The organism is Halolamina pelagica, assembly GCF_900115675.1.
Classification (GTDB): domain Archaea; phylum Halobacteriota; class Halobacteria; order Halobacteriales; family Haloferacaceae; genus Halolamina; species Halolamina pelagica.
The window spans coordinates 54,723-159,795 of sequence record NZ_FOXI01000001.1 but is presented as its reverse complement, the minus strand read 5'-3'; the positions used below and the strand labels follow the sequence as shown (position 1 = coordinate 159,795).

General features: G+C 69.9%; 127 protein-coding genes and 4 tRNA genes (2 of these 131 only partly in view). 41 read left to right on the top strand and 90 right to left on the bottom strand.

What is annotated here, in order from left to right; translation table 11 throughout:
* Positions 1 to 1,030: the 3' portion of a protoporphyrinogen oxidase gene (gene hemG / locus BMZ83_RS00905; RefSeq protein WP_074874669.1), read on the top strand. It extends 302 nt beyond the left edge of the window; the window shows 1,030 of its 1,332 coding nt (coding positions 303-1,332); its start codon lies beyond the left edge, outside the window; it ends in the stop codon at positions 1,028 to 1,030.
* A gap of 25 nt (positions 1,031 to 1,055) precedes the next feature.
* Here the strand turns inward: hemG and hemE are convergent, their stop codons facing one another.
* From hemE to BMZ83_RS00890, 3 genes are all read right to left on the bottom strand, one after another.
* A complete protein-coding gene (gene hemE, locus BMZ83_RS00900; RefSeq protein WP_074874667.1) occupies positions 1,056 to 2,069 on the bottom strand; it encodes a uroporphyrinogen decarboxylase in 1,014 nt (337 codons plus the stop codon).
* Positions 2,070 to 2,168: 99 nt separating this feature from the next.
* Positions 2,169 to 2,873 carry a DUF2270 domain-containing protein gene (locus tag BMZ83_RS00895; RefSeq protein ID WP_074874665.1) on the bottom strand — a complete coding sequence of 235 codons (705 nt, stop codon included), beginning with the start codon at positions 2,871 to 2,873 and terminating at the stop codon, positions 2,169 to 2,171.
* 111 nt (positions 2,874 to 2,984) lie between these two features.
* Positions 2,985 to 3,929 (bottom strand): biotin--[acetyl-CoA-carboxylase] ligase, encoded by a 945-nt coding sequence (locus tag BMZ83_RS00890; protein ID WP_074874663.1) that lies wholly within the window; start codon positions 3,927 to 3,929, stop codon positions 2,985 to 2,987.
* Positions 3,930 to 4,205: 276 nt separating this feature from the next.
* On the opposite strand from BMZ83_RS00890, the gene BMZ83_RS00885 reads away from it, so the two are divergent.
* Both BMZ83_RS00885 and BMZ83_RS00880 read left to right on the top strand, forming a co-directional pair.
* Entirely contained in the window at positions 4,206 to 5,750 is a 1,545-nt protein-coding gene (locus BMZ83_RS00885; protein WP_074874661.1) for an acyl-CoA carboxylase subunit beta, read from the top strand.
* Positions 5,747 to 6,058: an acc operon protein gene (locus BMZ83_RS00880; protein ID WP_074874660.1), complete on the top strand. Its 312-nt coding sequence runs from the start codon at positions 5,747 to 5,749 to the stop codon at positions 6,056 to 6,058. Before BMZ83_RS00885 ends, BMZ83_RS00880 begins: the two co-directional genes overlap by 4 nt.
* Before the next feature lie 18 nt (positions 6,059 to 6,076).
* On the opposite strand, the gene BMZ83_RS16685 is transcribed toward BMZ83_RS00880, so the two are convergent.
* Genes BMZ83_RS16685 through BMZ83_RS00860 form a run of 5 tightly spaced genes read right to left on the bottom strand, consistent with a single transcriptional unit; the run spans position 6,077 to position 11,732 of the window.
* Positions 6,077 to 6,253, bottom strand: coding sequence for a hypothetical protein (locus BMZ83_RS16685; RefSeq protein WP_166623239.1), 177 nt, complete (start codon positions 6,251 to 6,253; stop codon positions 6,077 to 6,079).
* A 40-nt stretch (positions 6,254 to 6,293) separates the two neighbouring features.
* Complete coding sequence (locus BMZ83_RS00875; protein WP_074874659.1) at positions 6,294 to 6,764, bottom strand: MOSC domain-containing protein; 471 nt, start codon at positions 6,762 to 6,764, stop codon at positions 6,294 to 6,296.
* Between the two features lie 47 nt (positions 6,765 to 6,811).
* Positions 6,812 to 8,044, bottom strand: coding sequence for an HD domain-containing protein (locus BMZ83_RS00870; RefSeq protein ID WP_074874657.1), 1,233 nt, complete (start codon positions 8,042 to 8,044; stop codon positions 6,812 to 6,814).
* Between the two features lie 60 nt (positions 8,045 to 8,104).
* Complete coding sequence (locus BMZ83_RS00865; protein ID WP_074874655.1) at positions 8,105 to 9,313, bottom strand: threonine synthase; 1,209 nt, start codon at positions 9,311 to 9,313, stop codon at positions 8,105 to 8,107.
* A 55-nt stretch (positions 9,314 to 9,368) separates the two neighbouring features.
* Positions 9,369 to 11,732, bottom strand: coding sequence for a hypothetical protein (locus BMZ83_RS00860; RefSeq protein ID WP_074874653.1), 2,364 nt, complete (start codon positions 11,730 to 11,732; stop codon positions 9,369 to 9,371).
* Positions 11,733 to 11,906: 174 nt separating this feature from the next.
* Between BMZ83_RS00860 and BMZ83_RS00855 the strand changes: the two genes are divergently transcribed.
* From BMZ83_RS00855 to BMZ83_RS17165, 5 genes are all read left to right on the top strand, one after another.
* Positions 11,907 to 12,908 carry an AAA family ATPase gene (locus tag BMZ83_RS00855; protein ID WP_079990069.1) on the top strand — a complete coding sequence of 334 codons (1,002 nt, stop codon included), beginning with the start codon at positions 11,907 to 11,909 and terminating at the stop codon, positions 12,906 to 12,908.
* Positions 12,908 to 13,969 carry a DUF58 domain-containing protein gene (locus BMZ83_RS00850; protein ID WP_074874645.1) on the top strand — a complete coding sequence of 354 codons (1,062 nt, stop codon included), beginning with the start codon at positions 12,908 to 12,910 and terminating at the stop codon, positions 13,967 to 13,969. Before BMZ83_RS00855 ends, BMZ83_RS00850 begins: the two co-directional genes overlap by 1 nt.
* Positions 13,966 to 16,209, top strand: a complete 2,244-nt coding sequence (locus BMZ83_RS00845) for a transglutaminase TgpA family protein (RefSeq protein ID WP_245748677.1) — start codon at positions 13,966 to 13,968, stop codon at positions 16,207 to 16,209. Before BMZ83_RS00850 ends, BMZ83_RS00845 begins: the two co-directional genes overlap by 4 nt.
* Positions 16,210 to 16,277: 68 nt before the next feature.
* Positions 16,278 to 16,883, top strand: coding sequence for an ArsR/SmtB family transcription factor (locus BMZ83_RS00840; protein ID WP_074874644.1), 606 nt, complete (start codon positions 16,278 to 16,280; stop codon positions 16,881 to 16,883).
* A gap of 22 nt (positions 16,884 to 16,905) precedes the next feature.
* Positions 16,906 to 18,246: a S8 family serine peptidase gene (locus tag BMZ83_RS17165; RefSeq protein WP_074874642.1), complete on the top strand. Its 1,341-nt coding sequence runs from the start codon at positions 16,906 to 16,908 to the stop codon at positions 18,244 to 18,246.
* Here the strand turns inward: BMZ83_RS17165 and BMZ83_RS00830 are convergent.
* The 5 genes from BMZ83_RS00830 to BMZ83_RS16680 all read right to left on the bottom strand — a co-directional run bounded on the left by BMZ83_RS00830 (position 18,243) and on the right by BMZ83_RS16680 (position 24,402).
* Positions 18,243 to 19,151, bottom strand: a complete 909-nt coding sequence (locus tag BMZ83_RS00830) for an HFX_2341 family transcriptional regulator (RefSeq protein WP_074874640.1) — start codon at positions 19,149 to 19,151, stop codon at positions 18,243 to 18,245. The two genes, BMZ83_RS17165 and BMZ83_RS00830, sit on opposite strands and share 4 nt — an antisense overlap.
* Before the next feature lie 60 nt (positions 19,152 to 19,211).
* Positions 19,212 to 19,559 (bottom strand): hypothetical protein, encoded by a 348-nt coding sequence (locus BMZ83_RS00825; RefSeq protein WP_074874638.1) that lies wholly within the window; start codon positions 19,557 to 19,559, stop codon positions 19,212 to 19,214.
* A complete protein-coding gene (locus BMZ83_RS00820; RefSeq protein ID WP_074874637.1) occupies positions 19,556 to 21,949 on the bottom strand; it encodes a penicillin acylase family protein in 2,394 nt (797 codons plus the stop codon). The genes BMZ83_RS00825 and BMZ83_RS00820 overlap by 4 nt, the downstream gene beginning before the upstream one ends.
* 68 nt (positions 21,950 to 22,017) lie before the next feature.
* Positions 22,018 to 23,088, bottom strand: coding sequence for an mRNA surveillance protein pelota (locus BMZ83_RS00815; protein ID WP_074874634.1), 1,071 nt, complete (start codon positions 23,086 to 23,088; stop codon positions 22,018 to 22,020).
* A 96-nt stretch (positions 23,089 to 23,184) separates the two neighbouring features.
* On the bottom strand, positions 23,185 to 24,402 hold the full coding sequence (locus tag BMZ83_RS16680) for a hypothetical protein (RefSeq protein WP_074874633.1): 1,218 nt from the start codon (positions 24,400 to 24,402) through the stop codon (positions 23,185 to 23,187).
* 208 nt (positions 24,403 to 24,610) lie between these two features.
* Between BMZ83_RS16680 and BMZ83_RS00805 the strand changes: the two genes are divergently transcribed.
* Entirely contained in the window at positions 24,611 to 25,303 is a 693-nt protein-coding gene (locus BMZ83_RS00805; protein ID WP_074874632.1) for a 6-hydroxymethylpterin diphosphokinase MptE-like protein, read from the top strand.
* A gap of 7 nt (positions 25,304 to 25,310) precedes the next feature.
* Here BMZ83_RS00805 and rqcH read toward each other — a convergent pair whose 3' ends face one another.
* The 26 genes from rqcH to BMZ83_RS00675 form a co-directional block, all read right to left on the bottom strand.
* The gene (rqcH, locus tag BMZ83_RS00800) at positions 25,311 to 27,458 is read right to left on the bottom strand and encodes a ribosome rescue protein RqcH (protein WP_074874630.1); all 2,148 of its coding nucleotides are present in this window, start codon (positions 27,456 to 27,458) and stop codon (positions 25,311 to 25,313) included.
* Positions 27,459 to 27,510: 52 nt separating this feature from the next.
* A complete protein-coding gene (locus tag BMZ83_RS00795; protein ID WP_074874628.1) occupies positions 27,511 to 28,359 on the bottom strand; it encodes a DUF5694 domain-containing protein in 849 nt (282 codons plus the stop codon).
* A gap of 92 nt (positions 28,360 to 28,451) precedes the next feature.
* Entirely contained in the window at positions 28,452 to 28,862 is a 411-nt protein-coding gene (locus BMZ83_RS00790; protein WP_074874626.1) for a hypothetical protein, read from the bottom strand.
* 50 nt (positions 28,863 to 28,912) lie between these two features.
* Positions 28,913 to 29,335 carry an SHOCT domain-containing protein gene (locus BMZ83_RS00785; protein WP_074874624.1) on the bottom strand — a complete coding sequence of 141 codons (423 nt, stop codon included), beginning with the start codon at positions 29,333 to 29,335 and terminating at the stop codon, positions 28,913 to 28,915.
* A gap of 39 nt (positions 29,336 to 29,374) precedes the next feature.
* Entirely contained in the window at positions 29,375 to 31,054 is a 1,680-nt protein-coding gene (locus BMZ83_RS00780; RefSeq protein ID WP_074874622.1) for a tRNA uridine(34) 5-carboxymethylaminomethyl modification radical SAM/GNAT enzyme Elp3, read from the bottom strand.
* A 580-nt stretch (positions 31,055 to 31,634) separates the two neighbouring features.
* The gene (locus BMZ83_RS00775; RefSeq protein ID WP_074874621.1) at positions 31,635 to 33,824 is read right to left on the bottom strand and encodes a DHH family phosphoesterase; all 2,190 of its coding nucleotides are present in this window, start codon (positions 33,822 to 33,824) and stop codon (positions 31,635 to 31,637) included.
* Positions 33,825 to 33,894: 70 nt separating this feature from the next.
* Positions 33,895 to 34,497, bottom strand: coding sequence for a YIP1 family protein (locus BMZ83_RS00770; RefSeq protein WP_074874620.1), 603 nt, complete (start codon positions 34,495 to 34,497; stop codon positions 33,895 to 33,897).
* A gap of 25 nt (positions 34,498 to 34,522) precedes the next feature.
* A complete protein-coding gene (locus tag BMZ83_RS00765; RefSeq protein ID WP_074874619.1) occupies positions 34,523 to 35,110 on the bottom strand; it encodes a thymidine kinase in 588 nt (195 codons plus the stop codon).
* Between the two features lie 116 nt (positions 35,111 to 35,226).
* The gene (locus BMZ83_RS00760; RefSeq protein ID WP_074874618.1) at positions 35,227 to 35,985 is read right to left on the bottom strand and encodes an isopentenyl phosphate kinase; all 759 of its coding nucleotides are present in this window, start codon (positions 35,983 to 35,985) and stop codon (positions 35,227 to 35,229) included.
* Positions 35,982 to 36,995, bottom strand: coding sequence for a mevalonate kinase (gene mvk, locus BMZ83_RS00755; RefSeq protein ID WP_074874616.1), 1,014 nt, complete (start codon positions 36,993 to 36,995; stop codon positions 35,982 to 35,984). The genes BMZ83_RS00760 and mvk overlap by 4 nt, the downstream gene beginning before the upstream one ends.
* 63 nt (positions 36,996 to 37,058) lie before the next feature.
* Positions 37,059 to 37,442 (bottom strand): cupin domain-containing protein, encoded by a 384-nt coding sequence (locus BMZ83_RS00750; protein ID WP_074874614.1) that lies wholly within the window; start codon positions 37,440 to 37,442, stop codon positions 37,059 to 37,061.
* Between the two features lie 305 nt (positions 37,443 to 37,747).
* The gene (rpsB, locus tag BMZ83_RS00745) at positions 37,748 to 38,506 is read right to left on the bottom strand and encodes a 30S ribosomal protein S2 (protein WP_074874612.1); all 759 of its coding nucleotides are present in this window, start codon (positions 38,504 to 38,506) and stop codon (positions 37,748 to 37,750) included.
* Positions 38,503 to 39,702 (bottom strand): phosphopyruvate hydratase, encoded by a 1,200-nt coding sequence (gene eno, locus BMZ83_RS00740; protein WP_074874610.1) that lies wholly within the window; start codon positions 39,700 to 39,702, stop codon positions 38,503 to 38,505. The genes rpsB and eno overlap by 4 nt, the downstream gene beginning before the upstream one ends.
* Complete coding sequence (locus BMZ83_RS00735; protein WP_074874608.1) at positions 39,699 to 39,881, bottom strand: DNA-directed RNA polymerase subunit K; 183 nt, start codon at positions 39,879 to 39,881, stop codon at positions 39,699 to 39,701. Before BMZ83_RS00735 ends, eno begins: the two co-directional genes overlap by 4 nt.
* Positions 39,878 to 40,072, bottom strand: coding sequence for a DNA-directed RNA polymerase subunit N (locus BMZ83_RS00730; RefSeq protein ID WP_054584288.1), 195 nt, complete (start codon positions 40,070 to 40,072; stop codon positions 39,878 to 39,880). Before BMZ83_RS00730 ends, BMZ83_RS00735 begins: the two co-directional genes overlap by 4 nt.
* A gap of 12 nt (positions 40,073 to 40,084) precedes the next feature.
* Positions 40,085 to 40,483, bottom strand: a complete 399-nt coding sequence (locus BMZ83_RS00725; RefSeq protein WP_074874605.1) for a 30S ribosomal protein S9 — start codon at positions 40,481 to 40,483, stop codon at positions 40,085 to 40,087.
* A complete protein-coding gene (locus BMZ83_RS00720; protein WP_074874604.1) occupies positions 40,477 to 40,914 on the bottom strand; it encodes a 50S ribosomal protein L13 in 438 nt (145 codons plus the stop codon). Before BMZ83_RS00720 ends, BMZ83_RS00725 begins: the two co-directional genes overlap by 7 nt.
* Positions 40,911 to 41,267: a 50S ribosomal protein L18e gene (locus BMZ83_RS00715; protein WP_074874603.1), complete on the bottom strand. Its 357-nt coding sequence runs from the start codon at positions 41,265 to 41,267 to the stop codon at positions 40,911 to 40,913. The genes BMZ83_RS00720 and BMZ83_RS00715 overlap by 4 nt, the downstream gene beginning before the upstream one ends.
* 42 nt (positions 41,268 to 41,309) lie before the next feature.
* A tRNA-Leu gene (locus tag BMZ83_RS00710) sits at positions 41,310 to 41,394 on the bottom strand.
* Positions 41,395 to 41,511: 117 nt separating this feature from the next.
* The gene (locus tag BMZ83_RS00705; protein ID WP_074874595.1) at positions 41,512 to 42,273 is read right to left on the bottom strand and encodes a DNA-directed RNA polymerase subunit D; all 762 of its coding nucleotides are present in this window, start codon (positions 42,271 to 42,273) and stop codon (positions 41,512 to 41,514) included.
* Positions 42,274 to 42,276: 3 nt separating this feature from the next.
* Positions 42,277 to 42,678: a 30S ribosomal protein S11 gene (locus BMZ83_RS00700; RefSeq protein WP_074874592.1), complete on the bottom strand. Its 402-nt coding sequence runs from the start codon at positions 42,676 to 42,678 to the stop codon at positions 42,277 to 42,279.
* Entirely contained in the window at positions 42,675 to 43,205 is a 531-nt protein-coding gene (locus BMZ83_RS00695; protein ID WP_074874589.1) for a 30S ribosomal protein S4, read from the bottom strand. Before BMZ83_RS00695 ends, BMZ83_RS00700 begins: the two co-directional genes overlap by 4 nt.
* On the bottom strand, positions 43,202 to 43,720 hold the full coding sequence (locus BMZ83_RS00690) for a 30S ribosomal protein S13 (RefSeq protein WP_074874585.1): 519 nt from the start codon (positions 43,718 to 43,720) through the stop codon (positions 43,202 to 43,204). The genes BMZ83_RS00695 and BMZ83_RS00690 overlap by 4 nt, the downstream gene beginning before the upstream one ends.
* Positions 43,721 to 43,742: 22 nt before the next feature.
* A tRNA-Ser gene (locus tag BMZ83_RS00685) sits at positions 43,743 to 43,827 on the bottom strand.
* A 189-nt stretch (positions 43,828 to 44,016) separates the two neighbouring features.
* Positions 44,017 to 44,853, bottom strand: a complete 837-nt coding sequence (locus BMZ83_RS00680) for a BKACE family enzyme (protein ID WP_074874583.1) — start codon at positions 44,851 to 44,853, stop codon at positions 44,017 to 44,019.
* Complete coding sequence (locus BMZ83_RS00675) at positions 44,850 to 45,098, bottom strand: hypothetical protein (protein ID WP_074874581.1); 249 nt, start codon at positions 45,096 to 45,098, stop codon at positions 44,850 to 44,852. The genes BMZ83_RS00680 and BMZ83_RS00675 overlap by 4 nt, the downstream gene beginning before the upstream one ends.
* Positions 45,099 to 45,202: 104 nt before the next feature.
* On the opposite strand from BMZ83_RS00675, the gene BMZ83_RS00670 reads away from it, so the two are divergent.
* Positions 45,203 to 46,747 carry a lipopolysaccharide biosynthesis protein gene (locus BMZ83_RS00670; protein WP_074874579.1) on the top strand — a complete coding sequence of 515 codons (1,545 nt, stop codon included), beginning with the start codon at positions 45,203 to 45,205 and terminating at the stop codon, positions 46,745 to 46,747.
* Positions 46,748 to 46,749: 2 nt separating this feature from the next.
* On the opposite strand, the gene moaA is transcribed toward BMZ83_RS00670, so the two are convergent.
* Positions 46,750 to 47,778: a GTP 3',8-cyclase MoaA gene (moaA, locus tag BMZ83_RS00665; protein ID WP_074874577.1), complete on the bottom strand. Its 1,029-nt coding sequence runs from the start codon at positions 47,776 to 47,778 to the stop codon at positions 46,750 to 46,752.
* Positions 47,779 to 47,957: 179 nt separating this feature from the next.
* Here moaA and BMZ83_RS00660 point away from each other — a divergent pair, with 179 nt between their 5' ends.
* From BMZ83_RS00660 to BMZ83_RS00650, 3 genes are read left to right on the top strand one after another with little or no spacing between them, the layout of a single operon-like run.
* On the top strand, positions 47,958 to 49,001 hold the full coding sequence (locus tag BMZ83_RS00660) for an Mrp/NBP35 family ATP-binding protein (protein WP_074874575.1): 1,044 nt from the start codon (positions 47,958 to 47,960) through the stop codon (positions 48,999 to 49,001).
* Positions 48,991 to 49,293 carry a hypothetical protein gene (locus BMZ83_RS00655; RefSeq protein ID WP_074874573.1) on the top strand — a complete coding sequence of 101 codons (303 nt, stop codon included), beginning with the start codon at positions 48,991 to 48,993 and terminating at the stop codon, positions 49,291 to 49,293. Before BMZ83_RS00660 ends, BMZ83_RS00655 begins: the two co-directional genes overlap by 11 nt.
* A gap of 42 nt (positions 49,294 to 49,335) precedes the next feature.
* A complete protein-coding gene (locus BMZ83_RS00650; protein WP_074874571.1) occupies positions 49,336 to 49,971 on the top strand; it encodes a uracil-DNA glycosylase in 636 nt (211 codons plus the stop codon).
* Between the two features lie 24 nt (positions 49,972 to 49,995).
* Here the strand turns inward: BMZ83_RS00650 and BMZ83_RS00645 are convergent, their stop codons facing one another.
* Positions 49,996 to 50,205: a hypothetical protein gene (locus BMZ83_RS00645; RefSeq protein ID WP_074874569.1), complete on the bottom strand. Its 210-nt coding sequence runs from the start codon at positions 50,203 to 50,205 to the stop codon at positions 49,996 to 49,998.
* 109 nt (positions 50,206 to 50,314) lie between these two features.
* Here BMZ83_RS00645 and BMZ83_RS00640 point away from each other — a divergent pair, with 109 nt between their 5' ends.
* The 3 genes from BMZ83_RS00640 to BMZ83_RS00625 all read left to right on the top strand — a co-directional run bounded on the left by BMZ83_RS00640 (position 50,315) and on the right by BMZ83_RS00625 (position 51,743).
* Positions 50,315 to 51,058, top strand: a complete 744-nt coding sequence (locus tag BMZ83_RS00640; RefSeq protein WP_074874567.1) for a hypothetical protein — start codon at positions 50,315 to 50,317, stop codon at positions 51,056 to 51,058.
* 69 nt (positions 51,059 to 51,127) lie between these two features.
* Positions 51,128 to 51,210, top strand: a tRNA-Ser gene (locus BMZ83_RS00635).
* A 209-nt stretch (positions 51,211 to 51,419) separates the two neighbouring features.
* Positions 51,420 to 51,743 carry a DUF5785 family protein gene (locus BMZ83_RS00625; protein WP_074874563.1) on the top strand — a complete coding sequence of 108 codons (324 nt, stop codon included), beginning with the start codon at positions 51,420 to 51,422 and terminating at the stop codon, positions 51,741 to 51,743.
* A 182-nt stretch (positions 51,744 to 51,925) separates the two neighbouring features.
* On the opposite strand, the gene udk is transcribed toward BMZ83_RS00625, so the two are convergent.
* From udk to BMZ83_RS00615, 3 genes are read right to left on the bottom strand one after another with little or no spacing between them, the layout of a single operon-like run.
* Positions 51,926 to 52,615, bottom strand: coding sequence for a uridine kinase (gene udk, locus BMZ83_RS00620; protein WP_074874561.1), 690 nt, complete (start codon positions 52,613 to 52,615; stop codon positions 51,926 to 51,928).
* 46 nt (positions 52,616 to 52,661) lie between these two features.
* Entirely contained in the window at positions 52,662 to 52,838 is a 177-nt protein-coding gene (locus BMZ83_RS16675; RefSeq protein WP_166623238.1) for a hypothetical protein, read from the bottom strand.
* A 26-nt stretch (positions 52,839 to 52,864) separates the two neighbouring features.
* Positions 52,865 to 54,124, bottom strand: a complete 1,260-nt coding sequence (locus BMZ83_RS00615) for a geranylgeranylglyceryl/heptaprenylglyceryl phosphate synthase (RefSeq protein WP_074874559.1) — start codon at positions 54,122 to 54,124, stop codon at positions 52,865 to 52,867.
* Positions 54,125 to 54,208: 84 nt separating this feature from the next.
* Here BMZ83_RS00615 and BMZ83_RS00610 point away from each other — a divergent pair, with 84 nt between their 5' ends.
* Both BMZ83_RS00610 and BMZ83_RS00605 read left to right on the top strand, forming a co-directional pair.
* The gene (locus tag BMZ83_RS00610) at positions 54,209 to 55,444 is read left to right on the top strand and encodes a hypothetical protein (protein ID WP_074874557.1); all 1,236 of its coding nucleotides are present in this window, start codon (positions 54,209 to 54,211) and stop codon (positions 55,442 to 55,444) included.
* A gap of 47 nt (positions 55,445 to 55,491) precedes the next feature.
* Positions 55,492 to 56,343 (top strand): ZIP family metal transporter, encoded by an 852-nt coding sequence (locus BMZ83_RS00605; protein ID WP_074874555.1) that lies wholly within the window; start codon positions 55,492 to 55,494, stop codon positions 56,341 to 56,343.
* Here the strand turns inward: BMZ83_RS00605 and BMZ83_RS00600 are convergent, their stop codons facing one another.
* The 3 genes from BMZ83_RS00600 to BMZ83_RS00590 are packed head-to-tail and all read right to left on the bottom strand — an operon-like array spanning position 56,344 to position 58,664.
* The gene (locus tag BMZ83_RS00600) at positions 56,344 to 56,703 is read right to left on the bottom strand and encodes a hypothetical protein (RefSeq protein WP_079990068.1); all 360 of its coding nucleotides are present in this window, start codon (positions 56,701 to 56,703) and stop codon (positions 56,344 to 56,346) included.
* Positions 56,700 to 57,695, bottom strand: a complete 996-nt coding sequence (locus tag BMZ83_RS00595; RefSeq protein ID WP_074874553.1) for a DUF7490 domain-containing protein — start codon at positions 57,693 to 57,695, stop codon at positions 56,700 to 56,702. The genes BMZ83_RS00600 and BMZ83_RS00595 overlap by 4 nt, the downstream gene beginning before the upstream one ends.
* 57 nt (positions 57,696 to 57,752) lie before the next feature.
* Positions 57,753 to 58,664, bottom strand: coding sequence for an alpha/beta hydrolase (locus BMZ83_RS00590; protein WP_074874552.1), 912 nt, complete (start codon positions 58,662 to 58,664; stop codon positions 57,753 to 57,755).
* 349 nt (positions 58,665 to 59,013) lie between these two features.
* Between BMZ83_RS00590 and BMZ83_RS00585 the strand changes: the two genes are divergently transcribed.
* Positions 59,014 to 59,889, top strand: coding sequence for a winged helix-turn-helix domain-containing protein (locus BMZ83_RS00585; RefSeq protein WP_074874550.1), 876 nt, complete (start codon positions 59,014 to 59,016; stop codon positions 59,887 to 59,889).
* A 1-nt stretch (position 59,890) separates the two neighbouring features.
* On the opposite strand, the gene BMZ83_RS00580 is transcribed toward BMZ83_RS00585, so the two are convergent.
* The 30 genes from BMZ83_RS00580 to BMZ83_RS00435 form a co-directional block, all read right to left on the bottom strand.
* Entirely contained in the window at positions 59,891 to 62,128 is a 2,238-nt protein-coding gene (locus tag BMZ83_RS00580) for an amino acid permease (RefSeq protein ID WP_074874548.1), read from the bottom strand.
* Positions 62,125 to 62,550: a universal stress protein gene (locus BMZ83_RS00575; RefSeq protein WP_074874546.1), complete on the bottom strand. Its 426-nt coding sequence runs from the start codon at positions 62,548 to 62,550 to the stop codon at positions 62,125 to 62,127. The genes BMZ83_RS00580 and BMZ83_RS00575 overlap by 4 nt, the downstream gene beginning before the upstream one ends.
* 124 nt (positions 62,551 to 62,674) lie before the next feature.
* Positions 62,675 to 62,860 carry a DUF7511 domain-containing protein gene (locus tag BMZ83_RS00570; RefSeq protein ID WP_074874544.1) on the bottom strand — a complete coding sequence of 62 codons (186 nt, stop codon included), beginning with the start codon at positions 62,858 to 62,860 and terminating at the stop codon, positions 62,675 to 62,677.
* Positions 62,861 to 63,028: 168 nt separating this feature from the next.
* Positions 63,029 to 63,268 carry a UPF0058 family protein gene (locus BMZ83_RS00565; RefSeq protein ID WP_074874542.1) on the bottom strand — a complete coding sequence of 80 codons (240 nt, stop codon included), beginning with the start codon at positions 63,266 to 63,268 and terminating at the stop codon, positions 63,029 to 63,031.
* 134 nt (positions 63,269 to 63,402) lie between these two features.
* Entirely contained in the window at positions 63,403 to 64,092 is a 690-nt protein-coding gene (locus BMZ83_RS00560) for a TVP38/TMEM64 family protein (protein ID WP_074874540.1), read from the bottom strand.
* An 87-nt stretch (positions 64,093 to 64,179) separates the two neighbouring features.
* Positions 64,180 to 65,670 carry a preprotein translocase subunit SecY gene (secY, locus tag BMZ83_RS00555; protein WP_074874538.1) on the bottom strand — a complete coding sequence of 497 codons (1,491 nt, stop codon included), beginning with the start codon at positions 65,668 to 65,670 and terminating at the stop codon, positions 64,180 to 64,182.
* A gap of 2 nt (positions 65,671 to 65,672) precedes the next feature.
* Positions 65,673 to 66,170: an uL15m family ribosomal protein gene (locus BMZ83_RS00550; protein ID WP_074874535.1), complete on the bottom strand. Its 498-nt coding sequence runs from the start codon at positions 66,168 to 66,170 to the stop codon at positions 65,673 to 65,675.
* Positions 66,170 to 66,628 (bottom strand): 50S ribosomal protein L30, encoded by a 459-nt coding sequence (locus BMZ83_RS00545; protein WP_074874534.1) that lies wholly within the window; start codon positions 66,626 to 66,628, stop codon positions 66,170 to 66,172. Before BMZ83_RS00545 ends, BMZ83_RS00550 begins: the two co-directional genes overlap by 1 nt.
* Entirely contained in the window at positions 66,628 to 67,281 is a 654-nt protein-coding gene (locus BMZ83_RS00540; protein ID WP_074874532.1) for a 30S ribosomal protein S5, read from the bottom strand. Before BMZ83_RS00540 ends, BMZ83_RS00545 begins: the two co-directional genes overlap by 1 nt.
* A complete protein-coding gene (locus BMZ83_RS00535) occupies positions 67,278 to 67,835 on the bottom strand; it encodes a 50S ribosomal protein L18 (protein WP_074874530.1) in 558 nt (185 codons plus the stop codon). The genes BMZ83_RS00540 and BMZ83_RS00535 overlap by 4 nt, the downstream gene beginning before the upstream one ends.
* Positions 67,835 to 68,302 carry a 50S ribosomal protein L19e gene (locus BMZ83_RS00530; protein ID WP_074874528.1) on the bottom strand — a complete coding sequence of 156 codons (468 nt, stop codon included), beginning with the start codon at positions 68,300 to 68,302 and terminating at the stop codon, positions 67,835 to 67,837. The genes BMZ83_RS00535 and BMZ83_RS00530 overlap by 1 nt, the downstream gene beginning before the upstream one ends.
* Entirely contained in the window at positions 68,299 to 69,003 is a 705-nt protein-coding gene (locus tag BMZ83_RS00525) for a 50S ribosomal protein L32e (protein WP_074874526.1), read from the bottom strand. The genes BMZ83_RS00530 and BMZ83_RS00525 overlap by 4 nt, the downstream gene beginning before the upstream one ends.
* Positions 69,003 to 69,539: a 50S ribosomal protein L6 gene (locus BMZ83_RS00520; RefSeq protein ID WP_074874524.1), complete on the bottom strand. Its 537-nt coding sequence runs from the start codon at positions 69,537 to 69,539 to the stop codon at positions 69,003 to 69,005. The genes BMZ83_RS00525 and BMZ83_RS00520 overlap by 1 nt, the downstream gene beginning before the upstream one ends.
* The gene (locus tag BMZ83_RS00515) at positions 69,539 to 69,931 is read right to left on the bottom strand and encodes a 30S ribosomal protein S8 (protein WP_074874522.1); all 393 of its coding nucleotides are present in this window, start codon (positions 69,929 to 69,931) and stop codon (positions 69,539 to 69,541) included. The genes BMZ83_RS00520 and BMZ83_RS00515 overlap by 1 nt, the downstream gene beginning before the upstream one ends.
* 2 nt (positions 69,932 to 69,933) lie before the next feature.
* On the bottom strand, positions 69,934 to 70,125 hold the full coding sequence (locus BMZ83_RS00510; protein WP_049980745.1) for a 30S ribosomal protein S14: 192 nt from the start codon (positions 70,123 to 70,125) through the stop codon (positions 69,934 to 69,936).
* Positions 70,122 to 70,646, bottom strand: coding sequence for a 50S ribosomal protein L5 (locus tag BMZ83_RS00505; RefSeq protein ID WP_074875325.1), 525 nt, complete (start codon positions 70,644 to 70,646; stop codon positions 70,122 to 70,124). The genes BMZ83_RS00510 and BMZ83_RS00505 overlap by 4 nt, the downstream gene beginning before the upstream one ends.
* Positions 70,639 to 71,343 carry a 30S ribosomal protein S4e gene (locus BMZ83_RS00500; protein ID WP_074874519.1) on the bottom strand — a complete coding sequence of 235 codons (705 nt, stop codon included), beginning with the start codon at positions 71,341 to 71,343 and terminating at the stop codon, positions 70,639 to 70,641. The genes BMZ83_RS00505 and BMZ83_RS00500 overlap by 8 nt, the downstream gene beginning before the upstream one ends.
* On the bottom strand, positions 71,340 to 71,696 hold the full coding sequence (gene rplX, locus BMZ83_RS00495; protein ID WP_074874517.1) for a 50S ribosomal protein L24: 357 nt from the start codon (positions 71,694 to 71,696) through the stop codon (positions 71,340 to 71,342). Before rplX ends, BMZ83_RS00500 begins: the two co-directional genes overlap by 4 nt.
* A gap of 2 nt (positions 71,697 to 71,698) precedes the next feature.
* Positions 71,699 to 72,097, bottom strand: a complete 399-nt coding sequence (locus BMZ83_RS00490) for a 50S ribosomal protein L14 (RefSeq protein WP_074874515.1) — start codon at positions 72,095 to 72,097, stop codon at positions 71,699 to 71,701.
* The gene (locus BMZ83_RS00485) at positions 72,097 to 72,426 is read right to left on the bottom strand and encodes a 30S ribosomal protein S17 (protein WP_074874512.1); all 330 of its coding nucleotides are present in this window, start codon (positions 72,424 to 72,426) and stop codon (positions 72,097 to 72,099) included. Before BMZ83_RS00485 ends, BMZ83_RS00490 begins: the two co-directional genes overlap by 1 nt.
* Entirely contained in the window at positions 72,411 to 72,914 is a 504-nt protein-coding gene (locus BMZ83_RS00480) for a ribonuclease P protein component 1 (protein ID WP_074874510.1), read from the bottom strand. Before BMZ83_RS00480 ends, BMZ83_RS00485 begins: the two co-directional genes overlap by 16 nt.
* Before the next feature lie 6 nt (positions 72,915 to 72,920).
* The gene (gene rpmC / locus BMZ83_RS00475; protein ID WP_049980740.1) at positions 72,921 to 73,145 is read right to left on the bottom strand and encodes a 50S ribosomal protein L29; all 225 of its coding nucleotides are present in this window, start codon (positions 73,143 to 73,145) and stop codon (positions 72,921 to 72,923) included.
* Between the two features lie 3 nt (positions 73,146 to 73,148).
* The gene (locus tag BMZ83_RS00470; RefSeq protein ID WP_074874509.1) at positions 73,149 to 74,099 is read right to left on the bottom strand and encodes a 30S ribosomal protein S3; all 951 of its coding nucleotides are present in this window, start codon (positions 74,097 to 74,099) and stop codon (positions 73,149 to 73,151) included.
* Complete coding sequence (locus BMZ83_RS00465) at positions 74,099 to 74,560, bottom strand: 50S ribosomal protein L22 (RefSeq protein ID WP_074874507.1); 462 nt, start codon at positions 74,558 to 74,560, stop codon at positions 74,099 to 74,101. Before BMZ83_RS00465 ends, BMZ83_RS00470 begins: the two co-directional genes overlap by 1 nt.
* A 3-nt stretch (positions 74,561 to 74,563) precedes the next feature.
* A complete protein-coding gene (locus BMZ83_RS00460; protein WP_074874505.1) occupies positions 74,564 to 74,986 on the bottom strand; it encodes a 30S ribosomal protein S19 in 423 nt (140 codons plus the stop codon).
* Between the two features lie 3 nt (positions 74,987 to 74,989).
* The gene (locus BMZ83_RS00455; protein ID WP_074874503.1) at positions 74,990 to 75,721 is read right to left on the bottom strand and encodes a 50S ribosomal protein L2; all 732 of its coding nucleotides are present in this window, start codon (positions 75,719 to 75,721) and stop codon (positions 74,990 to 74,992) included.
* Positions 75,722 to 75,723: 2 nt separating this feature from the next.
* Entirely contained in the window at positions 75,724 to 75,978 is a 255-nt protein-coding gene (locus BMZ83_RS00450; RefSeq protein ID WP_074874502.1) for a 50S ribosomal protein L23, read from the bottom strand.
* Entirely contained in the window at positions 75,975 to 76,721 is a 747-nt protein-coding gene (gene rpl4p, locus BMZ83_RS00445; RefSeq protein WP_074874500.1) for a 50S ribosomal protein L4, read from the bottom strand. The genes BMZ83_RS00450 and rpl4p overlap by 4 nt, the downstream gene beginning before the upstream one ends.
* 5 nt (positions 76,722 to 76,726) lie before the next feature.
* Entirely contained in the window at positions 76,727 to 77,743 is a 1,017-nt protein-coding gene (locus tag BMZ83_RS00440) for a 50S ribosomal protein L3 (RefSeq protein ID WP_074874498.1), read from the bottom strand.
* 18 nt (positions 77,744 to 77,761) lie between these two features.
* Positions 77,762 to 78,598 carry a putative RNA uridine N3 methyltransferase gene (locus BMZ83_RS00435; protein WP_074874496.1) on the bottom strand — a complete coding sequence of 279 codons (837 nt, stop codon included), beginning with the start codon at positions 78,596 to 78,598 and terminating at the stop codon, positions 77,762 to 77,764.
* 389 nt (positions 78,599 to 78,987) lie between these two features.
* On the opposite strand from BMZ83_RS00435, the gene BMZ83_RS00430 reads away from it, so the two are divergent.
* Both BMZ83_RS00430 and BMZ83_RS00425 read left to right on the top strand, forming a co-directional pair.
* Positions 78,988 to 79,058: transfer RNA gene (locus tag BMZ83_RS00430), tRNA-Gly, on the top strand.
* Positions 79,059 to 79,224: 166 nt separating this feature from the next.
* Positions 79,225 to 80,367, top strand: a complete 1,143-nt coding sequence (locus tag BMZ83_RS00425) for an ATP-binding protein (protein ID WP_074874494.1) — start codon at positions 79,225 to 79,227, stop codon at positions 80,365 to 80,367.
* A gap of 64 nt (positions 80,368 to 80,431) precedes the next feature.
* On the opposite strand, the gene BMZ83_RS00420 is transcribed toward BMZ83_RS00425, so the two are convergent.
* Positions 80,432 to 81,157, bottom strand: coding sequence for a M48 family metallopeptidase (locus BMZ83_RS00420; RefSeq protein ID WP_074874492.1), 726 nt, complete (start codon positions 81,155 to 81,157; stop codon positions 80,432 to 80,434).
* Positions 81,158 to 81,237: 80 nt separating this feature from the next.
* On the opposite strand from BMZ83_RS00420, the gene BMZ83_RS00415 reads away from it, so the two are divergent.
* On the top strand, positions 81,238 to 81,633 hold the full coding sequence (locus tag BMZ83_RS00415; RefSeq protein WP_074874490.1) for a VOC family protein: 396 nt from the start codon (positions 81,238 to 81,240) through the stop codon (positions 81,631 to 81,633).
* A gap of 12 nt (positions 81,634 to 81,645) precedes the next feature.
* Here BMZ83_RS00415 and BMZ83_RS00410 read toward each other — a convergent pair whose 3' ends face one another.
* Complete coding sequence (locus tag BMZ83_RS00410; RefSeq protein WP_245748675.1) at positions 81,646 to 81,963, bottom strand: hypothetical protein; 318 nt, start codon at positions 81,961 to 81,963, stop codon at positions 81,646 to 81,648.
* A gap of 113 nt (positions 81,964 to 82,076) precedes the next feature.
* Between BMZ83_RS00410 and BMZ83_RS00405 the strand changes: the two genes are divergently transcribed.
* Positions 82,077 to 82,766 (top strand): DUF1028 domain-containing protein, encoded by a 690-nt coding sequence (locus BMZ83_RS00405; RefSeq protein WP_074874488.1) that lies wholly within the window; start codon positions 82,077 to 82,079, stop codon positions 82,764 to 82,766.
* Position 82,767: 1 nt separating this feature from the next.
* On the opposite strand, the gene BMZ83_RS00400 is transcribed toward BMZ83_RS00405, so the two are convergent.
* From BMZ83_RS00400 to BMZ83_RS00385, 4 genes are all read right to left on the bottom strand, one after another.
* The gene (locus BMZ83_RS00400) at positions 82,768 to 83,856 is read right to left on the bottom strand and encodes a glutamate--cysteine ligase (RefSeq protein WP_074874486.1); all 1,089 of its coding nucleotides are present in this window, start codon (positions 83,854 to 83,856) and stop codon (positions 82,768 to 82,770) included.
* Between the two features lie 76 nt (positions 83,857 to 83,932).
* The gene (locus BMZ83_RS00395; protein WP_074874483.1) at positions 83,933 to 84,565 is read right to left on the bottom strand and encodes a fibrillarin-like rRNA/tRNA 2'-O-methyltransferase; all 633 of its coding nucleotides are present in this window, start codon (positions 84,563 to 84,565) and stop codon (positions 83,933 to 83,935) included.
* Complete coding sequence (locus BMZ83_RS00390) at positions 84,558 to 85,451, bottom strand: NOP5/NOP56 family protein (RefSeq protein ID WP_074874480.1); 894 nt, start codon at positions 85,449 to 85,451, stop codon at positions 84,558 to 84,560. Before BMZ83_RS00390 ends, BMZ83_RS00395 begins: the two co-directional genes overlap by 8 nt.
* A gap of 91 nt (positions 85,452 to 85,542) precedes the next feature.
* Positions 85,543 to 86,124, bottom strand: coding sequence for a peroxidase-related enzyme (locus BMZ83_RS00385; protein WP_074874478.1), 582 nt, complete (start codon positions 86,122 to 86,124; stop codon positions 85,543 to 85,545).
* A 72-nt stretch (positions 86,125 to 86,196) separates the two neighbouring features.
* On the opposite strand from BMZ83_RS00385, the gene BMZ83_RS00380 reads away from it, so the two are divergent.
* Complete coding sequence (locus BMZ83_RS00380; protein WP_074874476.1) at positions 86,197 to 86,931, top strand: GNAT family N-acetyltransferase; 735 nt, start codon at positions 86,197 to 86,199, stop codon at positions 86,929 to 86,931.
* Here the strand turns inward: BMZ83_RS00380 and BMZ83_RS00375 are convergent.
* Both BMZ83_RS00375 and BMZ83_RS00370 read right to left on the bottom strand, forming a co-directional pair.
* Positions 86,916 to 87,407 carry a metal-dependent hydrolase gene (locus BMZ83_RS00375; RefSeq protein ID WP_074874474.1) on the bottom strand — a complete coding sequence of 164 codons (492 nt, stop codon included), beginning with the start codon at positions 87,405 to 87,407 and terminating at the stop codon, positions 86,916 to 86,918. The genes BMZ83_RS00380 and BMZ83_RS00375 overlap by 16 nt on opposite strands.
* 46 nt (positions 87,408 to 87,453) lie before the next feature.
* Positions 87,454 to 87,720, bottom strand: coding sequence for a CDGSH iron-sulfur domain-containing protein (locus tag BMZ83_RS00370; RefSeq protein WP_074874472.1), 267 nt, complete (start codon positions 87,718 to 87,720; stop codon positions 87,454 to 87,456).
* A 130-nt stretch (positions 87,721 to 87,850) separates the two neighbouring features.
* Between BMZ83_RS00370 and BMZ83_RS00365 the strand changes: the two genes are divergently transcribed.
* Complete coding sequence (locus tag BMZ83_RS00365) at positions 87,851 to 89,476, top strand: potassium channel family protein (RefSeq protein ID WP_074874471.1); 1,626 nt, start codon at positions 87,851 to 87,853, stop codon at positions 89,474 to 89,476.
* Here BMZ83_RS00365 and BMZ83_RS00360 read toward each other — a convergent pair whose 3' ends face one another.
* On the bottom strand, positions 89,477 to 90,067 hold the full coding sequence (locus BMZ83_RS00360) for a DUF998 domain-containing protein (protein WP_074874469.1): 591 nt from the start codon (positions 90,065 to 90,067) through the stop codon (positions 89,477 to 89,479).
* A 109-nt stretch (positions 90,068 to 90,176) separates the two neighbouring features.
* Between BMZ83_RS00360 and BMZ83_RS16670 the strand changes: the two genes are divergently transcribed.
* On the top strand, positions 90,177 to 90,530 hold the full coding sequence (locus tag BMZ83_RS16670; RefSeq protein WP_074874467.1) for a hypothetical protein: 354 nt from the start codon (positions 90,177 to 90,179) through the stop codon (positions 90,528 to 90,530).
* A gap of 87 nt (positions 90,531 to 90,617) precedes the next feature.
* On the top strand, positions 90,618 to 92,714 hold the full coding sequence (locus BMZ83_RS00350) for a DUF7527 domain-containing protein (protein ID WP_074874466.1): 2,097 nt from the start codon (positions 90,618 to 90,620) through the stop codon (positions 92,712 to 92,714).
* A 13-nt stretch (positions 92,715 to 92,727) separates the two neighbouring features.
* Here the strand turns inward: BMZ83_RS00350 and BMZ83_RS00345 are convergent, their stop codons facing one another.
* Positions 92,728 to 93,033: a hypothetical protein gene (locus BMZ83_RS00345; protein ID WP_049980444.1), complete on the bottom strand. Its 306-nt coding sequence runs from the start codon at positions 93,031 to 93,033 to the stop codon at positions 92,728 to 92,730.
* Positions 93,034 to 93,226: 193 nt separating this feature from the next.
* Between BMZ83_RS00345 and BMZ83_RS00340 the strand changes: the two genes are divergently transcribed.
* The 4 genes from BMZ83_RS00340 (at position 93,227) to BMZ83_RS00325 (ending at position 96,815) form a co-directional block, all read left to right on the top strand.
* Positions 93,227 to 94,549 carry an adenylosuccinate synthase gene (locus BMZ83_RS00340; protein WP_074874464.1) on the top strand — a complete coding sequence of 441 codons (1,323 nt, stop codon included), beginning with the start codon at positions 93,227 to 93,229 and terminating at the stop codon, positions 94,547 to 94,549.
* Positions 94,550 to 94,625: 76 nt separating this feature from the next.
* On the top strand, positions 94,626 to 96,194 hold the full coding sequence (locus BMZ83_RS00335; RefSeq protein ID WP_079990065.1) for a uracil-xanthine permease family protein: 1,569 nt from the start codon (positions 94,626 to 94,628) through the stop codon (positions 96,192 to 96,194).
* Between the two features lie 49 nt (positions 96,195 to 96,243).
* Positions 96,244 to 96,432 carry a methytransferase partner Trm112 gene (locus BMZ83_RS00330; protein ID WP_074874462.1) on the top strand — a complete coding sequence of 63 codons (189 nt, stop codon included), beginning with the start codon at positions 96,244 to 96,246 and terminating at the stop codon, positions 96,430 to 96,432.
* Positions 96,433 to 96,470: 38 nt separating this feature from the next.
* The gene (locus BMZ83_RS00325) at positions 96,471 to 96,815 is read left to right on the top strand and encodes a BsuPI-related putative proteinase inhibitor (RefSeq protein ID WP_074874460.1); all 345 of its coding nucleotides are present in this window, start codon (positions 96,471 to 96,473) and stop codon (positions 96,813 to 96,815) included.
* A 21-nt stretch (positions 96,816 to 96,836) separates the two neighbouring features.
* On the opposite strand, the gene BMZ83_RS00320 is transcribed toward BMZ83_RS00325, so the two are convergent.
* The gene (locus BMZ83_RS00320) at positions 96,837 to 97,775 is read right to left on the bottom strand and encodes an NAD-dependent epimerase/dehydratase family protein (RefSeq protein ID WP_074874458.1); all 939 of its coding nucleotides are present in this window, start codon (positions 97,773 to 97,775) and stop codon (positions 96,837 to 96,839) included.
* Between the two features lie 107 nt (positions 97,776 to 97,882).
* On the opposite strand from BMZ83_RS00320, the gene BMZ83_RS00315 reads away from it, so the two are divergent.
* The 5 genes from BMZ83_RS00315 (at position 97,883) to BMZ83_RS00295 (ending at position 101,073) form a co-directional block, all read left to right on the top strand.
* The gene (locus BMZ83_RS00315) at positions 97,883 to 98,464 is read left to right on the top strand and encodes a tRNA (cytidine(56)-2'-O)-methyltransferase (protein WP_074874457.1); all 582 of its coding nucleotides are present in this window, start codon (positions 97,883 to 97,885) and stop codon (positions 98,462 to 98,464) included.
* A 102-nt stretch (positions 98,465 to 98,566) separates the two neighbouring features.
* Positions 98,567 to 99,088, top strand: a complete 522-nt coding sequence (gene tfe, locus BMZ83_RS00310; protein ID WP_074874455.1) for a transcription factor E — start codon at positions 98,567 to 98,569, stop codon at positions 99,086 to 99,088.
* Positions 99,088 to 99,780, top strand: coding sequence for a DUF2110 family protein (locus BMZ83_RS00305; RefSeq protein ID WP_074874454.1), 693 nt, complete (start codon positions 99,088 to 99,090; stop codon positions 99,778 to 99,780). The genes tfe and BMZ83_RS00305 overlap by 1 nt, the downstream gene beginning before the upstream one ends.
* A 2-nt stretch (positions 99,781 to 99,782) precedes the next feature.
* Complete coding sequence (locus tag BMZ83_RS00300) at positions 99,783 to 100,565, top strand: DUF5803 family protein (protein WP_074874452.1); 783 nt, start codon at positions 99,783 to 99,785, stop codon at positions 100,563 to 100,565.
* Between the two features lie 64 nt (positions 100,566 to 100,629).
* Positions 100,630 to 101,073, top strand: coding sequence for a DUF5796 family protein (locus BMZ83_RS00295; protein WP_074874450.1), 444 nt, complete (start codon positions 100,630 to 100,632; stop codon positions 101,071 to 101,073).
* A gap of 24 nt (positions 101,074 to 101,097) precedes the next feature.
* On the opposite strand, the gene BMZ83_RS17315 is transcribed toward BMZ83_RS00295, so the two are convergent.
* The gene (locus BMZ83_RS17315; RefSeq protein WP_255458100.1) at positions 101,098 to 101,232 is read right to left on the bottom strand and encodes a DUF7128 family protein; all 135 of its coding nucleotides are present in this window, start codon (positions 101,230 to 101,232) and stop codon (positions 101,098 to 101,100) included.
* Positions 101,233 to 101,403: 171 nt separating this feature from the next.
* Between BMZ83_RS17315 and hisF the strand changes: the two genes are divergently transcribed.
* Entirely contained in the window at positions 101,404 to 102,219 is an 816-nt protein-coding gene (gene hisF, locus BMZ83_RS00290; RefSeq protein WP_074874448.1) for an imidazole glycerol phosphate synthase subunit HisF, read from the top strand.
* 81 nt (positions 102,220 to 102,300) lie between these two features.
* Here the strand turns inward: hisF and BMZ83_RS00285 are convergent, their stop codons facing one another.
* Positions 102,301 to 102,588, bottom strand: coding sequence for a DNA-directed RNA polymerase subunit L (locus BMZ83_RS00285; RefSeq protein ID WP_074874446.1), 288 nt, complete (start codon positions 102,586 to 102,588; stop codon positions 102,301 to 102,303).
* Positions 102,589 to 102,723: 135 nt separating this feature from the next.
* Here BMZ83_RS00285 and BMZ83_RS00280 point away from each other — a divergent pair, with 135 nt between their 5' ends.
* The 4 genes from BMZ83_RS00280 to BMZ83_RS00265 all read left to right on the top strand — a co-directional run.
* On the top strand, positions 102,724 to 103,503 hold the full coding sequence (locus tag BMZ83_RS00280; RefSeq protein ID WP_074874444.1) for a GHMP family kinase ATP-binding protein: 780 nt from the start codon (positions 102,724 to 102,726) through the stop codon (positions 103,501 to 103,503).
* Positions 103,504 to 103,563: 60 nt separating this feature from the next.
* A complete protein-coding gene (locus BMZ83_RS00275; RefSeq protein ID WP_074874442.1) occupies positions 103,564 to 104,448 on the top strand; it encodes a shikimate kinase in 885 nt (294 codons plus the stop codon).
* Complete coding sequence (locus BMZ83_RS00270; RefSeq protein ID WP_074874440.1) at positions 104,445 to 104,735, top strand: chorismate mutase; 291 nt, start codon at positions 104,445 to 104,447, stop codon at positions 104,733 to 104,735. Before BMZ83_RS00275 ends, BMZ83_RS00270 begins: the two co-directional genes overlap by 4 nt.
* 93 nt (positions 104,736 to 104,828) lie before the next feature.
* Positions 104,829 to 105,073: the 5' portion of a formate/nitrite transporter family protein gene (locus tag BMZ83_RS00265; protein WP_074874438.1), read on the top strand. It continues 565 nt past the right edge of the window; only the first 245 of its 810 coding nucleotides appear in the window; the start codon lies at positions 104,829 to 104,831; its stop codon lies beyond the right edge, outside the window.

Here is a 105,073-nt window from a genome sequence, read left to right as displayed (position 1 = left end):
CGCCGACGGGGACCTCCGGGAGGTGCCGCGGTCGCTGTCGGCGTTCCGTCGCACGGACCTGCTGTCGACGCGGGGGAAACTCCGGCTGCTGGCCGAACCGCTGACGGACCCGATCGACCCCGCGGAGTCCGCACAGGACGCGTTCGTCCGGAAGTTCGGCACCGAGGCGTACACGAACCTGATCGCGCCGCTGTTCGGCGGGACGTACGGCTCCGACCCCGCCGAGATGCCGGCGAAACACGCGCTGAAGCCCATGATGGGGCTCGAGAGCCGGAAGGGGAGCCTGCTGCGCGCGGCGCTCTCCCGGCTGGTGTTCTCCGGGGAGGAGACGCCACCAGCGGCGAGTTTCGAGTCGGGGCTCCAGCGGCTCCCGAAGGCGCTGGCCGACGAGTACGCGGGACGACTCAACCGCGAGACGCCGGTAACGGGGATCGAGCGCGCCGGTTCGGGTGCCGACTCGGTGTGGCTCGTCCACACCGAGGACGACACCCAGCGCGTGGACCACGTCGTGCTCACGACGCCCGCCGACACCACCGCCGACATCGTGGAGGGCGTCGACGCCGAGAGCGCCGCCGCGCTCCGGGAGTTCAACTACAACCCGCTGGTGCTGGTCCACCTGGAGAGCCGGGCCCGCGCCGAGGGGTTCGGCTACCAGGTGCGCCGGACGGAGCCGATGCGCACGCTGGGCGTGACGTGGAACTCCAGCCTGTTCGACCGCGACGGCGTCTACACCGCCTTCCTCGGCGGGATGCACGACCCCGACGCGATCGAGCGCGACGACGAGACGCTGGGCGGGACAGCCGCCGAGGAGTTCAAGCGCGTGATGGGCGTCGACGCCGAGGTGCTCCACGTCGAACGCATGCCGCGGGCGTTCCCGGCGTGGGACGACTCCTGGGCGGCCAGCGAGCGCGTGGACCTGCCCGAGGGAATCACGCTCGCGACCAACTACACCGGTCGGATGGGGCTCCCCTCCAGGGTTCGCGAGGCGCGGCGGCTGGCCGGGGAGCTCTCGAACTCCGTGGGCGAGTAGCCGGAGCGGTCCCGCGTCTCGGGCCTTACTCCCACTCCCAGTTCTTCGCGGTCTCGACGAACGCCTCCACGCCCTCGATGGGCGTGTCGCGGTTGACGCCGTGGCCCAGGTTGAGGATGTGGCCTTCAGGCCCCGCAGCCTCGATGATCCCCGCGGTTCGCTCGCGGACCGTTTCGGGATCGGCGTACAGCAACGAGGGGTCGAGGTTCCCCTGCACGGGCGTCCCGCCGAGTTCCGCCCGGGCGGTCGCCATGTCGACGGTCCAGTCGAGCGCGACCACGTCGGCGCCGGTGGCCTCGAGGCTCTCCAGCCGTCCGCCCATGTTCCGGACGAACTCCACCGTCGGCAGGTCGACGCTCTCGACGATCTCGCGGTGGAGCGGCAGCACGTACTCCGCGTAGTCGGCGGGCGGCAGCACGCCCGCGTAGGTGTCGAACAGCTGGACGGCGTCGGCCCCGTGGTCGGCCTGCATCCGGAGGTACTCGGCGACGACGCCCGCGAAGCGCTCCATCAGTTCGAGGAACGCTTCGGGGTGGCGGGCGCGGAACTTCCGGACTTCCTTCCGCCCGCGGTCCGGACCGCCGGCGACGACGTACGACGCGAGGGTGAACGGCCCGCCCGCGAACCCCAGCACGGCGTCCTCGTCGGCGACGCTCCCGCTCAGGCGGTCCAGCAGGTCGGCGACGAAGCCGAGCTCCTCGCGCACGTCGCCGCGCCGGCGGGCCACGTCGTCCGGCCCCTCGACGGGGTTCTCGATCACGGGGCCGACGCCGGACTCGATGTGGTAGTCGAACCCCAGCGGTTCGAGGCAGGTGAGGATGTCCGAGAACATCACGACGCCGTCGACGCCGTAGCGATCGTACGGTTGGAGCGTGATCTCCTCGGCGACCTCGGGCGTCTCGATCGCCTCGCGGAAGGAGTACTGTTCGCGGAGGTCGCGGTACTCGGGGAGGTGGCGGCCGGCCTGTCGCATCAACCAGACGGGCGGGCGCTCGGTGCGCTCGCCGCGGGCGGCGCGGACGAGCAGCGGATCGGTCATAGTGGGGGTTCGGCGGGTCGGGGTTAGTGCGTTTCCGTTCGCGCTCCGGCGGCCCGGGTCGTGGAGCCGGAGCGGCTGGCCGGCGCGCGATCGGGCGGGCTATTTCCATACCCCGGTCTCGGATTCGGACTGCAGTTCGCCTTTCGCTTGCCGCCCGCTCGGCCAGAACGTGACCGCCAGAACGGACCCGTAGAACGCGGCGACGCCCAGGAGGACGAACTCCCCGGCGACCGCGCCGACGCTCGCAGCCCCAACCACACCCGTCGCGGTGCCGAACACGGTCAGCCGGACGACCCACGCGCTGATCAGGACGGAGATCAGGGGGAAGTACACCCGTCGGAGGCGACGGGACGTGGCTTCGTACGCGGATATCTTGATCGTCGGCTCGCGGAAGTCCTCGCTCAGGAGTTGCCGCCAGTTGGACTGCACGACGCCCTCCGGGTCGAGGGCGTTCGCGAACACGTTCTCCTCGAGGAGTCGGACCCGCGAGCGCCAGATGTCGTACACCCGGTATCGGCGGACCTCGATCCACAGGAAGATCGCCAACATCGCGACCCCGACGAGGAGGATGTAGTGGGGCCGCGAACCCGCGGAAAAGGCCCACGTGAGCAGCGTCGCCGTCACGACGACGGCCCAGTTGGTCGTCCTGTCGATCCGCGTCCGCCACGAGGTCATCCGGGAAAGCTCCCCGCGGTAGGTATGCCCCATGAGCGAGAGGAAGTCGGACCGGTCGGTGGCTGCCTCCCCGGCGATCTCGCGTTCCTCCGGGGACTCCGGGTCGAAATCGGGCGGGATGTCGGTCACTTTCGGCTCTAGACGCCCCGACTGTATAAGCGTGTGACACCACCCCACGCAGATCCTGCGAGCAGCTCCGGACGCCAACCTGCGGTATCTCGAAGCCCACGGCGGCCTCCCTCACACCGGCCGCAGGTGCTCACAGTCCCCGGCGGTCACCCGCTCGCGCTCCCCGTCGTCTGTTTCGACGACCAGCGCGCCGGGGAACGCCACGTCGACGGCCTCGCCCACGATCTCGCCGCCGGGGGTGTCCACCCGCACGCGCTGGCCGAGCGTCGCCGCGTGCTCGCGCCAGGCCTCGAGGATCGAGTCCGGGTCGTTCCGCAACTCGTCGAACGTCTCCAGCAGCCGCTGGGTGAAGACGCCGCGGTCGACCGGCTCGCCGCGTTCGATCTGGAGCGACGTGGCCCCCTCGGGCAGCGCGTCGGCGTCGACGTTCGCGTTCACCCCGATCCCGGCGACCAGCCACGCCACGCGGTCCGCTTCGCCCTCCATCTCGGTGAGGATCCCGCAGAGCTTCTTCCCGCCGCGCTCCCCCGACCCGCCCGCCAACACGTCGTTGGGCCACTTGATCCGCGCGTCGACGCCGGCCTCCCGCGCGGCGCGCGTGACCGCCACCGCGGCCGCGAGCGTGTAGACTGGGGCGTGGGCCGGCGGCGCGTCCGGGCGGAGCAGCAGCGAGGTGTAGACCCCGCCGGCGGGACCGCTCCAGCCCCGGTCGAGTCGCCCGCGGCCGGCGGTCTGCTCGTCGGCGACGACAGCCACGTCCGCTCGGCCCTCGTCGGCGAGTTCGCGGGCGCGCTCGTTGGTGGAGCCGATGCTGTCGTGGAACTCCACGTCGAAGGGCGTGTCGAGGCCGAACTCGATCGCGGCGCCGCCGAACTCCGGCACCTCCGTCACGCGGTAGCCGTCGTCGACGCTCTCGATGCCCAGCCCTTCCTCGCGGAGCGTCTCGACCTGCTTCCAGACCGCGGCGCGGGAGACCCCGAGGCGGTCCGCGAGTTCGGGGCCGGCGACGGGCCCCTCCGCGAGCGCGTCCAGGAGTGCGCGGCGCGTGTCGGTCATGGATCGTTGTGGGGGTGGTGGGGGTAAATCGGTCGTGGTGTGGCGTCGGCGTTCGTCGTGGTTGAGGGACGTGTGTCGCGAAGAGAGTTCGCTGCTTCCGTTCGCCTGCCCCGTTTCCGGGGTCCGTCGCTCGCGGGTCACTCCGTTCCCCGCTCGCTCCCCGAGGGAGTTTACCGTCGCTCGTTTCACTCGCGACGTTTCCCTCCCTCGTTCGGAATCCTTTTGCGACACCTGGGCGACGTTGCCGACAATGACTACAGGTGGTCCACAGTGACGATGGAGGACCGCATCGAGGAACTCCGCGAGCGCCGCGAGGAAGCCCTGAAGGGCGGCGGCGAGGAGCGAATCGAGCGGCAACACGAGAAGGGGAAGATGACCGCCCGCGAGCGGATCGACTACTTCCTCGACGAGGGCACGTTCACGGAGTTCGACCAGTTCCGAACCCACCGCAACCACAAGTTCGGGATGGAGGAGAAACAGCAGTACGGCGACGGCGTCGTCACGGGCTACGGCGAGGTCAACGGCCGGAAGGTGTTCGTGTTCGCCCACGACTTCACCGTCTTCGGCGGCTCGCTGGGCGAAGTGTTCGCCGAGAAGGTCACGAAGGTCATGGACAAGGCGATGCAGGTCGGCGCGCCCGTCGTCGGCCTCAACGACTCCGCGGGCGCCCGGATCCAGGAGGGCGTCGACGCCCTGGGCGGGTTCGCGGAGATCTTCCGCCGGAACCAGGAGGCCTCCGGCGTCGTCCCGCAGGTCTCGGCCATCATGGGCCCCTGCGCGGGCGGCGCGGTGTACTCCCCGGCGATGACCGACTTCACGTTCATGGTGAAGGACACCAGCCACATGTTCATCACCGGGCCCGACGTGGTGGAGACGGTCACCGGCGAGGAGGTCAGCTTCGAGGAGCTCGGCGGCGCCGTCACCCACGCCTCCACCTCCGGCGTCGCCCACTTCGCCGAGGAGAGCGAGGAGGACGCGCTGGACAACATCGCGCGCCTGCTCTCCTACCTCCCGCAGAACAACGTCGAGGACCCGCCGCGGGTCGAGCCCTGGGACGACCCCGAGCGCGCCGACGAGTCGCTCAACCAGATCGTCCCGGACGAACCGCGCAAGCCCTACGACATGCACGATGTCCTCGACTCCGTCGTCGACGAGGGCTCGTTCTTCGAGGTCCACGAGGAGTTCGCGAAGAACCTCGTCACCGGGTTCGCCCGGATGGACGGCCGCTCGGTCGGCGTCCTCGCCAACCAGCCCCGCGTCAACGCCGGCACGCTGAACATCGAGGCCAGCGAGAAGGGGGCGCGCTTCATCCGCACCTGCGACGCGTTCAACGTTCCCGTCCTGACGTTCGTCGACGTGCCCGGGTTCATGCCCGGCACGGATCAGGAGCACAACGGCATCATCCGCCACGGCGCGAAACTGCTCTACGCCTACTGCGAGGCGTCGGTCCCGCTCCTGACGACGATCACCCGAAAAGCGTACGGCGGCGCCTACGACGTGATGGCGTCCAGCCACGTCGGCGCCGACGTGAACTACGCCTGGCCGACCGCGGAGATCGCGGTCATGGGCCCCCGGGGCGCGGTCAACATCCTCTACAGCGACGAACTCGAGGCCGCCGACGACCCCGACGCGCGCCGGGAGGAGCTCATCGAGGAGTACCGCGAGGAGTTCGCCAACCCCTACACCGCCGCCGACCGCGGCTACGTCGACGACGTGATCGAACCGCCGGAGACGCGCTCGCGCCTGATCTCAGACCTGGAGATGCTGCAGGGCAAGCGCGAGCAGACGCCCCAGAAGAAGCACGGCAACATCCCGATATGACCGACGCGGGGACGGACGAGCCGACGGATGGCGAGCCGGCGCCGACCGGCCTCGTCGACCGCCTCACGCTCCCGGACGACGCCGACGAGGCGGAGGCCGCGGCCATCGCCGCCGCCGTCTCGGCGCACATCCGGGATCAGGAGGCTGCCGCGGCCGCGGCGGCCGCCGAGAGCGACGAGGAAAGGTGGCAGGACAAGCGCTGGGGGTTCGCCGGCCGCGTGGAGTCGCTCCAGCGGCGGACCGTCAGAGTCAGGGACGGCACGCCGACCGACGCCTGGAGCGCCGCGGGCCGGACGGACCGGCTCTGAGTCGGTCGTTCGCTTCTCTCAGTCGCCGAAGTAGAGGTACGCTCGCGGCGCGACGATCCCGAGCAGGATGACGATCCCGAACGCGATCCACTCCGACACGTCGGTGAACACGGCGACGCCGATGCCCAGCACCGCCGCGACGACGGCGAAGACGAGTCGGACCCGGATCTCGCGATCGAAGTCGAGTTCGCTCATACCCACCCTGGGGGAGCCCGACCCCTGAACGCGTCGGTCGCTACTCGGTCGCGACCACGTCGTCGCCGACGCCGATCTCGCCGCCCTCGACGATCGCACACCGCAGGCCGCCGCGGTGCACCAGCGCCTCCTGGACCCCCTTCTCCTCGAGTTCCCGTTCGAGGTAGGTACAGGGCTCACAGAGTTCGGTTCCCTCGACGACGGCGTCGCCGACCCGGAAGCGCTCGCCCAGCAGGCGGTTCAGGCCGATCCCGCGAACCGTGAGGTTGCGCCGGTGGGCGCCGGGGTCGAAACTCACGTCGTACTCCGCTTCGGCCTGCTCGATCGCTTCGGCCTCGATCAGCGTCACGTCCCGTGTTCGGTCCTCCCCCTCCTCCGAGAACGTCCCCTCGTTCTCGAAGTAGCGATCGCCCTGGAGCCCCTTGCCGACGACGGCGTCGACGGCCTCCCGCCGTTCGGGCGGGGCACCCGCCTCGCCGGCGACGTGAACGGACTCGACGGTTCCGGTCATGCTCCCGGGTGGGTACTGGCTCCCAATAAGCGCGCGGATGGCGGCGACTACTCCACGCCGACGAACTCGTCGAGCGTCGCCGGCCGCCCCCGGCGCTCGCTGACCAGCGCCCCCTCCACGTCCAGCCCCAGGCGGTCGACCGCCTCGCGACCGACCCGCTCGGTCGACGTCTCGACGGTGTAGACCCCGAGGCGCCACTGCTGGTACTGGGCGGTCCGGAGCGCCTTCACCAGCGGCGACTGCCGCCCGAGTTGGCGGATCTCGTCGCCGACCATCACGCGGCTCGTGGATTCGGTCATCGACGGCTCCGCGGGCACGTCGAGGAGCACCTCCCGCGGGTCGAGGTCGCAGGTCGCGGCGATCTCGGCCTCGAGTTCCCGGATCTCCTCGTGGTCGGCGTCCAGCAGCCAGTCGGGGACGCCGCCCAACTCCGCCCAGACCGCGCGCTTGTACAGGTCCCGCTCGGCGTAGCGCCGGGCGAACTCGGCGGTCTCCTCACACAGTCGGAGCGCGACGATGAGCCCGTGGTCGTCCATCCGCCGGAGCTCCCCGGCGGTCAGGTCCGGGTCGCTCCGGAGCAGGCGCTCGGCGGCGCTGCGGAGCATCGCCTTGCTGATCCGGGCGACGTGGTGGGAGTAGACGGTCGGGTTCATCAGCGCCCGGGCGACCAACAGCGACTCGGCGCTCTGGACGTTCCCGGGCCCGAGCACGAGTTCGCCGTCGACGAACCGCAGCGCCCGCACGAGTCGCCCGGGGTCGATCGTCCCGTAGGGGACCCCGGTGTGGTGGGCGTCCCGGACGAGGTAGTCCATGCGGTCCACGTCGAGCTCGCCCGAGACCAGCTGGCCGTACTTCCCCTCGCCGGCCACGAGGCCGGCGACCCGCGAGGGCTCCAGTCCGTTCGCCCGGAGCACGTCGCCGACCTGTCCCGTAGCCAGCAGTTCGTCCACGTCGTCGTGGTACTTCCCCGTCTCGCGGTGGGTCAGCGACTCGATGTTGTGCGAGAAGGGGCCGTGGCCGACGTCGTGCAGCATCGCCGCCGCGCGGACGCGCTCGGCGTCGATGCCGTCGACCTCCATCTGGTCGAGCGCCTGCTCGGCGAGGTGGTACACGCCCAGGGAGTGCTCGAAGCGCGTGTGGTTCGCGGAGGGGTAGGCCAACTGGACCGTCCCCAGCTGCTTGATGTGGCGGAGCCGCTGGACTGCGGGGGTGTCCAGCAGGTCGGCGGCGACCCCCTCCACCTCGATGTGGTCGTGGACGGAGTCCTTGATCGTGGTCATACGCCGGGGTTCGGCGGCATCCGGTAAAAAGGACCGTAGCTTCGACGGAGCCAGTCGTGTCTACTTCCCGCTCTCGAACTCCCGCTCGCCGAGGTGGCTGCGCAGCGTGTCCACGTCCTTGTTCCCGGCGCCGGTGTTCAGCAGCACCACCGTGTCGTCCGCGCCGAGGTCGCCCGATTCTGCGAGGTCGAACGCGCCCGCGGCCGCGGCGGCGCAGGTCGCACCCATCTCCACACCTTCGGTCCGGGCGATCTCGACGGCGGCGTCGAGGATCGCCTCGTCGCTGGCGGCGACGGCGCCGCCGCCGCTCTCTTCGAGCGCGTCGAGGATCATCGGACTCGCACCCGGGTCGGGGACGGCGATGCCGTTGAGCACCGTCGAGATGTTCTCGTCGCCCCAGGCTTCGTGAATCGACTTGCCCTCCTCCCACGCCTTCACGACGGGCGCACAGCCGGCGGCTTGCGCGGCGTACATCCCCGGCAGGTCATCGATGAGGTCGAGATCGCGGAACTCCTTGGCGCCCTTGTGCATGCCGACGAGGCCGACGCCGCCGCCGGTCGGGTAGACCACCGCGTCGGGCACCTTCCAGTCGAGCTGCTCGACGGTCTCGTACAGCATCGTCTTCTTCGTCTCGTGGCGGTAGGGCGTGACGAACGTCTTGGTGGAGTACCAGTCCTCCTGCGCCATCCGCTCGGCGTAGCCCGCGCCGGCGTCGGTGATCTCGCCCTCGACGACGTGGAGTTCGCCGCCGTGAACCTCGACCATCGCCTTCTGGGTGTAGCCGGCGCGCTCAGCCATCCAGACGTGCGAATCCATTCCCGTGCGGGCGGCGTAGGCGGCGGCTGCCTGCCCGGCGTTGCCGGCGGTGTTGAGCGCGATCGTGTCGGCGCCGTGCTGGGCCGCGGCCGTCACCGCGCCGGTCTGTCCGCGGTCCTTGAACGTGCCGGTGGGGTTGTGGCCCTCGTCTTTGATGTACACCTCGCCGACGCCCATCGCGTCGGCGAGCGTCGGACACTCGACCAGCGGCGTCGCCCCTTCACCGAGTGAGACCGCCGACTCGCGGGGGAACGGGAGCAGCGCGTCGTAGCGCCACAGCGAGTCGAACGGCTCGTTCTCGAACGCCTCCCGAGTCACGTCGACGGCGTCGTAGTCGTATGCGGGATCGAGAATGCCGCCACAGTCCGGACAGCGGTGGGTGGCAGTCCCGGCGTCGAACCGCTCGCCGCAGTCGATGCAGTCCAGCCCGACGAACGCGTCAGTCGTCTCCATAGCGAGGGCTGGAAGCGCCACGGCTAATGGGTTGTGCGATGCGGCAAGACGGGTGTCACTCCTCGGCCGGCGTGTGTGGGCTCCCGAGCGCCAGCCCGTCAGTCCCCCGTTCGTCGGTCGCCGACTCCTCACCCGCGGCGAACGTCCACGCGCCGTCAGTGAGTTCCCCGCGGTCGACCGATCGTACCTCGACGGGCATCGCTCCCTCGACGGTCGCGTCACAGACGAGGTCGAGTTCGACCAACACCGTCGTCATCGGCGGCGGATCGCCACCGGGGGCGGCCGGCAACGACCGCGAGAGCAGTTCCGCGGGCGTCGTCGCCTCGCCGGTCCCGGGACGGATCAGCCCCTCGCGAACGAGGTCGAGAAACGTCGGGGTGACGCGGGCGTAGGTGAACGCGTCGGCAGCCCCGTCGCCGTCCCGCTCGGCCGCGACGAACAGCGGCATCGCGCCGCTGCCGGTGTCGAACTCCACGAGTTCGCGCAGTCGGAACGCCGCCGCCAGCCGCGAGCGCGCGCCGGCGGCGGCCTCGGCCGTCAGCAGGCTGCCGTCGACGGCCATCGAGAGCCGCCCGCCGGGCGCCAGCCAGTCGGCGGCGCGGTCGAGAAACAGCGCCGAACGGTCGGTCCCGTCGGGTGCGTTCGCGTCGACGGCCCCGGGCGCGTCCTCGGGAGAGTCCGTCGGCGCGTCGCTCGCGACGAAACCGAACGCCTCGCTGGACCGCACCGCGGCCGCCTGCTCGCGGCGGCGGGCTCGCTCACCCTGTACCGCGCCGGCGTAGCTCTCACGCTCCGCCCGGAGCGCGTCGGCGCGGTAGACGCCGAAGCGCCCGAGCGAGAACTCGTCGTCGGCCGCGGTCGCGTCGGCGTGGACGTCGACGGTCCGCAGCAGCAGTCGACTCTCCGTGAGGTGGACCGCGTAGGGGTGGCGGTCGACCCCGTGGAGCCGGTCGCGGACGGTCGACAGCGTCTCGGCGGCCGTCGCGTCGGTCCGACCGAGGCGGTCGAGCAGGCGGTCGGCCGCGCCGACCAGCAGGCTCCCGTCGCCACAGGCCGGGTCGAGCAGGTCCGACTCGGCGTCGTCGATCGTCGCGTCGGCCGTGTAGCCCGCGCGGTCGAGCAGCAGTCCGGCCGTCGAGGGCCGTGTCGCCCCGCGGACCGGCCGGGCGTCGGCGTCCAGGTGGCTCTCGAACGCCGCGGTGAGCTCGCGGGCGTCGAGGTCGCCAACGTCGACGGCGGAAATCGCCCCGACGGCGTCGGCGAAGGCGTCGGCCAGGTCCGCCTCGAACACCCACGCGAACGTGCCGTCGTCGGTGGCGCCCGCGCTCACGCCGGCGAGCTCCTCGCGGACCGCCCGCACCATGTCGGTGGCGTCGCGCTCGGCGTGTTCGGCCCGATCGGCCCAGAACTCCCGGTAGTCGCCCAGATCGCCGGCCAGCCCGCGGTCGGCCGCGACGCGGGCCAGCAGCAGCGTGTCGAGCGCGACCGCCGCGGACTCGGCCGCGAACCGATCGACGGCGGCCGCCTCGGTTTCGTCGACGACGCGGCGCCAGCGGGCGAAGCCGGCCTCGAGCCGGCGGGCGGTCGCGTACGCCTCGCGGAGTTCGAACAGGTCCGCGCGGAGGCTCGTGACCGCCGGCTCGTCGCCGGCGGCCTTCGCGTCCTCGATCCGCGCCTCGATCTCGGCTTCGCGGTCGGCGAACTCCTGGATCCGGTGGGAGAGTCGCTCGAACGCCGCCGAGACCGCGGGTCGGAGGATCTCGGCAAGCACCTCGGTCAGCGTCTCCGCGAGCGTCTCCGGCGTCGCCGCCGCCGTCGAGTCGTCAGCCGTCGCAAGCCCGCCGAACGTCGGCTCCCCGTCGGCGCCGGCCGGGTCGTCGGGCGCCGAGGAGACGGCCGCGCGCTGGAGCGCGGTGAGTTTGGCGACGGAGAGCTGCTGGCCGGGCGTGAGCGCCTCCGCGATCGAGCGGTCGCCCGCGCGCTCGACGGTCGCCCGGAGGTCGATCGCCGTGAGTTCGCGGGTAGCGACGCCGCGGCGCTCCGTGGCGTCGGGGTGGCCGGCCGGGCAGCAGGCGAGCACCGCCAGCCGGTCGCGGTTGGTCGCGACGGCGTAGTGCGCCGCGGGTTCGTCAGCGAGCGCGTCGAGCGCCCGCCGGCGGGCGGCGCGGAGGTCCTCACCCGGTGCCGCCGCCGCGAGCACGACCGCCGGTTGGCCCTCGTCGTCGACGAACGTGACCTCCCGCCACTGCTCGCGCTGGCTGTAGGCGATGTCGTCGTAGCCCAGCACGTCGTCGAACAGCTGCCGGACCAGTAGCGGCACGTAGTCCGCGGCCTCGACCGCGGCCGAGTGATCGAAGAGATCCCGGAGCCCGTCGATCGCCCGGAAGACGAACCCGCCCCGCGTTCGTGTGCCTGTCATGTCCTGGTCCGAGTTGTCGGAGCGACGTGGGGGACTGACTTAATCCCGCGGGTCGATCGCGCTCGAAAACCCGCCTGCCCCTGGCGGCAGAGTTAGGTAGACACAGCCACACAATCCCCCCGTGAACGACCGTTCCGTTCCCCGCAGGCAGGCTCCCGGAGGTGGGCAGGGTCGATGAGCGACGAGCCCCGGTCGGACGGCGGCGACGCGGCCGTGGAGGCCGGCGGCGACCCCGGCCCGTCGGCGTTCGAGCCGCTCTCCGTCGAGGCCGCCGCCGACCTGATCGGCGAGATAGTCGACAACGTCGAGCGCGTCATCGTCGGCAAGCGCGACGCCGTCGAGCACATCCTCGTCGCCACGGTCGCTCGCGGCCACGTCCTGCTCGAGGACGTGCCCGGCACCGGGAAGACGATGCTCGCACGCTCCGTCGCCACTTCAGTCGACGCCTCTTTCCGCCGCGTCCAGTTCACGCCCGACCTGCTCCCCTCCGACGTGACGGGCGTGAACGTGTTCAACCAGAAGACCCAGGAGTTCGAGTTCCAGGCCGGCCCCGTGTTCGCGAACGTCGTGCTGGCCGACGAGATCAACCGCGCCCCGCCGAAGACCCAGAGCGCGCTGCTCGAGGCCATGGAGGAGCGACAGGTGACCGTCGACGGCGAGACGCGACCCCTCCCCGAGCCGTTCGTCGTCATCGCGACCCAGAACGACGTGGAGTCCGGCCGGACCTACGAGCTCCCGATGGCCGAGATCGACCGCTTCGCGAAGAAGCTCCGGCTGGGCTATCCGGAAGGTGACCAGGAGGCCGAGATCATCGGCCGCACCGCCGGCCACCACCCGATCGAGGAACTGGAGCCGGTGACCGACGGCCACACGCTCCGGCGCGCCCGCGAGACCGCCGGCCAGGTGACGCTGAGCGAACCGGTTCGGAGCTACATCGGCCGGCTGGCCGCCCACACGCGGAACAACGCCCAACTCGGCGTCAGCCCGCGGGGGAGCATCGCGCTGGCTCGCACCTCGCAGGTCCGGGCGCTGCTCGACGGCCGCGACTACGTCACCCCCGACGACGTACAGGCGGAGGTACGGACAGTGTTCGCCCACCGGATCCGCCCACGAACCGGCAGCGAGACCGGCGAGGACGTGGTCGCCTCGGCGCTCTCCTCGGTCACCGTCGAGTGATGCTCACGCGCCGTGGCCGCGCCGTCGTCGGCGTCGCGGCGCTCGCGGTCGTGCTCGCGGCGGCGTTCGGCGCCCGATCGCTCAACGCCGTCGTCGCTCCCGCGGCGGTCGCGCTGGCCGCCGGCTACCTACAGGTGCGGAAGACGCCGGACGTCGTCGTCGAACGGACGCCGCCGGCGAACGCCCACGTCGGCGAGACCGAGCCCGCCGAGCTCTCCTTCCGGCGACGCGACGGCAGCGCGCTCTCCCGTCCGTTCCTCGGCGACGTGACCGAGCGCGTTCAGCGCGGCCTGCAGCCGGTCGAATCAGCGGACGCCACGGTGACCGAGCGCGCCGACGGCGACAGCGAGATCACCTTCGAGACGGCGGTCGGCGACGAGCCGCTGACCTACGAGGTGGCTTACGAGGAACGCGGCCGGCACACGCTCGGGCCGGCGACGGTGACCGCGACCGACGCGTTCGGCCTGTTCGAGCGCGAGATCGACCTCCGGGGGACCGAGACCACGATCGTCTACCCGCGGGTCCGCCGCCTCGGGACCGTCGGCCGCCGCTCGCTGGGGCGGTTACAGGAGTACAGCCGCAGCGACCAGCGCGGCGAGTTCGAGGAGCTCCGGGAGTACGTCCCCGGCGACCCGCTGCGCGACATCCACTGGAAGACGACGGCCAAGCGCGACGAACTCGTCGTCACGGAGTTCGCGGCCGAGACCGACGCCGAGTCGGTGACGGTCGCCGCGGGCGCCAACGCCGACGGCGCCGACGCGATGGCCGAGGCGACCGCGAGCGTGGTGCTGGGGCTGGTCGGCGACGGCGTCCCCGTCGAACTCTCGCTCCCGCGCGGCGAGATGCGCGTGGGGCCGGAGTACGGCGGCCAGCAGGCGATGCTCCGGACGCTCGCGGTGATCGAGGCGGGACCGATCCCCGACCCCGACGCCGACGTGGTGATCAAGGGCCGAGCGAACGACGCCAGCGTCGACGTCCGCGGGAACCAACACCGGTTCGCGGAGATGGTCGACAGCCGGGTGGCGGTCGAGACCCCGCCGACCGCGGAGGTGGAGCTGTGAGCCGCGAGGACGCGGTGGGCGAGCCCCGGCGCCGCCGGTGGCTCGTAACCGACCCGGACTGGTCGCTCCGCGACGCCGTCGCCCAGCCCGCGATGCTCGGCGTCGCGCTGTTGACGGCGTCGTACCTCCGGGTGCTGTTCCACGTCACCGACGTGGTCGGCGGGACGACCCTGCTCGCGGCCGAGGTGGTCGGGGTGCTCGCGGTCGGGGCCGTCCTGGCCTCCCGCGTCGACGCCCGCACGGCGCTGCTGGGGAGCGCGGGCGTACTGGTCGGGGGGATGCTGACCTACTACCTCTCGATCCCCGCCAGCCAGCGGGCGCTGATCGACTTCGGCGCCGTGGTCCGCGACCTCGTTGCGCTGTTCAGCGGGCTCTCGGTGTTCCGTCTTGTGCAGGCAGACGTCTGGGCGCTTGCAGTCCTGCCCGCGCCGCTGCTCGGCTCGTGGCTGCTCGCGCTCCGTGGGCGGTTCGCGACGAGCGTCGCCGTCGGCGGGACCGCGCTGGGCTTCTTCGTGCTCACCGGCGACGCCGGCTTCCTCACCACGCTGACTGGCGTCGTCGGCGCCGCCGCCGCCGTCGGGTTCGGCGAACTCGCGCCGCGGCGGGCGCTCGCGGCCCACTGGGACACGGTCGCGCTCGTCGTCACCACCATGGTGGTGGTCACGTCGACCGTCTCCGTCGTCCCGGGGGGCGGGGCCAGCCCGATCGTGGCCGGGAGTTCGGCGCCGACGCTGGAGGGCAACGTCGTCGACAACGCCGACTCGGTCGGCATCGTCGGCTCGATCCGGCTCTCCCCGGAGGTCCGCTTCACCGTCGAGTCCGAGCGCGGCTCCTACTGGCGCGTCGGCGCGTACGACCGGTTCACCGGCGGCTCGTGGGTGCGGACGGGCGAGACCCGGGTCTACGACGGCGAACTCGACCCGCCGCCGGGACCGACCACCACCGTCGAGCAGACGATCACCGCCGAGACGACGCTGAACTCCATGCCCGCCGTGTGGAAGCCCGTCTCCGTCGGTGGGAACGTCCAGCAGGCGACGCAGGTGACCGCCGAGGACGGGCTCCGCGCGGCGGCGCCCATCGCCGACGGCGAGTCCTACACCGTCGTCAGCGAGCGTCCCGCGTACACGACGCGGGCGCTCCGGGCGGCCGGCACCGACTACCCGGACGCGGTCCGGAACCGGTATCTGGGGCTCCCGGACAGCACGCCCGATCGCGTCGGCGAGCGCGCGGCCGCCGTCGCCGACCGAGCGAACGCGTCGACGCCCTACGCCACCGCGGTCGCGATCGAGGAGTACCTGGAGTCGAACAAGGCGTACTCGCTGAACGTCGAACGCCCGCGGGGGAACGTCGCCGACGCCTTCCTGTTCGAGATGGAGGCCGGCTACTGCACCTACTACGCGACGACGATGGCGGTGATGCTGCGGACGCAGGGGATCCCCGCCCGGATGGCGACGGGCTACACGACCGGCGAGCGCGTCGCCGAGGACGAGTGGGTCGTCCGCGGGCTCAACGCCCACGCCTGGGTCGAGGTGTACTTCCCGGAGGTCGGCTGGGTCGCGTTCGACCCGACGCCGAGTTCGCCCCGTGAGGAGACGGGCGAACGGCGCATCTCCCAGGCCCGGGAAGCCGGCGAGGCGGGGATCGACACCAACCGGAGCGGCCCCGGCGAGTGGACGCCTACCCCCACGCAGACGCCCGAAGACGAGTCGGGGCCGAACGGTACCGTCGGCGCGACGGCGACGCCGGATCTGGCGGGGATCGCCGGGGGACAGCGAACCGCCGGCGGGGGCGAGGTCGGGAGCTTCACCGGTGGCGGCCCGGCGGACCCGAGCGGGCCGACACTGCCCTCGCCCGAGGAGGTGGGCTACGGGCTCGTGCTCCTGTTCGGCGGGGTCGCCGCCGGCCGTCGGTTCGGCCTCGACGACCGACTCTACCGGTTCGTCTGGCTGCGCTACCAGCCCCGGGACGCGCCGGTGCCCGACGTGGAGCGGGCGTACGACCGCGTCGAGACGCTGCTCGCGGCCCAGCGACGGCCGCGGCGGGCGGGCGAGACGGTCGCTGACTACCTCGACAGCCTCGGGGTTCGGGACAGCCGCGTGCGCCGCGTGGCGGCGCTGTACGAGCGGGCCCACTACGGCGGCGACGCCTCCCCGGCCGACGCCGACGAGGCGGTCCAGGCGGCGGACGCGCTGGTGGGGGAGACGACGCCCCTGCTGGGGCGACTCCGCCGATCCGGCTGATCGGCCCGTCGACCCCCCGGTTCTGCTGTTACCGAAACATTTAGTTACTGCATGTGGTACGGGTACGCATGTCCGGCCTGTTGCCGTCCGAATCTGACGCGGTCGCCGCCGGCGAGGCGGACGAGGAGGGGGGCACGCGGCTGCTCTGGCTCGACGACGAGGAGGTCGAGCCGCTGATCGGGTCGCTCTCCTCCGAGACGGCCCGCTCGCTGCTGACCGCGCTGCACGAGGAGCCGCGGACGGCCTCGGAGCTCGCTGACGCGGTCGACACGTCGCTGCAGAACGCCCGCCACCACCTCAGCAACTTACGGGAGGCGGATCTCGTCGAGGTGACCGAGACGCGCTACTCGGTCAAGGGTCGCGAGATGAAGGTGTACGCGCCCGTCGACGACTCGCTCGTCGTCTGCGTCGGCAACGAGGACGAGCGCTCGGGGCTGCTCGACTCGCTTCGACAGTACGTCGGCGCCGCCGCCGCCGTACTGGTCGGGGCGCTGCTCGTGAACGCGACGGTCTCCGTCAGCACCGACGGGATCGCCGGCCCCTCGGGGCCCCGGGTCGCCGACTCCATCGGCTCCGGCGCACTGTTCGGGACCGTCCCGCCCGCGGCGCTGTTCCTCGCCGGCGGGCTGGTCGCGCTCGCGGCGGTCGCCGTCCAGTACCGCAGATCGGGATGAGTTCCAGTTCGGAGGTGGCGGGATGAGGATCGAGACGGCCGCGACGCTGTTCGTCGTCGTCATCGTCGTGAGCAGCACTTCCTTCGCGGTTCCCGTCGGCTCGAGTAGCGCCGTCCGCGACCGCCCGATCGGCGCGCTCTCGAGCGACGGCGGGCCGGCCGACGAGGCGGCTGCCGTCGATCCGCCCCCCGAAGCGACCGATTCGGCGACGCTGTCCGGGTTCGACGCGGTCCACGAGACGGGCGTCACCGGCGACGACGTACGGGTGGGGATCGTCGGCAGCCAGTTCGCGCCCGATCACAGTCGGATCAGCGACGCCGTCGCCGCCACCCGCCGGTTCTCCGGGCGCTCGTCCGGCCTGTTCGCCGACACCAGCCACGACACCGCGATCGCGGAGATCGTCAGTCGGACCGCCCCCGACGCGGAACTCTACCTCGCCAGCATCGGCCCCGACGGCGGCCACGAGGCGTACGCACGGGCGGTGTCGTGGCTGCGCGAGCGGAATGTCGACGTGGTCGTCGACGCCGGGAGCTACTTCCCCAGCAGCGCCGCCGGGATGGCCGAGCTGAACCGGGTGGCGTCGGCGGCCGCCCGGAACGACACGGCGTTCGTCACCTCCGCCGGGAACTACGCGGACCGCCACTGGCACGGCAACGGGAGCGAGGGCTGGGTCGCCTTCGCGAACGACACCCGGTACAACACGCTCGGCGGGGGCGAGATCGCCGGCGCGGTCTCGTTGCGCCTCTACTGGCAGGGCGACGCGGACTACGACCTCTATCTCTACCGCGCCGTCGACGGCGAGGATCAGCTGATCGCGAAGTCGGAGACGAACGCCACGGGGCGGACCGAGGCCATCGACGCGACGGTTCCCGGGGGGCGGTACTACGTCGCCGTCCGGGGCGGCCCCGACGCGAACGGCACCGGCGCCGACCTGTTCTCCTTCCACCACGAACTCGGGATCAGCAGCGACTCCGGCGGGATGGTCGCGCCCGCGACGGCGGAGGGTGTGATCGCCGTCGGCGCCGCCGACGCGGTGAGCGGTGAACGGCGACCCTACAGCTCCACCGGGCCGGCGCTGGACATCTCGGCGCCCGACGGCGCCGACACCAGCGCGGCGGGCGAACTCTACGGGAGCTCCGCGGCCGCGCCCCTGGTCGCGGGCACGCTGACGCTGATGCTCGCGGCGAACGAGAGCCTCACACCCGCCGAGGCACAGGCCGTGCTCCGGGACACCGCAGTCAGACACGAGGGGGAGCTCTACCTCGACACCGCGGGCGCAGTGCAGGCAGTCTCGTCGAGGGATCCGGCGATCGAGGACGCGGAACTCGACTGGTTCAACGGGACGCTGAGCGAGGACGGCTAGGAGAGCGCGGCCGGCTCGTCGTCGGCGTGGGCGCGCACCCAGAGTTCGCCGATGCGGGACAGCGAGGTGCGGTGGGAGTTGCCGTGTGCCTCCTGTTCGATGTATGCCTTCCCGCCGGGGCCCAGTCGGTCGACGTTGTAGATGACCTTCGACCGGAAGCTGTCGGTGTACTCCTCGCCCATGTCGGCGGCGAGGGTCTTCGCGAGTTCGCTCACGCTCTCGAACTCGCCGTGTTCACCCAGCGTGAACAGGATCACCTCCTCGAACGGTTCGACGCTCGAGAACGCCGCCACCGGGAGTTCGACGATGTGGTTGTCGCCGATCTTCTTGGCGCCGATGGTGGTGCCGCGCTCGTCGAACTCCGAGAGCAGGCTGCCGATGCTCTCGAGTCGGTCCGCGAGCACCGCGTCGTCGACGCCGTCCTCGTTCCGGAGCTCCGCGAGCAGGGCCCGGGTCTCCCGGAGCTCCTCGGCCATCTCGGTCTCGAGGTACTTCTCGGGGGCGGTGTAGTAGGTGTGGATGCGGTGGCGGTCGTCCTGCCGTTCGAGCGTGATGGAGTGGGCCGCGGTGGCGAAGGCGAAACTGACCGGGCGGGGCATCGAGGAGATGTTGACCCAGACCTCCCGGCCGGTGTCGAGGTGAGCGTTGATCAGGTCGTACGCCCGCTCGAACGCGGCGTCGTAGTCGTACACGTCCGTGAGCGCGACGCGTTCGGTCTCGGCGCCCAGCAGGTTCTGGAAGTCCTGTTCGAGTTTGCCCGCGAGGTTCTGGGAGTACTCGACGTTGGCCTCGCTGCCGACGGCGCCCTCGAGCAGCACCACCCGGTCCACGTCGAACTGGTCGCGGATCAGCGGCGCGATCAGCCGGTCGTAGTCGAAGCCGACCGGGACGATGTGGGTGCCCATGGGTGTGGGTGAGGCGGGGGTGGGTAAAAAGGGACAGTTCGGTGTCGACGGGCGGGCGAGTCAGGCCACACCCCGAACCAACGAGCCGAACACCGGCAACGAGAGCCCGAGCCCCAGCGCCAGCCAACTCGGCTGCCCCATCGCGAGCACGGGGTTGAGCATCCCCGCGAGCGCCAACTGCCCGAGGAAGCCGACGGCGATCAGGGCACCCAGCCCGACCCCGGCAGCGACGCCCCGCCCGAGCGATCGCTGGGGCAGCGCGACCAGCGCGCCCGCCAGCAGCAGTCCCGACCAGTGGACCGTCGACAGCGCCAACCCCAGCACGACGGCGCCGGCGGTCGCCGCGAGCCGGCGCCGGCGGTCCTCCCGCAGGGGGGCCAGCCCCGCCGCCGGCGAGTCGGGCGTCATCGCTCGCCCTCCGCGAACTCGATGTCCACGCCGTCCGGAACTGCCCTCTCCATCGACTTGTACTCGCCCTCGGCCCACAGCGAGAGCTGGTCGTCGTAGTGGGCCGAGAAGTAGTCGCCCGAGTTGCCGCCCGGCAGGATCGCTCGCGAGTCGCCCTCGAACGTCGCGACCATGCGCCAACTCGCGCCCGTCGACGCCTCGCTGTGAAAGTTCCGGATCGTGCCCGCGGAGCCAGCGGTCCGCAGGTGGTCGTAGTTCAGGAACGGCTGGTCGAACGGGTGGGTGAACCGGACGCGGTTCCAGTCGCCGTACGTCGCCCAGCCCTCGGCGTCGACGCGCCCGCGGGCCTTCGCCATCGCGTCCGCGGCGGCGGCGCCGCGGTCGCCGTCGAACCACTCGCTGTCCGGGGGCAGGTTTCCGAGCACCCAGAAGTTCGGCCGCGGGAACCCGTCCGGGAGGCCGGCGTCGTCGAACGTCTCGCCGAACGTCCGCTCGCGGAAGTCGCGGAGCCACTGGTCGAACAGCAGCGGTTCGGCGGCGTCCGGGCGCATCTCGCCGTCCCAGTCGAGCAGCGACTCGGCCGTCGGTGCGTCGAGGTCGTCGTCGCCCGCGACGCCCGCCTCGACGGCGTCCTCGATGATCGGCCGGAACAGGTCGTACCGGCCGTCGACAACGTCCAACTGCAGGTCGCGGTGGAACGCGGCGTCCATCGGCTCGTCGCTCCCGGCGCGGGCGTCGAGTCGGTCGTAGATGCGCCGCCCGCGGAAGGGGGGCGCGTACCCCTCCGAGAGGTAGTGCTCGGGGTCGTTCGTGATGCGCTGGTTCGCGGTCGCGAGGTAGTCCGGGTTCCGGACGCCCGGCTTCTCCCCGTGGGAGAGGAACCCGTCCCAGGAGGACTCGCCGTAGGGTGTGTAGCCGTCGCCCCACTCGCCCTCGCCGGCGGAGCCGTCGAAGATCCGCGTGCCGGGGACTGCCTCGCCGTCGGTCGTCCGGATCGGGATCTGGCCGGTGACCCAGTAGTAGGTGTTCCCGGCGTCGTCGGCGTAGACGAAGTTCTGCGTGGGCTCGTCGAACTTCCGGATCGCGGCCGCGGCCTCGTCGACGCCGTCTGCGTGATTGAGTTCCCGGACGGCCTCGACGGTCCGGGTGGCCGAGAGCCCGGTCCACGCGACCCCGAGTTCGTCCGCAGTCTCGAACCCGTCGCCGTCGGGGTACTGCGTGAGCACGGCGCCGTGGACCGAGCGCTTCACCTCGATCTCGACGTTCTCGCCGTCGGCCACCTCGATCGTCTCGGTGCGGGCGTCGAACTCGCGGGTCTCGTTGCCGTAGCGGTAGCCGTCGCCGCCGTCGACCGTCTCGTAGGCGTAGAAGTCGATCACGTCGGCGCCGGCGTTGGTGAACCCCCACGCCCCGGCGTGGTTCTGCCCGATGACGACGAACGGGACGCCCGGGAACGCGACGCCGCGGGCGTCGAACTCGGGGGCGACGACGTGCTGTTCGTACCAGACCGGCGGCACCGAGAGCTGGAGGTGCGGGTCGTTGGCGACGATCGGGTCGCCCGAGGCGGTGTGCTCGCCCGAGACGACCCAGGAGTTCGAGCCGATCCCGGGGTCGGACTCGAACTCGGCGAGCCACGAGACGAGGCCGGAATCGGGGGTCGCGGCGTCCGCATCCGCCATCGACGCCGACGGGTCGCCGCCCCGAAGGATCGGCGTCCCGTGGTCCATGATCCGCGGGTAGAGCCGTTCCGTCGCCGCGGCACCGAGGCGGTCCCGCGCCAGCGCCCGCCGGAGCGTGCGGAACGAGCCAGTGAGGCCCCACGAGATCTGCTTCGAGATGAGCAGCGACGCCGTCGGCGTCCAGGGCTGAGGATCGAACTCGAGTAGACGGTACTCCAGCGGCGTCGGCTCGGCCTCGCGGGCGTGGTTCACTCCCTCGACGTACGCCTCGACCACGTCGCCGGTCCCGGTTCCCTGGACGCGGTCCCACGTCGCTGCGGCGGCCGCCTCGAAGTCCATCTGGCGGTGGAAGGCGTCGGACTCGACCGTCGACGCGCCGACGACTTCGGAGAGGTGGCCGGTCAGCAGCCGCCGGTAGAGATCGAGTTGGAAGAACCGGTCGGCGCCGTGGCAGTAGCCCGCCGCGTAGTACGCCGCCCGCTCGCTGTCAGCTTCGACGTGGGGGACGTGGTAGTCGTCGTAGCGCACTGTCGCCGGGCCGTAGGGGCTCGATAGCTCGTCGGGCGCGTTCTCGGTCGCCGCGCCCCAGACGCTCCCCGACCCTGGCGCGAACCGCCGCAGGTACGATCGGGCGTCGGTCAGCGCCATCCCGCCGACGCCGGCGCCGAGGACCGCGGAGAGGACGGCTCGGCGGGTGGTCTCGCTGTCCATCGCCCCTACAGAACGCGGGAAGCCTCGTAAAGTTTGTCCGCGGGTCGACCCTCTCGGCCGGGCGGTCGCTACTGGATCCGGTAGCGAAGTAGCGCGGCGACGCCGCCCAGGTTCGAGAGCTGTTCGCCGGGCGCGAACTCCGAGGAGAACACCACCACGTCGCCGCCCTTCTGCTCGACGGTCTCGATGATCTCGTTCGCGTCGCGGTCCCAGTCCCCCTCGTCCTGGCGCTCGGTCCGCAGGCGATCGTCGACGACGAGCAGCGTCTCGACGGCGCCGAACTCGGCCGCCTCGGCGGTCTCCTCGACGCCGTAGGTGGCCTGCTCGCCCGTCGCCATACGCTCGGTGAGTTCGTCGATGAGTTCGCTCTCGCGGGCGATCCGGGTCTGGTCCTGGACCTCCTCGACGGCGCCGCGTTTGAGCACCTCGTGGACGCCGCGATCGCCGGCCGCCGACGTGTCGACGGTGGTCGTGACCTTCTCGGCCACGTCGGGGTACTCCTCGCTCAGGTAGTCCAGCGCGTCGCGCTTGGTGAACCCCGGGCCGGCCATGATGATCGCTTCGGCGTCGACGTGCTGGAGGGCCGAGCCGAGCTCCTCGAACAGCCGGGTCCGGGGCTGGGCGTACTCGCCCTTCCCGGTCGGCGCCGTCAGCGAGACGTACTCGTCGGTGCCGTACTGCTGGACCGTGTGGACGTACGCTTCCCCCTCCTCGACGGTCGCGATGGCCACGTCCGGCGCGTCGGTGGCCTCGGCGGCCTCCTCGATCCGGTCGCGCTGGTCCGGCTTGAGGAACTTCTCGATGGTGAGTTCCTCGTGGGTCTCGACGTTGATCGTGTGGTGGAGCCCGATCTGGTCCTCCATCGAGCAGTCCTCGATCACGCCGCCGACCCGGAGCCGGTTGGCGAAGCGGGCGAACTCCACGTCCTCGACCTCGAGGGTGACGTGGAGGTGTTCGCGCTCGCCGCCGGTGTCGCGCATCTGGTCGTCGTTGCGCTGGATCCGGCGTGTCGTGTCGCCCTCGACCACGTCGCCGGGTTCCAGGACGTGCGAGAGGTGCCAGAGGTCGTCGACGGTCTCGGGGACGAGCGTCACCCGGTCACGACCCTCCGCGCCGTGACCGCGCTGGACGATTCGCATGGGCGGAACTGGGGCCGCGGGGGTCACGACTCTTTCCCTCTGGCCGGCGGCCGGTTCGAGCGCTCGCGAGAAGGAGTATCGGGCGTCGATCGCCGATCAGGCCCGCATCACGCGGGGGTTGAGGAAGCGGACGAGCCGGTCGAACTCGTCGACGATCTCGGCGGCCGCCACCTGGTCGTAGCTGGCGAACTCGCGAGTGCCGTGGAACCCGTCGTAGCCCTCGGCCACCTCGTAGTCCAGTTCCGACTCGATCGCCGTCTCGTGGTCCCGGATCAGCGCGCGCATCTGCTCCTTCTCGGCCTCGCTCCCGCCGTAGATGTTCACCGCGAACTCGACGGTGCCGTCGGACTCGACCCGCAGCCGGTACCGGAGGACGCCGCCGGCGTAGGCGGGGTGATCGGGGCGGACGAGCAGTTCGCTCCCGCGCTCGATCGAGACGAGGTCTTCGGGGTCGGCGTCGAACGTGCCGACCAGCCGATCCTGGACGCCCTCGGAGACCGCCTCCAGCAGCACCGGGAGCTCCAACGGCTCGTTTGCGTCCGAGTCGTCCCCCCGGCCGTCCTCACCCGTCGGCCCGTCCGCGTCCGCGAGCGCCGCCTCGCCGCTCTCCGGGCCGGCGCTCGCATCGGCGTCGTCCGCGCCCTCGACCGTTCCGTCGTCGCTCGCGGCGGTGGCTGTCGACGACGAGCCGGCCGCGTCCGTGCCGGCGACCCACTGGTCGCCGTCGTCGTCGACGGCGTCGCCCTCGACGTCCGCCTCGGCCCTATCGTCGCCGTCCACCGACGCGAACCGGACGAGGAACTCGTCGGTGGTCGGCGCGCCGAACGCCTCGACGCGGACGGGGCGGACCGGCACCTCGCGGTCGCTCAGGAACCGCGCCAGGTCGATCGCGTCGCCGGCGAACGCCGGGCCGACGAGGCGAACGCGCTGGTCGCCGTTGAACGCGTCGGGGGCGAGCGGTTCGCGGTCGAAGTAGTCGGCGTGGGCCTCGCGCAGGGAGTCGCCCTCGTAGCGCTCATCGAGCGCGTCGTAGGACCCGTCGGCGACCGCGCTGGCACGCTGGAGCGCGTCGGTCACGACGGCGCTGCCCACTTCGCCGTCGGCGGCGCCGACGACGACGGCGTCGCCCGCCGCGTCGAGCCCGATCGCGGTCGCCTTCCCGTCGTCGACGGCGGTAGTCACGAACAGCACGTCATCGGCGCCGAGTGCGCCGCCGGGGCCCCGGAGGAGCGCGGCGGCGAGCCCCGTCGTCGCCCCGTGATCGAGCGGCTCGACTGCCACGAGTCCCGACTCGCTGGTCCGGTAGAGGTTCATACGCTACCCACTCCCAGCCAGTCAATCAAGGTTACGCAGCGAGTGACGCCGTGGGCCCGCCGTCGCCGGATGCGACAAGAAAGCTTATACCGGATCCGAGAAAACGCTCAGGTGGACGCCGGTACGGTACCTGGGTAGGGGTACTTCGGTACCACGCCGGCCCATTCATCTCCGCAGTATTCACGTCCGCCAGCCACGGCTATCCCCCATGGAGTTCCACGTCTGGGAGCCCGTCTACGAGCGCATCCTCGCCGACTTCGGCTTCGACCGCGCCGGCGACGAGCGTGCCCGCGACCGACTCGCCGCGATGAGCGAGCCGTTCGACCTCGACTCCCTCCCCGAGTTCGCCGGCGCCACCGTCGCCGTCGCCGGCGCCGGCCCGACCCTCGCCGACGAGGCCGACGCGGCCGCGGCTGCCGACGACGTGGTCGCCGCGTCCTCGGCCGCGACGACGCTGCGGGACGCCGGCGTCGAGGTTACACTCGCGGTAACGGATCTCGACGGCACGCCGGCGCGACTCGCGACCGCGAGCCACGAGGGGCTCCCGGTGGCGGTCCACGCTCACGGCGACAACGTCGACGCCCTGGAGCGCTGGGTGCCGGAGTTCGCCGGCGACCAACTGTTGCCGACGACGCAGGCCGCCCCCGCCGGCCCGGTCCGGAACTTCGGCGGCTTCACCGACGGCGACCGCGCCGCGTTCCTCGCCGACGCGCTCGGGGCGGCCGAGCTCACGTTCGTCGGCTGGTCGTTCGACGATCCGGCCGTGAGCGACCTGAAGGCGAAGAAACTTCGCTGGGCGGAGCAGTTGCTCTACTGGCTCGAAACGCGCCGTGCGGATCGGTTCTCGGTGCTCGACGGTCGGCGCGACGGACTGACGCTGCCGACGGTGGACGAGGGGTAGCCGCGGCCTACGTGTCCAGCAGGTCGCTCCCGCCCGGCGGCAGGAACTCCTGGATCTTGTCCGCGCTCGCGACCTTGCGAACGAACGACTCGTCGGTGAACCGGGACTTGAACTCCCGGTAGCACTTGACGGCGGCGTCGTTCTGGGCGAACTTCCCGGGTTCGAGCGTGATCGTCGTCGCCGCGTCCGGTTCGATCGCCGAGGGCGGGCCGCCGATGACGCGGGTCTCGTCGTCGCAGGTGATCCCCACCGCGACCCGGCAGGCCATATCGCGGAAGTACTCCCGGTCGCCCCGGATCGCGAAGCCGCCCTTCTCGAGGTACTCGCCGGACTCTGGCGTCTTGCTCACCTGGGCCGGTTCGACCATGTAGGCGTCGCCGGCGCCGCGGCCGTCCTTCCAGACCGAGGAGTACGCGACCGCGAACTGGGCGGCTTCCTCGAGGCTCGACTCGGGCCAGTCGACGGCGCTGGCCGGTTCCGATGGCCCGCTGGCCTTGAGGATTGTGACGGGGCCGCCGTGGGCCTGCGTGTGGAAGAAGCGGTCGTGCTTGTTGAGGTACTTCTTCACGAGCGCCTCGTTCTGGTCGGCGTTACGCCCGCCGATGACGAGGTAGCCGTCGCTGGTGTGGAACCACCGGAACTCCTCGAACCAGTGCTCGGGCTGGCGGAGGGGGATGCTCTCCCGACCGAGCCAGTCGGTCTCCTCTCGCTCCTCCGGCTCCTCCTCGGGCTCCGGTTCGGGCTCTTCCTCCCACTCCTCGCGGCGTCGCTCGACGGCTTCGAGCCGCTCGCGGGTGTCCTCGATGGCCTCGCGGGCGCCCTCCTTCTTCCCCTCGACGCGTTTCGCCTCCTGATACAGGCGGTCGGCGTTCTTCTCGACGCCCGTGGTGGCGTCGAGCGTGACGCGCTCGTCGTCGACGTCGACGGTCACGGTCCCCTCGGCGCCGTCGACGTCGACGACGGCCTCGGCGGCGGGGATCCCCCGTTCGGCGCCCTTCTCGAGCGTCTCCTGGATGTCGGCCCACGGGGTGTTCTGTTCGCGGGCGTCCTGGATCGTCGAGAGCACCTCGTCGAGCAGGTCGTAGCGGGCATAGCAGATCTCGGCCTTCCGGCGGAGCCGCTCTGCCTCCTCCTCGAACCCCTCGATCGCCTGCTCCTGCTGTTCGATGATGCGTTTCTCCTTCTCGATCTCGGCCTCGAAGTCCGGCCGCTGCCGGCCGCCGCCCTCGTCCTCGCGCTGGGCCTGCTCCTTCAGGCGGTAGAAGTACTCCTCCAGCGCGGGGTTGAACGAGTCGAACGCCCGGCTGGGGAGGTCGGACCGCTCCTCCAGCCGCACCGGACTCACGTCGACGACCCGGCCGCGTTCGGTCAGCGGGCGGTCCGCGTCGTCGTCGCCGTCCTCGTCGAGTTCGACGTACACTCGCGGGTCGAAGTCGCCGCTCCGCAGCGCGTCCGCCAGATCCATCAGTTCGCGGTGGATCGCGCGGTACTCCTCCTCGCCGGCGTCGCCGATGTCCATCGCCTTCTCGACGCCGGCGCGGCGACAGAGTTCCTCGCCCCAGAACCCACCCAGATTCAGCTGGGTCGCGATGGTCCGCACCACGTCGGTGTCGGACTGCTCCATCCGGGCTTCCAGCGTGTCGTAGTCGACTTCGAGCGGGTTGAGTCGGGACTTTGGAAACTCGTACTGGCTCCCCGGCGCGACGGTACGGGACTTTAGCCGCACCGTCTCCAGCGAGCGCACGACCTCGCCGTTGCCGTCGAGGACGGCGACGTTGCCGTCGCCGAACAGTTCGACCACGAGCGTGGTGTTCTGGTCGGGGCGCTCGAACTCGAAGACGAGGATGCGGTCGAACTCGTACTGCTCGACCGACACCAGATCGGCGCTCTCGATGCGGCCCCGCAGCATCATGGCGAACTCCGGCGGTCGCCCGGGCGCGTCGGGCACGCGCGATGGGTCGGCGACGTGGGCCTGTTTGTTCTCGCCCACCTCGATTAGGAGTTCGATCCGACCGCGGTCGAAGTCACGGAGTTTGAGCCGCAGGAGGTCCTCGTCGTAGAGATACGCCTTGTCCAGCTTGGCTCCCTCGTAGCGGGAGAGCTCGGTCGCGAGCGCCGCGAGGTCGACGCTCGACAGTTCGCGTTTCGGCTCCATGTCCGAAACCTCCCGGGGAAGGGCAAAGGGCGTTCCGTTCGCTAGTCGGCGGCTACTCCCTGCGAGGGAGATACGGAAGCGGACTGGCGGGACAGAACTGTGGGAACTCCGTGAACAGGTGCCGGAGAACGTGTACGTGGCCGGAGCCAACCAAGAACAGAACTCGCTCGGTGGTATCGTCGAGGGCCTGCCAGACGTTGTGGGCCATCCGGAGGTTCCGCCGGTACCAGCGGGCGAGGGCGTCCGGACCGGCGTAGTTGGTTCCCTCGCCGAACCGGAGGAGTTCGTCGAACATCCCGTCGTTGTAGTGGAGCGCGGCCTCCTCGTTCAGGAACCGGTGGTAGCTGCCGACGGTCGACTCGGCCAGTCGCTCGTCCATTGATTCCTGAAGCGTTTCCTCGTCGATCCGGGGCACGTCTCGTTTCGGTGCCGGCGGGCCGTCATCTGCGAACGCTTCGAACGCCGGGTCGTCGCTGAGGTCCTCGGGTACGTCGACGGGGACGACTCTCTCGTGATCGTGACGGTCGGCGAGCCTGAACCCGACCTGGACGACTTCGTTTCGGGACGCCAGTTCCGTCTCGTGCTCCATCTCGAACGTGCGGTCCTCGTCGTAGTCGACTTCTCCCGTCCGGTAGCGCTCGTACACCTCGTTGATAGCGTTCGTCGCCGAGGCGGGGCGCTCGACAACGACGCGATCCGGGTCGGCCTGTTCCAGACGCGAGACGAACGCCTCGATCTCGCCCTGTCGCTTCTCGCCGAGCACGTCGTCGGCGGTGATATTGACGGCGTCGTTCCCCGGGTTGTTCATGTGGTAGGTCCCGAGGAGCACGACTTCCACCTGTTCGGGCGTCGGCGTCGGCCACGTCGGTGTCTTCCTGGCGGTGGATTTCGGCCTGAGCATCGTGGGTAGCGGTGGGAGAGTGGCACAATAAATTCTGTGCGAAGACAACTGCTAGCCAGTCAGGACCCCCGAGGCGTCGAACCTCCGATCCGTTACTCTTCCATCACTCGATGCAGGCCGATCCCGACCGCGAAACCGACGACGCCGACCACGACCGAGGAGAACGACCCGGCTGCCAGAATCCAGAGGGTCGCTTCGCCGGGGCTCCGGAGTTCGAACAGGATCGCCGGCGCGTAGAAACCGACACCGACGCCCGCCGCGAGCGCGATCGAGACCAGCACGCCGCTGTTGACGTAGGCGGCGACGGCGGCGACCGTCAGCATCACGACCACCAACACCGCCGTCACGCCCGGATCGGTCATCGAGATCCCGTCGAGGTAGCGAACGGGCAGGTGTGCAAACAGCGCGAGGACGAACAGTCCCGCCGCGACGCGGACGAACTGCGCCGACAGCGCGGGCTGCTCGCCGAACAGGAGCGTGTCGACGGCGTCGCGGGAGGGCATCGTCGGCGACGACGGCCGGCCGGCGGTTAGGCGTTTCGGGAGGGCGCGGCCTACCGCTCGCGCTCGACCGCCTGCTCGCGGTCCGCTCGGCTGGCGTACGCCTCGGCGTCCTCCATCGTCTCGGTCTCGAGCAACTGGTCGAGCTTGCGCTCGAACTGCGCCTCGCTGAGTTCGCCCTCGGCGTAGCGTCGCCGCAGCGTCTCAAGCGGTGTCTCCTCCTCGTCGGCGGCGCTGTCCACGGACTCCGCCTCCGAGTCACGGTCGAGCCACTCGGCCCGGTCCTCCTCGTCGCCGAAGAGTATCGCCGTGATCGGCACGACGGCGACGTAGCCGACGAGCATCGCCGCCAGCCACCAGCTCTGCCCGGTGAACATCGCACCCAACCAGATAGCCGTGACGAGCGTGCTCACCATCGTCACTGCGTTCTCCCGGAGTCGCTGGCCGATCGAGTCCCGCTCGCCCGCGTCGCTCATACGTAGGGCGTTCGTCTACGCTGACAAAAATACCCCTATTCAGAGTCGCTTCGAAACGTACGGACCGTCCTGGTGGTAGCCCAGCTTCTCGCGGTAGTACTCCCGGACGCCGATGCCGGAGATGACGCTCAGCTTCCCGTAGCCGGCCTCGCGGGCCTGTCGTTCGGCCTCCCGCACGAGTCGCTTGCCGTAGCCGCGGTGCTGCCACTCCTGCCCGTCGCCGTCGTCGTCCGCGTCGAAGGTGGCTTCCGAGCCGTAGACGTGGAGTTCGCGCACCAGCGCGGCGTCCTCGAGTTCCCGTCGAACCGGATCGTTCGGGAACCGCAGCCGACAGAAGCCGATGAGCAGGTCCCGGACGGGGTCCTCGAAGGAGATGAACCGCTCGGTGCCGCCGCCGGCCTCGTACTCCATCGTGTCCAGGGTGATCTCGTCGGGGTCGGGATCCGCGTCGTTGTGGCCGACTTCGCGGGCGCGGATGTCCCGGATGTCGTACCCCTTCTCCTCGGCGCGCTGCCGGGCGAGTTGGCGGAGGTTCGACTTCCAGACGCCGCCCTCGATGAAGTCCGCCGGGATGTCCCGCTGGACCCGCTGGAGCCGGCAGTACTTCGGGATCTCGTTCATCGCGTCGGCGACCACGTCGGCGGCGGTCTCGTTGTTCAGCGGCTCGAAGTCCTCGCGCTTCCACATGTCGTAGACGCGGGTGCCCTCGACGACGAGGGTCGGGTAGATCTTGAGGTAGTCCGGCCGCCACTCCGGGGAGTCGAACAGCTGTCGGAAGTCCTCGCGGCACATTTCCTGGCTCATCCCTGGCTGGCCCGGCATCATGTGGAAGCCGACCTTGAACGCCGAATCGCGGAGGCGGCGGTTGGCGTCGATGGAGGCCTGGGTGCCGTGCCCGCGGTGCATCTCGCGGTTGATGCGCTCGTAGGTAGTCTGGACGCCGACCTCGACCTTCGTGCCGCCGAGGTCCAGCATCCGGTCGATCTGCTCGGGGTCGCACCAGTCGGGCTTGGTCTCGAACGTGATCCCCGTCACCCGGATGTCGCCGGTCTCGTTCCGGGCGATCACGTCCTCGAGGTACTCGAACTCCTGCTCCTCTGACGGCTGGGCGAAGCTCTCGGTTTGGCTGGGCTCGGGATCGCTGTCGAGGTCGTACTCGTTCATCGCCTGCAGCGCCCGCTTGACGAACCACTCCTGGTAGTCGTGGCTCCGGGCGGTCATGGTGCCGCCCATCAGGATCAGTTCGGCCTTGTCGACCGGGTGGCCGATCGCCCGGAGCTGTTCGAGCCGCAGGGTGACCTGCCCGTACGGGTCGTAGTCGTTCTGCTCGCCGCGGGCCGCCGCGGGCTCGTGGCCGGTGTAGGACTGCGCCGAGGAGAACTCGGAGGCGGGCCCGCCGGGACAGTAGAGACACTTCCCGTGCGGGCAGAGGTGCGGCGAGGTCATGATCGCGATGGGCGAGACGCCCGACGCCGTGCGGACGGGCTTGCGCCGGACGACCGACTTGACCTCCTCGCGCCACTCGTCGGGGGCGTAGCTGAGGACGTCACCGTTGGTGGGGACCTTCGGCGCGCCGGTGTCGCTGCAGACCTCGCGCTTGGCGGCCTCGAGGTCGTCGCGTTCGAGGCCGTCCTCGATGATGCGGCGACAGAGCTCCTCGCAGGCGTCGACGAACGCGGGTGGATCGCCGGTGTCGGTGTCCGCGGCGTCCGTACTCATTTGTTGGTGGTGGGGGGTTTTCGGGGTTAAGGGTTGCGAGCGAGACGGGGAAACGTCGTGACCGAAGGGAACGACGGTAAACTGTCTCGTTACGCGAACGGTGAGCGCCAGCGAACCGGGAGGCTGCGAGCGAGGTGGAGATTCGGGATTGCCCCGTTACGCGAGCGTGGACCCTCAACTGGATGAATTCGACGACGACAGCGACTGCGACCGTCACCGCGGAGTGGGCTAGGACTCTGGGGGCCGCACCGCTCCGCACGGCGGCCACACCCGCCCCAACCGACTCGGTCGCTATCGCGCCTTCGCCCTCCGAGGGACCGAAGCTCGCTCGTTGCACTCGCGTGAACCTCGCGCTCGGCTCGCGTCCGTCGACGCGAGCGCTTCGCGCCACAGCCGGCCGCGGTGCGGCTGCGGGGACGCCTCGCGGGCGCCGAATCGGCGCCCGCAGGGGTGGGGACCGGAAAGCGCGCCGGGCACGAGCCCCGGCGCGTTGCGGTCACAAGTTGCCAAGCATCGGGATGCTGTTACCGTCGCTGCCCCGAAACCCAAAACGAACCACAAAACCGACGAGTTCAGAGAATCAGTCGAACTGCTCGACGACGGCCCCGACGACCGCGATCTCGACGTCCTGACGCGCGCCGGAGAGGAACTCGATGCGGCCCTCGCGCAGGCCCGCAGCCGAGATCCCGGCCCCGGGTGCGTTCGACGCCGCCTCGTGAGCGACCTCGCGCAGGTCGAGGTCCGGATCCGCGCGGACCCAGAGTTCGTCCATCGCGATGCCGATCGTCACGCTCGCGTCGCCGCGGCGGTGGAGTTCGTCCAGCAGCAGCGAACTCGGCGGGAAGTCGTACTTGTGGGTGTACTCTTCCGTGTCGAGCACCGCGACCTCGACGCCCTCGGCCTCGCTTCGCTCGAGGTTGGCCCGGGCCGTCTCGACCTCGGTGTCCATCTTCTCGCGGAACTGGGTGGCGATGTGGCCCGCCAGCGTCTCGGACTCGGCAGCGTCCACCGGCGCGCCGGCGGTGACGGCCTCGACGCTCTCGCCGAACAGCAGGTCGCCGACCAGTTCGCGCTTCTCGTCGTAGGACTGGTAGTACGCCTCCAGCGCGATCGCCTCGCGGAGTTCGGTTACGGCCTCCTCGTCGAAGCCCGCCTCGCGGGCCGCGTCGAGGTAGGACTGCGGCGTGGTCTCCCAGTAGCTGACCGCCGGCAGGTGGGCGATCTCCTCGCGGACCTCGGGGGAGACCGTCGTCGCCAGCGAGGCCGCCAGCGCGCCCGTCGAGAGCCCGTCGACCGCGGGGTTGACCAGCACCTCGGAGGCGTCGGCGATCTCGGGGTCCGCCGGCGCGGCGTCGACGACGACGCGGTCGGCGCCGTAGATCCCCAGCATCTCCAGGCCGTCCTCGCTCTCCACGGTGGAGGCGGTCCCGGCCAGCACCACGAGCGGCAGCTTCTCGTCGTGCCGGTCGCGGTCCTGCAGCATGCTGGTCACGTCGTTGGTCGCGTCGTTCATCTCGTACACCGCCTCCTCCAGCGGGCGCCGGTTCACGTAGTGGTACTCGGCGTCGCTCTCGGCGTGTTCCTCCCGGACCATCGGGAGGATCGCGCGTTCGAGCGCCACGCCGGCGACGTAGCCGTCGGCGGTCGCGGCGTGGCGGACGACGATCGGTCGGGACTCGAGCACCGCACGCCGGATCGCCTCCGCGGCGTCCAGCAGCGTCTCCTCGACGCCTGCGACAGATTCGTCGTCGGCGACCAGCGTCGCCTCGTCCGGCCGGGCGCGCTCGGTCATCGCCTCGGCCAGCCGTCGCTCGACGGCCTCGCGGTCCTCGCCGTCGAGTGCGACCAGCGCCTCGGTCTCGACCTGCAGCTCCTCGTGGCGGATCTCGACCTCGCCGTCGAGGCGGACGACGTCGCCGACCTCGATCTCGGGGTAGGCGCGCACGCCGGCCTCGACGAACGCGGCGCAGTCGACCACGCCGGTCTCGTCGCGGATTTCGAACACGGTCGGGCCGCCGGTCTGGCGGGCGCTGACGACCTCGCCCTCGATGCGGACGTTCTCGCCGACGCGGTCGGAGAGCTCGCCGATGTCGCGGCGGGTTACTGACTCCGCGTCGGTCTCATCGGTCGTCTCCGTCGCCTCGGTCTCGTCGGTCGCTTCGACCGAACCGTCGGCGGTCCCGGAGGCGTCGGCGGCTTCGTCGACCGCGTCGGGTTCGTCGGCGGTCTCGGACTCGGCGGACGCCGCGGTCGCGGCCTCCGTGCCGCTGCCGTCGGTCTCGGGCGACGGCGCCTCGGCCTCGTCCGTCGGCGGTGCTACGTCCCGCTCACGCCCGTTTCCCTCGTCGACCTCCTCCTCGCCCGCCTCACTCCCGTTTCCCTCTTCGTCCTCCTCGGGGAGCAGTTCCTCGGTGCCGTCCTGGATGAGCGACCCGCGGAACTCGCGGTCGGCCTGTCGGATGGAGGTGGTCAGGTCGACGTTGCCGTTGTCGCGGACGTTCTTGACCTGGACGAACACGGTATCGCCCGCCTCCCAGTCGAGGCTCTCGAGCCGCTTCTCGAGTTCGGAGCGGTGGAGCAGCCCCGTGACGCTCGGGGAGAGGTCGATGAAGACGCCGAAGTCGGCGTAGCCGTCGACGACGCCGCGGTAGAAGCGGTTCTCGACGAGCTGGTCCGGGCTGTCGCCGCGGAACTCGAAGACGACGTCCTCTTCGTGTGACTGGCAGATGTGGCCCTGGGTGTCGGCGCCACAGATGATGCAGTTACCCATTTGTGAGAAACCACACGGTCCGCCCTAAAGGCGTTGTCGAAAGCTACTGCGAACCGCCGGCGACGACGACTCAGAGCCCGGCAGCCGCGAAGCCGCCGTAGCCGTAGCCGAACACCAGAACCGCCGGCAGCGCCGCCGCGAGCGCCGCCCGCGGGAGGCTGGTCCGGTGGCGCACGGAGGTCCCGACCACCAACAGCGCGGTCCCGTACAGACAGCACGCCACCCGCAGCGGCGGCGACGGCACGGCGGTCAGCAGACACGGCGCGGTCGCGTACGCGATGACCTGCACCGTCTCGCTCACGCCCCCGCGGTCGGGGGCGACCAGCGTCAGCCCGATCGTCTCGATCGCCGCCGCGAAGTGAAACGTCGCCGGCGCGAGAAAGAGGCCGACCACCAGCAGCACCAACACGGCCTGCAACAGCGCGGACTCGGGCACGAACGTCGGCGTGATCTCGACGCTCTCGAACGTCGGGAGGTCGCCCGTCGCCAGCCGGCCGCCGATAGCGACCAACGCCACGAGCACGCCGAAGACCAGCCCCGGCGCCTGATCGGCCGGCGCGACTCCGTTCCGGAAGAACCGCTTCGGGCGGACGAGTACCTCCGCCCACGCGCGAGCGAGCGCTCGCGGCCCGCGGTCGCGTCCGCCCTCGGGATCCGCCACCCACTGTGTCACGGTCGGCTCACCTCGGTTCGGCGCATCAGTCGGTCCTGAGCGTGTGGCAGCTCCGACACCGTGCCTCGTAGGACTCGTCGGCGCCGACGACGATCGTGTCGTCGTCGACGTGGGCGGGCTCGCCGTCGACCAGCCGCTGGTTCCGGGTTGCCGGCTCCCCACAGACGGTGCAGATCGCCTGGAGCTTGTCGACGTACTCCGCGATCGCCATCAGCTCCGGCAGCGGCGTGAACGGCTCCCCCCGGAACGTGATGTCGGTCCCGGAGACGATCACGCGCCGGCCGTCGTTGGCCAGCACGTTGCAGACGTTGACGAGGTCCCGGTCGAAGAAGTTGGCCTCGTCGACGGCGACGACCTCCTCGCCGTTGAGGTGGTCCTGGATCTCCCAGACCCCGTCGCCCCCGTTGTCGACGACCTGTGCCTCCCACTGGCGCCCCTCGTGGGAGCCGATCGTCGTCTCGCCGTACCGGTCGTCGATGGCGGGCGTGAACGCGGCGACGCTCTGGCCCGCGATCTCCGCGCGGCGCAGCCGCCGCAGCAGCTCCTCGGTCTTCCCCGAGAACATCGAGCCGGCGACCACCTCGACGAAGCCGCTCCCGGTGATCTCGTGCATGGTCGAAGGCGGGCAGGGGAGGGGTAAAGGGTTGCCGAACGACTACCGCCCCGGATCGTCGTCCCGGTGCGACTGTCAGTCGTCGCCCCGGATCGTCGCACCGGGACGGTTACCGGCTACCGCCCGCGGATCGTCGTCCCGGGGTTCTCGCCGACCAGAAACGCCCCGATGTCGTCGGCGCCGAACACCGACGCCGGCGCACCCAAATCGAGCAGTTCCCGCACCTTCGCGGCCATCCCCCCGGTCACGTCCTCGTCGGCGTCGCTGCCCCCGAGCGCGTGCGCGGCGTCGGCGAAGGCCGTGATCTCCGGGATCACCTCGTCCTCGGCGTCGAGCACGCCCGGCACCGTCGAACAGAGACCGACGCGCTCGGCGGAGAGGGATTCGGCGGCCGTCGTCACGATCTCGTCGCCCGAGAGCACCGTCACGCCCTCGCCCTCCGTCGCGATCACGTCACCATGCAGCACCGGGACGAACCCCTCGCCGAGCATCGTCGCCGCCTGACTCATCGGGAGGTCGAGGGCGCCATCGGCGTCGCGAGCGCCCGCCGAGAGCGGGTGGACCGGGAGCGCCGGCACGCCCCGGTCGTGGAGCCGCGAGAGCACGAACTGGTTGAGCGTCTTCATCGCGCCGTGGATCGCGACGGCGTCGACGGCATCGGCGCTTCCCTCGGTCGTCGACACGCCCGCCTCGCTGGCGTGGTGGTGGCCGAAGCTCCCGCCGCCGTGGACGAGGACGAGTTCGTCGAGGTCGCCGTTCTCCATCGCGTCGGCGACGGCGTCGGCCGCCGCGTCGAGGGCAGCGCCGTCGAGCGTCTCCGCGCGGTCCTTCTCGGTGATGACCGAGCCGCCGAGTTTGAGGACGGTGGGCGTCATTCCTCCGCGCGCACCCCCTCGGTCGCGAGTTCGGCCCGGAACGTCTGCTCACAGCCCGGCGAGTACTCCAGCGCGCGCCGGGTGGCCTGCCCCTGGTCGAGCGCGACGATGCAGCCGCCGCCGCCCGCGCCCGTGAGCTTCGCCCCTGCAGCGTCGGCCTCGCGGGCGGTCCAGACCATCCGGTCCAGCGAGCGCGAGGAGACACCCAGCGCCGACAGCAGCCCGTGGTTGAAGTCCATCAGATCGCCCAGTTCGTCGAGCAGTACCGGGCCGGGGTCCCCCCCCGGGTCGGCCGCCGCCAGCAGCCGCTCGCCCTCCCGCGTGAGGTCGCCGATGGTCTCGACGGTGTCGGCGGCGAACTCGTACTCCTCCTTCAGCGCCCGGACGCCGGCGACGAGTTCGCCCGTGTCGCCCGCGCCGCCGTCGTAGCCGATCACCAGCGGGAGCTCCGGTGCCTCGATCGGCCGGGTGTCGTCGCCCTCGACCCGGACGGCGCCGCCCATCGCCGAGCAGTAGGTGTCCGCACGGGAGGCTTCGCCGCCCTGGACGGTCGACTCGGCTCGGTACGCGCGGTCGGCCAGCTCCTCGGGGTCGATCGATTCGCCGCTGGCGCGGACCGCGGCGTCGATGGCGGCGACGACGACCGCCGCCGAGGAGCCCAGCCCGCCGCCCAACGGGATGTCGCTCTCGATGGTCACGTCGAAGCCGGCTTCGGGGTCGCCGATCGCGGCGCGGGCCTGGGCCAGCGCCTCGTCGACGTAGCCGGTCGCGGCCTCGACGAGGTTCGACGGCACGTCCACGTTGTGGTGCTCGTCAGCCGGCCCGCCCCACTCGACGGTGAAGCCGTCGAGGGTGAGGTCGTCGGACTCGACGCGGACACGGTGGTCCTCGCGTGGCTCGACGGTCACCCGCGCGCGCCGCTCGATCGCGCAGGGCACGGCGGGCTCGCCGTACACCACGGCGTGCTCCCCGAACAGGTACACCTTCCCGGGGGCGCTCGAAGTCGTCATGCCCCAACGCTCGCTCTCGATGGTTACAGTCGTTCCGACTGGCGACGAGGCCTGCCCGGCCGCTCACTCCCCGCCGTCGGGCTCGTAGACGTGCACGTCGCCGTCGGTCTGTGGCGCGCCGACGGCGAGCACCTCCGCCGCCTCGTCGGCGTCCTCGGGACAGTACGCGCGGTGGGGGCTGTCCGGGTCGGCGGCGAACAGTTCGTCGGCGCTGACCGCGAACGTCCCCTCGGGCGTCTCCACCGCGATCTCGCCGGCGATCACGTAGAACGCCTCCTCCTGCTCGTCGTGGTAGTGGTACGCCAGCGGGATCTCCTCGCCGGGGGCGGCGCTGTAGCGGTTGAGCGCCACGTGTTCGAGGCCCGCCGCCTCGGTCAGCCGGCGAAGCTCGCACGGTCGGTCGGGTGTCGGCTCCACGTCCGCGGTCTCCACGGTTCGGTAGCCCATGGGACAGCCTCGGCCAGCGGCCGCAAAAGCCCGTCGGGGGTTCGCTTTCACGAGTGAGACACGCGGCGGGAAATTTTTGTACGACTGCGTGCAGGATGGACGATGTGGCGGCACGCCGCTGTGGCGTGCCGGGCGCGACCCCCGTCGCGTCGTCGCCGGCCGTCGACACCCCCGAAAGGCGCCCGGTGACCCGACTCCCGTCGGTCGGTTTTCCGACCGACATCCCCATCCGCTTTCGGCCCACGCGAGCGACGGCGTCGCCGCTGTCCGGCGGGAAAGCGAACGCAGAAAATTTCTCGACGGGCCTAGAGCCCGGCCTCGAAGTCTTCGAGGGCGTAGCTGGGCTCCGCGCCGCGTCGGTCGAGCGTCTCGTTGGCCAGCAGCCAGTAGACGACCGAGAGCGCGCGTCGGCCCTTGTTGTTGGTCGGGATGACCAGGTCGACGTTCGAGACGGCGTTGTTCGAGTCGCACATGGCGATGACGGGGATGCCGACCGTGATGGCCTCCTTCACCGCCTGGGCGTCACCGATCGGGTCGGTGACGACCACGACGTCCGGCTCGATGTAGCCGTCGTACTTCGGGTTCGTCAGGGTGCCCGGGATGAATCGACCCGTGCGTGCGCGGGCGCCGATGGCGTCCGCGAACTTCTCGGCCGGGAACCGGCCGTACTGCCGCGAGGAGGTGACGAGCACCTGCTCGGGGTCGTAGTTGGAGAGGAACTCCGCGGCGGTCCGGATGCGGCCGTCGGTCCGGCTCACGTCGAGCACGTAGAGGCCGTCGTCGCGGACGCGGTGGATGAACCGCTCCATGTCCTTCGTCTTCTGCTGGGTCCCGATGTGGACCCCGGCGGAGAGGTAGTCCTCGACCGGGATGAGGAGGTCTGCTTCCTCCTCGCCCTCCGGCATGACGTTCTCGTCGAACCGGGACTCCTCTTCGGCCTCGTCGGCCTGTTCTGTCTCTGCCTCGTCGCTCGAGGCGCTCTCTGCCGCCGCCTCGGAGTCGGCGACCTCGTCGGCCACGTCCTCCTCGGCGGGTTCTGTGTCGTCGTTCTCGCTTTCGCTCATACAGCGTCCTCCGCGATGCGGATGAGTTCGTTGAGTTTGGCAGTTCGCTCGCCCCCGACGGTGCCCGTCTTGATGAACGGTGCGCCGGTCCCGACGGCGAGGTGTGCGATGGTCGTGTCCTCCGTCTCCCCCGATCGGTGGGAGATCACGGGCGTGAACCCGTTCCGGGTCGCAGTCTCGATGGCGTCGACCGCCAGCGAGAGCGTCCCGATCTGGTTGGGCTTGATCAGGATGCTGTTGCCAGCGCCCCTCTCGATGCCCCGCTCTAGTCGCTCGGTGTTGGTGACGAACAGGTCGTCACCGCAGACGAGCGTCTCCTCACCGACACGGGCGGTGAGTTCCGCGAACCCCTCGAAGTCGTTCTCCTCGAGCGGGTCCTCGACGTACGCCAGTTCGTACTCCGCGACCAGGTCGGCGACGTAGTCGATCTGCTCCGCGGGCGACCGACTCGTCCCGCCGTACTGGTAGGCGTCGCCGTCCCAGAGCTCCGAGGCCGCCACGTCGAGGCCGAACGTGACCTCGAACCCGACGTCCTGGGAGACCCGTTCGCAGGCCTCGGCGACGATCTCGAACGCCTCGGCGTCGTCGATCGACGGCGCCCACGCACCCTCGTCGCCTTTCGCGGCCGGGACGCCGCGCTCGGTGAGGAGTTCGCCCACGGTCTCGTGGACCGCGGCGTTGGCGAAGGCCGCCTCCGCGACGGAGGGGGCCCCGACCGGCGCCGCGAGGAACTCCTGGATGTGGGTCGCGTCGGCGGCGTGCTCGCCGCCGCCCACGACGTTGCCCAGCGGCACCGGGAAGTTCTCCCCCCGGAACGCGCCGCCGAGATGCTGGTACAGCGGCGCCCCGAGCACGTCGGCGCCGGCCTTGGCCGCCGCCATCGAGATGGCGACCGCGCTGTTGGCGCCGATCTCCGAGAAGTCCTCGGTGCCGTCGGCGCCACGCAGGGCCGCGTCGACCTCGCGCTGGTTCCCCGCGTGGACCTCCTCCACGAGTCGGGGGATCGCGTGCTTGCGGGCCGCGGCGATGGCCTCACCGGGCGGGAGCTCGATGGCCTCGTGCTCGCCGGTGCTGGCCCCGGACGGGGCCGCCGCGCGGCCGAAGCCGCCCGACACCGTCAGCACGTCGGCCTCGACCGTGGGGTTGCCACGGGAGTCGAGCACGCGCCGGAGCGAGACGCCGCTGATGCGCGTCATTTGCCCTCCCGTCGAACGGTGAACGGCAGGACGCCGGCGTCGTACTCCTCTGCCGCGATGAGGTACGGTTCGGTCCGTTCGGTCTCCACGAGCACCGGCGCGCCGTACGACAGCTGCAGCGCTCGGGCGCCGATAATGCGGGCCTTCTCGTACCGGTTGAACTCGGTGTCCGTGCTCATTGGTAGGGGGAGACGACGTCCACCAGGTCGCGGTGGCTCACCATCATGCGCCGGCAGCAGTGCCGATCGACGCCGAGGTCGTCGAGCACCGCCGCCGGGTCCTCGTCGCCGTCACGCGCTCGGTCTTCGAACTCCTCCCAGTGTTCCCCGATGACCTTGCCACACGAGAAACACCGGACGGGTATCATCATGGTTAGATCACCTCAGCGGTAGGACTTCTGGTAACGAGCACGCGCGCCGGGCCCGCCCCACTTCTTCGGCTCGGACTGCCGGGAGTCGTTCACCAGCAGCGAGCGGTCGAACTCCATGTAGGCGTCGCGGAGTTCGGCGTCCTGCAGGTGCTGGACGAGCCCGCGAGCGATCGCGGTGCGGGCGGCGTCGGCCTGCCCCGCGAACCCGCCGCCGGAGATCGACACGTCGATGTCGACCCCCGAGCGGAGTTCGTCGCCGGCGATGCGGAACGGCTCCAGCATCTTGAGCCGTGCGAGCTCCGGTTCGACCAGCTCGACGGGCTGGGAGTTGATGCGAACGCGACCCTCGCCCTCGCTCACGGTGGCGCGGGCGACGGCCGTCTTCTTCTTGCCGGACGTGTTCGTTACCATGTCTTGTTGGCGCCGAGGGTCTCGGAGATCTCACCGAGCGTGGTGAACTTGATGTTCGAGAGCCGGTCGAGCGAAGTGCCCTCGAGCACCTCGCCGTCCCGATCGTGGGGGTTGCCCACGTAGATTCGGATGTTCTCGAAGGCCTCGCGGCCACGGTCCTGCTTGTACGGCAGCATGCCGCGCACGGAGCGCTTGAAGATGCGGTCCGGGCGCTTGGGGTAGTACGGCCCCGAGTCGGAGCCCAGATCCGCTCGCGTGCGGTAGGTCTCCATCGTGGCCTCCTCGTTGCCGGTGATCACCGCCTCCTCGGCGTTGATCACGGCGACGCGGTCGCCGTCGAGAGCGCACTGGGCGATCTCGCTGGCGACGCGGCCCATGATGCAGTCGCGGGCGTCGACGACGACGTCGGCCTCCCACTCGGCGACGCTCATCGAATCACCCGCACGTTACTGCCTTCGGGGTTCTGTTCGAGTGCCTGTTCGAGCTGCACCGCCTCGCCGACTTGGTCGATCTTCTTCCGGGCGGTGCCGGAGAAGCTGACCGCGGCGACGGTGACGTCCTTCTGGAGCACACCGCTGCCGAGCACCTTGCCGGGCACGACGACGGTCTCGTCCTCCTGGGCGTATCGCTCGATGCGGCCCAGGTTGACCTCCGCGTGCGTGCGGCGCGGCTTCTCGAGTCGGTCGGCGACGTCGGCCCACACGTTGGCGCCGACGTCACGCGAGACCGACTTGAGCTCGGCGATGAGGCTCCCTAGTCTCGGGTTCGTCTTGTTGCTACTCATGGATTTACCTCTAGCGTGGAGTTGCCTCCGGAAAACTGAGAATGCAGGGAGCAGGATTTGAACCTGCGGACCTCTACAGGACAGCGCCCTGAACGCTGCGCCGTTGGCCTGACTTGGCTATCCCTGCCTGCACTCTCAGGTACTCGATGGCCCTTCAAAGCGGTTTCGGTCCGCACCCACGACGCGCCGGCGCCGCGGCTCCCGGTTCGGGGGCTTGCGTCGGGGTGTCGTGGGGTCCAGGTCATCAGACTGCGACTTTCTCTTGCAGTTCGTCCGCGCGCGACTCGATCGAGTCGATACCGCGGAGCACCAGTTCTTCGACCGTCATGGAGCCGTCCGTCTCCACGTGGAAGACGAACGCCCCGGGGACGTCCTCGACTTCGAGTTCCTTCCCGGGGTACCGCTCGGTCAGGTCGTGATCGAACTCGTCGGTGGGGACCAACTCGCCGTCCTCGGTCTCGATGACCCCGCGGAGGATGTTGGTCTCCTCCTCGTCGAACTCGCCGCGGTCGCCGACGACCGACACCTTGCGCAGGTGGCGGTAGCCGACCGCGACGCCCCCGGACTGCTTGGCGTGGCTCTTGCCGTCGTCGAGGACGGCCTCGGCCTCCAGCTCGATGCGCTGGTTCTCGCCGCTGGGGTTCTCGTTGAGTTGGATGATCGGGACGTCTTCGTCGGCCGGATTGACGTCCGGATCCGACGACTCGAGGTCCCCGGAGTACGCCGTGTCCGGCCCCTCGACGTCGAGTGAGAGGGTGACGGTGTCACCGTACTCGAAGTCGTCGGGCGTCGTCAGCGGGACGAGCCCGAGTCGGAGCCCGATCATCTCGTCGAACATCACCGAGGAGTTCTCGACGACGCGGAGCGTGTCGATGCTCAGCGTGGGCACGTCCGCGATCATCGCCCGGCGGAGCCCGTTGGCGAAGGCCGGGGTGAGACCGCGCACGAGGATCCGCGCCTCGCGGTCGTCGCCTCGGATGTACTCGACGTCGAATTCGTCTGCCATGTGTTACAGTCGGTTCTTCTTGGCTGCGCGCGTCCCGTCGTGGGGAAGCGGGGTGACGTCCTCGATGCGACCGATCTCCAGCCCGGCGCGGGCCAGCGCACGGATCGTCGCCTGTGCGCCCGGCCCCGGGGACTTGGTCTCGTTACCGCCCGGACCGCGAACGCGGACGTGGACGCCGCCGATGCCGGCGGCCTTCACGTCGTCGACGACCGCCTCGGCCATCTGCATGGCCGCGTACGGCGACGCCTCGTCGCGGTTCTGCTTCACGACCGTCCCACCGGAGGACTTCGCGACCGTCTCGGCGCCGGTGGCGTCGGTCACCGTGATCAGCGTGTTGTTGAACGACGCGAACACGTGTGCGATACCCCACTTGTCTCCGTCTGCTGTGGACTCGCTCTCGCTCATTCGTCTTGACCCTCCGCACGCGCGGGATGAAGTTCGTCGGCCAGCACGGAGTTCTCGTCGAACTCGATGCTGTCCTCCTCGCCGACGGTCACGAACTTCGAAGGCTCGGTGACCCGAGCGCCGTCGACGGTGACGTGGCCGTGGACGAGGAACTGTCGAGCCTGCTGGGGCGTCGACGCCAGCCCCTGGCGGTAGACGACGGTCTGGAACCGACGCTCGAGCACGTCGGTCTCGTCGAGGCTCAGCACCTCGGTGATGTCGTCGTTCTCGTTGAGGATGCCGATCTTCCGGAGCCGAGCGACGAACTCGCTACCCTGCTCGTTGGCGACCTCGACGTCGCCCTGTGCGGCGCCGAGCAGCCGTCGAGCCTCGCGGCGGAAGTCGCGCAGGCGCGACTGGGCGCGCCAGAGTTCCTCTTTGCTCTCGAGTCCGTAGCGGTCGACCAGCCCGGCCTCCTCGGCGATACGTTCGCCCTGGAACGGGTGGTTCGGCGTCTCGTAGCGTTTAGTTGCGTTTCCGGTCGTCATTCTTCCTCACCGGCTTCTTCCTCCATCTCCTCGCGGATCTCCTCGATGTTGACCCCGATGGTCCCCTCGGTTCGACCCGTGGACTTGGTCCGCTGTCCGCGGACCTTCTGCCCGCGCTGGTGGCGGACGCCCTTGTAGGAGCTGATCATCTTCATGCGGTTGATGTCGTGGCGCCGGGACTCCTCGAGGTCGCCCCCGGTCACGTGGGTGGTCTCGCCGGAGAAGAAGTCCTTCTGCCGGTTGGCCATCCACGAGGGAACGTGTTCCCCGAGGTTCTCGACGACCTCGACGACGCTGTTGATCTCGTCGTCGTCGAGGCGTCCGAACGTCGCCTGCCGATTCACTTCGGCCTCGTCGGCGACGATGCGCGCCATGCGCTTGCCGATTCCTTTGAGTTCACTGAGGGACCGCTCGACGGATTTGGTCCCGTCCAGGTCGGTCTGCCCGATCCGGACGAAGTACTGGAGGTCCTCGTCCTCCTCCGTCTCGCCGTCCGCTGGTTCTTCTGCACTCATATCTGGTTGGTGTCGGTGCGAGCGTTGCGGCGGGGATTTGAACCCCGGAGGCTGTGCGCCACAGAGTTAGCAACCCTGCGCCTTGGGCCAGGCTAGGCTACCGCAACCCGCGTGCTGGTATCGTCGCCCGCCGAGTCGATCCGACTCGTGGACTCGGGACCCGGCGCCCCTACAGTTCACTACACCCTTCGATTCCCGGACTGGCTACTTAAACATCACGGAACGGGGGGAGGTGTGGGAGAGGGAAACACCGACGGAGGGCGTCGATGTACTCGCCACGGCGCCGCCGCCGGTCACTACAGGCCCAGTAACTCCCGCGCCTCGGCCGTCGACGCCACGGGTCGGCCGAGTTCCCCGGCGATGCGGACGGTCCGCTCGACCAACTGGGCGTTGCTCTCGGCCGGCTGCCCCTGGTCGTAGTAGAGGTTGTCCTCCAGCCCCACGCGGACGTGTCCCCCCAGCAGGATCCCCATCGTCGTCAACGGGAGCTGGTGCGGCCCGAACGCGAGCACGTTGAACTCCGCGCCCTCCGGAAGGTTCTCGACCATGTGCAGCAGGTTGCGGGGCGAGGGAACCGTCGTCGTTCCGCCGCCGAAGACGAGGTTCACGTACGGCGGCTCGGCGAGCTCCTCCCGGATGCGCAGCGCCTCGTTCAGGTGGCCGCCGTTGAACACCTCCAGTTCGGGCTTGATCCCGCGGGCCCGCATCTCCTCGTGGAGCGCGTCGACGAGCGCCCGGGTGTTCTCGCTGGTGAGGTGGCGGTACCGATTGAGCGGGCCCATGTCCAGCGACGCCATCTCCGGCGCGGGGTCGGTCCGCAGCGGTTCGGCCCGGAGCGCGTCCGGCGCCGCCGTCCCGCCCGTGGAGTGCTGGACGATGGCGTCGTCGGTCGCGTCCCGGACCGCGTCAGCCAGTTCCTGAAACCGCTCGGCGGAGAACGCACGCTCGCCCGAGTCCTCGCGGGCGTGCAGGTGGAGGATGCTCGCGCCCGCCTCCTCGGCGGCGGCCGCGGCCTCGGCGACCTCCGCCGGCGTCTCGGGGACGCTCGGGTTCGCCTCCTTCCCGTGGACGCCGCCGGTCAGCGCCGCGGTGACGATCAGGGGCTTGCCGTCCCGGTAGTCGTCGTAGCTCACGAGCCGCCCGCCTCCGAGTCGGTCGTCCCGGCGCCGTCGAAGCCCGTGATCGAGCCCGCCCCCTTCGCCCCGCGGTAGAACTCGCAGTCTGACTCGGGGTCGAGGTCGTAGCGCTTCGCACACACGTCGGCACGCATCGGCTGGACGAACGCGTCGACGGCGGTACAGTACGGGCGCTCGTGCTCGAACGACTCGCCGTCGGCGCCGGTCCGGCGCCGCTCCAGGAACTCGCAGGTGTCGGGCATACGCTGCGTTCCGGGCGAGCGCCAATCAATCCACCTTCGGTGACACACCACACGCGTCGGGCGAGACCGTCGGACTTTTTCGGGCGTTCCGGGTAGCGAGCGCCGTGCCCCCGGCCGCCGACGACCCGTCGGAAGAAGCCGTCGACGACGTGGCTCGTCGGCTCGACGACGCGCTGGAGCGGGTCGCCCACGGGGCCGCCGTCTCCGTGCCGAGCATCCTGCTCCAGCGCGGGCTCACGGTCGTCTTCACCGCGGTCCTGACAAACGGCATCGGCGCGGCGCCGTACGGCCTGTTCGCGCTGGCCCGGCGCATCCAGCGCTTCCTCGCCCGGATCGTGTTGGGGTTCCGGAACGGGCTGAGTCGCTTCCTCCCGACCGCCGACCAGGAGGAGCGGAACGCGCTCGCCACCTTCGCGTCGCTGCTACTGCTCGGCGTGGCGACGGTGTTCGGCGTCGGCCTCTTCCTCGCGGCTCCCCGGATCACGTCGATCGCCGGCCAGACAGGGCGGTTCGAGACGCTCCTGCAGGTGTTTGCGCTCGGGATGCCCGCGAGCGTCTGGCTCTTTACGGTGACCGAGGTCCTGCGCGGCATCGAGGAGGTCGCGCCGCTGAACCTCACGATGCGGCTCGTCTACCCCGCCGCACAGTTGGTCGTCGGCGTCGTGGGCGCCTTCGTCGTCGGCGACATCGCGTTTGTCGCCGGGGGCGTGCTGGCGGTGATGGGGCTGACCGGCGTCGGCGCCGCAGTCTGGATCGTCCGCGCACGCGGGTTCCGCCCGCGGCTGCGCGGCCCGAGGCTCCCCGCCCTCCGCCGTCGCTACCTCGACTACACGATCCCGCTGTTCCTCGGCGGCATCGCCACCACGACACAGCGACTCGGCTTCTACCCGCTCATCGCCGTGTTCCTCTCGGGCGTCGCCGGCGGCGTGTTCGCCGTCGGCGTGCTCGTCTCCCAGCTCGTTCGCTTGCCGCTGATGGCGATCAACCAGTTCATCCCGCCGGTCGCCGCCGCGCTCAACGAGGAGGGGCACGAGGACGCCCTCTCGCGGCTCTATCACGTCACCAGTCGGCTGGTCCTCGTCGGCGTCGTCGCCGCGGCGGTCCCCGTCGTCGTCTACCGCGAGACCGTGATGGCCGCGTTCGGCCCGACGTTCACCGAGTACGCGCCGCTTCTGACGCTGTTCGTGCTCGCCCAGATCGCCGCCTGCGCGGCCGGGAGCGTGGGGATCCTGCTCCGGATGACCGACCACCAGCAGGCGCTGCTCGTGACCAACGTCGCGATCACGACCGTGCTGGCGGTCGTCGCGATCCCGCTCACCGTCGAGTTCGGCCTCGCGGGCGTGGTCTGGACGTACCTGCTGATGCTCACGCTCAACAACGGGATCGAGGTCGCGGTGCTCTACCACCTCGAAGGGCTCCAGCCGTTCACGAAGCGCCACAGCTACCCCCTGCTGGCGGCGCTGCCGTTCGGCGTCGTCGCCCTCGTCGCGCGGGCGCTCGCCCCCGGCGTCCTCGGCGCCGTGGTCGGCACGCTGCTCGGGCTGGCGGCGTTCGCGGCGACGCTGAAGACGCTGGGGTTCACGCCGGTGGAGCGTCGGCTGGCGTCGACGCTGGCCGAACGGTACGGGGAACTGCTGCCGGGTCGGTAGGCTCAGTCCGCGGCGGAGATGTACTTCTCGTTGATCTCGTACTCGCCGCGCTCGTTCTCGACGAGGTACTCGCCGTAGTAGGGCACGCGCTCGGCGACGACCGCCTCGAACGTCTCGCGGATCTCCTCGCGAGTCATCTCGCCCATCGACTTCAGGTCGTCGTTGCGGTTGAGACAGCCCTTGAGGTAGCCCTCGTGGGTGACGCGCACCCGGCCGCAGTTGGCGCAGAAGTCGGCGTTCTCCACGGGGTCGACGATCTCGACCATCCCGCCCTGGAACTCGTCGAGGTCGGCCGGCTCCGGCGTGGCGGCGACGGATTCGGCGGCCTCGGGGTTGACGTAGTAGCGCTTGCGGTCGTGCATCTCGCGGTGTTCGACGTGGTCGGCGAGATCCGCGAGCCAGTCGTGGACGCGCCCGATGTCGATGTTCCACTCCGGTCGGCCCGTGAGCTCGGGCATGTACTCGATCAGCTGGAGCTGGAGCCCCTCGTTCTCGGCGACGTGTTCGACCATCCCCTCGACGTAGTCCGCGGTGTGCTCGAAGACGACCATGTTGAGCTTCACCGGCGCGAGGTCGGCGTCGACGGCGGCCTGGACACCCTCCATCACCTTGTCGTAGGCGCCGGACTTCGTGATCTCGGCGAACTCGTCGGGGTCGAGCGCGTCCTGTGAGACGTTGACGCGGTCGAGCCCGGCTTCCTTGAGGTCCTCGGCGCGCCCGGGGAGGAAGGTTCCGTTGGTGGTCATCGAGACCTCCATCTCGTCGGGCGCACGGCGGATGATCTCCTCCAGGTCCTCGCGGAGCATCGGCTCGCCGCCGGTGAGTTTCACGGAGTCGACGCCGTACTCCGCGACCACGTCGAGGAAGCGCACCACGTCGTCGGTGCCCATCTCGTCGTCGCCCGGTTCCATCGGGCCACGAGTGTCGCCGAGCCCCTCGTTGTGACAGTAGACACAGTCGAAGTTACACCGGTCGGTGAGGGAGACGCGGACGCCCGTCACCTCGCGACCGAACTCGTCCGAGAGCGGCATTGGCTGTTTGTTCGTCCGAACGGGCTTAAGCATCCGGGTGGCGACACCCGAATTGTAACCGATTACGGTTACCCAATCGGGGCGGTGACCGCGCCAACGGGTTCAAAATCGGCCCCGTCGCGTCGCGGCGGCGATACCGGCTTCAAAACCCTCATTAGCGGAACGCGCCTCCCCACGCTATGGACGAAGCCGCCGTACGCGACCTGCTCGCGGAGGTCGAGGATCCTGCCCTCGGCGACGATCTGGTGTCGTTGGGGCTGGTCAACGCCATCGAAGTCGAGGACGGGACCGCGAAGATATCGCTGGCGCTCGGCGCGCCGTACGCGCCCCACGAGTCGGCGATCGCCGCGGAGGTCCGTGAGACGCTCCAGGACGCCGGCCTCGAGGTCGACCTCTCGGCCAACATCCCCGACGACCAGGCCGACGACGACCAGGTCCTGCCGGGGGTGAAGAACATCATCGCCGTCGCCTCCGGGAAGGGCGGCGTCGGGAAGTCCACGATGGCAGTCAACATCGCCGCAGGCCTGTCGAAGCTCGGCGCCGAGGTGGGGCTGTTCGACGCCGACGTGTACGGGCCGAACGTCCCGCGCATGCTCGACGCCGACGAGGCGCCGCGAGCGACCGACGAGGACACCATCATCCCGCCCGAGAAGTTCGGCGTGAAGCTGATGTCGATGGCCTTCCTCTCCGGGGAGGACGACCCCGTCATCTGGCGGGGCCCGATGGTCCACAAACTCCTGACCCAACTGGTCGAGGACGTCGAGTGGGGCGAACTCGACTACATGGTGCTCGACCTGCCGCCGGGGACGGGCGACACGCAGCTGACCATCCTCCAGACGCTGCCGCTGACCGGCGCCGTCGTCGTCACGACGCCCCAGGAGGTCGCCGTCGACGACGCCCGGAAGGGGCTCCGGATGTTCGGCAAACACGAGACGCCGGTGCTCGGCATCGCCGAGAACATGGCCTCGTTCCGCTGTCCGGACTGCGGCAACGAACACGAGATCTTCGGCGAGGGCGGCGGCCGGACGCTGGCCGACGAGAACGACCTGCCGTTCCTCGGCGGGATCCCCATCGACCCGGCGATCCGACAGGGCGGCGACGAGGGGAAGCCGGTCGTCCTGCGCGAGGGCGAGACCGCCGACGCGTTCCGCGTGCTGACCGAGAACGTCGCCAACAACGTCGGCGTGATCCGCCGGCAGAGCGTCCAGCAGCATGGCTGGTGAGGACGGCGAGACCGGCGGCGACGGGAACGACGAGCCGGACTGGGAGATGGCGCCCGACTCCGAGGCGACGTTCCCCGAGAACACGGAGAAGCGCGAAACGCTCCGGGAGGTCGCCGACGAGGTCCGCGCCCGCGACGACTCCACGGAGGCGTCGCAGATATCGGCGTTTCTCTACCGCGTCTCGGACCTCTACAAGGCGGGCGAGGAGACCTCGATCCCGGAGATCTACATGAACATGCGCCACATCCTCGAGGTCCGGGAGCAGGGCGGTTTGAACCCCGACGACGAGTAGCCCGGAACCGTTTTCCCCCGCGGTCGGCAACCACGAGCGAACGTGGACGCCCACCAGGACGAACTGTCGAACCCCTTCGGGATGGACGAGGACTGCCGGAACTGTCCGGCGCTCGCGGCGTGCCGAGAGCAGGTGGTCCACGGCTACGGCGACGCCGGCGCTGAGTTCGTTTTCGTCGGCGAGGGACCCGCCGCAGGGGCGGAAGCGACGGGCGTGCCCTTCACCGGCGACGGCGCCGGCGAGCGAGTCCAGCGGGTCCTCGGTGAACTCGGTTTCTCGCGCTCGCCGCCTGACGCTGCGGAGCCCGACCTCCAGAACGTCTACCTCACCTACCTCTCCCGCTGTCGCCACCCCGACCGGGCGGCGACCGACGAGGAGGTCCGGAACTGCGAGCCGTTCCTCAACGCGGAACTCCGGATGATCAACCCCCACATCATCGTTGCCGTCGGCGACCGGGTGCTCCGTGAACTCGCAGTCGAGTACACCACCCGCCGGCCCGACAGCTTCGACGTGGTCGAGGAGCACGCGACGACCATCCGCGGCCGCGGGTTCGAACTCGTCCCCATGATCCCGCCAGCGGAGCAGACCGACGAGCAGGAGGCCGCGTTCGTCGAGCACGTGCGGGAGAACGTGTTCTCGCGGGACTACCGGCAGACGAAGGGGCGCAGAAGTCGCTGAGGACGCGGCGACGGGTTCCGCGAGTTACGACCAGTACGCGGTTTCCGTCGGTCGGTTTCCAGTACCGGCGGCGACGCCCGCGGCGACGGCGACGGCACAGAGGGCAAACGTCGCCGCGCTCGCCGCCATCGTCGGGGAGTCGGGGAGCAGTCGGAGGAACGTCGCGAGACCGCCCAGCGCCAGCGCCGAGGTGACGCCGGTCGCGAGCAGTCCGAGCGCACGGGAGTCGAGCATACCGGCCGGTCGGCGGGCAGTCGCTTAAGCGCGGCGCTCGGCCACTCGCGTCGCCGCCCACCGACCGCGACCCGCCGGATTCAAGCACGCCGCGAGTCGAGAGTCATCGATGACAACCGTCGTGCTGCTCGCCGACCCGCCACGTCCCGGCCTCCGGTTTCCCGACCTCGCGGCGACGAGTCCGCTGAACGAGGGAGAGGCCGCCGAACTCGCTGCCGCGATGGATCGCGACGCCATGCGGGCCGTCGAGCGCTCCGGCGCCGACCTGCTCGTGAACTACCGCCCCGACGACCTGCTCGACGAGGCACACCGGACCGAGGTGTCGACCGAGGCGGATGTGCGTGCGCTGGCCGCCGACGCCGTCGAGGACGTGGGCGAGGTGCGCTTCGAGCCACAGGTCGGCTCGACACGGAGCGCCCGCGTGGGCAACACCGTGACCCACCTGCTCCGCGAGGAGGAGGCCCGGTCGGTCGCGGTGCTCCCCGGGACCACCCCCTTCGTCACTCGGGCGGGGATCGACTCCGCGGCGATGAAACACCGGAGCAACGACGTGGTGCTCGGCCCCGGCGCCGGCGGGTCGGTGTACTACGCCGGCTTCAGCGACACCGTCGACTTCACCGACGCCATGACGCCGCCGGCGCTGAACACGATCGCTGAACTGGCCCGCGGCGAGGACCACGAGACCGCGTTCCTCCCGACCCAGCCGACCGCCCGGACCGGCGACGAACTCGCGGGCGTGGTCGCGGAGGTCCGGGCCCGCGTCGCCGCCGGACGCGCCGTCCCGGATTTCACCGCGGCGCTGATCGAGGAGTACGGGCTGATCGTCGACGAGGACGGGCTCACCCGGCAGTAGCCCGCGGCATCGACGCCTGACTGCGGTCCGATAGCTTCAACCATCCCGGGCGGAAACGTGGGGCTGTCTGGTGGGATGGCAGAGTGGCCCATTGCGCCGGTCTTGAAAACCGGTGGCGTCACGCCTCCTGGGTTCGAATCCCAGTCCCACCGTCGTCTCCGAACGACAGTGCGGATCGACGCGTGTCGGGTTCGAACCCTGCGGGACGCGCACAGCGCGCGAACGCGGGCGAGCACGTCTCGGTCCGGTTCGAATCCCAGTCCCACCGCATCTCGATCACGTAGCGGTTCGCTTCTCGGTTCCGGACCGCCGAACACGTCGAACGCAAAGGCTTTGGGCCGGTCGGGCGAACGGCCGAGCAATGAGCGACGCCGACGACTGGCCCCACGACCCGGACGGCGAGGAAGGGAGCGAAGGCCGGCGCAAGTACGGCCACGCCGTACTGGCCAAGAAGATCGACGAGGAGGAGGACTTCCCGCTGACCGCCGAGGAGTACGTCGCCGACTACGGCGACCACCCGGTGCGGATCAGCCACGAACAGGTCGCCTCCGTCGAGGAGATCTTCGAGCACGTCGAGAAGGAGGAGTTCGCGGACTTCGTCGAGTTCCACGAGACCCTCGGCGAGGTGATGCGGGAGCACGGCTACTGGTTCTACGAGGGCGCCGAGCAGTTCGTCGACGCCTGAGCGCGTCGACGACCGGTCCTTCCCGGTGTGTCGGAGGTCGACCAGTCACGACCATCGGTCGGGGCAGTCGACGACACGAAGGTCGTCGACGGTCACGCGCCGTGTGTTGGTTCGGCACAGTCACGGCACGGGTTCAGTGTCGACGACACGGAGGTCGTCGACGCTCACGCGCCGTGACTGGGCTACTCCTCTTCCAGCGACATCCGCTCGCCCAACTCGCCTTCGAGCGACCCGCGCTCCCACGTGCGGGTCCCCTCGCCCTCGATCTCGGCTTCGATCTTCTCCTCCAGCAGGTTGACCGCCACGGAGTTGGCGCCCTCGGGGATGATCAGGTCGGCGTGTTTCTTCGTCGGCTCGATGAACTGCTCGTGCATCGGCTTCACCGTCGAGAGGTACTGGTCGATCACGTCCTCGAGTGCCCGGCCGCGCTGGATCACGTCGCGCTTGATCCGCCGGAGGATCCGCACGTCGGCGTCGGTCTCGACGTACAGCCGGAGGTCCATCATGTCGTTGATGGTCTCGTCGTACAGCGCGAGGATGCCCTCGACGATGATCACGTCCGTCGGGAGCACGGTGACGCGCTCGTCCTTGCGGTTGTGGATCTCGAAGTCGTACTGGGGCATCTCCACGGCCTGCCCCTCCGAGAGCGCGCGCAGGTGCTCCCGCAGCAGCTCCCACTCGAACGCCTCGGGGTGGTCGTAGTTGACCGCCTCCCGTTCCTCGCGGTCGAGGTGGCTCAGATCCTCGTAGTAGTTGTCGAGGGGGATCCGGGTCACCGACTCCCCGACGCTCTCGGTGATCAGGCGGGCGACCGTGGTCTTGCCGGCGCCGGTGCCGCCGGCGATGCCGACCACGAACGAGGGGATACTCATCGCCCGGTGCGACGTGAGCGCGGCGTTTCAAACTGCTGTTTCGGGGTCAGCGTGCCAGTTCCAGTGCGTCGGCCGCCAGGAAAGCGCCGGCGACGCCGAGGGTGAGAACCGCCCCCCAGAACGCGATCACCGGCTCGCCCCAGCCGTCGACAGCGGTGACGGCGGCGACCCACACGAGCAGTCCGGTCCCGAGAACGAATCCGGCGTCGGCTTTCTCGACCATACCCTCGCTCGCGGCCGGCGGCCACGTTAGTGTGACGTTCCGGCGTCGACCAGCGAGGCGCTGAGCTGGTCGGACCGACGGGAGCCGTCCGCCACCACGTCGTCGGGGCCAGCGAGCGCACCCCGCGCGATCGCCGCCGCGAGCGCGTCGGGGTCGTCGACGATCGGCGCCAGCGCGGCCCGGAGCGTGGTGTCCTGCACGTCGACGGTCGGCTCCCCGCTCCCCTCGCGGGCGCGCCGCGACCGCGCTCGCAGTTCCAGCCACGCGCGCACGGTCGTGCCGGTGTACTCCCGCGCCAGCGCGACCGGGTCGTCGACGCCGGGCACGGTCGAGAGGAAGCGGGCGCCCGACCCCTCGGCGTCGACGCGGTCGGCGACCCACTCGCGGATCGTCTCGGGCGACGCGTCGGCGTCGAGATCGGTCGCCGCCTGCTCCAACAGGTCGGCCTCCCGCTCGGCCACGCGGTGGAACGCGTCGCCGACGACGACGGTGTCGGCGCCGGCCTCGCGGACCGCCCGCACGTCCTCGGCGTTCGCGAGGCCGCCCCCGTACCAGACTCGCGAGCGCACCAGCGCACCGTCGATGCGTTCGAGCGTCTCGACCGCCTCGTCCCCGCCGAACGTGCCCGAGTACTCGAGGTAGACGATCTCGGACTCGAGGTGGCGGTCGGCGGCCATCGCCCGGCGCTTGGCGTCGGTCGGGTCGAGCAGGTCCTCGGCGCCGACGCCGGACTCGCGGGCGGCCGCGCTGTCGGGGTTCTGGACGATGTACGCCTCGAAGGCGGCCTCCGAGAGCAGCAGCGATGTGGCGACGCCCGCGAGCCAGTCGGCGACGCGGTCGGGGAGCCACGACGCCTTCCGGCGGATCAACTCGGGAGCGAGCTCCTCCCGGACGCTCTCGATCGCGGTCCCCAGCGTCCCCACGAGCGCCTCGCTGTCGCCGTTGAGCACCTCCGGCACGAGCAGCAGGTCGGCGACGTCGTGGCTCTGCTCGGTGACGTGGTCGGCGCCGCTGGGTTCGTGACAGACCGGCGTCGACAGCGGCGCCAGGAGGTCGAACGCGGCCGCGGTGTTGGCCGGCGTCACGTCCGAGGAGCCGCCGACCGAGACGGCGTCGGTCTCGGCGAGCCAGAGCGGGTAGAGCAGCGGGAGCTTCTTCGCGCCCTCCGGGTCGACTTTCGTCACGTGCTCCCAGTCGGGCACCGGATTGGTGTCGAGCACGCTCCGGGCGAGCAGCCGCGCGGTGTCGACCGCGCGTTCGCCCCGCGCCGCGAGGTCCCGTCGCATACAGGCACCTCGCCGCGGGAGGGCAAAAACCCGGTCGGTTCGGGGATGGACAGTTTCAAACCCCTGGTCGGCTCACTCCGAGCCATGTCCGGACCGCTCCGCGGGATCGCCGACCGGCTCGCGGGCGTCGACGCGCTCCCGACGCCCGCCCGCGCGGTGTTCAGTCACTACGCGGCCGGCGGCTCGCTCGAACTCAGGGCGATCCGCCTCCAGCGACGCGTCGAAGCCGAAGTCGAAGCGATGATCGAGGACGCCTACGCCGACGTGGAGGCCGCGCTGGCCGACGAGTTCGGCCGCGAGTCCGTCGCGTTCGACTACGACACCAAGCTCACGCTCCCGGTCGAGCTCACGCTCGCACACGTCTACCGCCGGGCCAGCGCCACGACGCCGCCCGGGGTCGACCCGATCTCCGGCCGGCGCGCGACCGACCCGATCTCGCGGCTCCGTCGGCGGCGGTCCGCGGCCGACGCCGACCCCGCCGAACTCGTTCGTGAGACCCGACGCGCCCGTGAGGTGGCGGAACTGGTCGTCGTCGCCCTGCTCGACGGCGACATGCGCGACGCCATCAACGACGGCGAGTACGAGGACTTCGCGGTCGACTTCGACGTCGAGGACCGCGCTCGAGTCGCCGACATCGCTCAGGAAGTGTTGCAGGCCGCGGTACAGGAGCAGTTCGCGGCGTTCGACGACGAGGTTCGGGCGTCCTACGACGCCGCCGTCGAGCGCTCGGAGGCCCACCAGGACCGCGACCCCCACTTCCGGGAGCTGATGGCCGACGCCGTCGCCGCCGCCGAGGCCGACGCCGTCGCCGACGTGACCGCCGCGGACGTGGACGGCGAGAGCGGCAGCCGCGATCCGGAGACCGCCCGCGAGGCGCTTCGAGCGGAGTACAAACACCCCCCGTTCGACGAGCCACCGGTGCTGTTCGAGACGGCCGAACTCGACCTCCCCTACCTCGTCACCCAGTACGGCCGGGTGGGCGTCATCTACCACGGGATGATCGAGATGTTCCGCGAGGCCGGCATCGAGCTCTCCCCGGAGTTCGAGCGCGCGGTCGTGCTGTCGATCGTCGGCGCGCAGGTCTGGCTCGACGACGTGGACGACTTCGCGGCGGACGTCCGCGAGGGCCAGCTCACCCCCGTCACCGCGGAGTACCTGCTGGCCGAGACCGACGCCGCGGCCTACGACGCCGTGGTCTCGATCACGGAGGCCTACCTCGACGCCGCCCGCGACGCCGCCGACGCCTCCGACGCGCCGATCACGGGGATCGCCGTCGAGTACATCCGTCACGACGGCGAGCCGGGGAAGCTCCCGCGCTGAGTCGCGACCGGGGCGGTTATTAACTTCGGACCCGTAGTTCATAACAGATGGATACAGAGGCGAGTACGCAGTCACGTCGCGGCGAGCGGATCGTCGGCGCGATCGGGGTACTGTCGCTGCTGGGTGCCACCGGGATCGCGGCGGTGACGGGGGCGTGGAAGCCGATCCAGATCGGCTGGGTCGCGTTCGCGGCGATGGTCGGCGGCGTCGCGATGGCGCTGCGAACCGACCAGAACCGGCCGGGAACGCTAGTCTGGGGCTCCGGGCTGGCCAGCGGCGCGATGATCGTCAGCGTCGGCCTCTTCCTGCTCCCCGACGCGCTGAACCACCACCTGCGGTTCGGCGGGCTGGGGGTCGCGACCGGCGTGATCGTGGGCTTCGCGGGCCACGCGATCGGCCACCGGCTCTCCCACATCGAGCTCCCGATGGACGCGACGGTGGCGCAGTTGACCGCCCACGCCGCCGCCGCGGGAGCGATCATCGGGATCGTCTACGGGAACATGCCCGAACTGGGGCCGCTGCTGGGCGTCGCGATCGTCTCGCACAAGGGGCCGGCGGGCTACGCCGCCGCGGATCGACTCGCCCGGAACGGTCGCTCGTGGCTCCCCATCCTCCTGCCGGCGGCGGGCGTCGGCGTCGTCGCGGTGCTGGCGAGCGCGGTGAGCCTGCCCGCCTCGGGGCCGCTGAACGGGCTGGTGTTCGGCTTCGCGACCGGCGTGTTCCTCCACGTCGCGATGGACTTCCTCCCGCGGTGTGAACTCGGGAGCGAGGTCCACGACGCGCTGAGCGTCGACGACGACGCCCACGCGGTGCTCGACCGCCTGCGCCTGCACGCGGTGGCGTCGACGGTGCTCGGGGGGCTGGTCGTCGTCGCGCTCTGGTGGACCGTCGCGCCGTAGTTACTCCCGGAGCCGTCGCACCTGCCAGACCATCGCCGTCCCCACCAGCAGCAACACGACCAGGTTGAACGCCGCCTGGAACAGCGAGCGGTACTCGTGGCTGATCCACTGGTTGATCGCCGAGGAGACGTTCAGGTAGAGCTGGAGCGTCGCGATCAGCGCCAGCAGCGAGAGCCCTGCCAGCAGCACGTAGTTGAGCGTGCGCCGCAGGTCGCGCCCCTCGTCCTGTTCGGGTCCCTCCTCGGGTTCTCGGTTCGCGGCTCCGTCGTCGTCGTCGGCTGTGTCGGTCATGGTGTCCTCCGTTCGGGATCGGTCGTCGGTCGGGTCCTCGACGCCGTCGGGGCGCTCGTCCTCGCTCATCGTCGCCTCCGTGCCAGCAAGCCCGCAGTCAGGAGCGCGAGGACGGCGACCGCCGGACCGAACCCGGGCGTCTGGGCCGGCGTCTCACCGGGCGCCGTCTGGCGGTCCGGGGGCCCGCCGTCGCGGTCGAAGTCGCTCGCGTTGAACTCGACGTCCCGTCGACTCTCGTCGCGGTCGATCGTCTCCGTGGGGTCGAGGTTGACCACGCCGCCCGCGGTGTCGACGATCACGCCCTCGCGGGTGAGAATGGCGTCGACGTAGTAGTTGTACTCGCTGGGCACCGACACCTCGGTCGTGACCGTCTCGCTGCGACCCTCCTCGAGGCCGCCGGCGTCGACGCTGGTCCGGGCGGCGACGACGTTCGACTCGGCCTGCCGGACGACGAACGTCACCGACAGCGAGTCGGCCTCGCTCGGCCCGACCGCGGTGAGCCAGCCGCCGAGTTCGAGCGTGGTGCGATCCGCGCCGGCGTCGACGATCGACACCGTCACCGGCTCGAGCACGGGGTCGTCGACGAAGCTCACGTTCGACTCGGCGTACGGTGGCGTCAGCGCCTCGACGCCGCTGACCCGCCGGCTGAACTCGTCGACCCGCGTCCCGTTGCGGTAGACGACCCCCTCGAGTTCGTACCCCCCGTCGCGGGGGACCGTGAGCGTGGTCGAGACGCGACGTTCGCCCTCGGCGGTCAAGTCGCCGACCGCCACCACGTCCTCGGCGACGAGCAGGCCGGACTCGGCGTCGGTCGCCTCGAAGCGCACCGTCACGTTCTTTGCGGGATTACCGCGGTGGTCGAGCGTCGCGAACAGGTCGAGTTCGGCGGTCCGGCCCGTGATCTCGCCCGTCGCGATGTCCGCGTCGACGACGCGCACCGGTCCCGGGCGGACCGGATCGTCGTCGGGGGGCGTGACCGCGCCGGGGACCACCGCGGCCGCGAGGAGGGCGGCGACGACGACCACGACGGCGCCGCCGAGGAGGGCTCGTTCGTTGTCCATGCGTTACAGGTCTCCGGACACCGACAAGTGTCTTGTGCCACTCCGGCCCCGGAACCGCTACAGTTCGGCGTCGAGGAAGGCGAGTTCGTAGTTCAGCGTCCGCTCCAGTTCCGCGCCGTCCAGCGCGCCGTAGTGGGAGGCCGGCACTCGGACGAGCGAGGCGTTCCTGACGTCGTCGGTCGCGGCGACGACCGGTTCGGGCGGCGCGAACTCGTCGTGCTCGCCGGCGACGAACAGCGCCGGACAGGTGAGGCCCTCCACGGCCTCGCGCACGTCGTGGCGCTGGAGCTTCACGAGCGACCGCGCGGGCGCGGTTCCGGGCTCGCGCCCGAGCACGTCCCGCACGGCGCGCGTGGCGCCGTCGGCGGCGATCGCGGCGACCTCGTCGGACTCCCCGAACAGCGGCACCCGCAGCCCGCGCTCGTCGGCGTCGACGCCGCGGAGCCGGCCCAGCGCCGAGACGGGGTAGTCCGCGACGCCCCGACCGAGCCCACGGAGCCGGGGTCTCACCCACGAGGGGAGCAGTCTCGCGCCCGCGAGTACGGGGAACCGGGCGATCACGGCGTCGACGGCGACGGCGTCCGCGGCGGCCGCGAGTGCGGTGCCCGCGGAGAGATCCAGCCCCCAGAGCGCGAGCCGGTCACCGTCGACTTCCGGGGCGTCACGGGCCGCCTCGACGGCGGCGTCGAGATCGGCACGCTGGCGGCTCGGCGAGAGCAGGTGATCGCCGTCGACGTGGCCGAAGCCGCGGTGGTCGAACGCGAAGGCGGCGTAGCCGCGGGCCGCGAGTCGTTCGACCGTCGGCTCGAGCGTCGCCCGCCACGGGAGCCCGGCACCGGGGGCGAGCACGACGATCGGGGCGTCCGCCGGCCGGTCGGGGGTGAACAGGTGGCCCTGCCGGCCGTCGAACTCGACGCGGCGGGTCGAGAACGCGTACCTGCTCGGCTTCCCGCGGGCGGCGTGGCTCACGGTCGCCCCGCGTGACGCCGACGGTCGGGACGGGTTCGGTTCATGGCGGGAGTTGCACTGGCGAGGAGTAAAGCGTTCCCGTGGATGTCGGCCCCTCACCGGAAGGGGGCGAGGGGCCTACGTCGTGCGGAGGGTGAGTTATGTCAGAGGCAGTTCATCGCCCTCTCGCACGTGCTTCGATCTATACGCCCATCTATCAAAAGCTCTCGGTGAACTGTGTTTCACTCGACCGAGCGAGATAATCGCCACCACGGAGCGGGGTGATCGCATGTCCGTGCTAACAGTTCACCCGACGAAACTCCACACCCGACAGAAGCTATAAACCGTTGCGGTGTGGTGTTTCTCGGACATGAGCGGCGATGGGTCGATCGAGGCGTTCGACCTACTGTCGAACGAGGTCCGGCTGGACATCCTCCGGACGCTCGGCGAGGCGATGGCCGCCGATGAGAGCCCGCTGGCGTTCACCGAGCTCCAGCAGCGCGTCGGGGTCGAGGACAACGGCCGGTTCAACTACCACCTCACGCGGCTCGTGGGTCGGCTCGTCGACAAGGAGGAGGACGGGTACGAGCTGAAACCGCCCGGGAACAACATCTACCGGGCCATCGTCTCCGGCGCCTACACCGACGACGGCGGCATCGACCCCGTGCCCGTCGAGGGGGAGACGTGTCCGTACTGCGGCGCCGACGCGGCGGCGTGGTACGAGGACAGCCACTTCCACCTGGGCTGTAGCGAGTGTGACAACCTCGTCATCAGGTACCCCATCCCGCCGGCCAGTTTCGACCGTGACCGCCCCGAATCACTCCTCGCCGCCGGCGGCGCGTTCATCCTCCGCGACCAGACGGCGATGCGGCAGGGGGTCTGCCCCTACTGTGCGGGCGAGGTGTCGGGCCGGCTCACCGAGGAGGGCGGCGAACTCGAGGAGTTCAACGAGCGGATCTACTCCTCGGTCGCCCGGTTCGTCTGTGGGCGGTGTAGCTGGTCGATGCACTGCGGCGTCCCGTTCGCGTTGAACATCGAGCCCGCGGTGGTCAGCTTCTTCCACGACCACGGCATCGCGATCTTCGATCGCCACCCGTGGTCGATCTACCAGTACGCCGACGACCGCGTGTGCTCGCGTGATCCCTGGCGCGTGGAGGTGACCTGCCGGATCGACGACGACCTCCTCCGGGTCGTGATCGACGAGAACGTCGACGTGATCGAGACGGAAGTCGAGTCGGCGACCTGAGCTACCGCCCCAGGAGCCCGCGGACGCGTTCGAGTACCCCGCGGTCGCGCTTGCGTTCGGACATCAGCACCGAGCAGTCCACGTTGGCCACCACGTCGGGGACCAGCGACCCAGTGAGCACGCGCGAGAGCACCCCACGTTCGCTCGCGCCCAGGATCACCAGCGTGGCGTCCGTGGCCGCGGTCTCGATCGCGGCCTCGGCGTCGCCGGTCTCGACGCGCAACTCGGCATCGACACCCTGCTCGTCGGCCCAGGTTTCGAGGAACTCGCGGCCTTCCTGCTCGCCGTCGGCGACGTGGAGGAGCGTGAGTTCGGAGCCGAACTCCTGCTGGAGCAGCTTGCCGATCTCGACGGAGAGCACCGAGTCCGGGCCGCCCGCGGTCGGGATCAGCACGCGCTCGGGGTCGAACCCGCGGTCCTTCAGCACGAGGAAGTCACAGGGCAGGTCGCTCGTGAGTTCGTCGACCGCGCCCTCGACGCGGCTTCCGCTACTCGGGCCCCAACCCATCACTGTAAGATCGGCGTCGTGGTCCTTCGCCGCGTCGAACACCTCCTCGATCCCACGGTGGGAGATGATCGTGTGGGTGTCCACCTCGACACCGAACGTCTCGGCGTCGCGCTCGGCCTTTTCGAGCACGGAGCGGTGGTCTTCCTCCACCCGCTCGATGTGGTCGGCGGCGTAGCTCAGCGAGGTCTGGTCGGGCACGGTGATGACGTGGATCGCGTCGACGACGCCGTCGCGCTGTTTGGCGATAGCGCTCGCCAGCGTGATGAGCTCCTTCTCGTGGGCCGGGTTGGCCAGCGGCACCATCACGCGGTACTGGTTGTCACCCGTGGGCTGGACGCTCTCGGCGGCGTCGACGGCAGCGTCGGGCATCTCCTCCTCTCGAGAGAGGACGTACTCGCTCAACAATCCTTGCTTCTCGGTCCTGGTTCGGGCGTAGCCGAGGTACCAGACCGCGGCAAATAGCACGATGAAGCCTCCGACGAGTCGGGGGAGAGGCTCGATGTAGTAGATGAGCGCAAAGGAGAGCAGGCCGCCCACGATGGGGGTGAACGGGTAAAGCGGTACCGTGAAGGACGGCTCGTAGTCGATGGCGTCGGCCTCGCGCATCACGACCAGCGCGATGTTCAGTAGGCCGTAGATCACCAGGTGGAGGAAGCTACCGATAGACGCCAACGTGTTGATCGGCGCGGCGACGATGAACAGGAGGATGAACGAGCCAGTCAGTGCGATGGAGCGGTACGGCGTGCCGAAGCGCGGGTGGATTTCGTTCAGGTCCGGCGTCACGATCCGGTCCCGACCCATCGCGAAGTTGATGCGCGAGGACGCCATGATGGACGCGTTCGCCGACGACGCCGTCGCGAGCAGCCCGCCGAACAGCATCGCACCTGCCCCGATCGGGCCCATCAGCAGCCGTGCGACCTCGACGACCGCGATGTTGTCAGCCTCGGACTGGGCCTGGATGAACCCGGGTTCGACCGCCGCGCTCATCACGACCAGGACGAGCGCGTAGATGATCGCCACGATGACGACCGAGCCGATGATCGCCCGCGGGAGGTTCTTCCCGGGTTCCTTGATCTCCTCGGCGACGCTGGTGATCTGAACGAACCCGAGGTAGGAGACGAAGATGAGGCCGGTCGTCTCCAGCATCGGCGTCAGCCCCTTCGAGCCCGGGACGTTCGCCGGGGCCGCGCGGGTCGCGCCGTAGACCGTAAAGACGGTCAGGATCAACACCAAAATCACGACGATGACGTTCTGGAGCCGACCGGTCTCCTTGGCGCCGATGTAGTTGACGAGGACGAACAGCGTCGCCGCGAGCAGCCCGATGAACTTGATCCACGGGACGGTGAACCCGGCGATCATGAACCCGTCCGGGAGGCCGGCGATCCCGACGACGTACTCGCCGAAGCCGACCATGTAGAACGCGCTGGCGAAGGCCAGTCCCAGCCAGTTCGCCCAGCCGGCGATCGAGCCGAACAGCGGCCCCAGCGCCTCGTTGACGTAGAAGTACGCGCCGCCGGAGCGGGGCATCGCCGTCCCGAGTTCGCTGGCCGACAGTGCGGTGAACAGGGCGATCCCGCCGCCCAGGACGAACGAGACGATGGCGAACGAGCCCGCCCGGGAGATCGCCTCCCCGGGAAGGACGAAGATGCCCGCCCCGATCATGGTCCCGACCCCGATGGTCAGCGCGGCCAGCGGGCCGAGGTCCTTGGCGAGTTCCTCGTCGCCGCTCATTCGGTTCGACCCGGCAGCGTGATCACCGGCCGGTCGGCGTCGGTCACCAGTCGGAGCGTTCGATCGCCGGAGAGGAACTGCTTGAGCCGGCCGCCCTCCCGGGGCTGGAACGCGATGGCGCTGGCGCCCGTTTCGGCGGCTGCGTCGACGATCCCCTGAACCACGTTCCGGCGGTAGACGGTCTCGGTCTCAGCGTCGGGGAAGCGCTCGCGGAACGCCTCGAACGCCGTCGCGGCGATCGACTCGGACTGCTCGACGGGCGTCTTGTCCGGGACGCCGCCGCCCTTCTCGACGACGTGGACCACGGTGACGCGCTCGGGATCGTACGGCGCCAGCGCGACCGCGGTCTCGCGGGCGTCCTTTTCAGTCGCGACGGGAACGAACACGTGGGACAGAAGCGGGGCTGACGAGTCGTCAGTCATGTGGAGGGAGTTCCCTCGCTTCCGGTTTAACCCTATCCTCTGCGGCGGATCCAGAGCGGGGGACAAGCGAAGTCGTGAGACGATGCGGCGCTGAAGGGGCGTCGAGAACGGGAAAAACCGGGGGCTATCGGATCTCGTCGAGCGAGACCGCGCTGTCGAGGTCGGCGGTGACCCACTCGGTGGTCGACATCTCCTCCCCCGGGAAGAGCGTGACCTCCGACGGGTCGTCGTCGTCGTCGTACCGACAGCTCAACCCGAAGTCGGGGTACGATCCCAGCAGCTCACCCGACGGCGTCTGTCGTACACTCATGGTTACCTCCCCGGCGCGGTATGAAGCGCGCCTCACCTAGTTGTAGCCGCGGTAGACAGATAAACGCTTCAGTACCGATTACGGTGAATCGAACGCGACGCCGTCGCGGAATCAACGGCGTTGGAACTGCCGGGTCGGCTGTCGGGAGTAAGCGGTGCGGTCGGGGACTCAGTCCGCGGTGGCGGCGACCGTCTCGGTCTCCGCCTCGTCGTCGGCTTCGAGTTCGTCGGTGACGCCGTGGATCAGCGCGAACACGGCCGCCTTGTGGTCAGTTTTCGAGCGGTGGATCGAGGTCGGCTGCACACCAAGCTCTCGGTACTCCTCGGAGACGGTCTCGCCCGCTGCGTCGAACTGGCTCTGAAGTTCGGCGAGAAGACCGTGCAGGTGGATGAGCTCCTGCTTCTTCATGGACACCGGGTGTATCAACCGGAGGGTTATAACCTTACTCTGAGTCGGTGTACCAAGGACCGTACGCCATCCGTTCGCAACCTGCTCGTGGGAGGGGTTCGGAGTCGTCACGCGTGGCTCGGTACCGACGGCGATCAATCGCCGATGGATTCGACGAACGCGCGGATGCGGTCCTGGTTGTAGTAGCCGGCCACCGAGAGGACGGCGACGAGCGCCAGCAGCGACACCGCCAACCCGAACCGGCCGCTGGCGAGCTCGTCGCCCGCGTAGACGGTGAGCGCGTACGACGGCAGCCGGCCGAGTGCCATCACGGGGAGGAACGTCCGGAGCCGCCACGTCGTCAGCCCGCTCAGGAAACAGATCACGTCGTCGGGGAGCCCCGGGACCACGACGAACAGGAACAGCCCCGGGACGCCGACGCGCTCGACGAACCCGTCGAAGCTGGCGACGACCTCCGCGCGGAGCACGCGCTCGACGAACGGGCGGCCGAACCGCTTCGCGAGCAGGAACGCGACCGCGCTCCCGATCAGGACGCCGAGGAGGCTGTACACCGTCCCGGCGACGGGGCCGAAGAGGTAGCCGCCCATGAGCGCGATGGCCTGCCCGGGGATCGGCGCGATCACGACCTGGAGCGCCTGTACGATCACGAACGCGAGCGGTGCCAGATAGCCGAACTCCGCGACCCACGCACGGAGCGCGCGAGCGTCCGTGAGGAAGGGGAGATACTGGCGAACCGCGACGTAGAGCCCGGCGAACCCGACGAGGACCGCGAGCAGGGCGAGCAGCGCCCGCCGGCGGTCGGCCGGCGACGAGAACACGCGCATACCGGAACGTAGCGATAGGTGGTGTTGAATCTACCCCACGGACTGCGACGAGGCGGGAAGAAGGAGTGCGCCGTCCGCGGTGGCGCGTTACTCCGAACCGAACATCTGGCGCATCATCGGGTGCATCTCCATCAGCTGCTCCTCGGCGATCTCCTCGTACAGCTTGTACGTAATGGAGACCGTCAGCAGCAGCCCCGTTCCGGAGACCTGCCCGATTGTGCCGAGCATGTTCGCCATCACCGCCAGCAGCCCGACGAGGGCGCCGCCGATGACGGTGACCTGCGGGATGTACCGCTCCATCACCTTCTCGATCACCTGCGGGTTCCGCCGGAAGCCGGGGATCTGCATCCCGGAGTTCTGGATCTGCTGGGCGGTGGCCTCCGGGCCCATCCCGGTGGTCTCCACCCAGAAGATCGCGAAGATCGCGCCGCCCACGATCATGAACGTCAGGTCGACGCCGATCCGGAGCAGGACCTGCCACCACTCGGCGGTGACGGTCGCGCCCACGAACCACATCCACTCCTCGGGGCTCTGGATGGGTTTGAGGTACCAGAAGAGCCCCTCGGTGACCTGTCCCTGATTGCCGTAGTCACCCAGCCACGCGGGCATACCGCCCCACTGGCTGTGGAGGATCTGTCCGAGGAACTGCAGGTTGGCCTGCAGCGCCCGAACGAGGATCATCGGCAGGACGCTGGCGTAGATGAGCTTCACGGGGAACTTCCCGCGGGCGCCCTTCACGCGGGCGTGCGAGAGCGGGATCTCCACGCGAACGCTCTCGGCGTAGACGACCACGACGAAGATCAGCACCGTCGTGATCATCGCGAGGATCATCCCCTGGCCGAGGAAGATGGCGCTCAGCCCGTCCGCGGTCAGCGGCGACCCCGGGAGCTCGGCGCTCCCGGTGATGATCCCGATCCAGACGGCGACGAAGCCGTCGGAGGCGGTCGGGGTGAGACCGCTCCAGGAGAACAGCCCGCCCACCAGTCGCTGGCTCACGCCGGCGATGATGAACAGCCCGACCCCGGAACCGACGCCCCACTTGCTCACGATCTCGTCCATGAACAGGATCAGGATCCCGCCGACGAAGATCTGGGCGAACAGCAGCCCCTCGACGCCACGGCCGCCGATGCCGAGCTGCTGGGCGACCTGCGGGTCGGCGCTCAGCAGCGGGCTCGCGAACACCATCGGCGCGCCGGTCAGGATGATCATCACGACCACCAGCAGCTTCTGGAGGCCCTGATAGAGCACCTGATCGCGCGGGTCGTTCTCGGTGTCCAGCCCGAGCAGGTCGGCGCCGCCGAGCAGTTGGAGCACGATCGACGCCGTCACGATCGGTCCGATCCCGAGCTGCAGGATCGAGCCGGACGCGCCGGCGAGGATCGAGCGGAACTGCCCGTAGAAGTCGCCGCCCTGGGTGGTCGTCTGGAGCCCGTACAGCGTGACGTTCGTCAGGAAGAAGTACATCACGAGGATGCCGGCGGTCCACAGCAGCTTCCGCTTGAAGGGCACGTGCCCCTCCGGCCGCGCGACCGTGGGCATCCGCGTGAGCACCGGTTCGGCGGTCTCCTTCCAGCTCATGGTTAGTCCTCGCTCTCGTCGTCAGCGGCCTGCTCGGCCTCCCGCTCGGCGCGCTCCTGGGCGCGCTCGGAGACGGTGGTCGAGCCGCCGGCGTCCTCGATGAGTTCGGTCGCGGCGTCGCTGAAGGCGTCGGCGGTGACGTGCAGCTCCTGACGGACCTGCCCGTTGCCGAGCACCTTCACCACGTCGGCCTCCCAGCCGTCCTCGGCCACGTCGCGGGCGTCGAGGGTGTAGGCGCCGTCGTCGTTCTCCGCGTCGCCCTCCGCGGCCAGCAGCGCCGCGTCCTCGTCGATCTTCTGGACGCGCACCTCGGCGACGTCGTCCTGTACCTCCTCGGGCTGGGTGAAGCCGTGCTTCGCCCAGGGCCCGTAGTGGTGCATCTCGTGTTTGCGGCTGCCCGCCTTGCCGCGGCCGCCACGGTGGCCGGCGCCGCGCCGGTTCTTGTGGCTACCGCCGCCATGCGTGCGGGAACCGCGCTGTCGTCGTTTCTTGCTCGTCATTATCGCATCGCCTCCAGGAGCGGGTCGATCTCCTCGTGGGGACCGAGTTCGCCGCCCGTGCTGTCGGGGTGTTTGATGCCGTCGTGGCCACCCCGCGGCGGGTGCAGACGGATCGTCGGGGAGATGTGCTGCTCGCGCAGCGTCGTCTCCTCCTCGAGCAGCGCCTCGGCGAGCGCCTCGAAGCTGTCGTAGTCGGTCTCCTCGGCGAGGTACTCCTCGTCGACGTCGGCGTCGGCGTCGAGCGCGTCCGCACGCTTCTCGAGCAGGAGCGCCAGCGTCTCCACGGAGGGCTCGCCGTGGGCGACGAAGTCGTTGACCTTCGCCACCATCCCGTCGTACGTGTCGGTCTCGGGGACGAGTGCCGCGTGGTTGACGCGACCGAGGTTGAGCATGTCGAGCGTGTCGCGCTGCCCGGCGGTCATGTCGACCTCGCCGCGCAGTTGGACGATCGCCCGCATCAGTTGCTCACCCCGTCCTCAGCCTCGCGCTGGACGCGTGCCGCGCGGTCGGGCGTGCGTGCCTGCGAGGCGTTCTCGAGCGCGTTGAACGTCGCTTTCGCGAGGTTGACCGTCGTCCGGGTGTTGCCGTTGGACTGGGTCCAGGCGTCCTGGATCCCGGCCAGTTCGAGGATGTTCCGGACGGTCTCGGCGCCGGCCAGCCCGAGCCCCTGCGGGGCCGGGATGACTTCGACCTCGACCGAGCCGGCCTTCCCCTCGGCCTTCCGGGTCAGCGAGTTCACGCCGCCGGCCTGGTCCTCCCAGGAACCGGAGCCGCGGTCGACGCTGATCACGTTCAGCTTGGCCACCTCGATGGCCTTCTGGATCGCGCCGCCGACCTGGTCGTCGCGGCCCTCGGCGTAGCCGAGGTAGCCGTCGCGGTTGCCCACGACGACGACACAGCGGAACTTCACCCGCCGGCCGGAGTCGGTCATGCGCTGGACCATGTTGATGTCCAGTACCTCGTCCTCCATGCCGGGGAGGAGCTGGTCCACGATCTCGTGCTCCTTCAGCGGGAGCCCGGACTCCAGCGCCTCCTCCATGGAGGAGATCTCTCCTTCCTGCACTTTCTTGCCGAGCCGGGTAACCGGCTCCCAGCCGTCGTTATGGCTCATTCGTAGTCCTCCTGGAGCGCCTCACGCACGTCGTCGAAGTGCGCCGGTAGCTCCGTGGCGTCGAACTCCCCGCTGTAGAGGTCGCCGTCGACCTGCTCGGCGTACTCGGCGATGTGCTCGCCGCGGTTACGCGACCAGTCCGCCAGCACGCTCTCGCTGTGGGGGATTTCGAGCCCTGCGTCGATTGCACCTTCCTGTACTGCGAACACCTTGTTGCCGGGCGTCGCCGTGTTGAGACCGATGTCGAGTACGGCCTCGTCGAGGCCGGCGTCGACCGCTCGCAGGCCGGCGAGGAAGCCCGTCAGGTACGCGCTCGGCAGGTTCCCCGTGGGAGCCTCCCAGCCGTACTCCGACAGGTCCTCGCTGGACGCTGCGGCGTGGATCTCGTCGCCGTCGGGTCCGGGACTGGCCAGCTGCGCCCTGACGTGCTTGTTGCTCACCCGGGCGACCAGGCGAGGCTTGCCGGATTTCAGCAGGCGCAACCGCTGATGGTAGTCCGTTCGGACCTCACGGCGACGACGCATCGGCACCTTGTATCGTGGTCCTGTTGCCATTAGTCGTCGCCTCCGATCTCGACGTCGTAGTTGTTCTCCGCGAAGGCCTCGAGGCGGGCGACGCTGTCGAACTCGCCGCCGCCGGCCTTGTTGTAGAGCTCGCGGTACTGGGAGGCGTCGAGGACCTCCTCGTCGTCGCGAAGCTCCTTCAGTCGGGCGCGCTGGGCGCGGATCCGGCTGACCCACTCGTCCTTCTCGTCGCGCCGGGCGCCGGCCTTCCCCTTCCGGGAGCCGGCGCCGGTGCGGTGCCCGTAGTCGCGCTTCTCCGTCCGCTCGCGGGCGCGACCGCGGGAGTTGGACTTGGCGTCCTCCGTGCGGATGGTTCCGTCCGCGATCAGGTCGCGGATGTCCTCGCGGGTGATCGCGTCCGCGAGTTCGTCCTGTGCCTCCGGGTCGAACCAGACGCGGTTCTCGCCCACGTCCAGTTCTTCGGCTGCGAGTCGCTTCTGTGCGCTCAGATCCGTCATTCCTCTACCTCCACTTCGACGTAGGTCGGATTGAGGACGCGAATGCCGGCGTCCTCACACTCCTCCTCGATGCGCTCGCGCTTGCGGGCGCCGACCTTCGAGGCGATGCGGACCGCCTCGGTGTCGCCGTCGACGCCGTCGAGGTCGTCGACGTTGTGGACGTACACTTCCTCGAAGCCGCTGGGGTGCAGGCCACGGGCGGCCGTCGGCGAGCGGAAGCCCGCCTGGACCGTGTCGCCCTTGCCCTTGATGCCGCGTCGCTGCTTCGAGAGGCCGCCGGTCGGGCGTCGCCACGAGGTGGGGACGCGCTTCTTCTTGTGGTAGTCCTGGCGGTTGAACTGCGGCTTGCCCTCGCGGTGCTTCTGTGCGAGCGCGGCCGCGGTGTCGTCGTCCAGGTCGGGCGTCTTGTCGGCGTGGCCGCGAGGCTGGAGCTCCGTCTCCACTGCTTCCTCCTCGTCGGCCGCCTCCTCGCCCTCGTCCTCGATCTCGGCCTCGGTCTCCTCTTCGACTTCGAGGCCACCGACGTCGGCCTTGATACGGGCGGCGAGAGCGTTCCCGACGCCGTCGACCTCCGCGAGTTCGGACTGCGAGGCGGCCTTGAGGTCCTCGACGGAGTCGTAGCCGGCCTCGGCCAGCGTCTCGGCCTTCGAGGGGCCGACGCCGCTGATGTCCTCGATCTCCTGGGGTTCGTCGTCAGCCATCAGGCATCACCCGTGGGTTTCTGCGTGATGTACACGCCGTCCTGGAAGACGCGGTTGTCCTTGTCGCTCACGCGAGTGAGCTGTTCGATGTCGGCGGCGGTCTGGCCCACGGCCTCCTTGTCGGAGCCCGAGAGCGTGATCTGCTCGCCGTCGATTTCGACCTGCGTGTCGCCCCGGATCGGCGTCCGCCGCGGGGCGCGCTCGCCGAGGAAGTTCTCGATGACGATCTCCTCGCCCTGCACTTCCACCTGCATCGGGAAGTGGGCGTAGAAGACCTCCATCTCGTAGGTCCATCCCTCGGTTACGCCGTGGAACATGTTCCGAACGTGGCTCTCGAAGGTGCCGACCGTCGCGCGGGTCTTCGCGTCCCCCTCCTCGGGGGCCTCGATGACCACGGTGCCGTCCTCGACGCTCACGTCCACGTCGGGGTACCAGAGGCGTCGGGTGACCGAGCCGTTGGGACCCTCGACGGTGAGGTCGAGGTGGTCGAGCTCCGCGGAGACGTCGTCCGGGATCGTGAGTTCTGTTCTGCTCATCAGTATACGTACGCGATGACTTGGCCACCGATGCCCTTCTCCCGGGCCTCGTAGTGGCTCATGACGCCGTGGCTGGTCGTGACGATGAGCGACCCGTAGTCACGGGCCGGGAGGAACCGCTTCTCCCACTGCTCGTACTCGTCAGCGCCGACCGAGTAGCGGGGCTTGACCGCCCCGCAGTCGTTGATGGCGCCACTCAGTTCGACCTCGAACTTGCCGGCCCGGCCGTCGTCGACGAACTCGAAGCCGCCGATGTACCCGCGGTCGTAGAAGACCTCGAGGATCTGGCCGATGACGTTCGAGGCGGGTGCTACCGTGTGGTCGAGGTGCCCGACGCTCTCGGCGTTGTCGATGCCGGAGAGGGCACTCACCAGTGGGTCGTTTCCTGCCATAGTTATCGATACTTCCGGAAGCCCATGCTGCGGGCGATCTCTCGGAAACACTGCCGGCAGACGAAGACGCCGTACTTGCTCACCAGCCCCTCGGTGCGCTCGCAGCGGCGGCACTGCCGCTCCTGCGTGCTGCCCTGGGTGGCGTGCTCGCCGGTCTCTTCGTTACCGGTGTGTTCGCCGTCTAGTTCACTCATTCGTCGATCTCCACGTCGAACTCGGTCTCGAGGAACGCGATCGCGTCCTCGGCGGTCATGCGGTGCTTGTCGGGGATCGACCGCGTCACCTGATCGCGCTTGGCGACGCGGTAACCCGGACGGACCAGCGTGACGGTCACGTCGAGCCCGTAGATCCCGGTGTTGGGGTCGTACTCCTGGCTCGGGAACGCGGTGTGTTCGTCGACGCCGAAGCTGACGTTGCCGGCGTTGTCGAACTGTGACGCGCTGATGTCCGCGAGCGGGAGCGCGGTATCGAGGAACTCCTCGGCGTCCTCGTTCCGGAGGGTGACCTTCGCGCCGATCGGGTCGCCCTCGCGGATGTTGAACGCCTGCACCGTCCGCTTGGCGCTGGTTCGGACCGACTGCTGGCCCGTGATCTCCTCGATGATCTCCTCGGCGTCCCCGAGGTCGCGGCCACCCTGGCCGACGCCCGTGTGGACGACGACCTTCTCGATGGTCGGCTCGCGCATCGAATGGAACTCCGATTCGGCCTCACTCATCGTCATCACCCACGAAGTTCTCGTCGATGGTGACGACGTACTCCTCGACGGTCTCGAAGGAGCCGTCGTCGGTCGAGACGGTCACGGCGTTGCGGCCGGAACCGGGGGTGACGAGGATCTCGTCGACCTCGCCGATCTCGCCGGCGTGCTGGCCGTCGACGGCGGTGACGAGCGCGCCCTCCTCGTAGTCGAAGTGGGCCACGATCTCCTTGTCCTCGTTGTCGATCACGAGCGAGTCGCCCGCGCTGTACTCGTCGGCGTCCGCGAGCTGAATCGTGGAGCCGTCGTGCAGCGAGAGCTGGAAGTCGCCGCCGCTGACCTGCCGCTTGTCGGTGATCTTCCCGAGGCGGGAGGCCGCGCTCTCCTCGTCGATCGGGGTGAGCGCGAGCCGGCCGCCCTCGCCGGGGAACACGCGGAAGTACTCGTCGCGGGCCGGGAACGCCAGGATGTCGAACATCCCGATCGGCCGGGCCTCGTCGGCGATAGCGTCGCCGTTGACGAGTACCGCGTCGTTGTTCAGCGCGTAGCGAGCCTCCTTGCGAGAGTCCACGTAGCCGAGCACGTCGCGCAGGACGATCAGGAGGGGAACCCCCTTCTCGCCGTGCGGGCCCGCGTCGGCCTTGACCGTGAACGTCTCCTCCTTCCGTTCGACCGGCCAGGAGTTCGGTACCGAGAGTCGCTTCTGGTGGTTCGTCATTCGTTGTCCTCCTCGAGACGCTCCTGCCGGACCTCGTCCTCGAGGTCGAGCTCGGTCACGCGGACGTTCGAGGCGTCGAGCGGGCGGGGAACCTCCTCCCCGTCCGTCTTCTCCACGGTGACCTCCTCGACGTGGATGATCTCCTCCCGAAGGTCGACCTTCAGGACTTCACCCTCCTCGCCGGCGTGGTCGCCGCGGAGCACCTCGACGGTGTCGCCCGCGTTGACGCGGACGTTCCGCTGGCCGTACTCCTCGCGGAGGTCGGCCGTCAGCGTGGCCCGAACCTGCTTCTGCTTCTCGTGCAGGGGGGCGTCTCGCTTCTTGTTTCGTTGTTTGCGTGGCTGTCGTGTCATGCTTAGACGATCATCGTCGCCGTGCTGGCGATGGTGCCGAACCGCTCCGCGACCTCGCGAGCGACGGGCCCCTTGATCTCCGTCCCGCGGGGCTCCTCGTTCTCGTCGATGATGACGGCGGCGTTGTCCTCGAACTTGAGGCGCTCGCCGTTCGGTCGGCGGATCGGCTTCCGCTGGCGAACGACCACCGCTTCGAGCACCTGGCGACGCATTTCGGGCGTGCCCTTGGTGACCGAGACGGTGATCTTGTCGCCGATACCGGCTTTCGGGTGACGGTTCTTCGTCCCCGAGTAGCCGGCGGTGCTAATGACCTTGAGCTCGCGGGCGCCGGTGTTGTCGGCGCACGTGATCTTCGAGCCCTTCTCGAGACCCTGCGTGACGTCGGCCTTGAGCGCCTCCATCATTCACCTCCGCCGTCGACGACTTCGACGACGACGTGCGATTTGGTCTTCGAGAGCGGTCGAGTCTCTGCGATACGGACCGTGTCGCCCTCCTCCGTGTCGACACACGGCGGTTGGTGGGCGGGAACGCGAGAACGGCGCTTCATGTACCGGTCGTACTTCGGTACACGAACGTCGTACTCCCGCTCCACGACGACGGTCTTGTCCATGTCGGTAGAGGCGACCTCCCCCTCGAGCACCTGCCCGCGCACGGAGAGATCTCCGTGGAACGGACAGTTCTCGTCGGAGCAGGTCTCCTCCGGTTGTTCTACGTTTAGTCCGATTGCCATGTCGAATCACCCCCGCGCTCGGTTCGCGCGGCGGGTCGTGAGAGCAGCCTGGTGCCATCCACCGTCACGTAGACCGTATCCTCGCACTCGTCTGCCCGCGGGGAACCGTCCCCGTCGTGCTGACTCGCCCCGCGACCCTGACTCCGGGGCGCGGCGGACGGGCCAGACTTGCCGGGGCGGACCCCGGCAGTTTCCGTCCCGAGTTGGGATACGGACCCGGACGCCTCGGCGGCGCCCGCGGCTTCATCTGCGGCGGGAGCGACGCTGGCTCTCGCAGCGTCGTCCGTGTTCCTGATAGCGAACTCGAACCGGCTCCCCTCCTTGGGAACCTGTCGCACCCGACGCCCGTCGTCGACGTGGAACGTCTTCATCGTCTCGATCACGACGCGGCCGCTGATCCCGACCAAGTCGGGGTTGGCGGCGTCGGCCACCCGGACGGGCAGGCCGTTGAGTTCGTGTCGTGTGAGGGTGTCGGGTGTGAGTGCCATCGTGCGTTACTCCTCGTCCGCGTCGGCCGCGTCGTCGCCTTCCTCGTTCTGGATCGTCTTGATCCGGGCGATCGTGCGACGGAGCTCACCGACGCGGCCCGGGTTCTCCGGGGCGCCACCCGCCGCCTGGACGGCGCGAGCGTTCAGGAGCTCGGTCTCGAGCTCCTCGCGCTCGGCCTCCCGCTCGGCGGGCGTCATGTCTCGGATCTCTTCGGTGTAGAGAATCGCCATGTATTACTCCTCCGTTTCCTCGTCGTCTTCGTCGGGTTCGGCCTCCTCTTCGGCCTCCTCCATCTCGGAGACGAGGTCGGCGGCCTCCTCCTCGACCCCCTCTTCGAGCTCCTCGTCCTCGGCGGGCTCGGCCGACTCCGCGTCCTCCGCTTCGGCGGACTCGTCCGGCTCCTCGTCCTCGGCGGCGTCGACGACTTCCTCGACGACTTCCTCGCCGATGACCTCCTCGGGCTCCTCGTCGGGGATCTCGGGCTCCTCGTCCTCGGGCGCCTCGGGGACCTCCTCCTCCTCCTCGACGTCCGCGAGCAGCTCCTCGACGCCCTCACCGGTCTCCATCTGTTCGACCTCGGGGGCATCGTCGGTCTCCGTGATCTCGAAGTCGTCCGGGAGCGTCGCGTCCGGGCCGATCACCTTGACGGTGACGCCGATGGTGCCGAGCTTCATCACGGCGACGCCCTGCCCCTCGTCGACGACAGTCTGGGCCGGCTCGCCGTTGTGCTTGATGTAGCCGCGGTTGAACTTCTCGACGCGCGAGCGGGCGCCGGTGACCTTCCCCGAGAGGACGATCTCCGCGCCCAGCGCGCCGGCCTCCATCATGCGGTCGATGGTGGTGTGGCCCGCCTTGCGGAAGTACCAGCCACGCTCGAGCGCGTTGGCCAGTCGGTCCGCGACGATCTGTGCGTTGAGGTCGGGTTCGTCGACCTCCTGCACGTCGATCTGCGGGTCCTCCATGTCGAAGCGGTCCTCGAGCTCGGTGGTGATCTTCCGGATGTTCTTCCCACCCTTGCCGATCACCATGCCGGGCTTCTCGGCCTTGAGGACGATCTGGGTCCCCATCGGCGTCTTCGCGATGTCCATGCCGCCGTAGCCGGCGCGGCTGAGCTCGTCCGCGAAGAACTCGTCGATCTGGCTCCGCTGGAGCCCGTTCTCGATGAACTGCTGTTCGTCCGCCATCAGTTATCGGCCTCCTCGAGGATGATTTCCACGTCCACTTCCACGGTGTTCCACGGGTCGGCGGTCCCCATCGCACGGGGCTGGCGGCCGACCTGTTCGCCGACCTTGTGGGCGGCGACGTGGGAGATGGTCATCTCCTCGCCGTCGAAGCCCTGGTGGTCGGCGTTGTTCTTGGCGTTGGTCAGCAGCTTCAGGAAGTCCTCGCTGGCCTTCTCGGGGTAGCGGCCGGCGTCCCAGCCGTCGATGTCGGAGCGGTGTCCGACGCCGCTGTTGTGCTGCTTGAACGGTACCGAGCGATCGCCCTCGATGACGGCGTCGAGGTACTCCTCGGCTTCGCTGACCGTCTTGCCTTTGATAGCCTTCGAGATGGCCTTGCTGTGCTTCAGGCTGATCTGACGCTCCCGCAGCATGGCTTTCGCCGTGGTCTCCGGGTCGGCGTCGACGCTGTAGCTGATTCCCATAGGTTACTTGAGTGGCACGAACTTCGAGGACCGGGTCGCGCCGATGCCGGCCTGACCGTGCTCGACGGTGGATCGGGTGAGGTGGAACTCACCGAGGTAGTGGCCGATCATCTCCGGCTCGACCTTCACGCGGTCGAAGCTGTGGCCGTTGTACACCTCGAAGGTCACGCCGACGAACGACGGGAGGATCGGCATGTCCCGGAGGTGCGTCCGGAGCGGATCGTTCGCCGTCTCCTCCTCGCCCGCCTCGCGGGCCTCCTCGGCCAGCTTCCGGTGGTCGATGCCGAGTCCTCGGTCGATGGTTCGCCGCACGCGGGCGGGAAGCAGTTCCACGACCTCGTCGAGATCCATCTCTTCGAGGTCCTCGAGCGTGTGACCGCGGTAGGTGAACTCACCCTCGCGGCCGGTTCGGTATTCCGAGCTCATGGGTTACTCTCCTCCCTTGCCACCGCTGCGGCCGGTGCGCTTGGAGGCGATGTCGCCAACCTTCCGTCCCGGCGGGGCGTCCCGCGAGACGGACTTGGGCTGGCCGGGGTGCTGGCGGCCGCCGCCACCGAACGGGTGGTCGACGGCGTTCATCGCGACCCCACGGACACGCGGGTATTTGGTCCCGCGGGCCTTCATCTTGTGGTGTTTGTTGCCGGCTTTGACGAACGGCTTCTCCGTTCGCCCGCCGCCGGCGACGACGCCGATGGTGGCGCGACAGCCCGGCGGGAGGCGTCGGACCTCGCCGCTGGGCAGCTGGACGACCGCGACGTCGCGGTCGTGGCTCATCAGCTGGGCCGAGACGCCGGAGGCGCGGGCGAACTTCCCGCCGTCGCCGACCTGGCTCTCGACGTTGCAGATCGGGACCCCTTCCGGGATCTCCGCGAGCGGCAGCGTGTTGCCGGGCTTGATCTCGGCGGAGACACCCACCTGCAGGGTGTCGCCGACGGTGATACCTTCGGGAGCGAGCACGAGGCGGCGGTCGCCGTCCTCGAACTCGACGTCCGCCAGCGGTGCGCTGCGGGCGGGGTCGTGCTCGATGTCGACGATCTCGCCGGTGATCGTGTCGTGCTCCTCGCTTTTCTTGTGTTCGAGGTCAGCTTTGTAGCGGTGCGACGGCGCACGGAACGTCGGCGTCCCACGGCCACGTCGCTGCCCCTGAATTCGTCGTCCCATTGTCAGAACACCCCGATTCGCGAGGCGATCTCCTGTGCGTCGTCGTCCTCGGAGAGGCGGACGATCGCCTTCTTCTTCCCCTGCGGCGTGACCATCGTGTTGACCGACTCGACGGCCACGTCGTAGCGGGACTCGATCTCGTCTTTGATCGACGGCTTGTCGGCGTCGATGTGGACGATGAACTGGAGCGTGTTGTCGAAGTCCATCTGGTCCATCGCCTTCTCGGTGACCAGCGGGTGCTCGATGATGCCGCTCATCGGTCGGCCACCTCCTCGACGGCGCTCTCGGTCCAGACCGTCAGTCGACCGGCGTCCGTGCCGGGCGCGAGGTCCTCCGCGTTCACGTTCTCGGCCGTGGCGACGTCGACGCCGGCGAGGTTGCGCGCTGCGCGCGAGGGTTCCTCGCTGGTGACGACCAGCACGGACTTGGGCTCGTCGTACTTCCGGCCACGGGTCGTCCCCTGACCGGCGCGGACGCTCTTGCCCTCGTCGGCGCGGACCACGTCGTCGTGGATGCCGAGCTCCTCGAAGGCCTCGACGGCCTCCTTGGTCTTCTGCAGGTCCTCGAACTCGTCGCTCACGACGAGCGGGAGTTCGAGGTCGTCGTCGAAGGCGTGACCGCGCTCGGCGACGCGCTCGGCGTCGGCCGTGGCGGCGATGGCAGAGCGGGTCGCGAGCTTGCGCTCCTTGTCGTTGACCTTCTTACCCTGGTCCTTCTCCGCTTTCGGCGGGTGCGCCGCGCGGCCACCGACGGCCTGGGGCACTCGCCGTGCGCGTCCGTTCTCCTGTGGCACGTGCGCCATGCCGCGGCCCGACCCCATCGACTCGGCGGGGGTCCGGAGGCCGGCGTACTCGTCGGCGCCGTAGGCCTGCTTTCGGTTCGCCTGGGCGGCCTGCACGGCGCCTTTGATGAGGTCCGGGCGGAACGGCGTCTCGAACGCCGCCGGGAGCTCGATCTCGTCGCCGTCCGAGCCGTCCAGGTTTCGGATTGTTGCTTTCATGATTGTTACCCTTGGTTGGAGGCCGTCGAGACGTAGCGCACCTCGGGATCGAGGCGCGGCTGGTCGTTCGGCCGGATGGCCGGGCGGAACCGAAGGAGGCGCTGGTCGGGACCCGGCAGCGAGCCCTTCACGAGCGCGTAGTGCCCGTCGACCTCGCCGTAGTTGACGAAGCCGCCGTCGACGGAGGCGTCGTCGCCCTCGCCGAAGTCGATCAGGCGCTTGTTGAGTTCCGTCCGCTGGTGGTAGCCAGTCTGGCCCTGCTGGGGAACCGTCGAGCGAACGCGGCTCGGGTTCCACGGGCCGAGGTTACCGATGCGGCGCCGCCAGCCCTGCCGGGCGTGCTTGCCCTTCCGCTTCTGGACGCCCCAGCGCTTGACGGGACCCTGCGTCCCTTTCCCCTTCGTGATGCCCGATGCGTCGAGGTACTCGCCCGCGCGGAAGACGTCGCCGAACTCGTGTTCGCCGCCGTCCTCGACCAGGTCGAGCGCGAAGTCGGCGCGCTCCTGCAGGGAGCCACCGCCGACTCGCGTCTCCATGATGTCGGGTTCCTTCTTGGGGACGTTCTGGAGCGTCGCGGGGGTGGTGTGCGTGATGACCCGAAGGTCGTCGACCGCACCCTCCTCGACGAGCGCTCGCAGTTCGTCAGCGTCGCCCTCGAAATCGTTCTCCGCCGGCAGGTCCAGCGCGCGGTCGAGTTCGTCGTGGAACTCGGACGCCCAAACCTCGGTAGCCGGCTTCGATCCGTACGCCGTATCCTCGTAGGCTCGCACGGCGATCGCGTGCATCGGGGGGGTCTCGACGACGGTAACGGGGACGGACTCCTCCATCCCGTTCCGCGGCGAGTCCTCCTCGTCGTTGACCATCACGACGTGGGTCATGCCGGCCTTGTAGCCAGCGAAGCCCTGCAGTGCAGGGGACCCCTCGTCGTCCGGCCACGAGCGGATACGCGGCACTTCCGACGCCGCACGCGTTCGCGGGCCGAAGCCCAGCGAGCCTTTTCGTGGTCTGCTTGGTTGTGGCATGTTCGTTTTCCTCCGCGCTCAGTCCCTGAGCGCGAGCGGGGCGAGCGTGGCGAACACCGCTTCCTCGGTGCGCACCACCTCGCTGCCCTGATTCGGAACCGTATTCAGCCAGAGGTCGAACCCGGGCGAGTCGGGTTCGACGGGGAGATCGTCGGGGGACACCCCCAAGATCTCCGGAAGCCCGCGGCCCGGCGAGCCGAAGACGACGGTGGCGCCGTCCCGGTAGCGCGGGGCGAGTTCGGCGAGCCGCGAACGGGTGAGTTCGTCCCCGTGGCGCGACGTGCCGATGCACAGGCCCGCGTCGTCGCGGGCGAGGGCTTCCTGGATGTCCCCGCAGGCGTCGACGGTGAACCCCGAAGGGGGCTCGTCGACGAGCCGTGCGCGGACGGGTTCTCGCGAAGAGACCCTGACTGTGACGCGCTCCCCCCGTTCGACCGTCATCGACGACGGGACGAGCAGGGAGATCGGGTGTTGCAGTCCGCAATTGACCCGGACGCGATCGTCAGGTCCGACCTCGGTCACGATTCCTTCTCTCGACTCCGGGGTTTCACCCTCGGAGCCGGTCCGTGGGGAGACACGCATGGGCGGGAGGACGCCTGCGTAGCGCAGTTCGTCCCGTTCGTCCCAGACCTCCTTCCGGAGGTAGGGTGGTGTGGCCGCGTAGGCCAGCACCGTGCGGACGAACGTCCCACCCCAGCGGCCCTCGGCTTCCCGATCGGGGAAGACGAGGATTCGATCGGTCCGGTAGATGACCGCCGCGCGAGCCACGTACCCGAGCTTTCGGGTCGCCTCGCGCTTGTCTTCGGCCTCCCGGACCAACGACGACGGAACGACGAGTGTCGTGTCGCCCGTCATGTGCCTCGCCACTGGACTGTACAGTCAGTTCCGAACGACAGCGTAAAAGGGTAGCGACTCAGCATGGCGGCTGTGACGGCGTCACACGGCTCCAGACGCCTGCTGGGGGCTTTCTTTCGTTCGTGACCGTCGTTCGTGGATGTCGCCGCGGGCGTTGACGAGAGCGAAGTGGTTCGAGAGGGCGAAGCTCTCTCGTCATGTCGCCGAGAATCAGAGATTCTCGGCTGCTAGCCAGAAGCTTCGCGTCTGGCGATGCCGAGCCCTCTCGTCCGCCAACCGGAAACCTGTGATTTCTGGTGACGTCGCCGCCACCCCGGCGCCGGCAGTCGATTGGGGACGTTTCGGAAGTCTTAAGAAGAAAACCGCACTTGGTTCGAATGCGAAGGAACGCGCTGGTAGTGTAGTGGTATCACGTGACCTTGCCATGGTCACAACCTGGGTTCAAATCCCAGCCAGCGCATTTCTGTCGACGCAACCGTCCGAGCGACGAGCTCTCCGAGCCGCCGTCGACGCGTTCGTTCCTTTCAGGGACCCTTACCGGAACTCGCCGATCGTTTAACGTTTCCACCCGGTTCGACGAGTCTACGGTACCGTTATTGTGGCTGGCGGGCTCCCTTTAGTAACGAGTGAGTTTTGATAGTCGTGCAGGGGCTGTTTTGGTCGGGTTCGGTGCGGTGTTAGGCGGAATCCTGGCAACCGAGTTCATTTGGCTGACAGTTTCTCGCCAGCTCTATCTGGTGAATACGACGTACCTCATCGGGATCGTGACGACCGTTCCGGGACTCGTGGGACTCGTCGCCGGCGGGGCATATCTGTCGCGGTCCTCGCTCTCGCCCGCTCAGCAGTTCAAAGTTCTGAAGTGGTCAGTCGGCGCGGCGGTCGGGTTCCTCGCGGTGAACGTTTCGCTCATGCTCACGATGCCGCCGTCGAACCCGTTGGTGGCTGTCGGCTGGGCAAGGTGGTCCCTCAGTATCGGCGCCGCTGCGGGGTTCCTCATCGGCTACTACGAGGCCCGGGCGGTACAACGCGCCGTGAAGGCCGAACGCGCGTCCATTCAGGCGAAGGAAGCCGAGGACCGGCGCGAGATGCTCGACTACCTCAACTCGCTTCTCCGCCATGAGGTGTTGAACACCGCCGCCGTCATCAGCGGCTACGCCGACCTCCTCAAAAACCGGAGCGACGAGGACGATCCCGCCTACGAGTACCTGGACATCATCGACCGGCAGGCCACCGAGCTAACCGGAACGACCAGGGACGTTCGCCTCCTGCTACAGTCCGTCGAGGAGGGAGTCGAGCTGGGGCCAGTGGACCTCACCGACGTACTGAAGGAGGAGCTCGGCAAACTGGAGGATCGGTACGGCTACGTGGAGACGGAGGCGAACATCCCCGACGGGGTGTACGTTCGTGCGGACGAACTCCTCAAACGGGTGTTCTCGAACCTGCTCGACAACGCGGTCGAACACAACGAGAGCGGACACCCCTCCGTCACCGTCTCGGTATCCACGTCGCCGGACGCCGTCGAGGTACGCGTCGCCGACAACGGGCCGGGGATCCCCGAGGCCGAGCGCGACCTGCTCTTCGAGACGACGACGGGGAAGACGGACCACGGTATCGGCCTCACCATCGTCGCCCGGTTAGTCGACCGGTACGGCGGGGAGGTCGAACTCACCGAAACCGGCCCGGACGGGAGCGTGTTCACCGTTACACTGCCGAGAGCGGACTCGGAACCGGACGGGGAGGGGCCACAGCGCCAGTCGGTGACAGCCTGATCCACGTCCCCCGATTACGCCACCGAGGCCGTCCGTCACAGACCGCCCGAACCGCCGTCGACGCCTACGGATCGTCCGCCGAGAACACCAACTCGGCGCTGTGCTCCCGTAGCCAGTTCCGATGCTCCTCCCACGCCGGATCGAACTCGCCGACGATCGACCGGAACGCCTCGCCGTGGTTCATCTCCCGCAGGTGGGCGAGTTCGTGGACGACGACGTAGTCGCCGATCGCCGGCGGCGCCAGCATGAGCCGCCAGTTCAGCCCGAGCGTCCCGGTGCTCGAACAGCTCCCCCACTTCGTGCGCTGGTTGCGCACCTCGATCTGCCCGTACTCGACGCCCATCCGCGGGGCGTAGTGGTCGGCGCGCTCGGTGAACCGCTCCCGTGCGACCGCTCGGTAAAAGTTCTCCAGCGCGCGTTTCACCGACGACTGCTCGACGGCACTCCGCCGGAGTCGGATCGTCTCGTCGGTCAGCCGGTTCTCGCGGGCCGGCTCGACCACCAGTTCACGCTCCCTCCCGAGGACCGGGAACGACTCCCCGGGCTCGAACGTCCGGTCGGGGACGCGCTCGCGGTAGCGGGCGAACTCGCGTCGCTTCTCGAGCACCCACGCCGCCTTCTCCCGGATAAACGCCGCCGGATCGAGCCGTGCGCCCTCGGGGACCACCACCGTCACGCCGTGAACGTCGACGTCGATGCGCGCCCGCGTGGCGTCGGCGCTGTGGCGGACCGCGTACTCGACGGTCGTCCCGTCGAGGTCGATCCGGCGGTCCGCGGCCGATCGGGACATACCCCGACCGTGCCCACGGCGCGAGTTAGCTGCTGCGGTGGGCCCGTACCGATTTGTATACCCCGCACGAACCCCCTCGCGTGAACCCCTCGCACCTCGACCACGTCAACCTCACCGTCCCCGCGGACCGCGTCGACGACGCCGTCGCGTTCTACCGCGACACGCTCGGCTTCGAACTGGAGGACCTCGACGCCTACCGCGCGGGCGACCGGCCGATCTTCTCGATCCGGCTCTCGGAGACGAGCCTGATCCACGTCAGTCCGAGCGAGGAGTTCGAACCGCCGGCGGAGACGCACTTCGACCACGTCGCCGTCGTCGTCGAGGAGTCGATCGACGGGATCGAACGGGAGCTATCGGACGCGGGGATCGAGATCGAACGCGAGGCGCGCGACCTGAAGGGGGCGACCGGGACCGCCCCGGCAGTCTACGTCCGCGATCCCTTCGGCTACCGCGTGGAGATCAAGACCGGGGACTGACCACGCGCCGGGTCAGACCTCCCGCGTCGAGTCGTCGGGCTCCTCCTCGGCGGAACTGGGGTCGACCGTCTCGTCGACGCTACGCTCCAGCGTCGCGTCGGTCTCGACGCGAACCACGCCCGGGAGCGAGCAGAGGTCGTCGACGCCGGCCTCCGGCAGGCTGACCAGCCAGCAGCCGAACCCCAGATCGTCGACGGTCTCGCCGCCCGCCGCCGCGACGGCCTCCCGCAGCGGCTCCGGATCCGCGTCGTCGGCGAGTTCGACGACCAGTCCGACCGTCGCCTCCCCGGGATCGTCTCGCATCCGCCGAACGGGGTGTGAGAGGTACACGGTCGACGGTGGTGGCGCGGTCGGCCAAAAGCGTTCGGTCGGGGTCGGAACGTTGAAACCCGCAACAGCCCGAGTTAGCGTGTGTTCGACAGTACCAGGGTCGGGGGGCGGCCGTGACCATCTCGATCGCGGCCCGCGATCCCGAGTCGTCGCAGTACGGCGTCGCCGTCGCCTCGGCGTTCCCCGCGGTGGGGGCGGTCTGCCCCTGGGTGAGCGCCGACGGCGCCGTCGTCACCCAGTCGTGGGACGCCGGCGCCGACTACGGGGAGTCGTTGCACTACCTGCTCGGGCGTGGGCTCTCGCTCCCGACGGCGGCCGAGGCGCTCGTCGCCGGTCGCGAGGGCTCGGTCGGCCTCCAGCTCCACGGCATCGACGCCGGCGGCAACACCTACGCTCACACCGGCGAGAAGTGCGTCGACCACGCCGACCACGTCACGGGCGAGGAGTACACCGTCGCGGGCGACCTGCTCGCGAGCCCCGACGTGATCGACGCCGTCGCCGCCGCCTTCGAACGCGCGAGCGGGCGGTTCACCGATCGCCTGCTGACCGCGCTCGAGGCCAGCGAGTCCGCCGGCGGCGACAAGCGCGGCGACAACCTCAGCGCGGCCGTGCTGGTCCACGGCGAGCCCCCGAAGCTCTACCACAACCTCCGCGTCGACACGCCGGGCCAACCGATCACTGACCTCCGGGAGGCCTACGAGGCCGCGTTGGAGACCGAACGCGGGATGGACGACGAGGAGATGCAGAAGTTCTGGGGCGACGAGGTCCCCGAGACGATCCGGGAGTACCCGATCCGGTACTGAGCTACAGGACCAGCGACTCCCGAAGCGCCTCGCTGCCGCTGTTCTCGTGGATCCGGCGCTGGCGCCGGCTCCCGCTCTCGCGATCGAGCAGCGCCGCGAGCGCGTCGTCGCCGATCCGGTCGCAGGTGCGCTCGACCGCCTCGGCCAGTCCGATCGTCGACTCGCCGTCGCGATCAAGGAACGTCGCGTCGTGGCCGTGACGCATCGCCCGCCACTTGTTCTCGTCCAGCAGCTCCCGGCGGATGCCGGTCCCGAGCGGGCCGCGCTCGCCGTCCTCGTACCGCTCCGCGAGATCGGTCACGAGCGCGTGGGCCCCCTCGACGAACGCCCGCACCACCTCGGGATCGGCCTGTGCGTCCGGCGTGCGGACCTCGACAGTCCCGTGGCCGGTGTGGGGGCGCACGTCGTACCAGAGTTCGCCGCGGTCCTCGATCGCGCCCCGTTCGACCATCCGGCGCTCGAAGCGCTCGTAGGCCTCGTAGTCCGCGAACCGCGTGGGCATCCCGGTGTTGGGGAGGTTCTCGAACACCTTCGACCGCGCGGACGCGAGCCCGGTGTCGAACCCGTTCCAGAACGGGGAGTTGGCCGACAGCGCGAGCATCGGTGGCAGTTCCCACCGGAGTTCGTTCGCGATCCAGACCGCCTTGTCCGGGTCGTCGACGCCGACGTGGACGTGCAGCCCCGCGGTCGTGTTGCGGTGCTGGGGGTACTGGATCCGCTCCAGTTGCGAGCGATAGCGGGGCTTCTCGGCGTGGTCGAGTTCGCGCCAGCGGGCCTCGGGGTGGAGGCCGGCGGCGGCGATCCGGTAGCCGTGGCCCTCGGCGTAGTCGACCAGCGCCTCCCGCACCGCGAGCAGGTTCTCCTCGACGTCGGCCACGGCCTCGATCAGCGGCGTCTGGGTCTCGATCGTGAACTGGAACAGCTCGTGGTCCAACCTCTCCGCGAGCGGTGCCGGCGGCTCGTCGTCGCCGTACACCAGTTCCTCGGTGCCCGAGACGGGCAGCCCCCGGTCGTCGACGACGTAGAACTCCTCCTCGACCCCGAGGGTGCCCATCCGGTCGAAGTTCGCCCGGGAACCCAGATCCTCCATTTGCTCGACCCTGAGAGCGCCCGCGTAAATAGGGTGCCGGCTCCGGAACGCCGAGCGTGGCAGCCGCCGGCAGCGATTACCGCTTCCGGGCGACGATCCCGAGGTGGTCGTCGTGGTACGGCTCCAGTCGCTCGGTTTCGAGGATCTCGTAGGTCGCCGAGAGCGTCTCTCGCACGTCCTCGAACACGGCCTCCGGGTCGGCAACCACGTCCTCGCTGCGGGCCTTGATCGCCGCGAGCAGCAGGCCGTCGTCGCCGAGGAACTGCGCGTTCCGGTTCGCGACCTCGGCCTGCCCCCGGGTCGCCACGTCCTGCACGATGCAGTCCAGCCCGGACTCCACGACGCCCGCGTACTCACGGGGGCTCCGCGCGTCGGCGAGCAGCGGGAACAGGGTCGGTCGGCCCGCCGCCACGTCGACGAGGTCACGGACGGGCCGGGGCGCGAACTCCACCGCGTACGTCGGCCCGGCGAAGTCCGCGACGTGGCTCACGGTCGTCCCCGACGCGGCACCCAGGTAGAGCACCGACTCGCCGCCCTCGAGACAGGTGTCCATCCCGAGTTCGAGCATCGCACCCAGCTTCGACCGGCCGGCGTCCCAGACCCGCCGGCCGTCGACGGTCGGCTCGCCGTAGACGGGGTCGCCGGCGGTCGTCAGGCGCTCCTCGCCCGCGACGGTGCGGCGCTCGACGCCCGCGGGGAGCTCACTCATCGGCCACCTCCGCGTCGGCGGCGCCGTCGTCGCCCTCGCCGCCCGCGTCCGCCGCGCGCGCACGGATCGTCTCCATGCGGTCGCGCAGGTCCTCGTGGACGCTCTCCCGGAACTCGCCGGAGTAGTGGTCGATCCGGGCGGCGATGCTGAGCTTGCCGGCCAGCGCACGCGCCGCCGAGCCGCGGTCGTCGGGCCGGGTACCGCGGACGAACTCGTGAGTGAAGATCACGCCGTGTTTGGGGGAGGGCGCGTGCCCCCGGAGGTGCGCGAACAGCGCGTCCTCGGCGCCGAGCACCTGGACGGTGCCGGATGGCTTCTTCGCCAGCGACTCCAGGCCGCCGGCGAGCGAGATCAGCCGCGCGGCCAGCACCGGCCCGGCCATCTCGGCGAGGTTGGGGGCGACCTCGGGGGCGCGACGCTCGACGAACGCCCGCAGGTCGTCGCGCTCGTCGCGGAGGTCGACCGCCCGCTTGGCCAGCGAGACGGCCCGTTCCTCCGTCGCGTCCTCGGGCTCCGTCGCCGCGACGACGGCCGCGAAGTCGAGGCCGGTGGCGGCCTCCTCCACGTCCAACAGCGCGCCGGCCCACTCCTCCAGCCGTTCGGCGAGTTCGTTCGCGGTGCGCTCGGCGTCGTCCATGGCTCGCAGCGCGTGGATCAGCTGCTGGTCGTCGGCGCGCCCGGCCGCCCGTGCGGCCTCGCGGGCGGCGTCGACGGTCGCCTCGTGGAGTCGGTCGTAGTACTCGTCCTCGTCCGCGGCGAAGCCGGATTCGACGGCCAGCGCGGGCCAGTCGCGGGGCTCGTCGGCCTCGCTCTCGCGGATCGCCGCCGCGGCCTCGGCGGCGCCGGGGTCGACGCCGGCGAACCAGGCGTCCTCGGTCTCGGTCATTACCGGCACTACCTGCCGTAGTTGTATAGGCGTTCCCGAAACGGACGGGGAGTCGGCGCCGTCGTCCCGGCTCCGGCGCGATGTTGCTCGCTCAGCGCCCCATCGTGTGGAACTCCTCGTTGGGGCGCATGTCTGCGAACATCGCCATCCGGTTGCTGAGGTTGAAGAAGGCGGTCACGGCGGCGATGTCCCACATCTCCTCCGGACTGTACCCGACCTCGGCGAGCCGCTCCAGATCGGTCTCGGTCACGCGGTCGGGGTGCTCGGTCAGTGTCACCGCCACGTCGAGCATCGCCATGCGCTTCTCGCTCACGTCGGCCTGTCGGTAGTTCGCGACCAGCTGGTCGGCGAGTTCGGGGTCGCCCGAGTAGATCCGCAGCAGCGCGCCGTGGGCGACGTTGCAGTAGTAGCAGTGGTTCCGGCCCGACACCGCGACCACGATCATCTCCACCTCCTCGCGGTCGAGCGCGGTGTCGTCGACGAGCGCGTCGTGGTAGTCGAAGAACGCGCGGAAGTGACTCGGCTTGTAGGCGAACGCCGAGAAGACGTTGGGCGTGAAGCCGGCCTCCTCGGTCTCCGCGCCGATGCGGTCCTGGAGGTCCTCGGGGAGGTCCTCGAAGTCGGGCACCTCGAAACGGGTCATCGCGTCGTCGTCGAGTTCGGGATCGGCCATCGCCGGCGGTTGGGCCGGCAGCCACTTCAAGACGGCCGCTCCTTTTTCCCTCGCGCGCCCAAGACGGGAGTGATGGCGCTCCCGCCCGACACCGATGACCGGATCGCCCGCCACTGGGCCGAGCGACTGGGCTGTTCGCCGACGGCGTCCCGGGAGTCGGGCGTCACGGTGGTCGCGGGGTCGACCGACGACACCGTCCGCCTGATCCGCCGGGGCGACGCGCTCGTCGTCGCCGCGCCCGAACAGGTCCGAACGTCGATCGAGACACACCGCGAGGCGCTCGCGGACGCTGACCTGCCAGCGACCGCGGCGGTCGAGCGTGCGCTGGCCGACCGCGGGGCGAGCGTCGACGCCGTCTACGGGCCGTACGGTCTCGGCTACGTCGACGAACCCTCGTTCTCCCCGGTCGACTCCGAGGCGCGGCTCCTCGTCGGCGCCGACGAGCCCGCCTTCGAGCGCCTGCAGGAGCGCGTTCCCGACGACGAGTGGGCGCGCGCGTCGCCGGTGTTCCGGCCCGGCCAGACGGCGGGACTGTTCCGGGACGGCGACCTCGTGGCGGTGGCGACGCTGACCCACCTCCCGTTCCCGGACGTGGGCGTCGTCGTCGACCCCGAGCAGCGCGGGCGCGGGTACGGGCGCGCGGTCGTCTCCTTGATCACTGCGACCGCGTTCGATATCGACACCGGGGCCGTCGTCCGCTACCGGACCCGCGAGTCGGCGGCCGCCTCGGTCGCGCTGGCGAACTCGCTGGGCTACGAGCGCTGGGCGCGGAGCGCGGTGCTCGTCCTCGATCAGGGGAGCCCCTGAAGCGCCAGCGCGCCCGCGGCGGCGACGGCGAACACGCCCAGCAGGAACAGGCCGTAGTTCGCGATCGTGTTGTCCGCGCGGGTGAGATAGAGGCTGAACTCCCGGCCCCACGGCCAGAACAAGTTCACGCCGGCGGGGGTGAGCACGTCGCCCAGCAGGTGGGCGCCGACGGCGACGAACCCGACGAAGAAGCCGAACGTCGTCAGCCGCGCGCGGTCGACGACACCCACGCCGTCCGCGAGCAGCCCGCCCGCACCGGCGAAGGCGACGCCGACGAGCACGGCGAACAGCAGCGAGTGGGTCGGGCCGCGGTGGGGGATCCCCGGGATGCGGTGGTCGAGGTCGGGCAGCATCGCCAGCCAGAGCATCGCGCCGCCGGTCACCAGCGCCGCGAACGGTTCGCCGACGGCGACGAACAGGTAGCCGATCGGGGCGAACACCAGCAGCGCCACCCCGAGGTGACCGGTGCGGTACACACTCATCGCTGTTCACGCCATCGCCCAAAAGTACTCGGCCGAGCTGTCAGTCGGTTGTTTCGTCGTTCGCGGTCTCGACCGCCAGCGTCTCGCCGTCGACGAAGGTGACGCTCGCGATCTCGCGGCGCTCGCCGTCGACGTAGCAGTAGACGCCGTCGCCCTCGTCCCCGGTCCGGCGGTGGGAGCCGTCACAGAACGGGTGATCGTCGCTGAGCCCGCACCGACAGACCGCGACGTCGCCCTTCTCGGGGTCGACGTCCTCCTCGTCGAGGTACTTCGGCGATTGCTTCTCCCGGGTCACGTGGCGGGTCATGGCGGTGGGTCGTCCCCCGGCCCGATAGCTCTTGGGCGCCGTCCCCGGCGGTCAGTCGTCGACCCCCCGCGTTCGAGCCGTGGGTGCCTCCGGCCGGCGGTTTTTAACCCCCGCCGCAACTACGCGATGTATGGCGAATCCGGCACGACGTGCGGGGCTCTACCTCCTCGGGACGGTGGCCGTGATGCTCGTCTACGCCGTGCTCTACCAGTTCGGGATGGCGCGGCTCGAGGGGATCGACGTGCGATTCATCGAGTCGCTCCACGTCGTCGCCGAGACGTTCACCACCGTCGGCTACGGCGAGCAGGCCGAGCAGTGGGAGTCGACCGCGATGCTCGCGCTCATGATCGCGATGCAGTTCACCGGCGTCGCGCTCATCTTCCTCACCCTGCCGGCGTTCGTCTTGCCGCTGTTCGCGGAGGCGCTGGCGTCCGGGCCGCCGCGGTCGTACGACGATACGGGCCACGTGGTGATCTGTTCGTTCTCGCCGACGGTCGACACGCTCGTCACCGAACTCGGTGCCCGGGGGAAGTCGTACGTGGTGGTCGAGTCCCACCCCGACACCGTCGAGTCCCTCCAGGCCGACGGCGTCTCGGTCGTGCAGGGCGACCCCGAGGACGGTGACACGCTCGCGGCCGTCTCGGCCGCCGACGCCGACGCCGTCGTCGCCGCCGCGGGCGACGAGACCAACGCCAGCGTGATCCTGGCGGCCCAGCACGTTGCCCCGGAGACCCGGGTGCTCAGCCTCGTCGAGGACGAGACCCACGCCGACTACCACCGCTACGCGGGTGCCGACGAGGTGATCCAACCCCGGAACGTGCTCGGCGGGTCCCTGGCCGGAAAAGCCTCAGCCGCGGTCTCCACGGAACTCGACGGCGCGGTCGAGATCGCCGCCGACCTCGAGATCAGCGAACTGCTGATCCAACGCGGGTCGCCGCTGGACGGGGCCACGATCGGCGACTGCGGCGTCCACGAACTGACCGGAACCAACATCGTCGGCGCGTGGTTCAGCGGCGAGTTCGTCTCGCCGCCGGGCCCCGACCGGATCATCGACGAACACACCGTGTTGCTGGTCGTCGGCCCCGAGGACGGCGTCGAGACGATGAAGCGACGCAGCCTCTCCCAGGACGACCTCCCGCAGGGCGACATCACCGTCGCGGGATACGGCGTCGTCGGCTCGGCGGTCGCGGAGGCGGTCACCGCCGCGGGGCTGTCGGTCACCATCGTCGACATCGAGGACCTCCCGGGCGTCGACGTCGTCGGCGACGTGACCGACCCAATGACGCTCGAGGAGGCCGAGGTGGCGTCCTCCGAGGCGATCGTGCTCGCGCTGTCGGACGACACCACCGCGCTGTTCGCCGCGCTCGTCGCCAAACAGGTCGCCCCGGAGACGGGGATCATCGCGCGGGCCAACGAGGGCGACTCGACGCCGAAGCTCTACCGCGCCGGCGCGAAGTACGTGCTCTCGCTGCCGACCGTCAGCGGCCGGATGCTCGCCTCGAAACTGCTCGACGAGGAGGTGATCACCCCCGAGACGCAGGTGGAAGTCGTCCGGCGGGCGGCGCCGGCGCTTGTGGGACGGACCATCGGACAGGCCGACGTGCGCGCCCGGACCGGCTGTACCGTCATCGCCGTCGAGCGCGACGGGCGGACGCTGACCGACGTCGACGCCGACCTCAGGGTGCGTGACGGCGACACGCTGGTCGTCGCCGGCGACGACGACGCCATCGACGCCTTCGCCGCTCTCGCGACGTAGCTACCCGGGGCGGCCGGGACGCTCGGGGCTGAGAGCGGCGACCCAGACGCCGAACAGGACGGCGCCGACGAACTCCGGCACCGCGATCCCCTCACCAAACCAGGCCAGCCACACGGGCCAGGCCATGGGTGCAAGTGCGCCCGAGAGGAGCGAGAGCTTCCCGCTGCGGAGTCGGAAACGGGCGACGCCGTCGACGACGGCGGTCAGCGCGGCGAGGGTGAAGAAGCCGAGCGCGAACGGAACGTGGAGTGGTCGCCCGGCGGGAGCCAGCCCCACGCCGGCCATCGACACCAGCGCGAGCAGGAACGCCGCCGCACGGAGGTGGCTCAGCCGGTCCGCCCCGGCGCTCCACAGTGCCCACGCGTAGGGGGCGCCGACGAGTCCGCCGACGATCAGCGCGCCGTTGAACAGCCACGCGGTTCCGGGGGCGACCCCGAGATCGGAGAGCGCGCTCGTCCGCCAAGCGAACGCCTCTGAGACCACCGTCGCGGCGAGGATACCGCCGAGAGCGATCGCGACCGCTGCCGGCCCGCTGAGCCGGGCGACTCGGCGCCGCCTCGAGTGAGTGCCGGCGGGAAGCGGAGGGGACACGGGATCACCGAGGGGGGCTTGGAAGTTAGCCCTTCGGGCGCCGAGCCCCCGAACCGACGGGCCACGGTGAGTGGGTGGATTGATGTACAACCCGCCGCTCCCTCCGACCGTGAGCGAGCGCTCGACGACGCTGTTCGCCTACGGGAGCCGCCTCCAGCCGATCCGGAGCGGTCGGTTCGCCGACGCCGCGAGCGCGCTCGCGTGGATCGGCGGCGCCGCCGCGACGGTTGGCCACCCGGCGGGGCTGGCGGTGGCCGGGGTCCTGCTCGGTATCGTGGCCACGTCGGTCAAGCGCGCGGTCGCCGCTGGCGTGAGTTTCGGGATCACCGTCGCCGCCGGCGTCGTCGTCCTGGCGGTCACGGGGGCGACGCCGCCGGCGGGCGGGTTCACCCCCGTCGAGATGATCGGACTGGCGCTGCTCGGCCCGCCGACGGCCGCCGCGGTCGTCCGCGCGCTCGGCTGACCGGGGAGAACCCGTCAAGGGGCTGTCTAGAGGCCGGGAAGCGCTCCACAAAGTATTTTGAGGGCACCGGGCGAGTAAACTTCTAAGATGAAGAGTGAAACGGTCGAGCGGGTGACCGAGTGGGACTCGGAGCCGTTCTCGGGCGGGCACGCGGGACTCCGGGAGTACGCCGAGCGGGAGTTCACGGGCGCCGTCACCGACGGCGTCGCGTGGCTGTTCATGCTCAACGGTCGAGTGCTCGGCGTGTTCGACGGCGGGATGGACCGGTTCGCCGACGCCGACGGCACCGCGTACGTCGCCCCCGACCGGTCGCTCCCGCTGCTGTTCGCGATGCAGGAGATCGGCGGGGAGGTCCGGGGGGAGTACTACACGGAGGAGACGCCGCTTTCGGAGGTCGACCGGACCCTGCAATCGGGCAACTTCACCGGCTACGTGGAGCTCTCCGAGAACGTCCTCTCCGGGGACTACTACCTGGCGTACTACGGCGGCCGGCGGATGCCCGTCGCCTTCGTCGGCAACCAGGAGCGCCGACTCACCGGCGACGAGGCGTACGAGCGCGCGGCCGACGAGGTGGGGATCTACCGGGTCAAGACGGTCGACATCGAGATCGCCGACGTACCCGACGGCGCCGACGACTCGATCGGCGGCGCAGCGGCTGTCGACGCGGAGCCCGCGGCTACCGAGGAGGACACCACGGCGGAGCCGGACGAGGCGGAACCGACGACGGAGTCGGAGTTCGCGACGGCGCCGCCGACCGACGCCGATAGCGAGGGGTCGTCGCCGGCCGACAGGGGGGCGTCGTCGCGTGCCGGAAGCGAGGAGCCAGCATCGACGGACGCCGAGGGATCGACACCGACCCGTGAGGGGACCGCCGAACCCCGGACCGATCCCACGCCGGCCGACGGCGCCAGCGCGGGGTCGTCCCAGCCTGCGGAGTCGGCGTCGTCCGGGCGGGCACGGTCCGCGACGGAGGCCGCGGAGGCCGCGATGGCTAACGGTGAGAACGTGTCGACGGCGGAGTCGTCGAACGAAAGCGGTGGGGCGTCGGCAGGCGGGTCCGATTCGGCCGGTCGGTTCGAGGGCGAGTCCGAGTGGCGCGAGACGACGACGATCCCCGCGCTCGATCCCGCGGAGTCGGTCTCGATGGAGGCCGCGAGCGAGTCGGCCGAGCCCCCGGCCGCCGAGGGGTCCGCCGCCAGCGAAGACGTCCCCAGCGAGGCGGTCACGGCGCTGCGCGAGGAGCGTGACCAGCTTCGGGAACGCGTCGAGGAGCTCGAGGCCGAGACCGAGCGCCTCGCCGGCGAGCGAGACCGGCTCGAACGCGAGCGAGACGAAGCGGCGGCGACCGCCGAGGAGCTCGAGACCGAAGTGGCGGAGCTCCGGGCGACCGTCGACGAACTGGAGGAGGACCTCCGCGTCGCGGAAACCGAACTCGAGGCGGCACAGGAGTACATGCCCGAGGGCGACCGCGAGATCCCGCCCGAGGAGGCGATGGCCGGGACGAGCCTGTTCGTCCGCTACGAGCGCAAGGGCGGCCCCACGCTGGAGGACGCCTACAACGGCGACGCCGACCGCGACGAAGTCAACGACAACCTCCGGCTCGAACACCACACCGAGTTCGACGAGGAGGGCGCCGTCGTCGACGGCGCACCGTTCGAGGAGTGGCTCCGTGGGACCGTCGAGTACGGGTTCGTCGAGTGGCTGACCCGGTCGCTGCTACACGACGTCCGCGAGACGCGCAACCAGACCGCCATGGGGAAGCTGTTCGGCGCCATCCCGGAGATCGACCGGATCGAGTTCCGGGGCAGCGTCGACCTCGGCGAGGAGGCCGAGGAGGAGCGGGCCTCCTTCGACGTCGTGCTCCGGGACCGCATGGGCCAGCCGCTGATCGTGACCGACCTGAACAGCTCACGCGAGCCCGCGACCGAACCGATGCTCGAGTCGCTGCTCCGGAACGCGACGCCCGTCGGCGAGACGAACGAGGGGCTCGCGGCGGCGTTCTTCGTCACGTCGAGTTACTACGAGCCGGGGGCGCTGGAGACCGCCGAGGAGGCGACCGGCGGCGGATTCCTGGGCCGTGGCAAGCGCAAGAGCTTCGTGAAGCTCTCGCGCAAGGACGGCTACCACCTCAGTTTGGTGGAGACTCGCGACGGCGAGTTCCACGTCAGCGTGCCAGAACTGTAGTCCGCAGAGAGAGTTAGTTCTCGGCTTCCGGCGCCGAATCGATCCGCATGTCGCGCAGCTTGTCGACGGTGTCGTCGAGCTTCTCGTCGAGGTCCTCGACGAACTCGGCGGTGTGGTCGGTAGTGATCGCACCCTGGCTCGACGGCTCGATCAGGTTCTCCTCCTCGAGGACGCGCAGCGAGTAGCGAACCTTGTGGTGTGGGTAACCCGTCTCGTTCGACATCTTCACGATACCGATCGGCTCGTTCTCGATGACCATCCGGAGGACTTGGAGGTGTCGCTCCAGCATGTCCACTTCTTTCTCCAGTCGATCTATCATGCTGTATGTTAACTTCTCTTGGGAGAGGTTAAAACTTCCCCTCGCCGCCCGCGGGTTACTGAGTGAGTAAGCTACACACGGTGTGTAGTTAACCGTTCTGGCGGCGGCAGCGGACGGGAACGGCAGTGGCCGTCGGATCCGAGGGGACGGTCGCATCGTAATCGGTTTAGCGGGGGCTAGTGAACCGACGCGTATGACCGTCACAATCGTCGGGGCGCAACTCGGCGACGAAGGTAAGGGCGCCCTCGTCGATCGCTGGGGCGAGGAGGCCGACACTGTCGTGCGGTATCAGGGCGGAGACAACGCGGGCCACACCGTCGTCGAGGGGGGCGAGGAGTACAAGCTCTCGCTGGTCCCGAGCGGCTGTGTCCGCGGGAAGACCGGCGTTCTCGGCAACGGCTGCGTCGTCAACCCCCGGACGCTGTTCGACGAGATCGAGACCCTCCGGGAGAAGGGCCTCGATCCCGACGTGCGCGTGGCCAAGCGCGCCCACGTGATCCTGCCGTACCACCGCGTGTTCGACAACATGGAGGAGACCGACAAGGAGGACACCGACATGAAGGTCGGCACCACCGGCCGCGGCATCGGCCCGACCTACGAGGACAAGGCCGGCCGGCGCGGCGTCCGCATCGGCGACCTGCTCGACACGGACGTGCTCCGGAACCGGCTCGAGTACACCGTCGCGAACAAGCGGGCCATCGCGGAGGAGGTGTACGGGATCGACGCCGGCGTCGAGTTCGACGTGGACGAACTGGTCGCGGAGTTCGCGGAGTACGGCCGGCGACTGCAGGAGAACGACATGCTCGTCGAGGCCGGCGACTTCCTCTACGAGCAGCACGAGGCCGGCGGGAACCTGCTGTTCGAGGGCGCCCAGGGGACGAGCATCGACATCGACCACGGGAACTACCCCAACGTCACCTCCTCGAACCCGACCGCCGGCGGCGCCACCGTCGGCTCCGGCGTCGGCCCCGGCGTCGTTGGCGCCGGCGAGATCGTCGGCATCGTGAAGGCGTACCTCTCCCGCGTGGGCGAGGGGCCGCTCCCGACCGAGATGGAGGACGACGAGGAGGATCTCGCCGACGAGATCCGGGAGAAGGGCGGCGAGTTCGGCACCGTCACCGGCCGGCCGCGCCGGATCGGCTGGCTCGACGTGCCGATGCTGCGCCACGCGGCGCGGCGCTCGTCGTTCACCGGGCTGGCGGTGAACCACGTCGACGTGCTCGCGGGGCTGGAGGAACTGCAAGTCTGTCACAGCTACGAACTCGACGGCGAGACGCGCGAAACGGTCCCCGCGACGACCGAGGAGTGGGCTCGCTGTGAGCCGAACTTCCGGGAGTTCGAGACCTGGAGCGAGCAGGACTGGAGCGCCGTCGCCGAGGAGGGGTACGACGCGCTCCCCGCCGCCTGCCGTGATTACCTCGAGTACCTCGAGAGCGAACTCGGCGCCCCCGTCTACGCCGTCGGCGTCGGCCCCGACCGCGACCAGACGGTCGAGCGACAGACTCCCTGGGAGTAGGGCCCCCCGGTTCGCTCCCCGAGGTCGGATGTGGAGCGTATTTAGGTGAGAACGAGAACGGTTCGGTAGACACTCGATGACCGGAGCGTCCAACCCGGAGACACCGCCGGAGGGGCTGGCGGGCGAACCCGGAACCGAATCGGTCGAACAGTCCAGCGACGTCGAGTACGGCGTCGACGAGCGCCCGCCGATCGTGGAGTCGGCGCTGCTGGGGCTCCAGCACTACCTCACGATGGTGGGCGCGAACATCGCCGTCCCGCTCGCGCTCGCGACGGCGATGGGAATGCCCGCGGAGTACCAGCCGCTCTACATCGGGACGTTCTTCGTCGTCTCCGGGGTCGGCACGCTGCTCCAGACGGTCGTCGGGAACCGCTACCCGATCGTCCAGGGCGCGACGTTCTCGATGCTCGCGCCCGCGCTGGCCATCATCGGCTTCGTCGGCACGGGCAACTGGGAGCAGGCGATCCTCGCGCTCCAGGGCGCGATCATCGTCGGCGGGATCGTCGAGATCGTCCTCGGCTACCTCGGCGTGATGGGCTGGCTCAAACGCTACCTCTCGCCGGTGGTGATCGCGCCGACGATCGCGCTCATCGGGCTCTCGCTGTTCAGCGCGCCCCAGGTCGCCGCGGCCCAGCAGGCCTGGTGGCTGCTCGGCCTGACCGTCCTCCTGATCGTCGGCTTCAGCCAGTACGTCGACGACGCCCACCGCGTGTTCCGGCTCTACCCCGTCCTGCTGGGGATCGCCGTCGCGTGGGTGCTCGCGACCGGCCTCTCCGTCGTCGGCGTCATCCCGTCGGGCTCCCCGGCTTTCGTCGACCTCTCGGTCGTCGCGAACGCCAGCCTGATCCAGGTGCCGGCGCCGCTGCAGTGGGGGATGCCCACGTTCCGGACCTCCTTCGTGATCGGGATGTTCGCGGGCGTCGTGGCGTCGATGATCGAGTCCTTCGGCGACTACCACGCCGTCGCCCGCCTCGCCGGCGAGCGCGCGCCCTCCGCCCGGCGCATCAACCACGGCATCGGGACCGAGGGGGTGGCGACGCTGTTCGCCGGGATCATGGGCACCGGGAACGGCTCGACCTCCTACTCCGAGAACATCGGCGCCATCGGCCTCACCGGCGTCGCCTCCCGGTTCGTGATCCAGGTCGGCGCGGTGTTGATGTTGATCGCCGGGTTCGTCGGCTACTTCGGCGCGCTGATCACCACCATCCCCGACCCGATCGTCGGCGGCCTCTACGTCGCGATGTTCGGCCAGATCGCCGCGGTCGGCCTCTCGAACCTGAAACACGTCGACCTCGACTCCTCGCGGAACTCGTTCATCGTCGGCATCTCGCTGTTCCTCGGCCTCGCGCTCCCGGCGTACATGGGCAACGTCGGGAGCGCGGCCGCCTTCGCCGAGGGCGTCGCGAACACCCCCGTCGTCGGCCCGGTGCTCACGGCCTCGGTGCTCCCCGACGCGACGCTCCAGATCGTCGCCGACACCGTCTACGTGGTCGGCGGCACGGGGATGGCCGTCGGCGGCATCGTCGCGTTCGTGCTCGACAACACGGTCGAGGGGACGCGCGCCGAGCGCGGCCTCGACGAGTGGGACGAACTCACCGAGGAGTCCGGCGCCTTCACCTCCGCCTACGAGCGCTTCCTCGAGTAGGCCCACGGAACCCGCAGCCTTTTGCCCCATCCGACCCCAGTTGGGGCGTATGAAGGAGTCGCTGATGGAGATCGTCTGCTGCCCGATGGACAAACACGACCTCGAGCTCGACGCCGACGAGCGCGACGACGGCGAGATCATCTCGGGGACGCTGACCTGCACCGACTGCGGCGAGTCCTACCCCATCGAGGACGGGATCCCGAACCTGCTGCCGCCGGACATGCGCGACGGGGCGTAGGCGGGAAGCTTTTGCTGCGCGTCCACGAACCTGCAGACGTGCTCGAAACCTCCCTCGAGAGTCGGCAACGCGGGGACGCGCTTGCGTTCGAACTCACCGTGGAGAACACCGACGACGGGCCCGTCGAGCTATCGTTCGCGGACGCACAGCGGGTCCGCGTCTCGGTGTACCCCGCCGGCGCCGACGACGAGGCGGCGCCCGTCTGGCAGTCGGACGCCGACCGGATGTTCGCCCAGGTGACGGGCTCGGAGACGGTGCCCGCGGGCGGCAGCCGGACGTTCGACGCCGCGTGGGAGGACCCCGATCCGGGCGAGTACTTCGTCGTCGCCGAACTGACGTGTCGTGACCGCGAGCTCAGCGCCGAGGAGACGGTGCTGGTCTGACCGCGTTCGTCGCCGTCCCGGCTAGCTGAGTTCGTCGTAGAGCTGTTCGGTCGCCCGCCGGACCGCCGCGTCGCTGTCCGCGGGCACGTCGTGACCCAGTCCCGCGAGCTTGCTCGTGTCGAGTCGCATCTTCGGCACGTCGCCGGTCCAGCCCCGGTCGCCGCCCGTGAACTCGTACTCGGGGTCGAGTCCCATCACGTCGGCGACGATGTCGGCGATGTCGACGACGGAGGTGGTCGTCTCCGAGCCGAGGTTGTAGACGTTGTAGTCGTCCCCGGCGTTCTCCACGACGTCCCGGATCGCGGCCGCGCAGTCGGCGACGTGGAGGTAGGACTTCTCCTGTCGGCCGTCGCCGAGGATGGTGAGCGTCTCCGGGTCGGCCTGAAGCTTCTGGATGAAGTCCGGGATCACGTTGCCGCGCTGGCGCGGGCCGACGATGTTCGCGAACCGGAACACCCACGACTGGATGCCGTAGGAGTTGGCGAACGTCGACACCACACCCTCGTCGGAGAGCTTCGAGGCGCCGTAGATGCTGATCGGTTCGAGGGGCCCGTAGTCCTCCGGCGTCGGTCGGGGGGCCTCGCCGTACACCGTCGAGGAGGAGGTGAAAGCGAGTGCGTCACAGCCGACCTCGCGCATCCGTTCGAGGACGTTGTACGTCATCTCGGTGTTCTCCTCGAACACGCGGCGCTCCTCGGCGGGGTCGTCGACGCGCACGTCGGTGTGGGCCGCGAAGTGGAACACCACGTCCGTCCCCCCGTCGATGACCCGCGCCACGTCGTCGGGGTCGAGCACGTCGGCGCGTTCGAACTCGACGCCGTCGGGGATCGCCTCGCGGTCGCCCTTCGAGAGATCGTCGACGGCCAACACGTCGTTCTCGTCGGCCAGTACGCCCGCGAGGTGGGAGCCGACGAGTCCTGCGCCGCCCGTCACGACCACGTTCTTGCCGCTGAGGTCCATGTCGGCGCGTGTTCGGGTTCGGGGAAGTGCGTTCCGGTCACCGCCGGCGGCGCCGTCGCCGGTCGGGAACCGAAAGCGCCACCCTTCCGCCCCCAGTTCGCCGGAGTATGCAAGACACCCCGGAGTGCTGCGTGTTACGGTTCGGCCACCGGCCAGGCCGGGACGACCGCATGACGACCCACGTCGGGCTCACCGCCCGCGCGCTGGGTGCCGACCGCGTGGTCTTCCCGGACAACGCCGGCCAGTCCGCGGAGACGGTGCGGGACATCACCGCGCGCTTCGGCGGCCCCTTCGAGGTCGAACTCGACGGGGAGCAGCGCGCGACCATCCGGAACTGGGAGGGGACGGTCGTCCACCTCACGATGTACGGCGAGGAGGTCCAGACCGTTCAGGAGGAGATCCGCGAGGTCCACGCCGAGGAGCCGATCCTGATCGTCGTCGGCGGCGAGAAGGTACCGTTCGAGGTGTACGAGCACGCGGACTGGAACGTCGGCGTCACCAACCAGCCCCACTCCGAGGTCGCCGGGCTCGCCGTCTTCCTCGACCGCCTGTTCGACGGCGACGAACTCGACCGCGAGTGGGCGGGCGGCGAGCAGCGCGTGCTCCCGATGGAGACGGGCAAGCGCGTGGTGGACCCGGACGACGTGAACGCGGACGGGACCGTCGACGACGCCATCGACGACGGGTAACGCCGGAACCGAGCGGAGTCCGATCGTCGAGCCCCCGAAACGGCGCGAACGGGCACCTGGAACCCACAACGTTGAAGCGGGTGCCCCTTTTACGTCACCGCAATGGCTTTTGAGGAACTCTTGGAGGACCCGGTGATTCAGAAGTACCTCCACGACCTGGTCGGTCCGACGGGGATGCCCGTCGCCGCCGCCCCGCCGGACGGCGAAGTGACCGACGAGGAACTGGCCGAGGAACTCGGCCTCGAACTCAACGACGTTCGCCGCGCGCTGTTCATCCTCTACGAGAACGACCTGGCGGCCTACCGCCGGGTCCGCGACGAGGACTCGGGGTGGCTCACCTACCTCTGGACGTTCCACTACGAGAACATCCCGGATAACCTCGAGGAGGAGATGCACCGCCTCGCGGACGCCCTGGAGCAGCGACTGCAGTACGAGAGCGAACACCAGTTCTACCTGTGTGAGAACTGCTCGCTGCGCTTCGAGTTCGAGGAGGCGATGGAGTTCGGCTTCGAGTGCCCCGAGTGTGGCACCCAGCTCGAGGCGATGGAGAACACCCGCATGGTCGAGGCCATGGAGTGGCGCCTGGACCAGCTCCGCGACGAACTCAACCTCGAGGCCGCCTGATGGTCGTCCTCGCAACCAAGTGCTACGTCGAGGGCGACGCCCGCGAGCGTGCGCTCGACAGCCTCGACTCGCTGGTCGCCAACGACCTCGCCGACCTCGACGTGGAGTGGACGATCGGCGTGCTGGACGACGAGTTCGTCTCGGTCACCGTCGAGGGCAACGACGAGACGGCCGCCCGGAACCTCCTCCGGGAGCGCTGGGGCGAGATCACCGACCACTTCGAGGACGGCGAGACCTACGTCGGCACCCTTCGCTACTGGGACGACGGGGGCTGGACCCTCGACGCCGGGAAGCCGATCGAGATCGACCGGGACGAGCTCGGCCTCGGGCCGGGCGACGCCTCGCAGATCCGGGATCGCTTCGGCGTCGTCCAGCACACCCCGCTGCGGTTCGTCTACGACGCCGACGGCGACCACCGGCTCGCCGACGGGAGCCGGGACATGCTGTACGACTGGACCCGCAGCGACGACGACGGCGCCGATTCGGGCGGCCGGCTCAACGTCAACTCCGCGACCCGCGGCGAGGTGCGCGCGACGCTCAACCGCGCGGGCCACGCCCGGGACGTGATCACCGTCGAGCGACTCGGCCTGCTCGAACAGAGCGTCGTCTGCGCCGAGGGTACCGACCCGCCGGGGCTGCTCGCCAGCGTCGGCGAGTACCTCCCGGCCGAACTGAAAGCCGTCGTGCCGTAAGGATGAACCGTCGACACCTCGCGCTGCTGGCGCTGGTCGGGATACTGGCGCTCAGCGGCTGCCTCGGCGGCGGCCCCACCAGCGCCGACCGGCTCGACGAGCCGCCCGCACAGCCCTACGACTGGGACGCCGAGGGCGACGTGCACGTCACCGTCACCGACAACGTCACCTACCGCGCGGTGTACGACGTGTCGGCGGTCAACGACAGCATCGAGCTCTCCCGGCCCGGCTTCCTCGGCACCGACGAGCCGCTCACGGTCAGTTCGCTGCGGTATCGCTACCCCAACGGGACCGTCGTCAACGGCTCGGCGTTCGGCGACCACGGCGGCGACGTGCGGACCCGGAACAACCAGCTGGTGATCGAACCGCCGGGCGAGGACGGCCGACTCGCCTACTCCGGCGAGAGCACACCCAAGCAGTTCACCCACCCCGTCGCCGTCGAGGGCGGGAACTACACCGTCGTCCTCCCCGAGAACCGCGAGGCGTCGGTGCCGCTGTTCGGGCGCATCGTCCCGGCACCGGACGCGAAGACGGTCGTCGACGGCCACCTCACGATCGAGTGGGCCGAGATCACCAGGAACTCGCTCTCGGTGCGGTTCTACCTCCCGCGTGACGTGCAGCTGTTCGCCGGGCTCCTGGCGGGCCTGGTGGGCGTCGCCATCGCCGGCGTCGGCTACTACCGCCGGAAGATCGGCGAGCTCCGGGAGCGCCGCGAGGAGATGGGCCTGAACGTCGACATCGACCAGGACGACGACGACGAGGGGCCGCCGCCGGGGATGGGCTGAGTCCGGCCCGTCGCTCCCGACCGCGGGACGCGGCGCTTTTGCGCCCGCGGACGCTACGGCGAGTATGTCCAACCGGAACGACGTAGCTCCCGGCACCGTCGGCGTCGACCTCCGCGATGAGGGCGTGGTCGTCGAGTACGACGACGGCCGCGACACGCTCTACCGGGGCGTCCCCAGTGCCGAGACGGGGTCGGTCCGGACCGGCCCGGGGAAGGAGTGTCACCTGCTCGTGACCGATCCCACCGAGAGCGAGGGGGTGATGCTCTACATCAACGACCTGAAGACCGAAGACGAGATCCTCGAGGACACCGGCGTCGGCCGGGTGATGCTCGATGCCGGCGAGGAGGAGGAGGTGTTCCCGGGCGTGGTCGCCCGGCACGTCGAGGGCCGGCGCATCGAGGTCGAAGCCGACCCGGAGGAGGCCCGCGGCCGCGTGTTCGTCTTCGTCGAGGACGACTGGGGGGAGCAGAGCTTCGAGATCGTGAGCGCGGCGCCGGAGAGCGAGTAGCGGGACGGGCCCGTCGGCGCCGGCCTACTGCAGGTAATCCGGTTCGTCGCCGGCGCAGTTCTCCTCGTGCTGGATCGCGTCGCTCTCGTCGTCGAACAGCAGGCCGCAGTTCTCACACTGGTACCACGTCATCCCGTCGCGTTCCGTGGCGTCGACCATGTCCGGACGTGGGGTCGGATACCGTAAATCGCTTCCGGCGAGTGTCACGTCCGTGCCCGCGGCCCGTGCGCGTCGTCGTCCGCGCGGTCGCTCCTTCCGTAACGTGCAAATGGGTGGCCCGCCGAGCGAGCGTATGCGCGGAGCGCCCACCGATTCCGCCCAGCCCACACAATGACGCTCACCAAACGGGTCATCCCCTGCATCGACGTGGACGTGGACGAGGACGGCGAACCGGCGGTGTACACCGGCGTCAACTTCGAGGATCTGGAGTACACCGGCGATCCGGTGGAGATGGCCAAGCGCTACAACGAGGCCGGCGCCGACGAGTTCGTCTTCCTCGACATCACCGCCAGCGCGGAGGGACGGGAGACGATGCTCGACACCGTCTCGGCGGTCGCCGACGAGGTGTTCATCCCGCTGACCGTCGGCGGCGGCATCCGCACCACCGACGACATCAAGGAGACGCTGCGCGCCGGCGCGGACAAGGTCAGCATCAACTCCGGCGCCATCGAGAACCCCGACCTGATCGACCGCGGCGCCGAAGCCTTCGGCTCGCAGTGCATCGTCATCTCGCTCGACGCCCGCCGGCGCTACGACGAACAGGGCGAACACTACGAACGCATCGACGGCGAGTCCTGCTGGTTCGAGTGCACCGTCAAGGGGGGTCGCGAGGGGACCGGTATCGACGCCGTCGAGTGGTCGGAGGAAGCCGAGTCCCGCGGCGCCGGCGAACTGTTCGTCAACTCGATCGACAAGGACGGCACGAAGGACGGCTACGACATCCCGCTGACCTCCGCGGTGTGTGACGCCGTCTCGACGCCGGTGATCGCCTCCTCGGGCTGTGGCTCGCCCGCGGACATGTACGAGGTGTTCACCGAGGCCGACGCCGACGCGGGGCTGGCGGCCTCGATCTTCCACTACGAGGAGTACACGATCCGGGAGGTCAAACAGTACCTCGCCGAGCGCGGGATCCCGATCCGGATCTGACGGGAGCCGCGTCGCTCGCCGATCGGCGGTCCGTGAGGAAACGGGTTTCGAGCCCGTCGAACGCCGGGAGAGAGAACGGGGTTAGGCGGACGCCGCTTTGAACGCGCTGCGGAGCTCGTCGGTCTTCCGGCTCACGTCGCCGGCCGCGTCCTCGAGCACGTCGAGCGGGTCGGCGCCGCCCTCGGTCGTGATCGAGAGGATCGGTTCGGTCTGGCCCCCCGACTGCTCGGGGTTCACGTCGTAGGTCGCGGCGGCCACGTCGTCGTTCTCCAGCAGCGTCCCCTTCAGGACGTTCATGAACGTGTGCCCCTCGCCGGCGACCTCGATGCGGAGTTCCTCCTCGGTTTTCTCGATGACCCGCAGTTCCATGTCTTCGGCTTGTCGGGGTCCGCGTTTGAGTGTTTCGGGACCGGGACGCGGTCGCTCGGCGATCGAGTCCCGAACGCCGGGGGTCGACGCCGCGGAACCACACGACTCAACTACGGCGCTGCCCTCCCCCGAGCCATGGACGCGTTTGCCCCGGCCAGCGTGACGGCGGTGTTCGCGCCCGATCACGTCGACGCCGGCTCCCGCGGCGCCAGCGTGGCGCTCGAGGACGGCGTGACAGTCTCGATCGAGGAAGCGGCGGGGACCACGGTCGCCGTCGACGGCGACCCGGCCGACTTCGAGCCGGTGAGTCGCGTGCTGGACCGACTCGGCGTCGCGGCCAGCGTCGACGTGCGGCCGCAGGTGCCGCTCGGCGCGGGCTTCGGCGCCAGCGGCGCCGCGACGCTCGCGACGGCGCTCGCCGCGAACGAACGGTTCGAACTCGGGCACGCCCGCGAACGACTCGTCGAGCACAGCCACGAGGCCGAAGTCGCCGCCGGGACCGGGCTGGGAGACGTGTTCGTCCAGGACGCCGGCGGGCTGGTGTACAACGTCGGCGACGGCCGGGAGCGCGTCGACACCGACGAACCCGTCGGGTACGCCGGCTACGGCGAGCTCTCGACCGCCGACGCGCTCGCGGACGAGGAACTGATGGATCGGGTCCGCGAGGAGGGCGGGGCCGTGCTCGATTCACTGCCCGAGCGGCCGACAGTGCGGGCGGTGATCGAGCGCTCGTGGCCGTTCGCGCGGGCGCTCGACCTCCCGACCGAGCGCGTCGTCGAGACCGTCGGGCGCGTCGAGGACGCGGGTGGGGCCGCGACGATGGCGATGCTCGGCGAGACGGTGGTCGCCGTCGACTGCGACGGCGTCCTCCCCAACCGGACGCGAGTGTCGGCGACGGGCGCGCGGCTGCTGTAGATCGCCGCCCGAACCGCCGGGACCACCACCTTCAAGCCCCGGACCCGACCCAGTAGGGGCATGGACGGCCACGCCGCGGCCCCCGGCGCGGGGACGGTGCTCAACGCGCTCGCCACCGGTCGGGGGTCGGCGTTCGCACTCGACTTCGAGACCGACGCGCACGTCGAGCTCGACGGCTCGGGCGAGATCGTCGGCGAGATCGGCGGCCAGCCCGACGCCGACACCGAACTGATCGAGCACTGTGTGTCCCGCACCGTCGAGCGGTGGGGCGACGACCCGGCGGCCGCCGAGCTGCCTGATCCGGACGCCGTCGGTGGCACGGTCCGGACCGAGAGCGAGGTGCCGACCGCCGCGGGGCTGAAGAGTTCCTCCGCGGCGGCGAACGCGACGGTGCTGGCGACCGTCGACGCGCTCGGCCTCGCGGGCATCGTCGACCACGAGGACGCCTGTCGAGTCGGCGTGCAGGCTGCCCGCGAGGCGGGCGTCACCGTCACCGGCGCGTTCGACGACGCCAGCGCGTCGATGCTGGGCGGACTCACCGTCACCGACAACACCGAGGACGAACTGCTCGTCCGCGAGGAGGTCGACTGGGACGCGCTCGTCTGGACGCCGCCGGAGCGGGCCTACTCGGCCGACGCCGACGCGGAACGCTGTGAACTGGTGGCGCCGATGGCCCGCCTCGTGGCGGAACTCGCGCTCGACGGCGCGTACGGTCGCGCGATGACCGTCAACGGCCTCGCGTTCTCGGCGGCGCTCGGCTTCTCGACCGACCCGGCCGTCGAAGCGATGCCCCACGCCGCGGGCGTCTCGCTCTCCGGGACGGGACCGAGCGTCGTGGCCGTCGGCGACCGCGACGGGTTGGAGCGCGTCGAGGAGCGGTGGGCCGAGCGACCGGGCGAGACGCTGCGGACGGCGACGCGACCGACTGGAGGCCGATACCTATGACCGACCGGACACCCGACGACATGACCCTGGAGGAACTGCGCGAGGAGATCCAGCAGATCGACCGCGAGCTGGTCGAACTCATCGCCCAACGCACCTACGTCGCCGACACCATCGCCGACGTGAAGGAGGAACAGGGGCTGCCGACGACCGACGAGGACCAGGAACAGGCGGTGATGGACCGCGCCGGCGAGAACGCCGAGCGCTTCGACGTGGACTCGAACCTCGTGAAGGCGATCTTCCGGTTGCTGATCGAACTGAACAAGGTCGAACAACGCGAGTCTCGCTAGCTGTTAGCACGCTACTTTTTGAGCCTCTTCTCGTAGTGGTTCGCATGCATCGTCTCGGTAGCCTTGGGACTCCCGAGAAGGGGGAGGTTTGACGTGGGCGACTCAGATTCGGAGGTGGAAATCGCAGGAGAGCAAGCCACGGCACCGGAGATACTCGGATCTGTAATCGAATCCGCCCAGCACGAGATGGAGCGCGGAACTGCTGGGCTGTTACTTTCAGGGTTTTCAGCGGGTCTCGATATCGGTTTCGGGCCGCTGCTGATGGCAGTGGTGCTCACGGTCAGCGAAAGCGGGTACGGTGATCTCGGGACGGAACTACTGCTGGCGAGTGCCTACTC

Excerpts from the sequence above, each read along its gene's own strand:
- hemE (WP_074874667.1), bottom strand. The coding sequence starts at position 2,069 with ATGACCGATCCGCTGCTCGTCCGCGCCGCCCGCGGCGAGCGCACCGAG.
- BMZ83_RS00890 (WP_074874663.1), bottom strand. The coding sequence starts at position 3,929 with ATGACCGACACGCGCCGCGCACTCCTGGACGCGCTCGCGGAGGGGCCC.
- BMZ83_RS00885 (WP_074874661.1), top strand. The coding sequence starts at position 4,206 with ATGGAGGACCGCATCGAGGAACTCCGCGAGCGCCGCGAGGAAGCCCTG.
- BMZ83_RS00880 (WP_074874660.1), top strand. The coding sequence starts at position 5,747 with ATGACCGACGCGGGGACGGACGAGCCGACGGATGGCGAGCCGGCGCCG.
- BMZ83_RS16685 (WP_166623239.1), bottom strand. The coding sequence starts at position 6,253 with ATGAGCGAACTCGACTTCGATCGCGAGATCCGGGTCCGACTCGTCTTC.
- BMZ83_RS00875 (WP_074874659.1), bottom strand. The coding sequence starts at position 6,764 with ATGACCGGAACCGTCGAGTCCGTTCACGTCGCCGGCGAGGCGGGTGCC.
- BMZ83_RS00870 (WP_074874657.1), bottom strand. The coding sequence starts at position 8,044 with ATGACCACGATCAAGGACTCCGTCCACGACCACATCGAGGTGGAGGGG.
- BMZ83_RS00865 (WP_074874655.1), bottom strand. The coding sequence starts at position 9,313 with ATGGAGACGACTGACGCGTTCGTCGGGCTGGACTGCATCGACTGCGGC.
- BMZ83_RS00860 (WP_074874653.1), bottom strand. The coding sequence starts at position 11,732 with ATGACAGGCACACGAACGCGGGGCGGGTTCGTCTTCCGGGCGATCGAC.
- BMZ83_RS00855 (WP_079990069.1), top strand. The coding sequence starts at position 11,907 with ATGAGCGACGAGCCCCGGTCGGACGGCGGCGACGCGGCCGTGGAGGCC.
- BMZ83_RS00850 (WP_074874645.1), top strand. The coding sequence starts at position 12,908 with ATGCTCACGCGCCGTGGCCGCGCCGTCGTCGGCGTCGCGGCGCTCGCG.
- BMZ83_RS00840 (WP_074874644.1), top strand. The coding sequence starts at position 16,278 with ATGTCCGGCCTGTTGCCGTCCGAATCTGACGCGGTCGCCGCCGGCGAG.
- BMZ83_RS17165 (WP_074874642.1), top strand. The coding sequence starts at position 16,906 with ATGAGGATCGAGACGGCCGCGACGCTGTTCGTCGTCGTCATCGTCGTG.
- BMZ83_RS00830 (WP_074874640.1), bottom strand. The coding sequence starts at position 19,151 with ATGGGCACCCACATCGTCCCGGTCGGCTTCGACTACGACCGGCTGATC.
- BMZ83_RS00825 (WP_074874638.1), bottom strand. The coding sequence starts at position 19,559 with ATGACGCCCGACTCGCCGGCGGCGGGGCTGGCCCCCCTGCGGGAGGAC.
- BMZ83_RS00820 (WP_074874637.1), bottom strand. The coding sequence starts at position 21,949 with ATGGACAGCGAGACCACCCGCCGAGCCGTCCTCTCCGCGGTCCTCGGC.
- BMZ83_RS00815 (WP_074874634.1), bottom strand. The coding sequence starts at position 23,088 with ATGCGAATCGTCCAGCGCGGTCACGGCGCGGAGGGTCGTGACCGGGTG.
- BMZ83_RS16680 (WP_074874633.1), bottom strand. The coding sequence starts at position 24,402 with ATGAACCTCTACCGGACCAGCGAGTCGGGACTCGTGGCAGTCGAGCCG.
- BMZ83_RS00805 (WP_074874632.1), top strand. The coding sequence starts at position 24,611 with ATGGAGTTCCACGTCTGGGAGCCCGTCTACGAGCGCATCCTCGCCGAC.
- rqcH (WP_074874630.1), bottom strand. The coding sequence starts at position 27,458 with ATGGAGCCGAAACGCGAACTGTCGAGCGTCGACCTCGCGGCGCTCGCG.
- BMZ83_RS00795 (WP_074874628.1), bottom strand. The coding sequence starts at position 28,359 with ATGCTCAGGCCGAAATCCACCGCCAGGAAGACACCGACGTGGCCGACG.
- BMZ83_RS00790 (WP_074874626.1), bottom strand. The coding sequence starts at position 28,862 with ATGCCCTCCCGCGACGCCGTCGACACGCTCCTGTTCGGCGAGCAGCCC.
- BMZ83_RS00785 (WP_074874624.1), bottom strand. The coding sequence starts at position 29,335 with ATGAGCGACGCGGGCGAGCGGGACTCGATCGGCCAGCGACTCCGGGAG.
- BMZ83_RS00780 (WP_074874622.1), bottom strand. The coding sequence starts at position 31,054 with ATGAGTACGGACGCCGCGGACACCGACACCGGCGATCCACCCGCGTTC.
- BMZ83_RS00775 (WP_074874621.1), bottom strand. The coding sequence starts at position 33,824 with ATGGGTAACTGCATCATCTGTGGCGCCGACACCCAGGGCCACATCTGC.
- BMZ83_RS00765 (WP_074874619.1), bottom strand. The coding sequence starts at position 35,110 with ATGCACGAGATCACCGGGAGCGGCTTCGTCGAGGTGGTCGCCGGCTCG.
- BMZ83_RS00760 (WP_074874618.1), bottom strand. The coding sequence starts at position 35,985 with ATGACGCCCACCGTCCTCAAACTCGGCGGCTCGGTCATCACCGAGAAG.
- mvk (WP_074874616.1), bottom strand. The coding sequence starts at position 36,995 with ATGACGACTTCGAGCGCCCCCGGGAAGGTGTACCTGTTCGGGGAGCAC.
- BMZ83_RS00750 (WP_074874614.1), bottom strand. The coding sequence starts at position 37,442 with ATGGGCTACCGAACCGTGGAGACCGCGGACGTGGAGCCGACACCCGAC.
- rpsB (WP_074874612.1), bottom strand. The coding sequence starts at position 38,506 with ATGAGCGAAAGCGAGAACGACGACACAGAACCCGCCGAGGAGGACGTG.
- eno (WP_074874610.1), bottom strand. The coding sequence starts at position 39,702 with ATGACGCGCATCAGCGGCGTCTCGCTCCGGCGCGTGCTCGACTCCCGT.
- BMZ83_RS00735 (WP_074874608.1), bottom strand. The coding sequence starts at position 39,881 with ATGAGCACGGACACCGAGTTCAACCGGTACGAGAAGGCCCGCATTATC.
- BMZ83_RS00730 (WP_054584288.1), bottom strand. The coding sequence starts at position 40,072 with ATGATGATACCCGTCCGGTGTTTCTCGTGTGGCAAGGTCATCGGGGAA.
- BMZ83_RS00725 (WP_074874605.1), bottom strand. The coding sequence starts at position 40,483 with ATGGTAACGAACACGTCCGGCAAGAAGAAGACGGCCGTCGCCCGCGCC.
- BMZ83_RS00720 (WP_074874604.1), bottom strand. The coding sequence starts at position 40,914 with ATGAGCGTCGCCGAGTGGGAGGCCGACGTCGTCGTCGACGCCCGCGAC.
- BMZ83_RS00715 (WP_074874603.1), bottom strand. The coding sequence starts at position 41,267 with ATGAGTAGCAACAAGACGAACCCGAGACTAGGGAGCCTCATCGCCGAG.
- BMZ83_RS00705 (WP_074874595.1), bottom strand. The coding sequence starts at position 42,273 with ATGGCAGACGAATTCGACGTCGAGTACATCCGAGGCGACGACCGCGAG.
- BMZ83_RS00700 (WP_074874592.1), bottom strand. The coding sequence starts at position 42,678 with ATGAGCGAGAGCGAGTCCACAGCAGACGGAGACAAGTGGGGTATCGCA.
- BMZ83_RS00695 (WP_074874589.1), bottom strand. The coding sequence starts at position 43,205 with ATGACGACCGGAAACGCAACTAAACGCTACGAGACGCCGAACCACCCG.
- BMZ83_RS00690 (WP_074874585.1), bottom strand. The coding sequence starts at position 43,720 with ATGAGTGCAGAAGAACCAGCGGACGGCGAGACGGAGGAGGACGAGGAC.
- BMZ83_RS00675 (WP_074874581.1), bottom strand. The coding sequence starts at position 45,098 with ATGCCCGACACCTGCGAGTTCCTGGAGCGGCGCCGGACCGGCGCCGAC.
- moaA (WP_074874577.1), bottom strand. The coding sequence starts at position 47,778 with ATGCCGCTCTCGGACGAGTTCGGTCGCGAGGTGACGGGCGTCCGCGTC.
- BMZ83_RS00660 (WP_074874575.1), top strand. The coding sequence starts at position 47,958 with ATGGACGAAGCCGCCGTACGCGACCTGCTCGCGGAGGTCGAGGATCCT.
- BMZ83_RS00655 (WP_074874573.1), top strand. The coding sequence starts at position 48,991 with ATGGCTGGTGAGGACGGCGAGACCGGCGGCGACGGGAACGACGAGCCG.
- BMZ83_RS00645 (WP_074874569.1), bottom strand. The coding sequence starts at position 50,205 with ATGCTCGACTCCCGTGCGCTCGGACTGCTCGCGACCGGCGTCACCTCG.
- BMZ83_RS00640 (WP_074874567.1), top strand. The coding sequence starts at position 50,315 with ATGACAACCGTCGTGCTGCTCGCCGACCCGCCACGTCCCGGCCTCCGG.
- BMZ83_RS00625 (WP_074874563.1), top strand. The coding sequence starts at position 51,420 with ATGAGCGACGCCGACGACTGGCCCCACGACCCGGACGGCGAGGAAGGG.
- udk (WP_074874561.1), bottom strand. The coding sequence starts at position 52,615 with ATGAGTATCCCCTCGTTCGTGGTCGGCATCGCCGGCGGCACCGGCGCC.
- BMZ83_RS16675 (WP_166623238.1), bottom strand. The coding sequence starts at position 52,838 with ATGGTCGAGAAAGCCGACGCCGGATTCGTTCTCGGGACCGGACTGCTC.
- BMZ83_RS00615 (WP_074874559.1), bottom strand. The coding sequence starts at position 54,124 with ATGCGACGGGACCTCGCGGCGCGGGGCGAACGCGCGGTCGACACCGCG.
- BMZ83_RS00610 (WP_074874557.1), top strand. The coding sequence starts at position 54,209 with ATGTCCGGACCGCTCCGCGGGATCGCCGACCGGCTCGCGGGCGTCGAC.
- BMZ83_RS00605 (WP_074874555.1), top strand. The coding sequence starts at position 55,492 with ATGGATACAGAGGCGAGTACGCAGTCACGTCGCGGCGAGCGGATCGTC.
- BMZ83_RS00600 (WP_079990068.1), bottom strand. The coding sequence starts at position 56,703 with ATGAGCGAGGACGAGCGCCCCGACGGCGTCGAGGACCCGACCGACGAC.
- BMZ83_RS00595 (WP_074874553.1), bottom strand. The coding sequence starts at position 57,695 with ATGGACAACGAACGAGCCCTCCTCGGCGGCGCCGTCGTGGTCGTCGTC.
- BMZ83_RS00585 (WP_074874550.1), top strand. The coding sequence starts at position 59,014 with ATGAGCGGCGATGGGTCGATCGAGGCGTTCGACCTACTGTCGAACGAG.
- BMZ83_RS00580 (WP_074874548.1), bottom strand. The coding sequence starts at position 62,128 with ATGAGCGGCGACGAGGAACTCGCCAAGGACCTCGGCCCGCTGGCCGCG.
- BMZ83_RS00575 (WP_074874546.1), bottom strand. The coding sequence starts at position 62,550 with ATGACTGACGACTCGTCAGCCCCGCTTCTGTCCCACGTGTTCGTTCCC.
- BMZ83_RS00570 (WP_074874544.1), bottom strand. The coding sequence starts at position 62,860 with ATGAGTGTACGACAGACGCCGTCGGGTGAGCTGCTGGGATCGTACCCC.
- BMZ83_RS00565 (WP_074874542.1), bottom strand. The coding sequence starts at position 63,268 with ATGAAGAAGCAGGAGCTCATCCACCTGCACGGTCTTCTCGCCGAACTT.
- BMZ83_RS00560 (WP_074874540.1), bottom strand. The coding sequence starts at position 64,092 with ATGCGCGTGTTCTCGTCGCCGGCCGACCGCCGGCGGGCGCTGCTCGCC.
- secY (WP_074874538.1), bottom strand. The coding sequence starts at position 65,670 with ATGAGCTGGAAGGAGACCGCCGAACCGGTGCTCACGCGGATGCCCACG.
- BMZ83_RS00550 (WP_074874535.1), bottom strand. The coding sequence starts at position 66,170 with ATGACGAGCAAGAAACGACGACAGCGCGGTTCCCGCACGCATGGCGGC.
- BMZ83_RS00545 (WP_074874534.1), bottom strand. The coding sequence starts at position 66,628 with ATGCGGGCGATCGTCCAACTGCGCGGCGAGGTCGACATGACCGCCGGG.
- BMZ83_RS00540 (WP_074874532.1), bottom strand. The coding sequence starts at position 67,281 with ATGAGCCATAACGACGGCTGGGAGCCGGTTACCCGGCTCGGCAAGAAA.
- BMZ83_RS00535 (WP_074874530.1), bottom strand. The coding sequence starts at position 67,835 with ATGGCAACAGGACCACGATACAAGGTGCCGATGCGTCGTCGCCGTGAG.
- BMZ83_RS00530 (WP_074874528.1), bottom strand. The coding sequence starts at position 68,302 with ATGACGGATCTGAGCGCACAGAAGCGACTCGCAGCCGAAGAACTGGAC.
- BMZ83_RS00525 (WP_074874526.1), bottom strand. The coding sequence starts at position 69,003 with ATGGCTGACGACGAACCCCAGGAGATCGAGGACATCAGCGGCGTCGGC.
- BMZ83_RS00520 (WP_074874524.1), bottom strand. The coding sequence starts at position 69,539 with ATGAGCAGAACAGAACTCACGATCCCGGACGACGTCTCCGCGGAGCTC.
- BMZ83_RS00515 (WP_074874522.1), bottom strand. The coding sequence starts at position 69,931 with ATGGCAGGAAACGACCCACTGGTGAGTGCCCTCTCCGGCATCGACAAC.
- BMZ83_RS00510 (WP_049980745.1), bottom strand. The coding sequence starts at position 70,125 with ATGAGTGAACTAGACGGCGAACACACCGGTAACGAAGAGACCGGCGAG.
- BMZ83_RS00505 (WP_074875325.1), bottom strand. The coding sequence starts at position 70,646 with ATGAGTGAGGCCGAATCGGAGTTCCATTCGATGCGCGAGCCGACCATC.
- BMZ83_RS00500 (WP_074874519.1), bottom strand. The coding sequence starts at position 71,343 with ATGACGAACCACCAGAAGCGACTCTCGGTACCGAACTCCTGGCCGGTC.
- rplX (WP_074874517.1), bottom strand. The coding sequence starts at position 71,696 with ATGACACGACAGCCACGCAAACAACGAAACAAGAAGCGAGACGCCCCC.
- BMZ83_RS00490 (WP_074874515.1), bottom strand. The coding sequence starts at position 72,097 with ATGGAGGCGCTCAAGGCCGACGTCACGCAGGGTCTCGAGAAGGGCTCG.
- BMZ83_RS00485 (WP_074874512.1), bottom strand. The coding sequence starts at position 72,426 with ATGGCAATCGGACTAAACGTAGAACAACCGGAGGAGACCTGCTCCGAC.
- BMZ83_RS00480 (WP_074874510.1), bottom strand. The coding sequence starts at position 72,914 with ATGGCACTCACACCCGACACCCTCACACGACACGAACTCAACGGCCTG.
- rpmC (WP_049980740.1), bottom strand. The coding sequence starts at position 73,145 with ATGGCGATTCTCTACACCGAAGAGATCCGAGACATGACGCCCGCCGAG.
- BMZ83_RS00470 (WP_074874509.1), bottom strand. The coding sequence starts at position 74,099 with ATGGCGGACGAACAGCAGTTCATCGAGAACGGGCTCCAGCGGAGCCAG.
- BMZ83_RS00465 (WP_074874507.1), bottom strand. The coding sequence starts at position 74,560 with ATGGGAATCAGCTACAGCGTCGACGCCGACCCGGAGACCACGGCGAAA.
- BMZ83_RS00460 (WP_074874505.1), bottom strand. The coding sequence starts at position 74,986 with ATGAGCTCGGAATACCGAACCGGCCGCGAGGGTGAGTTCACCTACCGC.
- BMZ83_RS00455 (WP_074874503.1), bottom strand. The coding sequence starts at position 75,721 with ATGGGACGACGAATTCAGGGGCAGCGACGTGGCCGTGGGACGCCGACG.
- BMZ83_RS00450 (WP_074874502.1), bottom strand. The coding sequence starts at position 75,978 with ATGAGCGGCATCATCGAGCACCCGCTGGTCACCGAGAAGGCGATGGAC.
- rpl4p (WP_074874500.1), bottom strand. The coding sequence starts at position 76,721 with ATGAAAGCAACAATCCGAAACCTGGACGGCTCGGACGGCGACGAGATC.
- BMZ83_RS00440 (WP_074874498.1), bottom strand. The coding sequence starts at position 77,743 with ATGCCACAACCAAGCAGACCACGAAAAGGCTCGCTGGGCTTCGGCCCG.
- BMZ83_RS00435 (WP_074874496.1), bottom strand. The coding sequence starts at position 78,598 with ATGACGGGCGACACGACACTCGTCGTTCCGTCGTCGTTGGTCCGGGAG.
- BMZ83_RS00420 (WP_074874492.1), bottom strand. The coding sequence starts at position 81,157 with ATGTCCCGATCGGCCGCGGACCGCCGGATCGACCTCGACGGGACGACC.
- BMZ83_RS00400 (WP_074874486.1), bottom strand. The coding sequence starts at position 83,856 with ATGGAGGATCTGGGTTCCCGGGCGAACTTCGACCGGATGGGCACCCTC.
- BMZ83_RS00395 (WP_074874483.1), bottom strand. The coding sequence starts at position 84,565 with ATGAGTGAGCTCCCCGCGGGCGTCGAGCGCCGCACCGTCGCGGGCGAG.
- BMZ83_RS00390 (WP_074874480.1), bottom strand. The coding sequence starts at position 85,451 with ATGACCGAGACCGAGGACGCCTGGTTCGCCGGCGTCGACCCCGGCGCC.
- BMZ83_RS00385 (WP_074874478.1), bottom strand. The coding sequence starts at position 86,124 with ATGGCCGATCCCGAACTCGACGACGACGCGATGACCCGTTTCGAGGTG.
- BMZ83_RS00380 (WP_074874476.1), top strand. The coding sequence starts at position 86,197 with ATGGCGCTCCCGCCCGACACCGATGACCGGATCGCCCGCCACTGGGCC.
- BMZ83_RS00370 (WP_074874472.1), bottom strand. The coding sequence starts at position 87,720 with ATGACCCGCCACGTGACCCGGGAGAAGCAATCGCCGAAGTACCTCGAC.
- BMZ83_RS00365 (WP_074874471.1), top strand. The coding sequence starts at position 87,851 with ATGGCGAATCCGGCACGACGTGCGGGGCTCTACCTCCTCGGGACGGTG.
- BMZ83_RS00350 (WP_074874466.1), top strand. The coding sequence starts at position 90,618 with ATGAAGAGTGAAACGGTCGAGCGGGTGACCGAGTGGGACTCGGAGCCG.
- BMZ83_RS00345 (WP_049980444.1), bottom strand. The coding sequence starts at position 93,033 with ATGATAGATCGACTGGAGAAAGAAGTGGACATGCTGGAGCGACACCTC.
- BMZ83_RS00340 (WP_074874464.1), top strand. The coding sequence starts at position 93,227 with ATGACCGTCACAATCGTCGGGGCGCAACTCGGCGACGAAGGTAAGGGC.
- BMZ83_RS00335 (WP_079990065.1), top strand. The coding sequence starts at position 94,626 with ATGACCGGAGCGTCCAACCCGGAGACACCGCCGGAGGGGCTGGCGGGC.
- BMZ83_RS00330 (WP_074874462.1), top strand. The coding sequence starts at position 96,244 with ATGAAGGAGTCGCTGATGGAGATCGTCTGCTGCCCGATGGACAAACAC.
- BMZ83_RS00320 (WP_074874458.1), bottom strand. The coding sequence starts at position 97,775 with ATGGACCTCAGCGGCAAGAACGTGGTCGTGACGGGCGGCGCAGGACTC.
- BMZ83_RS00315 (WP_074874457.1), top strand. The coding sequence starts at position 97,883 with ATGCAAGACACCCCGGAGTGCTGCGTGTTACGGTTCGGCCACCGGCCA.
- tfe (WP_074874455.1), top strand. The coding sequence starts at position 98,567 with ATGGCTTTTGAGGAACTCTTGGAGGACCCGGTGATTCAGAAGTACCTC.
- BMZ83_RS00305 (WP_074874454.1), top strand. The coding sequence starts at position 99,088 with ATGGTCGTCCTCGCAACCAAGTGCTACGTCGAGGGCGACGCCCGCGAG.
- BMZ83_RS00300 (WP_074874452.1), top strand. The coding sequence starts at position 99,783 with ATGAACCGTCGACACCTCGCGCTGCTGGCGCTGGTCGGGATACTGGCG.
- BMZ83_RS00295 (WP_074874450.1), top strand. The coding sequence starts at position 100,630 with ATGTCCAACCGGAACGACGTAGCTCCCGGCACCGTCGGCGTCGACCTC.
- BMZ83_RS17315 (WP_255458100.1), bottom strand. The coding sequence starts at position 101,232 with ATGGTCGACGCCACGGAACGCGACGGGATGACGTGGTACCAGTGTGAG.
- hisF (WP_074874448.1), top strand. The coding sequence starts at position 101,404 with ATGACGCTCACCAAACGGGTCATCCCCTGCATCGACGTGGACGTGGAC.
- BMZ83_RS00285 (WP_074874446.1), bottom strand. The coding sequence starts at position 102,588 with ATGGAACTGCGGGTCATCGAGAAAACCGAGGAGGAACTCCGCATCGAG.
- BMZ83_RS00280 (WP_074874444.1), top strand. The coding sequence starts at position 102,724 with ATGGACGCGTTTGCCCCGGCCAGCGTGACGGCGGTGTTCGCGCCCGAT.
- BMZ83_RS00275 (WP_074874442.1), top strand. The coding sequence starts at position 103,564 with ATGGACGGCCACGCCGCGGCCCCCGGCGCGGGGACGGTGCTCAACGCG.
- BMZ83_RS00270 (WP_074874440.1), top strand. The coding sequence starts at position 104,445 with ATGACCGACCGGACACCCGACGACATGACCCTGGAGGAACTGCGCGAG.